Origin of the sequence: Filobacillus milosensis (assembly GCF_004402015.1) — a bacterium.
Lineage (GTDB): Bacteria > Bacillota > Bacilli > Bacillales > Alkalibacillaceae > Filobacillus > Filobacillus milosensis.
In genome coordinates this window covers 1-90,934 of sequence record NZ_SOPW01000013.1, presented here as the reverse complement: position 1 = coordinate 90,934, position 90,934 = coordinate 1, and the positions used below count along the sequence as shown (strand labels likewise).

Below are 90,934 nucleotides of genomic sequence, written 5' to 3'. Positions count from 1 at the left end.
TTTTTTCCAAAACGATTGTTTCATGGCAGGGCCTCCAAGCGACGTTTTCAACGTCGTGCGGAAGAAAAATAGGTTCGCCAAACTAAGGGTGAAAAATGTCCATTTTATTGACAGAAGTTCATTATTTGCTCTTTCAAAAATTTTATTTGCCTATTTTAAAAACTTATTTGCCTATCTTCATACCATAAATAAAGGCTGAAATCGTAATCTCAGCCTTCCTACTAATCTATTTGATCATTTAAGAATTCATTTAACACTTTAATATACTCATCTTTATAAATCGCAAAAGCTTCTCCATGACCAGATTTCTCAAATACTTTTAATTCAGCTTCACTATTTGTATTTTTATATAACTCACGCGTCATACGTGTTGGAACAAAGTCATCACTATTGCCATGGAAATAAAGAATTGGCACATCCGTTTTTTTAACTTGATCAAGAGCTGACGCCTCTTTCAACGAATAATTCGCTTTTGCTTCTGTCACTATACTTGTCGTGTTTAAGATTGGAAATGACGGTAAATTAAACATACGAGTCATCTGATATTTAAATAAATCATGCACACTTGTATAAGGACTGTCTGCTACAATCCCCTTCACATTATCAGGAAGGTCTTCCCCACTACTCATTAGAACAGTAGATGCTCCCATAGACAAACCATGCAAGACGATTTCAGCATCATCACCCTGTCTTTCTAATAGTTTGTCTATCCAATCTACTAAGTCTAAACGGCTGTGCCAACCAAACCCAATATAATCTCCATCACTTTGTCCGTGCCCACGTAAATCCACAGATAAGATATTATAACCGAGGTCTTCATAATAATGCTCTCCATATAACCCCATATCACGTGCACGTCCTAAGTATCCGTGAGCGAAGACAACGGTTTTATTAGTTGGTTCTTTAGCTTCTAAATAGTAACCTTGAAGCCTTAAACCATCGAATGATTCAAGCTCCCAGTAATCGAACTCTTGATTGTCCACCCAATCTCGCCATCCACCACTCACAAACACATCCATAGCTTCTCTTGATACAACCAGATCATCATTATCTTGTAAAAAATCTTTCTCTTCCCTCTTAATGGCTAAATCGTAAAAGTAGAAACTAGCAATCACATCTACAATGAGTAGAAATGCTAGAAAACCTACTCCGATTTTCACCCACCTCTTTTTATTCAATTAAAGTCCCCCTCATTGCTGTCTACCTATATTATACAGAAAATTCGGGATAATTTCTTGTGAAAATTGTTGGTATTTGTTTACATAATCAAAAAATTCTTAATTCTAAAGCTCAAACCATTACGGTTTCTTATGTTTCGCCTTATATTCGCATAATAGATCAGCATATAGTCAACAGTATAATGAAGGAGGTGATGATATGAATCATGAAAAAGAAGATTATGATTTAGCACATTTAACACCTGAACAAAAGGAATTACTTAAACAGGCAGAGTCTGAAACTGGTTTAATACTCATTGCCTATGAATATAATCAAGACCACCATTCTGAACATAAGAATCTGTAATATGTATAGAGACAATCCTTACAAACAAAAAGGATTGTCTTTTTTTCTTATGAGACACACACCTACTTTAATTGAGAATAATATAACAGAAACGGTACTTTGCATGAAATGAGGGGAATTTATGATAAGAGTATCGGGGAGAATATTTAAACAAATTGATAACTGGTCACCAAACAGTATCGAGCGATTGATTGTAGAAAAATTAATGGAAGATTCAAAGGTTCATTCTTACCGATCCATCAGTGAATTAACATTCGAACTTAATTTAAGAAAAAACATCATTGCTAGCGCAATAGCAATGAATGAGAGTGAAGTTGATTTTGAAACCTTCAAAAATTCTCGTTGTAACCCTGATTATTGGAGCTTAACAATAGTGGGTGGGTTTCGATTGAAGTCAGGGGTCAATCCATCAGAAGCTATAGAGGATATATTTAACAACAGTTCGTTATATGGTTTTGAATGCGCAACAGCAATGCTAATTATATATTACCGCGCTGTTTTAATGAGCCTCGGAGAAGACTTATTTAATTATTACTTTCAAAATTTATATTTATACAGCTGGCACTCTGATCGTGATCTAAGAATTCATGTTGTTCGTACGAACCATTTAATACCCGGTGATGTCGTTTATTTCAAAAACCCTGATGTTAATCCAGCTACCGATTGGTGGAGAGGAGAAAATGCTGTCGTTCTTGGAGATGGCACCTATTTTGGCCACGGATTAGGGATATTGACAGCTAGCCAAATCATTCAGGCATTAAATAAGAGGAGATCTCCTGGTAGTGAAACATCAGCATTCCTTGAAGACACAATCACAAGACCATCCTTTGATTATCTTGCAAGACTATCTTATCAATCGAGAAACCCTGCCTACAAACTTCAAAACATTGTTGTTCTACACAATAAAACATCCATTTCGTGTCGAACCTATTCTAACTATCTAGACCAAATCTATAACTATACCCCATTCTCATGATGAGAATGGGGCGTAATTTATACTCCACGTTTATTTCCCCAAACAAGTGCATGCACTTGAGGGAGAACGCGTACTTTATTCAATTTAGAAGACTCAACAACTCGATTAATTAACCACTCATAACGATCTAAAAGATGCTGTGCCAAATTAGGTGCTTGATTTTCTTCAAGTTCATCATTTCCAACTTGAAGATAAAAAGGAAGATTCGGATAACGTTCATGAACTTTTTCAGCATATGCAAGATCCTCATCATTAAAAATAACGACTTTTAAACTTGTATGTGAAAGTCGATCACCTTCTCTTAATCGAGCAACTATATCATCCAAAATTCCCCAGTCAGTTAACATTTTTGAACTCGGTGGTTTAGGTGAAATAGTTAAATCATCGATATCCGTGAACCATTCCTGCCAACGGCTGCCCTGAGTTTCTAATGCCACTTCTATTCCCGCTTCATGAAGAAGATCGATTAACTCGTGGAGTTTCTTTAATAGAGCCGGATTCCCTCCGGATACAGTTACATGGTCAAACTGGTTCCCGCCAATTTCTTTTAATCGAGCAAAAATGTCTTCCGCTGTTAACCTTTCAATTTCATCTTTTGCGCTACCGTCCCAGGTAAAAGCTGAATCACACCACGAACAGCTATAATCACAGCCGGCTGTTCGAACAAACATGGTTTTTCGACCAACAACCATTCCTTCACCTTGAATCGTTGGTCCAAAAATTTCAAGAACAGGGAATTTATTCACCTCTCATCCACTCCCTTCGCGCTTCAGCATAACTTGTTGGAGTCTCATATAATTTAACAAATTCTACTCGACAATCGTTCGGGTCTTTTTTAAGTGCTTCTTCCATCTTTTCATAAATCCAGACGACCATATTTTCAGCGGACGTATTCATATTTGGCAAGGTGTCATTTAAATAACGATGATCTAAATGAACTTCAATTTGCTCTTTCCATATTTTCTTTATATCTCCAAAATCAATGACTAACCCAATTTCATCCGTGTACCCACTAATTCCGAAAATGACTTTATACGTGTGTCCATGTAAGTTCTTACACTTACCTTCATAACAATGAAGATGATGCGCGGCATCAAAGGTAAATTCTTTACTCACAAGGACACGCTTGTTGTGGTACTTTAACTCGTGGCGTTGAATGTCCTGATCAATTTTTTCAAGCTTTTCTACAATTGTAAAACCATACATTATGCCTTCACCTCTTTGAGTTGTTTGAGGTAAGTCTCTAATCCATTTTGTCTTAAATGACATGCCGGACATTCACCACAGCCGTCACCTCTAACACCATGGTAGCAAGATAATGTCTTTTCACGAACGTAATCAAACGCACCTAGTTGATCTGCTAACTTCCATGTTTCAGCTTTATCCAGCCACATTAGTGGTGTATGAACAACGAAATCATCATCCATGGATAAATTAAGAGAAACATTTAGTGATTTGATAAACACATCACGGCAATCAGGGTAGCCACTGTAATCCGTTTCGCAGACACCTGTAATAATATGCTTAGCCCCAATTTGTTTTGCCAAAATCGTTGCGAACGATACAAATAAAAGATTACGTCCAGGAACAAATGTAGAAGGCAACTCACCGTCTTCACCATCTGTGACTTCAATATCGTCACGTGTTAATGCATTTGGTGCCAGTTGATTTAATAAAGACATATCTAATATATGGTGTCTGATATTTAAGTCATTAGCGATTTCTTTTGCTACTTCAATTTCTTCGTCATGACGTTGACCATAATTAAATGTTACAACCTCGACATCATCATATTTTTTAAGTGCCCAAAACAGGCAGGTCGTACTGTCCTGGCCTCCACTGAATACAACTACTGCTTTATTATTTTTTTCCATAAAAAAATTCTCCTTTCACTAATGAAAAAGAGAATTCCAGTCACCCAAAAACAAATAAAAAACATACCTAAGGTCCAGGTATGTTCTAATCCTTAGTTTTTTATAGAGGGTGTAGCTAGAACCTCTCCTGCAGAATGCAGACTTTATTAATTTTTAATTCGTAGTACATTATACGTTGATCATGTCATGATATCAATAGCAACATAATTCTATACGTTTACTTTTTTGTGGTATTCATTTGGAAACTCTACAGTCATGCAGTTTTTTTCAAGCGTTTCATTTCCTCGTCGAATCTTAAGGTTCATTGTTTCATTAGTTTTAGTTGAAGTAATTATAGACTCTAGCTGTTGAAAATCCTGAATGTCTTCTCCGTTGACTTTTAAAATAATGTCACCTTTCTTTAACCCAGCCTGATCAGCAGGCGTTCCTTCTTTTACTGATAAAACTTTGCTACCCTGATTTTGTGCTGAAATATGGTTAACGCCAATCCAGGATTTCCAAAATGTAGACCTTAAATCTTTATTTTCTTCTAACATACTCTTTAAATTCTTCATAAATTGATCAGTACCAAAGGCCATGTTTTCACTAATGAAATCCATATTTTCCATGTCAGGCATTTCATATACCATAGTAACTGTTACGCCACCCTTCTCAGGTTTCAACGTTGTAATCGTTCTCTGATTTTCCCCAGAACGAAGGACGAACCGCTCTAATTCTACAATGTCTTCAAAGGTACCTGAACTATAGGCACCCCAACCATGGTTATAAAACCCTTTTCCACCTTCTCTGAAGTCAAGATCACATTCCCATGTATACCATTTCAGTAAATCCTCTTCTCTAGTTAACGCATTCCAAACCTTTTCTAAAGAAGTGTTCACCCAAATACTTCTTTTTACAGAAACTAAATTAGTCAATCTCCTTCTCCTCACTTTCAACAAAATCTTTTAATCCATGTAATGTTTGATCTAACATCTGACCGATTTCTTCAATCATTTTTTGATAAGCCATTGAAAAAACAGGTCTATTTAAAGAATAATATCTATACCTCCCAGATTTCCTCTCTGTGATGAGGTCTTCCTCTTTAAGGATTTTAAGCTGTTTGTTGATAGCCGGCTGCGAGACTTTGAAGTATTCAACAAGTTGTTTTTGGGTTTTCTCTTCCTTAGCAAGAAGACTTAAAATTCGTTTACGTGTTGAATCTGAAAGTGCACGATAAATATTGCTCGTTGTTAACACCTCCAAAAAATATATAACCATTTAGTTATATATTAAACTAATTTTAGGAAATGTCAAATAATTAAAAAGCGTCACTCTCAATCACTGAGAGTAACGCAAAATTTATTTATTGTTTTTGTGAGCTAATTCATTACGGTCAACTGTTCTTGGAGGCTCTTCCAACCATCCATTCTTTATCATTAATCGAGTGCCTTCATCTGCAAATTTTAAAAGTTCAGCAATTAGTCTGCTATACATTGTGCCAATATCTCTTCTCGGACTTTGTGCAATACTCGATCCGTAATAGGCAATACTCAATGCAGTTAAGGTCGTCGCATAAAACATCATCTTTTTATCTGAAAATACATAAGTGGTTGAATCCGTAATTTCTGAGTTATAAGTTGTTGGCGCAGATATATCATGATCTTTTAAGTATGAACTAAAAATTTCACAATGTTTATTTGCAATCTCTTTACCTTTAATAAAAAAATCTGTCACTTCTTTATTTTGAGTGACTTGGCTGTAACCAATCATCGTTACAGCACCCAATGCGTTCCGTTCATAATTTGCATACAAATTCATTATTTCTGATCCAGTAAGAGGTCTTTGTTCTTTAAAGTAACCAGATAAGAAACTTTTCTCCTCAACATAATCAATGCTTTCTGGTTTAGGTAAAAAAGGAGATCGAGTATAAAGACCTTTTGATAACAAAACTTGTTTAGTTTTTTCAACGAGTTTGAGCGAATCATTCAAACTACGGTTAAAGAATTGAAAGACATCGTCACGAACAGCAGATGCTAATGCCATACTAAAATTTCCTATACCGATTTTACCCATTTGGCTTACCGAGTACAAGAAATAAACATCTGTAAATAACCTAGGGGCCGTGATGTCTACATCTTCATCTAATGTAAAGCCATGAGGTATTGGATAATTTTCTAGCGTGAAAATACTTTTAATTTCTGCAATATTTTTTTCTGAGATTTCCAGAGCAAATTGTAATACTGATCTAATGTCTTCATCCTCGACTAACTCTAATTCATATTTCAAATGACAAATCGCTCCTGAATCATTCATATAAGTGTTCCATAAATTCGTGACTTCCGATGCTGTTAACGTATTTAAGTTGTAATCATTAGTTTCCATACATATCCCTCTTTATAAACTTGATGTTAAGCTATAATTTGCCCAAAAAGAGATAACATATGATAAATATTTATAGCTTTTGTTGATAAGGATATATTAACTAACAAATTCCTGAATCGTCACCCTGGAGTCATTTTTCTTATCATGGCGATTCGTAAACTTACCACCAGTAAACTCATCAATCACACCTTTCCAAAAATGCTGAGCAGGGATGTTAGTATCTGTTTGAAATACTTCCCATTTCCCTTTGTACCTTTGGAACATATCTATTGCAACTCGCTTCCCTAGACCTAATCGTCGATATTTCTTCATAATAAAGAATTCCGCTATTGAAAAAAACGACCTGGAATCTTCCTCAATCCATCTAACCAACACAAGCCCAGCTAATTGATCATTATACTTAATCAGATATGGAAAACGATTATCTTCTTCCCAATAAGCATCTAAATATGGATAAGATTTATACCTTCCATTTTCTTCTAGATCAATATCAATAAACTCAGAGAAGTCATAAAAATAAAGTTGAAGTAAATTCTGAAGCAGCTCTCGGTCATTACTTGTAGCCTTAATAATTTCATAAGACATAACTTTACCACCTTTACGTACAAATACCTTTTAAAACTAACTTCTACTTAACAGTCATATCTCCTTTATTTCATCCATATAAAAAAAGAGATGCATATTTAATGCACCTCTAAAGCCTAATTTTTTCTGTTCAATTGAAAAAGAACTTTATATAATTTACCTGAAGTTTTTTGTTCCTTCAATAACGGTAGTTGCATAAGAGCTTTGGGCATGTCCATTTTCAAGTTTGTATTTTTCTAATCCACCCATGCCTCGATTATAAGCTGTCAATGCTTCGGCCCAGTTGCCGTATCTTCTATATAAGAAATCTAAGTATACAACAGATAATTCCATCGAATAATATGGATCAAATAACATTTCTTTACCTTTATATTCTAAACCAGCCATCGAAGCCAACCATTCAGCTGTGTTTGAATGCATGATTTGTGCAATTCCTCTCGCATTCCCATATTTAGTATCTGGACCAACTAAATCAGGATCGAAAGTGCCGCCAGTTTCTATTTTCAACAGTTCATAAGCTACAAATGGATCTACGCTTTTTTCAATAGCTTTGGAATGTAAAAACATTCCCCAATCCTTCTTAAATCTGCCTTCACTATCTTCATAAACTATTTCTGCGAATTTTTTCTTTTCAATCCAATCCGTATAATGGATGGTACCTACATCATTCTTGTCCATACTGACCAACTGTACGTCTTCATTCTCTTTGGAATTCGCAGCTATAATGATTTCCATTTCATTCAAGCGGTTTTGATATGTCTTTTTCCATTCTTTATATTCTTTTTCAATTGATTCTTTTTCAAGTGCCATTTTATTTTTTTCTAAAGCTACTTCTTGTCTTTCTTGAATGAGTGACCAACAGAAGGTACCTAAAGCAACCATCATGACACTTTGTACGATAAATAACTTTTTAAACATAATATATAATTCCACCTTTCAAACAAACACCCTTAAGACTATAACCCAAATCGATAAGTTTTAACCACTTTTAAGGGAATTTTTTGGAAGAATATTAGGACTAACGCAAATATTAGGCTCATTTATTGTTTCTAATCGCATAAAAAAACCTTAGAATCTTTACTAAGGTTCTCCTGTGTTATTCCCATAAATTAAACACATTCCCAATACTTACCTTCAATACCTAAATTCACAACTTTTATATAATAACCTATTTCAGATATGTTGTCATCTTTGTTGTTTAATACTAGTTTGTAATCATAAAAAACGCGTAAATTCAAACTTCGAATTCACGCGCTTTCTCTTTGAGTATATTATTCATCCTGACTAAAAATCCCAAATCGTTCCCAAACTTCTTCTAATTCTTCTAAATGTGTTTCTATATCATTACGTTTTCTTTTTCCAACAGCAACGATCAAAGCATTGATTAAGCTCAACGGGGCCACAAAAGAATCAATGAATGAAGGAACATCGCTTCTGGCGCATAATGATACGTCCGAATAAGGAATTAATGGTGACATCTTATTATCAGTAATGGCAATTACTTTTGACCCTCGATCTTTCGCAAACGATACTGCTTCAACCGTATTTTTAGTATAACGTGCAAAACTAAGACCGATGACAACATCACCGTCATTTAACCGAAATAGCTTTTCAGAAATCCCGTGTGGATTACGAATAAGTTCCGTGTTTTCTAGCATCGTATCAAAATAAAACTCTAAAAATGTTCCCACAGACACGGCACTTCGATTCGCAATGATGAAAATACGTTTGGCGTTAACAATTAAATCAATAGCTTGATGAAAAGCGTCTGTATCCAGCTGCTTCGCCATTGATTTTATGCGATCAACATCCTCATCAAACATTTCATAAATGGCTTTATCCTCTTCATCATATACATCATCTGAAATTTTTAATCGTTCAACTGTTGTTAATTGACGTCGAACTGCTTCTTGTAATGCCTGTTGAAATTCTGGATAACCACTGTAACCTAAGAATGTTGCAAAGCGAACGACAGTGGCCTCGCTAACTCCAGAATGTTTAGCCATTTGACCTACAGTATGAAAAGGGACTGATTCCATGTGATTGAGTACATATTTGGCAATCTCGCGTTGAGATCTGCTCATCTTTGATAAGTGGTCAGTAATTGTATTATAAACGTCTGTCATAATTTCAGCCCCATTCTCAATTTATGATCGCCCTAATACTAATTTAATGGCGCGTTCATGTGCTTGAACCGTCTGTTGAATATCTTCATCTGTATGCGCAATACTCATAGAATAACGGTTCATTGGTTTGGTATAAATCCCTTGGTTTAACAGTTCATAATCGAGTTGTTTTCTTAATTCCATATTAGCATGATTTAAATCACGATAGTTTTTAATCTCATAATCAGTGAAAATAATATTAAAAATGCTTCCCATTCCAACCGTTTGCATCGTAATGGAATAATTTTTATATAATAGCTCCAATTGCTGGCGCAGCAAGTTAGTTTTCTCTAAGAGGTTTTGCATAACATTTGGTTTTTCCAACTCTTGAATGGTTGCTAATCCAGCCGCTAACACGACAGGGTGACCATTATAAGTTCCACTATGAAACATGATATCATCTTTTACATCATCCTTCACACCTGCAGTTAAAATATCTTTACCACGGTCAGGTGCCATGATGTTCATCACTTCTTTTTTACCACCTACAGCACCAACAGGAAATCCGCCACCAAGCACTTTTCCTAACGATGTGATATCCGGTTCAATATTATATAATGATTGAGCGCCACCGACCGTTAAGCGAAAACCAGTCTTTACTTCATCAAAAATCAATAGTATTCCTAACTCTTCAGTTATTTCTCTTAATCCTTTCATAAACGATTCATCTGCAGGGATAAAACCACTCTGAATAGGTTCTAGTATAACTGCTGATAACTCATCTTGGCGTTCAGTTAAAATTCTTCTAGTCCCTTCTAAATCATTAAAAGGTAAAATAATTGTATTGTCCAAATCCTCTTTTCCTAAACCACTTGATTCAGGGACAGCATTCGGAGTGCTCGCTTCACCCGCTTCATCCAAATCAGGATTCACACTAATTAACATCTCATCGTAACCACCATGATAATGTCCTTCAAACTTTGCTACTTTCCGTTTACCAGTATAAGCCTTGGCTAAGCGAATACTTAAAAGAGTCGCTTCTAAACCAGAATTGGTATAACGGACCATATCAATGCCCGGAAATAAATCAACCAGTTTTCGAGCCATTTCATATTCCAAGTTATGAGGTGAACCAAAAATAAACGTCCCAGTTTGATTGATCTGTTCATTAACCGCTTCTTTAACTGCTGTATGGCCGTGACCTAACACAAGTGCCCCATAGCATAATAAATAATCAATATATTTGTTCCCATCAACATCGATTAATCGACTACCATGCGCTTCTTTCATCACAATTGGGTGTGGATCGAAATACTTAATGTTGGCTGTTACCCCTCCAGGAATCACTTCCTTTGCCTGCTGATAAGCTTCGTAAGATACTCTTGTTTTATCTGACATATGCTCACTTTGCATGATCTCAGTATACATTCAACTCACCTTTCGTGAAATATTTATTTCATAATCTAATTATATGAACATTCTATTTCATAAAGAACCTTTTTGCAATAAATATTTCATAAATAGTTGAATATCTATTTTCACTGAAACATCCATTACAAATCAAGCACAAAAAAACTCATAAACACTGAATGAATCAATGTTCATGAGCATGAAATTTTTTATTTTAATTCTTTATCTAAAAAGGCATAAAAGTCGACCCATTCATCAATTAATTTAGATGTTGGTTTACCTAAACCATGACCTGCTTTCGCTTCTAATCGTAAAACAATTGTAGATTCCGGATCAGCTTTTTCAAATAAAGTCGCTGCAAACTTCTTTGCATGCGCCGGTACGACTCGGTCATCACTCTCAGCCGTCGCAATTAGGACGGGCGGATATTTTTGTCCTTCTTTAATGTTATGCAGTGGTGAGTATTTATAAAGAAATGGGAACTGATCAGGATTCTCAGCACTTCCATATTCAGGAATCCAGAAACGGCCAATCGTAAATTTGTGATAACGTAACATGTCAATCACAGGCACGCGACAGACAACCGCTCCGAATAAATCCGGGCGCTGAACCATACAAGCTGCCACTAGCAGACCACCATTAGATCCTCCCATGATGGACAGTTTGTTTTTACTCGTATACTTTTGCTCAATTAAATACTCCCCTGCAGATATAAAATCATCGAATACATTTTGTTTATTTTCTAGCATACCTGCCTTATGCCATTCTTCACCATATTCAGAACCACCACGAAGATTTGCGATCGCGTAGATTCCACCTTTTTCTAACCAACGTAAAACAGCAGGATTGAATGCAGGCGTTAACGCAACATTGAAACCTCCATAACCAAATAAAATGACTGGGTTAGTCCCATCTAATTGAAGACCCTTTTTCTTTGTAATGAACATCGGTACTTTTGTTCCATCTTTTGATTGATAGAAAACCTGCACTGTCTCAAATTGAGAAGTATCAACTTCTAACTCTGACTTTGCGAAAACGTCTAATTCATCTTTTTCAAAATCATATCGATATACTTCTGTTGGACTAAGATAAGACGTCATTCCAAAATACATTTCAGATTGATCGTGTTTTCCTTTCAGATCAACTAATGAACCTGTCAGTGGTATCTGGATTTGTTTATCATATTGTCCATTTTTATGATACAAGTGGATTTGATGCTGAGCATCCTGCAAATAAATAACGACAAATTGATTATTATAAAAGGCCACTGCATGCATCAAGTTTTCCTGCTCTCCAATGACTTCTTTTACTTCAGTCGGATGGTTAATATCTATCGCAATAATTCTTCCCTTTGGAGCATTTAAATCTGTTTTAAAATAAAATAAAGACTCTTCATTGTGAATATATATATACTCTGCATCATGTTCATCTAATAATCGAATGAACTCACCTTGTTCGTCTATTTTCTTTAAGTAAAAACGATTTTGCGCAGACGTACCATGCCTAACATGTAATCCGATATACTGATCGTCATGTGTAATGAATGGCATAAACATTAATTCTTTGTTATCAGGGTGCTCATAAACTAATTGATCCTCAGCCTGTGAGGTGCCAAGTTTATGAAAATAAACCTTATGATAATTCCCTTGATCCTCTTCATTGACTGACTCAGGTTCAGGAAATCGACTATAATAGAAACCACTGCTATCAGGCGACCATGCAATTGACGTAAATTTAACATGCTGAATATGATCTTCTAAATTGCTTGCGTGATCAATCTCTCGCACAAAGATTTCCTGCCAGTCACTACCGTGAGTTGATGTCGCATAAGCCATATATTTCGCATTGGGACTGAATTCAAAATTAACCATGGCCACTGTGCCATCATCACTCAGCTGATTAGGATCGATTAAAACTGAGTCCTCATTTCCACTACTTTTATAAAGTACGGCTTGGTTTTGTAAGCCATCGTTTTTTTGATAGAATAGCTGGTCTTTCACTTTTTGAGGCACGAAATACTTCGGATAATTCCATAACTCTGTCAAACGTTTTCGGTCCTCATCTCTAGTGTTCGTGTTATTAAAATAAGCATCACATTGCCTACCAATATCTTCAGCCCATTGTTTCGTCTCATTACTTTCAGCATCCTCTAACCAGCGGTAAGGATCTTCTACCTTTGTTCCATGAAAATCTTCTACAATATTATTCTTTTTGATAGTTCTCACCAATATCCCCTCCTAAACTATTTGTTTCGACACACGAAATTAAATTCTTTCAATAAAAATACAACCCCAAATGTTTAGGGTTGTATTTTTTAAATTAAACTGTTGATGAATTCAACTTTATCGTTACTTTAAATAAATCACCATCCACATCAATATCAAACTCTCCCTCATGTAGGTCAATAATTGACTTTGATATTGCAAGACCTAAACCAGATCCATCTGTGTGCCTTGATTCATCACCTCGTTTAAAACGTTCTACCAACTCATCAAAATTCTCACTTAGTTCATACTCCGAGATATTTTTAAAGGTTATTGAAACCACATTCGCTTCTTGAGTAATTTGAATATATGCTCGCGTTTCCTTAAGTGAATATTTAAGTATGTTTTCAATCAAATTGTCAAATACACGCCAAATCTTTTGTCCATCAACCATCGCGTAAACAGGTCGCTCTGGGGTATTCACTCTAAATTTTATTGAAGACTCTTGAATCATGTCGTCATACTCCGCTAATGCCTGTTGAAACAACTGTACTAAATCAACTTTACTTTTTTCTAACTCCATATTTCCGCTCGCCATTTTTGATGCTTCAAATAAGTCCTCAATTAACACTTTTAATCGGTTTGATTTACGATCAATAATATCAATATATTGAGCTCGCTCTTCTTCAGTTAAGTGAACATCTTTTAAAAGCTCTGAGTATGTCATTATTGAAGTAAGAGGCGTTCTCAAATCATGACTCACATTAGTAATTAATTCGGTTTTTAGCCGTTCGCTTTTAGCTTGAGCTTGTTGTGAATTTTTTACACCATATTTCAATTTGTTAATATCATTGGCAAGTTGAGCTAATACCGAATTTCCTTTGACTTTTAAATCTGGTTCCATATTTCCTTTTGAAATCGAATTCGCATGTTGGACAATTCTATTAAAATAGCCAACCCGTTTAATTATCAAAAACAATATAATTAACCCGAAAAACAAAATAAAAGGTATCACAATAATTAAGTCATTTTCTAACATACTTAAACCTAGACCCATTCCAGAAAAGAAAACAAATGCGAGTGTCATAAAAATTTTAGTCCCTGTACTTCTATGGCTAAAAGCATCTCCAACTATAGATATAAATTTAGATGTAAGAGAATCATTCCAATCTTGTTTGAGCAAGGATAGATCCTTAATTCGATGATATAAAAAGTATAATTGAAATGAAGAAATCAACACCATCATAGTACCATCAAGGAGTTTGTATAGTATTCTTTCTAATGCATAAAATACATTTCCAGCGTAAATATAATGATAATTTACTAGAATGTCTAAAGTAATGATTGATGAAATAAAAGCTAAAAGAATGGCTATATCTAAAGGGATTTTATTGTAATATTGTTGAACTTGTTCAGTTTTAAAAGATAATACGTCTATCTTTTTGTTATAAATTATTAAGCTTAAAAACATAGCAATAATTGCACCAATTGTGTAAATCCAAAAAATCAATAGGTTATGTCTAATATAATTGAAGTCATTAAGTAATATTGACAGAACACCACTTAACCCATAAGTAAATAATAACAACCACAATACTGTTATAGCACTATTTTTCCATTTTATATCCAATGCCCCACACCACCTTTAAATATCTAGGACTTTTTGGTTCAATCTCTATCTTTTCTCTTATTTTACGTATGTGAACAGCAACTGTATTTTCCGCGTTATAAGACGGTTCTTTCCATACTTTTTCATATATTTCAGCGATTGAAAATACTCGTCCAGCGTGAAGCATCAACAATTCAGCAATCTTATATTCAATTGGAGTTAATTGAATACTCTCTCCATTAAGCGCCACTTCTTTTGCCTCTTGATGCAGAGTTAAACCATTAAGGTCAATAATATTATTTTTCCCTTCATAATGACCGAGTTTAACATACCTCCTTAATTGAGAATTGACTCTTGCTATCAGCTCCAATGGATTAAAAGGTTTGGTAATGTAATCATCTGCTCCGACTTGCAAACCGAGTACCTTATCCGTATCTTCCGTTTTGGCACTCAAAATGATTATTGGAATATTTCTGTCTTCACGGATTTTAAAGGTTGTTTGAATACCATCTAATTCCGGCATCATAATATCAAGTAATATCAGATGAACTTCATGTTCATTTAACTGGTCAATAGCTTCTTTACCGTTATTAGCTTTGATGACTTTCATACCCTCATTTTTTAAATAGATTTCAATTCCTTCTCTAATCTCCTTATCATCATCTACAACTAATACAACATACTGTTCCATCGACTTACCCTCCTTTCAAAATTATACCAAAATTAATGATTGATAATTTGATTATAAATACAAATTCTTAATTTCAAGCTAGGATAAAAATGAAGAATTTATTAAGATTTAACGATTTATATTAAGAAATTGAGGAAACACGATAACCTTGCTATACTTCATTTAATGACATAGTGGATATTGGAGGAAAAATAATGCCAAACAAACTAGTATTAGCTTCCGGATCGCCTAGAAGAAAAGAACTACTGAACCAAGTCAATATTCCATTTTCAATACGTAAGCATAATTTTGATGAAACACTTATCAAGACGACTAACCCTGAAGAAAAAGTAAAGGAATTGGCATTACATAAAGGAAGAGCTGTTACCATTAAGGCAAATGATGAGATTATTTTATCTGCTGACACAGTAGTATCTTACAGGGATGAGATTTTTGAAAAACCTAAAAACAAGGAAGAAGCCTTTGAGATGATTTCTAAACTAAGTGGAGACATACATGAGGTATATTCCGGTGTTATGATTCGTTCCAAAACTCAAGAAGTGCTGCTTGTAGAACAAACAAAAGTAGAGTTTTGGTCATTATCTGATGCAGAAATTGAAACATATATTTCAACTGAAGATCCATACGATAAAGCTGGATCTTATGGCATTCAGAGTATCGGAGCCATGTTTGTAAAGCAAATTATAGGAGACTATTACAATGTTGTAGGTTTACCTGTTTCGAGAGTTGTACGCGAGCTGAGGGAATTTAATATTTCTCCTAAATATTAAAAAAGAAAAACACCACTTATTCAGAAAATGGTGTTTTTCTCAAATATTTTGCTAAAAACTTTCCTAACCGGACTGCTTCATACTTAGCGTAGTGACCGTTACCAGAATAAGTACCATACCTAAAAGTTGAATGATGTTCAATTGATCTCCGAGAATCATAAGACCAAATAATGAGGCTGTCACCGGTTCTACCATTGCAACCATCGAAGCAGTTGTCGGTGTAGTACTCCGTATACCATTCATATACAGTATAAATGAGAGACCAGATCCTATGATTCCTATAAGAATAAACCAACCTAAATCATTTGACGATAACACATCAGCCGCCTGACTCTTATCCGAAAGTGTAAATAGGATTACAAAAAATGTTAAGAAGGCGATGATTAACGATGGCTGTGGTTTTCCTTTAGCAGACGCTTTTTTAAACCCGAATATGAATACAGCATAGGAAATACCAGCACCAATCCCTGTAGCCACCCCTAAAAAGCTAACTGAGATTGATTCAGTGTTATAGGCACCTGTAAGCAGGATAATCCCCAAAAGGACACCAGCAATACAGCACCACTTAAACCAAGTCGAACGCTCTATTCCAAATAAAAATGAAATTAAAAGAACGATTACAGGTGCAGTGTACATTAGAGTAGCTGCCACAGCAACGCTTGCCGCTTGAATACTTAAAAAATAAAACGTGAAATTTCCTGCTACCCCTAAACCCGCCAATATAGACCAAAAGTATAAACGAGATGAGTTAACCCAACAGTGTCTAAAGCGAACAAGAAACCACACAAAAAAACATAATAATCCTACAGCGCCTCGGTAAAGTGAAATCACAATAGGATCCCAGCCCTTGCTCATTAAAATATCAGCAATTCCGCCAGTAATGCCCCAGCATATAGCAGCTAGTATTACTAAGCCTACACCTGTAAATCTCAATGGTTAGCCTCCTAAATATAAAAAATCGTACGTGTTTATACACTTTTTCTTTCCTTATCAAACTACGTTTACTAAAAAAGGGATATTCTGTAATCTTTTTTTAATATATTATATATACCTGTGTAACTTATCCATAAAACTAATGAATTTTCTATATATGTTGTAAACAAAAAACCCGAAAAGTTTAAATGCTCCTCGGGTTATTAAAATCTTTGTATATTATTATATTTACTAGGTAATTTGCGGAAGTATTATGTTAAAAGCTTCTCATTTAATTTTCTCCACATGTTTAATTTTCACTCTACTCTTCGGGAGTGCCGGAATATCATTCATACTGTAGCTAAGATCTTGTTGTGGAAACTTATAGCTGATCTGATTAATGAAATAATCTAAAGTCTCTTTCATGATTTCAATCGTGATCCACTCACCTGCACAACGATGGCCTATGTCGAACTCTCCGCCACCTTGTGGTATGAAATCAAATGGACTTCCTTGCCACTCCTTAAAACGTTTTGGGGTAAAATTGTCAGGAAAGTGCCAAAGATCAGGATCCTGATTCGTACCATATAAATCCAATAAGGTCAGTGTATTCTCTTTAAAATCATATCCTTGCCATGTAAAGTTTTTCTTAACTCTTGCAATCGCTGCTGGAAAGAATGGAAAGTAACGTCGAACCTCTTGTGTATAATTCTGAAGATCTTCGGCTGAACCAGCTTTTAGCTTTTTTGCCTCTTCTGGAAACTGTTGAATCGAAAGGGCAACAAAATCAATAAAAACTGCAATTGCTACAATTGGGCGTAATAAATTAATGATTTCAACAGCTGCTACGTGTTTATCTAAGAACTTACCTTCTAGATCACGGTGATTAGAAAACACATACAAGGCCCGCGACTGTTCCACTTGAATAGCATCATCTCGCACATCTTTTATTAAATCTTCTATCCAATCTTCCACTTTAGAACGAGACCTTCTTGATTTCCAATGTTTCGGTCCAACTTTGGATGCTTTCTCAAACATATCACCTAATTCACTCGCCCATTGGTCAACATCTTCATCCTTAAACGGGACGCCAGTCCATCGCAAAGCAACTCTAGTTAACACACGCTTAGCTTCATCGTAAACATTGAGTTCTTCTTGAGTATTGGCCTCGATTGCATGATCCCATTCCTCACGAGTTAACCTGCTGATTTCATCAAGCGAATCTTTGGTCATCAAATTCATAAACATAGCTTTTCGATGGCGATGTTCTTCCCCGTCTAATCCCTGTACACCACCTTCGCCTAATAATGTTTTCTTAACACGATTAGGCGCAGCTTCTACACGAGTGAAATAGTCTTCGTTATAAAATAATTCCGCTTCTTGTTTACCGACTAGACAAATAGCTTTCTCACCCAATAATCTAGTTTCCAATACTCGGGAATCGAATTTATTTTTTCGATTCAAAATAAAATAATATCCCTCATTTAATAAGTCCAGCGTATGATCGACACCACCTTCTTTAGGCATATTTTGTTCATGCTCTGACATAAGCAAATCCTCCAAACACGAAATTTGTTTAACTATATAGTTCCCGTGATTGTGGTGTATCAAACAAAATGCCATTTAACAATCGCTTGTTCTCATTGTTAAATTAGACCATTATCGAATAGTTAGTTTTATCGCATAAAGATTATCAATAGATAGATAACAAGAAACCCTTTAGACCGGTTACATCTAAAGGGTAAGCAGAGCATCTTTTTTATGAACGGAAAAACTTTAATAATTAATGCTTTTTGGTGAAATAATCTGATATTGTAATAAATATCTTACAATATGACACAAATAGATGATCTTGTGTCTTTATTCAATGTAACTTCGCTATTAATTTTATTTATCAAACTTCGTCCCTTTTAATAATTCAGCAAATGGATTATTAATTGGTTCATCCTCTTGTTTCTTTAAATACTTCTGTACTTTACGTTTATCCATTTTACCACTACCTTCTTTTTTGCGACGCGCCTCAAAAGAAGATAACTTTTCTCGATAACCACATTTACATGCAAAAATTTGTCCTTTTCCTTCGCCACGTAGTTCCATTTTCTTTTTACATTGAGGACAGCGAGCATTTGTTATACGTGACACATTCTTGCGGTGACCACACTCACGATCTTGACATACTAACATTTTGCCTTTTTTACCGTTTACTTCAAGCATTGGTTTACCACAATCAGGGCAAGATTTTGTTGAGATATTGTCGTGCTTATATTTTTTGTCACTTGCTTTAATTTCTGCAACGATTTTTTTAGTGTGCTCTTTCATTTCATTAATGAACACATCTTTCTTCAGCTCGCCTTTTTCAATAAGCTCAAGCTTTTTCTCCCATCTAGCTGTTGTTGCAGGTGAACGTAATTCCTCTGGTACTAAATCAAGTAACTGCCGACCTTTTGATGTGATATAAATTTCTTTCCCGCCACGTTTATCAATTAAGAATGAATTGAATAACTTATCGATAATATCTCCACGTGTTGCAACAGTGCCTAACCCACCAGTTGATTTCAAAGTATCTGCAAGTTCTTTATTACTCGTTTGCATATACTTCGCAGGGTTTTCCATGGCTGACAGCAAAGAAGCTTCTGTAAAGCGTCCAGGGGGCTTTGTTTGACCTGAAGTCTGATCGACTGACTTTGTCTTTAATACATCGCCTTTTTCAATATTGGGCAATAATTGTTCTTTTATATGGTCTGTTAATTCTTCATCTTCAAATTTGTTTTCATAAATTTCTTTCCAACCAGCTTTGATTACAGTTTTGCCTTTAGCAACGAATTTTTCTTTATTAATTTCAGCCTGTACCGTTAATTGTTCATATTCGTGTGGTGGAAATAAAACTGCTAAAAAACGTTTTACTACTAAATCATAGATTTTTCTTTCCTTATTGGTGAAAGCAGAGAAATTCACGTATCCTTCAGTCGGGATAATGGCATGATGATCGCTTACTTTCGAGTTATTGACGAACGATTTGTTTGGTTTAATTGGCTTAGCTAAAATTTTATTAGCTGCTGATCGATACTCACCAACACCACAAGCTTTTAATCGCTCAGGTATCGTCGAAACAATATCACTTGAAATATATCGAGAATCTGTACGGTATCTATTAAAAATTGTACATAAATAGTTTCTGTGCATTAGTAGCCGATAATCCTTATTTTATCAATGTTTTATTATAAAATCCAATTGGTTTTATTGTGCATTAATCTATTAAATGATATGGTTGTTAGGAAGATTACCAGTTTACTATATTTTAATACAAGAAAGGATTCTTATGGAAAATAAAAATGTGGTTGACTTTGATCGAAGTGGATACATCAAATTTATTGTTCGTTCAGTTTGGTCACAAATTGCTAAAAACAAAGACGGTAGCCCGGATGAAAAAGAATTTGCAGTTATTGCAGTTAAAAACAGACGAAACAATAAGTCCATGATTCATCCTTTAACAGACTTTATTTTTTATAAGTGGAAGTACAGTGCTTTTAATACAATGAAATCTCATGCCTATAACCTTGTTAAATTCCTTAATTTCCTTATTGAAAATAAGACCTATTACAATCTTTCTTCTTTAACCGACTTAAACTTAGAACATGGTAGTGATTATTTAAATGAACTAACCTATAACCAGGTTCCTCGTAGCACAGTAAAAAAAATAGAAAGAACCATTACCGAGTTCTATATTTATTTAACAAAAAGAAATTTTATCACTCTTGAAATGGATACATTCGAGAAAAAAACTAAACCATATAATAAATATGAAACTTACTATGTCTCCCCTTTCTATGATGTTAACTACCTAGGAGATAAAAAAAATAATATTTTACATACCATACCTGATGAATACATTCTATATTTCTTAGAAATGGCCTTTCAAACCAAAAGTGTAATTGCACTGGGGGTGTATATGCAATTTTTTGGGGGACTAAGGGTTGGCGAAATTGTAAACTTACGACGAATGGATGTAAGTACTCTAGGGTCCTATGGTGAAAATGGATTAGTTCTTAACATTGAAAGTCGGACCCTTAGAACAGATCTTAGTAATACGTCTGGATCCAATTATGTTAAAAAGCCTAGGTATCAGTTGGTATTAGGTTACAAGAATTGGGCAAAGGTTTTTTATAAAACTCATCTTGAAAAATATCCTGCTATAAGTGGTTCGGATCCGCTTTTTATAAATAAACATGGCTACGCTTTAACTGGACAAAGTTACAGATATTATTTTAATAAATTAAAGGAAGAGTTTCTTTCATACTTAAGAAATTCAAAGAATGTAGATGATAAAATGGCCTCACTGACCTTAGCAAGTTTCAAGTGGTCAACACACTTAGGAAGAGGTGTTTTTAGTAATCTTTGAGCTGAAGAAGCGAAAAATCTTTATGAAGTTTCATTTCCTCGTGGAGACAGTAGCTTTGAATCCGTTATGCCCTACTTTGCGAATACAACTAGAATGAAAGAAAAACTAGAAAATCGATTAGATACTCTATATGGATCAAGCAGTCCAGAGCTTACAAAACCATGAGTCATGTGAAAGATAAATCAGAGAGTTTGAAAGGATGTGCAGAGAGATGTCCTATTTAAATATTGAGGAAGTAGCTAAAACACTTTCCTGTGATAAAAGTACCGTTAGAAGCTATATTAAAAAAAATAAACTTCCGAATGCGATCCAAAAAGAAAATAGTCGTTCCTATCTCATACCAGAATCAGACATTGATACACTTATACAAGAACTTTCCACCACTCCCGAAGGTTACTTAACAATTCAAGAAGTTGCATCAAGATTGTCATGTTCTGATTCCAACATAAGAATTTATATCAAACAAGGAAAGTTCCCTAATACAATTTCAAAAAAACACGGTCGAGGCCGATTGATTCCGAAATCTGATGTGGAAGATTTCGAACAAGCACTTAAACCAGACGGTTATGTCTCCTTAGAACACGCTGCTAGTATGGTGTCATTAAACGCTAACACTATTCTTCGTTATATAAATGATGGCAAACTTTCTAATCACAAAGTTGGACGGAAATATTGGATTCTTGAAAAGGATATACTTAACTTACAACAAGATTTAAGCATACCAAAAGGGTACATAACAACTAAAGAAGCTGCTAATCGAATGTTTTGGAGTGAAAGTCATATTTTAACCTACATTAGAACAAATAAGCTCCCTAATGCGGTTTTAAGAGGGGCCGGTCTAGGTTATCTTATTCCAGAATTGGATATTGAAAATTTAAAGAAAAATTTGGAGTTACCAGAAGGATACATACCATTAAAAGAAGCAGCAAAAATATTAGATATTAGTATAGCTACTCTTAGAGACTATATTAAAGCTAACAAATTTCCAAACACTATTTTCAGAAACCAAACTGAAGGTTACTTAATTCTAGAAACAGATATCTCAGCATATGAAAGATCTCTTGTGATACCTGATGGTTTTTTAACTGTGTCTCAAGCCGCGCAGAAACTCCTCTGTCATGAGGAGTCAGTCAGGGAACATATTAGAAAAGGAAACTTTCCAAATTATATTCGCGGTCATAAGAATGAATACTTAATATTAGAAACAGATATTCTATCACTTCAAATGCAAAAGCCAAATAAGTTACCTAGACATAAAACAATCAAGGAAGCTGCTGAAAGATTGGCATGTCATCCAGATACTATAAGAAAATATATAAAAGAAAATAAATTCCCAAATGCTATCTTAAGGGCACGAAGAGAGGGCTATTTAATCCCGGAAACAGATATTGAAAGTCTTGAGTTAACTTTATCAATACCTCCTGGCTATTTAACCATAAGTGAAGTTGCTGAAAGGTTAAAATTTAGTGAGGGCTATACTAAACAGCTTATATTAAATAATCGATTGCCAAAAGCTTATAAAATGTCAACAGGAAGTTGGGTTATACCAGAAGCAGATATTACTGATTATGAAACCTCACTGTATCAGAAGTTTACACCTGAAACCAAAGGTCAGTTCACCACTCTCGATGCGATCAATAAGTTTAAATACAAATCATTGAACCTGGAAATACCAAACACACTCCAAAATTCATTTGATTTGTATATGGAGTTTGTTAATCACACGCTATCTAATAGTAAAGCAAATGGAGATACACTAAACAAGAAAGTCGTTTATTATGCAAATACAATCGATGCTATAATATCGATTATTCCTAGAGAAGTATATCTTCTTACAGACAAAGAAATTGAAGGGATACTGCAATCAAAAAGCACTCCTGACTATGTCAAACAATACTTTGTTTCTTTTCTTCAATATTGTGCAAAACGTGTAAATTGTAATTTTAAAAATAATTATAATATGGCAAACAAGGATCCCAAAGACAAAAATATATATAGCTTTGAAAAGTTTATAGACTACTACAATTATGTAAAAAATATTGAGGTTCATGTCCCAGAAGCAATAAAAACTAAAACAATTGCTCAAACCTGGTTATTTGTTTTAATGCATATGATTAATGCCTGGCGTAAATCAGATATTATTCACGGGCTTCCTTCCATTGATCTAGATGATATCAAAGTCAACTCGCTTAGTTACTTTGAAAAAGAAAGACTTTCGCATGAACAAGCCCAATTAATTGTGAATCAGGTCTATTTAAAAGTAGGAAAATTGCGGATTTCCAAAACGGGTGCGCTTGGACAATTTTTGTGTCATAGCGATCTTGTCGTTCCATTTGCAACTGCCGTAGTAATTGTTGAATTGCACCGTAGAAAATGGAAAGATATCTTATTACTAGAATCCATCAGGCACAATTTCATTAACAAAAAATTTTTTAAGCACAAGAAAGATTTGTCGGATTTTAAAAGTTTAAAAATGAACAGAACTCTACTAACCTATTATTTTCATCACATTAATGAATCAGGGAAAGATGCTGATATTTCATACGAATTAACACGAACGATGCGATATCATAAAGATCAAGACTCAACAACTGTTTATATACAATTTACCAATGAAGATGGTCCTCTAGATAAAGTTTCTCTTAACCTGTTTAATCGCGGCCATTTTGGTTGGTTGTATAATAGTATGATTAACTTATATATGGAGCAGAGTTCACAGACACTAGAAGAACGAACAAAGATGATACAGTTATACCGTGACAGCTATGCACCTATTCAATTGGAAGGTCTATCGTCTTTCTTACTAAAGGAACAAAATTATGAGAATTCGTTACCATTGCGCTTAGCAATGATGTCAAAAAAAGAATTAGAAATTAAATTAAAGAAGATTTTCCACGGAGAAATGCCTGCTAAAATGAAACATGCTCAATGCTTTATATTTCCTAAATGTAGTAATAAAACGGCTACCTCCTGTTTAAATTGCGAATATATTATACCAAAAGACTACCTATTATTTTCAATAGGTGAGGAATTAAAGAGACTGATTGAATCAATAAAATCAACGAAATTTGAGGCAATACGAAAAAGAGATTCATCTCTGTTATTTAAGGTTTTATTTATTTTAGATCAAGCAGCCGTTGAGTTAGGTAAAGAGCATATTGGAACATTTATTGACTTACGGGATTTAAAGAGTTCTTTAATTGATATTCAAGATAATTTATCTGTTACGTCTAAGGTATCAGAAACTAAAGTATAAAGGGTTGTGGACTTGTGATCTCACAAAAAAGAATAAAAGATTTAGGTAAATCAATGAATGTTAATATCATTGAAAATCACAACTTCGATAAAACAAATATCTCTCATTACTATAATATTTTTATGGACTATAGATTAAAAGGATATCTTGAAGCACATAGTTTTGACGATAATATTTGGATATTGTATGACCGATTCAGAAACACGCGGTCTTTGAAGTTCGATCTTGAACTATTTCGCGAATTAAATATTGCTCTGAAGTGCTTTGCCCTACTTCAAATTTCATCCGAATTTACAATCCATCATACACAAACTGTTGTTGCCTCAATAAAAGAAGCAATATTTATTAGCAAAGGATTTAGCTTAGAGGCTTTACCGGAGTTGGAAGAATACATTAATCAATTTGGGTATAGTAAACGGAATAATATTGCTCTGTATACTGTCAGATTTCTGCATTTTATCAATCACTCAAATGCAGCTGAGTTTATTGAAAAATGTACCCCATTATATCAATATGTGCAAAGAAATAGAAAACTTCCTAAATACGAATATATTTTATTATTTGATGATGTGATAACTGACTTTGAAAACACTTGTAATGAACATGAGCGTGCAAAATACTATCCAATCTTATTATGGTGGAAAATTACTACAATTATTCCTTTACGTCCCAGTGAGTTTCTTCTGTTGAAGAAAAATTGTGTCGAAAAAAAACAAGACAATTCATATTGGATCACAGTCCCAAGGGAGAAACGGAAATACGAAAGTTATAGTGATATCGATATTGAAAACACGCTTCAAATTAACCAAAAAATATATGAATTAGTAAAAACATATCAAGACATGCTACCAAATGATTATAAGCCAAACTATTTGATGTCGTATGAAACCTATTATAAGTATTTAGATTTAAAAAGAGATACCTATAAGAGGGATCGTACTGTTTTATTATTGTCCCAGTTCCAAACTTTATTGGATGATTTTTATAAAAAAATTGTTCAAGGTAAATATGACTATTCAGAAGTAGAACAAGTATCTCCTGGTGACACAAGACATTTTGCCTTTTGCAACATGATGCTACAGGGGTTTAACATGCTATCCATTGCTAAAATGGGTGGACATAGACGATTAAGAACTCAACAAAATTACTGGGGACATATTGAATATTTTGCAGAGTCATGGGTATATGTTTTGTCCGAGAATAATCGATTAGACCGATTAAATAAATCGATGTCAGACGGTATATTTACTGTTAAAAGCAAACTCGATAAACATCGCATTTATGAGCTTAGTGACTTTGATACACTAAGACCTGTTGAATATGGATATTGCACAGATTCAGATTTCCCAAATAACTGTACGGGGGATTGTCGATTTTGTGATTTCTATCATTTTTATCCAGAGGAAAATTACACAGATGGAATTCGTTGGTTAACAGATTGTTCAGACTTATTAGACCGTCGTATCAGTGATCAAATTAAGCTATTAGAACATATTAATCAAAATATGAAATTTAATCTAGATACAAACTATTATTCGACAATTGATCAGGAAGAACTATCTTCTACCGCAAATGAACTTAATAGGATGATGGAACAAAAAGCTATGGTAGACTCGCTAATCCCAAAAAGATTTGAGGTGAATCAAGATGGAACCAAACAAGAATAAAAAAGGTCGTCCTAATAGATATACAGAGGCTGAACTTAAATCGATACTGGAGAAATATGTTCAAGATAATCCTGGGAAAGTAACTTACCTACAATTAGAGAAAGCAACCAAAATCAAACGCCATGTTTGGTCACGGAGAATGGCTCATGTGATTAATAGATTGAATCAACCTATCATTAGTCAATCCTTAGAAACAACAAATCATTCTCTCCCCCTTCCAAATATAGATGAATATATTACTAGGTTTGAGAATAATAAAAAAGGACTAAGGGATGCTCTGTTTCATTTAAACGAAGTCATTCAGTCTCTTTATGAACAAAACCTAAAGCTAAATAAAAAAGTAAAGGATAAAGAAGACTTAGAGGAGATCATCAAACAAAAGGAAAAAGAAATAAAGGAACAGCAAGCCATTATTAAACATTATGAAAGTCTCCTAATTGCTAGTTCTAATCCAAGTGTTAGGCGAGAAAAAGGAATACGAGATAATGTAATTTCCATAAATGAAAAGAACAAACAGCAGAGTCTCAGCCTGGATCTTAAGAGTAGTTTTGCAACATTATTTGATGACTAAAAGAGGGATAATTCAATGTATTTTATCAACACTTTTCTGATTCAAAATTTTTACCTTACCTAAACAAAACTATAGATGGATATAGCATGCATGAATTTTCTTATCTTAAATTCATGTATGCTATTTATGTGGAGAGAATATCGAACTTTTATGCTACGATGTTGGCAAGCCTCTGCACAACGGTGGCATGCTTCAATTACACTATACCAAACGTTGAGGTTGTTTTTTCATGGCTTTATTAATGTCAAGATACATATACGAGCCGTTTTAGGCCTTACTGCTCGAAGAAATTAGATTAATTTTCAAAGTGCGAAAGTTGAGTCTACTTTATCACCACCCTCTACTCAATTTTTAAATCCTTTTCTTGTTTAAAACTATAAGTGCAGTAGAACAAAACATCTTATTCATAGATGAGTAAGAGGCAAAATGTACCACTCTCCAATTATTTACCGTTTTGGGAGCTTACCTAAATGCAAAAAAAGAACGCTATCCTAGTCCTTAGATAGAGCCTAATCCAATCTGCCTTCCTGCCAAACGGCATTGCTGGAAATACTAAAAGTTTAATTGGTTACCTGGCCTTTATAGGAATTATTTATTGGAATTAACCTCCAATTTCACATTGAAGTTTTCTAAGTTACTTATTCTTGCCTGAACCTCATTTAATTTCTCTTCTATAAATCCCTGTAAATTTATACTTTCATCTAAATTCTTATCTTCAATTGATAGAAAAACAGCAATATCTTTTAATGAAAACCCTAATTCCTGCATTTTTTTTATAAATTTAACACGTTGTATCGTGTCTTTTGAAAATAATCTATATCCTGATTTTGTTCTATTTGGTTTATTTATTAATCCTAAACGCTCATAGTATCGAATTGTTTCTTTGTTGACATTACATTGAGTTGTGAGTTCTTTAATATATATTCCTTCCACAATAATCCTCCTAATTTTTTCTATGAAATAATTATACAGCTTGTACCATAGTACAATGTCAAGCCTACGTATTAAAATAGTGGATTAAGAACAAGTTAAAGGGGACTATAATTATGGAGGTGATTAAAGTGAACAAAGAAACAATAAACCAACAAGCAAAACGGATTGAAGAGTGTTGCAACCGAATAGCAAACTCTAATCCTTCTGAAGAAATCAGTCAAGAACTAAGCATTATTAAAGACTGTTGCAGAAATATTGAAGAGACAGTTTAATTAAACCAATTACTGAAACATCCTATGTTTAAATAGGATGTTTCTTATTTTCTAGACTTCCGGTTGAATAATTGGTTGTGGTTTTAAGAAGCCCATTTTTTCCGACATAGCATGAAATGCTAAATGCCATCTATTAGCCCGATGGTAATTTCGTAAGAAAGCCTCTCTTACTTCAGTACGAAAACTATGACTAGCACCCATGTTCCACAGGTTCATAAATCCTAGTGTTGCATATTTAAAACCGATTAATATTTGTTTATCACTAATTGCATTTGTTGGAATATTTCCTAATTGTTCTACAGTCATTGATTCTGAAATAGCATTATATGGCGCAGGAAGTTTATACTTTCCCTTTTCAAGTATTAGCTTTAATTCTGTTAAATTAGGTTCACAGACATCTCTTCTATAAATTTCAATTACCTTTTTGATATATGGATCAGTAGTTGCTTGGATATACAAGTTACATTGCCCCATACATACCCATTCCCTAAGATACCCCTCAGTTACAGCATAATATTCGCTTGCATTTAGTTTTTGACGGATGTTTCTTTGTGATTCATACCAGGTCATAGGAAAAGAACTATAGGGGGTAACACCTTTTTCAAAACCAATAGCAATGGAGGGATAATGATTTACAGAATACATCAAATACAACTCCCTTTTCCTTTTTAGATTTTGTACTGGTTTTCCATAAATTTTAAACGCTCATTTATTTCACTAACTATTCCCTTAATTTCTTGTGTTGTTTTCATATGATCCATCATCATTTTCATCATTGATTGCATTTGTGCATTGTTTTTCATCTTCATTTCTTCACGCATCATAATTTCGTTGTATCCATAAGGATATGGGGAAAAGTTCATAAAGACCACCTTCTTATTGATTATTGTATTCCCTCTACAATTTATGTAAACATTAGTCATTTGTTCCTTTTTACTTTCTAAACATTTACCATTCAAAATATTTGCAACAAAAAAAAGCCTCGTAGGCTCAATTTTTTACTATTAATTTTTTAACAAAGTATTCGGAAGCATCCCATATTTCTTTTTGTTCATCATCATTCGAAAAATAACTTAGCCAAAATTCTGGCTGGATCTTTATTATTTTGTCTTTGTAAAAAAATCCCCCTTCAAAATAATCATTTTTGAAGTTCACGGCATATTGTTCATTAATAATGATAATATTTCCTTCTATTTCTTTTTTTTCTATTGAAATGCCATTTTGTTTTATAGTTAACTTATTATCTTCAAAAAGCGAGAGATGGAAATCTTCTTTTGTATCTTCAAGAGATTTTGGCATTGTTGTATCCCGTTCAATATAAGAGTCAAATCGTTCTAAAAATTTCATTATTGCTATATCTAGATCTTTTTTAACGACTAATGCCGTTTTCATTCCAAAAGAAATGGAATGAAAAGCCATTGATAAGCTAAAATAGTCCTCACCAATAATAATGCTATCAAAATAGTTGTTAATATCGATAGAACAACAACTTGCCATTATTTTTCACCTCACAAACCTTACCAATAAGTGATGGTATCTGATATACCCAAAAGTATTAGAAACAATGCTGCGAATTGATGGATTTTTTTTCCTACTGACCTCCCTTTGTTCATGATTGTTCCATTAATCCCAAAATACCAAATCAAAAACAAAAAAATAAGGAAAGGGAATGCTGTTCCGATTCCAAATAAACTTGGAAGAATCATGCCGTAAGAAGAACTTAAGACCATTGGCATCAAGGTAACGAAAAACAAAACAAACATGGTCGGACAAAACCCTAGTGAATACATAACTCCAAACAAGAACGAACTAGCCTTTCCATTATTAATAAACTTATTATTTCTTTGCCTTAAAAAGGATGGCCATTTAAATTGAATTTTCCCTAATAAATGAAGACCTATTAATATATATAGAGGACCCATTAATTTTTGAACCCATGGGAAATATATCGTAAGTTCTCTGGAAATATCTTTTCCAAAATACCAGATTAATAATCCGAATCCAGTAAAAACTATAATTTTCCCAAATAAATAGAGAATGACGTCAAACCAAGGAATTCTTTCCTGTACTGAACGGTTTCCATAGAGTGTTATGGCTGCAATATTTCCTGTTAATTGACACGGAGAGGCGGCAGCGAGTACTCCTAAAAAAAATGCAGATAAAATGGGAATATGGCCGAAGCCATTAGTTAAACCTGTTAACGGACCATATAAAAGTTGACTAAAGGAATTAAGAATTTCATACAAAAATATCACCTTTCCTACTTTACAAAATCAAAAAGGGCGACAAGCCTTCGCCCATTTTTTTCCCTTAACTTCTAAAAAGCTCTTTCATTTTTGAAAAAAATCCTTTTTGATGTAAAACTTCTTTTTCATTATCAAATTCTTCTATTGAAGTTAATATATTTTCTTTTCCTACTTTATAACCTGTTTCTTCTGCGATTAAAGCTTTTACTTTTTCTATTTCAGTTTCACTAATTTGAAAGCGAGTTTCCTTCTTACGAAAACTCGTTTTTATGTTTTTAGCACTCGTCTTCTCCAAAGTCCTATTAATATGGGATTCACAACCACTACAAGTCATTCCTTGTATAGGTAAGATCACTGTTACATTGTTGTTATCCATTATTCATCACCTTTATTGATATTTAGTTTCAATTCAATACTCCACCTAAACCGAAAGTCCAATAATAAATAAAATATAAACCAGATATTAAAATAATACTTGCTACTAGTTTGTTCACAAGGGGTATATATTTTTGTAAAAACTTGTGAACGAAATTCTTGGAAATAAGAGACACAATGGTTATAACTGTTACAACTAGCCCCATTCCTAGAGAAAAAACAAAAAAGTTACCAATGATTCCGATAATATTATTTTCACTCATTGATTGAGAAACAACTAATAAAAATACTGGTAGTGTGCAGCCTAACGATGTAATCGCATAGGCAATACCATAAAAATAAACGGATCCCTTACCCGGTTTCACATTAATCGAAAGTGTCCTAACCGGAAGGTATTTTCCAAATAACATTCCAGCACCTAACATTGCTAGTAAAATGGCTATCAGAAGGGAGAAAATAGGAAAATAACGGGCTAACTCTCCTCCAATCCAACTTATTAATAGTCCCACAACAATAAATACTGTTAAAAAGCCGGATGTCATTGATAGACCAAGTCCTAAACCCTTTATAATAAATGACCATTTTGACATTTGTACCTTTTCCCCACCAATGAGATAGGAAATATAGGATGGGAGCATTACAATTCCACATGGGTTTATAGCTGCAAGCATACCTGCTGTAAAAATAAATAAAAAAGAAATACCCACTATTTCACCCCTATACTAGATAAAGCTTCTTTCAGCTCATCTAATGAAGGATTCGTTCCACGAAATACTACTTCTTGATCTTTATCTACTACTATCATTTCTTCTAAGCGATTTACACTGTAACCTTTAGATATTTTTTGGCCTTCATCCAAAACATGAGACCAATTTCCACCATACATTTTTTGAAACTCAGTTAAACTTTCTACCGTATCTGTAACTGGATCAACATCAATTGTAACTAGTTGAACCTTAGGATACAGTTCATTAACCTCTTTCAGTACTCTTTCTCCTCCTATACAAGTGGGGCACCATGATGCCATAAAGTACATTATAGTAGGAGCATCATTTTTCAAACTTACACTATTTCCGTGAACGTCCTTTGCATTAAAAGAAAAAGGAGGATCTTCATATTTTTGATTTGCGGTACTACATCCGGATAAAACAATTATAAAAATTAAGGCTACAATTAGTCCCATGCGGGTATTCATGCTTTTCACTCCTTTGAACAACTTAGATATAAAAAGCAAAAAAATCTGCTTTTATACCCTTAGCGTTCTATTTGATATCTGTATTTATAAAATTATAACATTTTAATATCTTAATACATTGTTAAAAAATGAACTTTTTTTAAATCATTATCATAGAAGCACCATGAAAATAAATGCCATATAAAGGCATGGAATCATTTTTATGAAAAGCAATTTCACATTTAAATAAAAACTTATTCCCCTTTTTAGTATGAAACAACACAAAGGATAATTTGCATTATCTACCAGTTTTATTCATTCATTTTTGCGTAATATCCTGAATTTTGTAAGATTTGAATTTGTATTTCCCTTAAAGATGTTTTCGATGCATCATACGATATACTCATTCGTCCATCTGTTCCAGCAGTTGCCTTACTAATACCGGGCAGTTCCCGAACAATTTTTTCAAGTTCAGCATCAGATAATATTGGACAACATGGACCCGGTTTAAGAAAAAGGACAAGTTCCCCTTCTACATCCCCTTTTGTTTTTGTAACAGATTTTTCGCTAAGTGTTTCGCTCTTTGAGACCTTATTCGTTGCCTCCTTGTTCAATAAAGTCTGATTCGTTATCTCTTTATTTGTGTTCGATGAAGCCTGACTAGTGATCTGATTAGTTGTCAATTGAGAAACATTAGATACTATTCCACACCCTGATAGGACACCTATTGTAAGTACAAATACAATAATCAATGATTTATTCATATTTGATTTATTCATATTTATCACTTCCTTACTATATTATTTAGCAGTAAAGCCTCATTCCTCTTCATCAGATAGAAATTAGTAAAAAAACAAAGAATTTATATATTATTATATTTCATTTCTTTAATATGTCAAACGAAAAATTTTTTTAACTTCCCCATTTAATCCGAAGTCTTTAAAGGTGCTATAAATTCTTGTCATACCTGTATTCATATTAATCCAAGACACTATACACACAGTAGGGGGTTTCTTCCAGAAATACTCCCTATCCTGCTAAAATAATCGTTTTTTACCTTTCTTCTCTATGAAATTAAATTAATTAAAGGGTTATGAAACATTTCTATAATATCCAACATTAAGAGTTAAAAGTGAGCAACCAAATTCAATGAATGAATATCTTTAGACAAAAGTGGGGTACATTATCCTAGTAGTGATAGAAGGTTAACCCTGGGGCCACTTAAGAGAGAACTTGTTAAAAATATTTAAGATCATCGAAAGAGTTGATTAACCCAGCTACAAGAATGACATTCTTTCGCCCTCTCCATAAACCCTGTTAAGGATATGAGTGTCGTGACAACAGTTAATATGAAAAAATAGGCAAAAAGAATTTACGAATGCTACAACAGGATTGAGAATCCCAATTAACTGAGGAAATTCGTCAACAGATAAAAAAGGATACAAAAGTTGTAGTAATTGTATAGAACAACAAGTCTAATTTTTAAAAAAGGAACATCTTTGTATGAGAAAAGATATTCCTTTATTTAAAACTTTAAAGGTGTGGTAATCATGTTTAAATGGATAAAAACTATGATGATAATAATGTGTGCTTTATGTGCTTTTATGTTTGTAAGCAATGTATATCAATCGTATTTATTAAAAAAATTGTACGAAACGAGCGTCAATAACAATAATAAATCGCTGTAGTATGATAAACATTGCTAATATTTTACCTTGATAAAATTTATGACTGAGGAGCAAGGTTTCGGTGATTGGTACAGTGACAATTACGAATAATACCATTTATTACCATTCAGAAACTATGTACATCCCCCCGGTTCTAAGCATTCAGTAAATCCCATTGTTAAAAATAAAACCGGTAAAAATTTGACATGCATTTATCACTTTAAATTTCACCAATCTCTTGACCATTTTTAGACTCTATTTTTTTGTTTTGGATTTATATTAGATTTTATTTTAGCAACATTTTTAATTTATTGTACATGTATCAGGTTCCATACTTTTTATAATTCTAGAGGTTGCTATTATGGAAAGTATGATTAAAGATAGAAGGCCTATTTGTATAACATTAAAGAGTAGACCGGATGAATTTATCAGTGCAATTGATATTGTTTCAGCAGCAGCAGCACCAAATAAAAGTGCAATAACTGGGTATAAAGCTGGTAAACAACAACAACAAAATGAAGTGGCCGCCATCGCAACACTTGACCCTGTTGTACTACCTATTACCATTAAGTTCTTCTTTTTGGCTTTTTTCATTTTCCAACCATATATAACCATAAAGATATTGACTGCCATTAAGATTGAAACACTCAACATCATCATTAAAGTTCCAATCGACACGACTCCGTAAAGTTTGATATTCGGTAGCCAAAAATCAACAGTATCCCACATAGTTAGTGGACCGTAGGTTTTTGAGAATAACAAAAAACTATTAGATGACCGTGGTAGATCTTCCGAACTCGGCAAAGCAATTAGGGAAGAAACAAATAAACCAGACGCAAATAAATAAAAGAAACTATATAAAAAGATAATTCCAGAGAAGTAAAACCAATATCTTGGAGTTTTAAATAACTCTCTTAGGTATTTCCTTGACAGAATGTATGCTAACCGCAATAAAGATAATAAAGTGAAAGGTAATACAATATATCCTACGTTAAATGGAATTGAATGTAAGATTGGATTATAGTTATTACCCTTTAGACTCCAATTCTGTAAGATGATAACGATTAACCATAGTAAAAAAGAAAATCCTATAATTTTCGAGATCTTAAGCGCCCGTGAGTCCTTTATATGGTTTAAAGAAGAAATTAATTTAAACCATATAAAACCTACAAATAATAAAGTTATCCATAAAAGGATGTTAGGTAATATAGGGATAATACCAAACGATTCATGTTTATCCAAATCATGAGCGAAAACGCCTTTTTCTAAAGAAAATAAAAAAATAATCAAAAGGGTTATAAGTCTTAAATTCATGTGTCCCACCTCGTATATTAAGAATTATTTACAAATAATTCCCATTATGTTTTTTTAGATTATCCTTTCATATCACCACTTTGTTCTATGTTTACCCCTACTGTCCACTCTTTAAGTGCTGATGTAGATGAAAACACCGATGATTCCCGTAGGAGCATGTATGAGCATTCTTGATTTTCCCTACTGGAGTTATTAATATGACACATGTGTTTATACGTGTTGATGTAACCGTAAGACCATATCCTGTCCATTCATAAAAGAGAACAGTTAAACACTTGAGAACCTTCGTTTCTAATGTTAAACTGATGCCGATAGTTGAGACGACGGAAATTTCTAAATTACTTTATATTTTAACATTAAAATATTATAATATAAATCAAAAATAGTCCCTAATATAATAGGGACTATAAAGATTCATTTTTTATACAAATTTTATTCTTTAGCTATTCTTTACATTTGAAGGGCATGCACCATTCTTTAATCCACCCCCGTGCACTAAGAGCTTCTGCAATCCGTCCAACTGAAACCATATAAGCTGCTGTCCGCATATGTACATCATGAAGTTCATACATTTTGTAAACATTATCAAAAGAGCTTACCATTTTTTCTTGTAGCTTATTGTTTACTTCTTCTTCTTTCCAATAGTATCCCATTTTATTTTGAACCCATTCAAAATAAGAAACGGTTACCCCGCCTGCATTACATAAAATATCAGGTATAACGACAATACCTTTTTCATAAAGGACTTGGTCACCCTCTCTTGTCGTCGGACCATTAGCTGCCTCAGCAATTACTTTTGCTTTAATTTTTTTTGCTACCTCCCCTGTAATTTGATTTTCTAGGGCTGCTGGTACAACAACATCACAATCTACTTCAAAAACTTGCATCGCTTCAATACGATCAGCTTCCGAAAAATCACTTACACGGTTACCTTCTTCAACAAATTTTAAAAGTTGATCAATTGGTAGACCAGTGTCTTTGTAAATAGCACCTTTTGAATCACTTACTGCAACGATTTTTGCACCCATTTCAACTAATATCTTAGCTGTATATTTACCAACATTCCCGAAACCTTGAATCGATACTTTTAAACCTTCTATATTTAAGCCCAATCGTTTCACAGCTTCCAAAATCGTTATAGCTACTCCTCTCCCCGTTGCTTCTAATCTTCCTAGCGAACCACCTAGAATGAGAGGCTTACCTGTGATAAAACCTGGAACGTTAAAGCCACGAACTCGATCATATTCATCAAGCATTAAACCCATTAACTTTGAGTTCGTATTAACATCGGGAGCAGGAATATCTTTATCCGGGCCAATTATTGCCATTAATGAACGAATATATTCACGACTCAATTCTTCTAATTCTCTCTCGGTAAGTGATTTCGGATCAACAATGACTCCCCCCTTTGCTCCACCATATGGCAGTCCTAGAACTTGTGTTTTAAATGTCATCCACATCGATAAAGCTTTAACCTCATCTAGTGTAACACCAGGATGAAAGCGAACTCCACCTTTCGTAGGCCCCATTACATCGGTGTGCTGAGAACGATAGCCAATAAATGTTTTAACTGAACAATCATTCATTCGAACAGGAATTGATACTTCCATGACCCGCATTGGGTTTTTTAAGATTTCATAAACTCGGTCATCAAGAGATAATGCTTTTACTGCATCTAATAATTGAGATTTCGCCATTTCATACGGATTAAAATGATCTGTCATTTTTTCATCTCCTAATTTTAATATAAAATACTACTCTTCAAATTCATAACTTACAGTTTCTACTTTTTTTCTTCCTAACTAAAATGAGCCAAATAAACACAGCAATAATGAGCACTACAGAAATTAACCACCACTGTTTGAATAGAAATGCAAAAAACGAACTAATTCCTGCGGTTCCAATTAGGATAAAAAGGACTGGAATACCGCAACAAAGAAGATGTAAGCCTATTCCTCCAAAAAAACCACCTTTTTTATGGTTGTCGTTGTTTCCCATAAATATTCCCAACTTCCTTAAAAAATTAAATTTTATTAATATGAAAAGAGATGTATTTTGTTATAAGTTATCTAGGTTGGCTGTATAAATTAGGCCATATTTCTTAACTCTTTTTTTATATTATTGCAACAATTTTGTTTCTTACTCAAAGCAACATTAGCGCTGTCATGTTCTTCTTCATCTTTCAAGTAATAGCCAATAACTTTGAAATGTTTATTACGCAAATAACGAACACTTACATTTAATAACAAAGGGTCTGATACGATTAAAACTACATTTTTACTTTTGACCTCTTGATAATATCTTTTTAAATATGCATACGGAATATTAACCGAGTTCGGAACTGGATTATTTGACGCTTTGATATAATCTCGTACATCTAATAAAGTAACATTTCGATCCAAGATTGTTTTCTTAATATCTACATGGCATATCCCTTGTACCGGGAAGTATTGATTTAAAAAAATAGCACTAATTAAAAAAATAACAGTGAATAGTAAAATACTTTCTATAACCACAACATCACCCCTTTACTCTGTCTTGAATAGAATTTTCCCCTTTCTTATTCAAGTTAATTCTAACACATTATAATATTATGTTATAAAAACCCGATAATTTCCTTTATCAAAATCAATAAAAACAAAGGTCTCTATTACTTGTTAGTAAACAGAGACCTCCCTTTTATTATAGTAAAAGACCTTTTGACTTTACGAAACGTTTTGCCAACAGACCTACAACCAAACCAAATGCAATATGAGCGATTAATGTTCCAAAAGCAAGACCCATTCCACCAGTTTTCATACCAAAGAAACCAACCATCATCGGCATTGGTGGTAACACCATCATACCAATCCAAATTAAAATTCCAAATAAAATACCTAATTTTATGTTACCTTTACCCACCAATAGAATATAAACTAAAGTAAATGATATTCCAATTAGTAAATGATAGATATTCCCTGCCAACCAAGGTCCCATCATCCCTTGTTCCATATCCATTTTCATTGGATCCATACCTACTATTTTTGCTCCTAATGCTAAAGGTACATCCATAGGCAACCACCCGATTTTTACAGACATTATTCGAAATATATCAAGAGCTAAGGTTCCTAAAAACCCAATCCAGATACTACTGATAATCTTATTAGAAAAATCCGGTGCTTTAGTTCTTGATTTAATTGTCATCACCGTGAATATAAGTAACATTGGAATCATTGGAACAAATACATAAACCGGTAAAGGAACCATCCCCATAAATCCAAGCATAAATCCTAAAATTGGTATACCGGCTAATAAAAGAGTAACTATCGGCATTCCATTTTTCATTATATTTTCATTCATTTTCTTACCTCCAAAGTATTTTATAGGTTTATAGCAACATTATATTATATTATTTTAATATGTCAATATAATTCGTTTAATCAAACACCCAATAAAATTTCTCACATAAAATAATTTGAATAATTTAATGGAGGTATTGCTAGTGTGAATTACGAGAATTATATAGAGAATATCTTATCAACATGGAAAAAACGTCCCCAGGAAGGTGCGCTAAAAATGATAAGAAAGTACGGATATCCTCAGGAAGCTACTGCAAGTAGATTTATTTGGTATCAGAACACACCTTGGAAACGAACAATTGTTTTTAGAGATACAGTGCTACACAATTTTCCGACACCACATGTTGATTTTCTTACACAAACAATTGATTATCGAACCCCATTACCCCTTTATGATGAAATAGCAAAATTTGATGGAAGTGTCTATCTGGATCGAACAAGTGGAGAGGTTTCCGCAAAGTGTCATATGGAGGAAGCTAACTTTCTAACTTTAAATTTATTTCATGAAATCAATGTCGGAAAAAAATCAGTAGATGAGGCAAGGTTATTTTATTCAGACACTATTGAAAAGTTTAAAAAACACAACGAAAAGTCACCGTATTTAGACCGTTTTTTATTCCCAAAACAATTTAACACAGCAGACCCAGATATTTCATATTTTTAAGGCTAATTTAAAACCTTTAACTATAATTTTTTCTCAAAAAAAAAGGAATTATGGTAAAAAGCCAAATACTCATTTAATCCATTCTAATTAATGCCTAAATAAAAAAACAGAGACGAGAAATTTTTGTCTCTGTTTTTTTATTTTGTATTCATCTTCATTTATATCCCCTTTAATATATCCTTCTTTTACTTTAATTTTTTCTACATTTCTACATTCTTACCTGAATCTTTTTACGTATAAAGGATAAATGCAAACACAAAAGGAAACCCAGGTGTATATCCATCTTATCAAATCCACTACTCCTAAAAATGTTTCCCAACCGCCTCTGTTTAAATATCCCTTTATATCACTTATTAAGGAATCTTGTAACGACATCACGGTAAAGATGGATTTTTTTGCTCAATGGAATTTTTCTTTTGCCTGTTGTTGCATTAACCCCACTCTGATTTCAAGTTAAAAAAAGCCGATGTTCTATATTTAAGGATACATCGGCTGTTAGGCTAAACTTAATTGACTATAAGCGTATCTATTTTAGACTAAATATCACAGCAGGACCCATTGGATGGGCCGGATTCCTCTAAACTCTTCCCCATAAGGGTTCCAAGTTCAAAGGCATCTTCAATAGATAGCACCTTTCCCTCTGGATGTTGGTTAAGCCAGTCCCGCGCTTCACTCGGTGAGCTGAAAAAATGGACTTCGTTACAGAAGGCCGAGCGAACCATGGACATATCATCCGGCGTTACTATTGAGACAACGGCTGAAGAAGGTTCCACACTTACTACACGATCCGGTTCTACTGTCAAACGTATTGATTTACCGGTGCCATGACATAGGGACTCGATCTGTACCGAACGATTGATTAGCGTTGGGAATATAAGTGTATCAAGGGCGCACCATGCATATAGTTGCTTCCCATCAACCGTAAAGTGGTGAGGAGTAGGGATCAGGGTAAGACCATAACCAACCACACGGGCCTGTTCGTCGAGTTCCACGCTTGGTAGTGACTGGAGAACTTTCTTCACCTCTTCGACAGGTTTCCCGGTCACTGTCGCAATGTCTTCAACGGTGACAGACTCTCCCCCTGCTAGCATTTGTAACAACGGGCGGAAGAGCCACTTCATGGATTCTCCTCCTTCTCCCTTGTTCGAATGTTGGTCAAGTCGGGTTACGATTTCCTGAATTTCATTTTTCATATCTTTTTCCTCCTTGGTTAATTTTTGTTCCTTTTCTTATTTTCAATATTACTTTTCATTCCCTAAAAACTCCGTTTGTTTGACTAATTGACCGCTCAAAAAGCATCCTTTTAGTAGCTTATCTTATTTTTGAATCATTTTATGAGTTATACCCTATGATAAGAAATTTTTCAATTCGTTTCCAAAAGAGAGGGCTTGTTCCAAAGTCATGATTTCCCCTTGCAATTTTCGATGTTCTTCTTTCCACTTGTTTGCATGCCCAACTGAGCTAAAGTAGTGAATTTGTTTACATGTTCCTCCAGCCCATGGAGCCTCAGAATCAAACGGCACCGTCCAGATTACTGTAGAATCGGGAGTTACCCTTTCTAATTTCCCGTTTCGGACAGTTACCTTAATCGATTCACCTGTGTACGCACAACTGGAATGTATATCGACATCAGCATCCAGAGCAGTTGACAGCTCCAATGTCGATATTGCACACCAGGCAAATAAAGTTCGTCCTCCTAATTGAATCCGGTTAGTAGTCGCTATAATCGATAAGCCCAATGCCCCTACTATTTTTTGATCCGCCTCACGAACAATCATCTGTCGTTGGGCTAATATCTCTACTACTGATTGAACTGTTTTTGTATCAATTCCCGTTTGATTTATTAAAGAACTTTCTGTAACTGCTTGCCCATTACGAATTGAGAAAAAGATTGTCCGAAGAATAGGCACTGTTTCTTTAGGTAGCTTAGCTAATAATAGTTCATAAAATTCCTTGAGTTCTGTTTCATTCTTCATTGTTTAAATCCCTCCATTTGATTGAATGCCTCTTTCGGAGAATCAAGAAACGATCCAACGTGTTTACGTAACTTTTGTAGTTCGCTGATTTGTTCGTCTATCTTGGTCAGTTTCTCTTTTAACAAATGTTGTAGATGTGGTTCTACCTCGACCGTATTTTTTTCGAAAATCACTATTAAATCTTTCATTTCCTCCAGTGATACGCCCAATGATCGGAGCTGTTTAATACCATTGATACAAAATACGTGCTCTTGGTTATAAACACGGTAATTACCTTCGCTACGCTTAATGGAAGGCAGGATTAATCCCTTTTCTTCATACAATCGAATGGCTTTTCGACTGACTCCTGTTTCTTGGGCTAGTTGACCAATCGTAAAATACTCCACTCCATTCCCCCTTACTTTAACTGAAATCATCAGTTGACTAACTAGATTATACAACCTTAACCTTAGGGTAAGGTCAAGTGTGCCTTTAAATTAAATCATTTCTTATTTTTACTTCTTTTCATCATAGCTAAATCTTTATTTCCATTAAGTAAGGGAACCAGGATAATTTAAATAATGTTCACAGATTTCAAGATTAATCTTTCCAAAATAAGAAGAGACATTAGCGATTATACTAAAAAATTACATAATTTTTGCTTTCGTTGGAAAAAATTCAAAGGAAGAATAGCACCGACTCAATCCATAACAGGAGGTTTCATCAAAATGGGGAATAGCACTGTAAAATTAACGGCAGCAGAGATTTCGAATCTTTGGATGAATTATCAAAATGATACGATGGCAGGATGCGTGATAAAGTATTTTCTGGCAAATATGGAGGATGAAGAAACTCGTTCTATATTTGAATATGCTTTAAAAATATCTTATCAACATATCGAAAAGGTAACTGAAATCTTTAAACAGGAATGTTATCCGATTCCAGTAGGTTTTACGGACGAAGATGTTAGGTTGGACGCACCTCGTTTATTTTCGGATATTCTTTATCTTCATTATATCCTAAATATGAGTCAGGGCGCACTCACTGCTTATAGCCTTGCGTTATCACTATCATCAAGAGATGATATTATTCAATTTTACTCAGAATGTTTAAATGAAACAAGAGATCTCCATAACAAGGCTAAAAAATTAGCAAAAGAAAAAGGCGTTTATATCCGTCCACCTTATCTGTCTACACCTGATTCAGTTGACTTTGTAAAGCGTCAAAATTTCTTAGCTGGTTGGTTTGGTGATCGTCGTCCATTACTTGGCATAGAAACTTCGCTACTTGTATATAACGCCAAGCGTAATGCAATTAGCGAAGCCTGGCTCACAGGATTTAGTCAGGTTGCACAGTTAAAGGAAGTTCGCCGTTATTTTGAAAGAGGAAGAGAACTTGCGCGAAAACATCATGAAATTTTTGAATCCGTACTGCGTGATGACTATCTATCTGGCACCATTAATTATACATCAGGAGTGACAGATTCAACGGTTTCCCCTTTTTCCGATAAGCTTATGATGTATCACACTAGTTTCCTTGCAGCACCACTTATTGGACAATACGGAATATCTATCGCATTAAGTCCAAGACGTGATTTATCTACCCATTATGCACGCCTGTTAATAGAGGTTGGACAACTCTCAGAAGATGGGGCAAACATTATGATCGATAATGGTTGGATGGAACAACCGCCAAAAGCTGTAGATCGAGAAAAGTTAACTTAAAGAATAGGATAAATATAGTGGAAAAATTGTTTTGGAGTATTGCTTTGCCTGGGTTCGGCCAACTATTAAACGGCAAATATATAAAAGGAATTGTTCTGATTTTCTTGGAGTTTTTAATTAACGTTCAAGCCAACTTCAACGAAATTATTATGTTAAGCTTTCTTGGAGATATCCAAACAGCAATTGAAAGGGCAAATTATCAATGGTTAATGTTTTATCCTTGTCTTTACTTCTTTGCAATGTGGGACGCTTTTAAGGATAGCAAAGATAAATTACAACCTTATTCTTTTTTGCCTTTTGTTTTTGCAGCTTACTTTGTAACCATTGGAATTATGTATTCCTCTAAACTTGAGCTCTTTGGAGTTTTATGGGGACCAGTTTGGCTGCCGATTTTATTTGTAATACCTGGGATTTTCATAGGTCTGTTGATAAAATTCCTTCTTTCTAAAAAAATGTTAAATTAGGACGAAACTAATTCATATAAGTTTTTAACCGTTTCTGTCAACACGGAATAAAAATATAAATTTAAAAAGAAAATTTAAACAGAACATTTCACATAAAGAAATACGAACAGATTAATTTCACCATCACATAAACTACTAACTTTATTATCGAAAGGAAGTTCAACTTGTATATAATAGGTAGTTTCAAAAGTAATATTAACCTGGAACTATCCCTAAATGAATTAGAAGAAATGAATATTCGAGAGGAAGATATTTTCGTTATAGAAATGAAAAGGCCCCAAAGTTCTAAAGGTCTATTCGATTCTAATTATTTTTCAGATGAAAAAAGCCTTATGGCCTCGATAACTGCATGGGGGGTTGTTGGAGGGACATTAGGTATAATCTATGGTTCTCAACTGCTTATAGGCCCTGTAGCTAGTGGGCTTATTGGGCTTTTTTTAGGAGCTCTAATCGGATTTCTTTTTGATTCAAAAAAGAATAAGAACGATAAGGAAAATAAAAAATTTGGTTTTGATGTTTTATTAATCATAAATTATAAAACGGTGGAACAGGAAGTAAAAATTAAGGCCATCTTACACAAGTATTTTGTTATTTCAATTGGAGTACACAAATAAAGGTTTCTATGGAGGTACATCATGATAAAAAAACCTGACGAATCCCCTAGACGGCTATCAATGAATATTTGTCCAATGGGCACTTCATTGATTCGACAAACACGTCCATGGGTTCCCACATGTTGGTCGATTGCTATGCCAGGGTTTGGCCATTTTCATCTAGGAGGGTACACCACGGGAGTAATCTTGATGTCAGGGGAAATTATTTTTAACAATATCGGAAAAATTAATCTTGCCATTTTATATACCTTCACACTTCAATTTGAAAAAGCCCATGAGGTTATTAATTATAATTGTGCTTTGCTATGCGCCATTATCTATTTATTTGGAATTTGGGATTCATATAGACTGACAGTAGAATCAAACAATTGTGCCTATCTAGTTTCCAAGGAAAAGAGCCAGATTTATCAATTAAGTGCTATTCATATATTGGGTGTTAATTTTGTTAACAAGCGGATACCATGGGTTGGAGTATTTTGGTCCATCCTCTTTCCTGGATTGGGCCATTTATACGCACATCAAATTTTAAAAAGTCTTACTTTAATTCTTTCTACCGTCGCCATTACAGCAATGACACAACTTGGGGATCTTATTCTATTAACGCTTACTGGCCAATTCAACATGATTCAAAATGTTAATTACCAATGGCTGTTGTTTTTACCTTCCTTTTACCTTTTTAGTATGTATGATGTCTACTCAGAAATTACAAATATAAATAACCTCTATAAAGAGGAACAGTTACAGTTTTTATTGAAACAATATGGTAAAAAGAAACTTATTTTAAAACCTTAATCAACTTTAATATTTCAATAAGCCTGTTTTTCTAAGATGTGATTTCACCTCTATTTCAACTTCCATATCTTTATAAAGTTTTGGCCATTGTTCATATTGATCGGTACTAATCTTTCCTCGGAATCTGTTTCCAAATTGAAAAATGTCCGCTCCCTCTGGTTTCGTTACTTCAATTATTTCTTTTGCTTTATTCTCAATGATAGAACTTACCTTGTTTTCTAAATCATCTTTAGAAATTTTATTTAGGAAATTAGAATCAATTAAACTTAATTCAAGCGTAACCTTCAAGTGAACATGTGGTTTTCCATAGGAATTCAATCCAATTTCAGTATATTCTATTTTATTTTTCTGAATTCTAACATCAGCATTTTCAACAACCATTACTTCTTCTCCTCTTACATTTTGTGAGAGGATTGAATAACTTAAAAGGTTTTTTTGAGGTAAAATTCCAACCAAACGATCACCTGTGAAATATCCACTCCCTTCCATACTAATTGGTGTATCTTGCTGCTCATCTGCTCGAATAACCGGGACTAAGCAAGATTCTAAAGGGTTAGAAAAACTTCTATAAACTTCCCAAATTCGAATGTTACTTTTTATTGGGGAACCACCGGCTGATTCATCAAAAAAATTATTAAATAACATTCCTGCGGAATCACCTGTCTGTGCTTTGGAATGAAAAAGGGGAGGAAATTCGCCTTTAACGATGGCAAAGTTTGCGTCTACTGGAACCATTCTTGACCTGATTATAAACTCTAAATAAGGTAATAAACCTTTTTGTGAAAGCTCTTCATCCACCACTACTGTTTGAATTGATTGTAAATCTAGGCTCTTCGGAAGTTTTAATTTTATTTGATTGATTGCAGCAAACACAGTAGGGGCTGTTTCACGGACAATAATAAAAGGTTTATCGTCACTTCCTCCTGAACTTCCTTTCGTCATCGTTTCAGGTTTAGGAAACTTCATGTATACTTCTACATTGTCATCTTCTGCTGATTTTAGTCCTAGTACTACTGCTATCATTCGATTGTCTATGTCCTTCACATCCCAACACCCGGAGACCAGTAGAAGGAATGAAAAAATCAAGATGCTCTTTATGATAGGGCGAAATGGTTCTCTTTTCATTTATGACACCTTCTCTTTTTCCAGGTATACTGACCTACGATTATCATGGGCAGTAAAAAAGCAACAAACAATCGTAATGGAGATTCTATAACAACCCCTTGTCGTAACCAATCCCAGGAGGGAATAAATAAAGCAACAATGTAACTTAACCCTCCAATAATTAAAAGTATTTTTTTCTCTCCCCATTGAGGAAAAAAATTATGTATAGCCTTACCGATACAGTAATAAATTAGTGAGATTGTTCCAATCACATAAATCATCACAGAAGAAATATAAATAGCCGTTAAACTTTCTACAATTAACCAATAGTTGTTGACTGATGCCATTTTCAAAACATATGGGAACGTGATACTTCGTGTAAGCTCAGGTCCAAAAGTAAGAATAGGGAATAATACAATTGTGATAACGATCGGTAAAAAACATAAAGTGGCCCAAAAATATGATTTCCAAAGTTGACCAACTTTTTTTGCATATTTCCCTATCATTCCACAATAAATGAAACCAATCCAAATATAAGAGGAACCATAGAAGTCAGGACTAGTTAGAAAATCGAAAGATGATTTAAACCATGGTTTTCCCAGATAATAGTCAATATCTTGAAATCCTAAAATCGTTATACCAAACACTAGTGGTACACAGATTAATGAATACACACTTAACGTTCTCACAACGGAAGTAATACCTCCCATCGCTCCTAATAGAGGAATAACAAACAAACAACTAAGTACCCAAATTGGGGTCATTGGTAGCATTGTCATATTTACTAATTCAGCATGTGCACGGATCATTAAAGAGATACTGTTGAACCAGAATACCAATAATGGTAACAATAATAAAAATGATAATTTTTTTCCCATTAACAGAATAGAAATTTCAACAATATTTTTCCTTGGATAAGGTTCCATCATCTTACTATATAGAAACGCCCCAAACAAAGAAATCAGAAGCCAAAAAAGGACGGGTATCCAGTAGGCCTGATTTGTACTATTTGCCACTAACTCTGGATATAAAAAGAAAGACATCCCTCCAAAAAACACAGTTTGAATAATAGTATATTGCCGAGGAGTTATTGTTATTTCCTTATTGCTCATTACTATGTTCTCCTCGTATTTTTTGAATGAAGGATCTTACCAGGTTTTTTTAACTATTTTAATGGAGGACGAAAAATCACATTTAAAATGTCCCCTTTCGTATAAGGACCGATTGGACTTAAGTACGGTGTACCAAATGATTCTAATTGAGATAAATAAGTAACCATGACTGTAAAAGTAATCACTAATCCCAATAATCCAAACACCGAAGCAAATAAAGCCACAATGTACTTCATCATTCGATGTACCAATCCCATGTGATAGTCGACAACGATAAAATTCGATATGGCAGTCGCAGCTGTAATAATAACGACGAGATTACTTACAATATTTGCCTCAACAACGGCTTGCCCAAGTACAACACCGCCTACCATGGTCGCCGTTGGACCAATTGTTCTTGGTAATCGAACTCCTGCTTCTACAACTAAATCCATGATTAGTAACATACCAAGCGTTTCAATTAATACAGGATATGGAACCCCTCCCTACTTCCTGCTATCGATAAAGCAATCTCTAAACGGTTCGATTCGGTATTAACCGATGCTAAAGCAATATATATTCCTGGTAAGAGAACACTTATGACCAAAGCAATAAAACGAAGAGAACGCATAAATGTAGCTATTATTGGGGGTAAATAATAATCTTCAGTTGAATGCCAAAAATCAATAAAGGCTGTAGGCGCAATTAAAGTAAAAGGTGTGCCATTCATCATAATAATTACTCGTCCATCGATTAATGATGCTGCTACACGGTCTGGACGTTCTGATTGAAACAATAGCGGAAACATATTAAAACCTTTTTTGTTTGTGATTAATTCTCGTATTTGTCCTACGTCTTGTAGCCCATCGATATCAATATTTTCAAGTTCTTTTTTGATTTTATTTATAAGATCAGAATTCGCTATTGTAGATAAATATAAAATTCCGACCTTAACTTTTGATATTTTCCCGATATTTGTCTCCCATACTTTTAAATCCTCGGAATGTATCCTTTGTCTAATTAAGGCCAAATTGGTAGAATAATCTTCAATAAATGCATTCATAGGTCCTCGAATCACATTCTCAGACTGTGGCATGTCAACTGACCTATTTTTGGACTCTCCTATATCAAAAGCGATTCCATCTACTGATAAGGTAGAGCATATAATCGCTTTACCTTCCAATATTGCTTGAACATTTTCCGATGGGGTTGATTTAACAGAAAAATCTATCCCTAAAAAGGAATGAAATTCATTATTTATAAATCCTTTATTCGGATTATTTATTAAAAAGTGAATTCTTTCAGCGTTAACAAGAGTAGATAAAAAACAAAAATATACCTCTCCATAATCAGATGTTTCTCCAATTTGCATAACATTAAAATCTGCCACATCTTTAAAAGCTTTCTTTAACTCTGTCAACAATGATTCTTTACTCGTTTTCATAGATAATTTTTGTAATTCATTCGTTAAATTTAACGGTTTCACAAATATCACTTTACCTTACATCGTTTATTCTCTAAAATTTATGAGTCAATTGTGTTTAATAAAAATAAGTATAGATTAAGAAAATAATCCAATCTTTTATAGCATTTTTACCTTATTCACCTTCTTTATACATTAATGAGTGAAAGAGACCTTAAAGTTGATTAATAAAAAAGTAAAAAATAAAATGGCGATAAAGGAAGTGCTTCCTTTATCGCCATAAATAACATTAATCTTTAGATTAATACTTCCCTTTTTATACTCTTCTTCGTTTATTGCAGTTGTTAGCAAATTTCCCTTTTCCTTATTCCTTTTGTTTGGTATATCACGTTCACATTTAATTTATCATCTAGTAAAACGGTATTACCTTTTATACCCTAATAGACTTCATTTTTATACCTTTAAATATGGGTGAATAATAAACAAAAGAAAATATATTCCTATACCAACCATGATTGTCGTATTAAATCCATAGGACAGTGATAATATTGCTGATAACAACGAACCAACCACCGTCATTAATCCGTTTATTCCCCAGCTAACAGCAATCTCTTGTTCTTTTAATTGACTCACCCCGTATGGGAAGGGCATTCCAAGGAAAAATCCTAATGGCATTAAGAGTACAATTACAAACAAAATTCGTATTGATGGTTCGAGTGCGAGGTCAGAATGATAATAAATATTGATTAAGAGAAAAATTAGGGATGCAAATATAGATACCAGAATTAATGGCAAATAACGTTGTCTCCTCTCATTTTTCCATTTATGTGAGAAATAGCTTCCTATACCTCCAAATATGAGCAGGGTTCCAATCACCAACACAAAGGACAATACAGGATGTCCAATCGGTAAGGTAAGTCGCTGAATAAGTGTTATTTCAAGTAACATAAAGCCGATACCAATTCCTGCAAAGTAAATGTTTTTTTTAATAGATAATTTTCTTCGATAAAACATACTTGCTATAAGGGAAATTAAAACTGTTACCAAAAAAATTACCCATAAGGAAATAGGTATTCCATTCTTTTTATGATAAAAAAAAGGTTGATTATCTTGATTCGCTCGAATAGGAATGGAGTTTTCTTGTTCAATTTGGTCTAATTTTTTAATACCATTAATGTAGTAGGGAACATGGATTGGAATTTGCGATATTTCTGTAATATTTGCAAATAAGCCTTCAGCCTCTTCTTGACTTAATGGAGTTTTTTTTAATAAAATAAGTGGTCGTTCGATTGTATTAGAAGTACCTACAATATGTCCAAAAATATGGTAACTACCTACTACAATCATATGGTTTTTTATGTTTTTCTCTTTGATTCCTTGTTCTTTATAGTATTTCTTAGCACTATTTAAAATTTTCACTAATTCGATTTCATCGTGAAGAAGAAAGGCTAAGCGCCCATTATCCTCTAACTTCGCAAAATAATCTTCAATTGCCTCGTCTGTATAAATGAAATTTTCAGATAGTGACAAACCAAGTCCACTATCCGATTGCTTCGTTACTAAAGAAAGATAAATCATATCATATGTATTATTTGTTTCACGAACATAATTTCTACCGTCCGCAACAATGGTCTTTACGCCTGGACGGTCAAAAATATTACTAGAAAAAAAACGAAGTGCATTTACAGCATCAAAGCTACCTCGATTAATATCCAACGCTTCTATATGAGAAAAACCGGCCATTTCTGCTGTTAACACCTCTTGTCCTCCGCCGCTTCCAATAATTAATACACGATCATTTTTATCTATATTTCGAAAAGCAAGATCACTTGTATTAAACTTCAAATACTCTACGCTTTTCAAATTACCATTAAAACGTGATATAGGAGAAACCGCTCCTCCATCGATCGTCATGTATAAGAAGTCCTCATCCTTTGCATTATAAACATCTGTCCGAGAAAAAGAATCCCATTTGGTATAAACAATGTCCCCTTCTTGTTCAAAAAAAGTGGTATATGGACTAGTGTGATAAGAATGAAAACGGTCAGCCGTTAATAAAGGATGGAAAATATTAAAAGATATAAATATGAGCACAACGGTCATTGCTAGTTTTCCAACTTTATTCAAAGAATGAAAAGAGAAAACAAAACCACAAAAGAGTATCCCAAGTGCTAAGGTAAAAATCATTTTGATTGGCGATAACTGATTCATCAAGAAAATTACAAGGACCGTACCAAGTCCAGCCCCTAACAAGTCAGCAAAGTAGAAAAGGTGGATATGTCCACGCCACTTTCGAAATAAACTTGCTAACACATAACCGGTAAATAAAAACAATGTACATGACAGCATTGAATAGAAGGCTAGTCCTTGAAAGGGAATTAAAAACATTAATGCCGTAATCGTAATCATTATTATTACTTGGATTAATAACGTATTAGAATAAATTCTAGGGAAAATCCTTTCAAACTGATAAGCCAAATAGCCACCTAGACCAATACCTAAGGTAGCTAGAGAAATGACTAAAAAAGCATAGTTATAGTCTAATATCACTGCAAACAACCGTGTGAGGAAAATTTCATACATAATCATTGATAAAGCAAAAATAAATGTGATTGAAACATCTTTAAAAAGTTCCTTTTTCGTTATAAATATTAAAGTATTTGAACAAAGATTCATAACTAAGATAATGTCTCCTTCCTCATACAAAACCGTACATCGGCTAATATTCATTGGATCTAATATGGGACAGACAATTTGTTTTATTTGGAAATGCTGTATCATTTGCTTTCTTAATCACAATTGTTCTCCTTCCCTCTTTAAGGATTCCTTATTCATATGTTATTAAACTTAACTTTTTAACTTTTTAAACAAAAATTAAAATAGAATTATAAACTTGGAGCTCGTACAAAAATAGTACAGGGAGATTTAAAGTCTAGAGTGGGTAGCGTCAGACATGCGGTTACACCGTGTAAGCATTGGAGCATCGTAGAAATCCCGGCCTTCTACGGAATAAAGAGATAAAATTGCTTTTTTATTAAGTCACCCGTTTAACTGAATTTTCATTTTCCCGACCAATAAGTCCTTCCTGCCACATTTGATAAACGTAAAAAATAATAGCCATTATTGTCATTATTAAAATCGCTTCAAGTGGCGATAAGTTTCCATAACCAGTTGTAATTTTAAGTTTTTTCCATAAAGCTCTGAAACCAAACGAATATATACAATCTACAATCAAATTAACAACCAAATAAATCCAAAACTTTCGAAATGTGAAATAGAATATCCATATAGTCCCAACCCCAAAAACTCCGTTTACAGCATGAATTTGTGCTACGTTATCCCACCAAAAAAGAGTTTCGTTGTACTTCCAACTATCATACGCCCAAGCAATTTGGTACATTATTGTATTTACCACGGTGGCAAACAAGGCAACAGGTATATATCTACGAATTACTGAATTATTTAACAAAAATAAGGAAATCCAGGGTAATATAAAAAAAAACCATAAAACGACTTTTACCATCAATTGAGTCTCCTTTTTAGATTTATTTGTTAAAGTTTTCCCCTATTGTAAAATACTAATTCTTAAAAACCCTTAATCTATCCATTTTTTTAGTTATTCTGTCGAGTTAGCCTTCCAAACAGCGCCCAAAAAATGGCAATGCACCACAGAAAAGAAAATGGGATAACAAGCGTGAAAACTGATTCTACGGTTGTGAGAGGAAGGTCGATAAGCTATAATCCTTCTTTTGAGGCCATCCGTAAGTCTTGACTCCAACTTCAAATGATAATAAAGTTGTTTACTTTAAACAATATGAAGCCACATTCCTCCATTAAAAAGGGGATATAACTGATATAGATGTCGTAAAACAATTAGTAATATAATGACAGAAGCAGATTATATAGTTTGTTTAATATTCTTCACTGTGAGGAACTATAAAATTGATGAAGAAAGCAAATGATTTATTAAAGATTAGAGGAAGGATTGGAGTTATACAATGGACACAAGAAACCGAAAGAGGTCCTTCTTTGGCAATTAGACCGAACCAAGAAAGCTGTAATACGTTGGGCGAATGAAGTGGCTTTAATCTTAACAAAAGAAGTGGAACTTCTCCACATCACTTCGGTCTCCTTTTTGAAAAAGAGGTGAGTGATAATAAAAACCTTTAGTGGAACAAGACATTATGATAAAAACGCTTGGATTAATCCATGGCACTACCAAATGAAACAATATCACCAGGCATTAAAACAAGACATATTATACAAAATATGTCCTGAAAGGGAAACTGTTATGATAATACAGTGATTAAATTCTTTGGAATCATAAAATCAGAATTTCTTTATCTCAATGAATTTTAAAGTGTAAAACACTTTAAACAAGAACTAGCTCATTATATTGATTATTATAACAACAAAAGAATTAAGAAAAAAATTAAAAAGACTGAATCCAGTACAGTACCGGACCCAGTTTTTCTCCTTTATTCTTGATTTAAGCGAATAACTACACAGCTTTATCAATACATCCAATTAATCGTTCCTCAATGTCCTTTGCAAAATTCTTAATTGATTGATCATTCACCATTTCAATAAGTGCTGTTGGTTTCGGCATTCCGATTTTTGTATGACCAGCATCCTCATAAACGACAATTTTACAAGGTAAGAAATAACCAATCATTTGATTTTGTGATAAAACACGTTGGGCTTCATGTGGATTACATACTTCTAGAACACGATAGGATTGGTCAAAATCAAGGCCTTTCTCTTGTAATTTATCTTTTATATCAAATTGCCAAAGCACCCCAAATTTTTCTTCCATTAAGCTCTCCTCAAGTGATGCAATTGCTCCCTCAATTGTTTTAGTGGTTTCAACCGTGTAGTGAAACATTTAATCATCTCCTTTTTTTATTCCTCTTTATTATTTTCAATCAAGTTTTTATTAAACCGTCGTAGCCTTAATCGTATAAATTGATGGACCTCAACATCAAATCCATTGTTGCTCAATATCCCCACCATTTATTCCGAAGGAATCCTTTCATAAAGAGGTGGACCCATGCCCCCTCAACAGCATTGAATATCAAGCAACAAATAGGTGCGAGTTAAGAAACCTTTGACATTGATAAAAATAATCCTTGATATCTGTTTCGGTAACAAAAAACCTTTACAATAGGGGCATGTGGTTCTCCCCCCTTGTAAAGGTTCAATTGAAATGAGCGAAATGGCAATACAAATCCACTAGACTATTTGGAAAATAAATGTAGTTTATATCTCCTTGATATATCCTCCAAGATCTTTAACCCAGCAATACTATTACCTTTATCGTTAATAGACGGACCAATAATGCCGATCCCCATTTGATTCGGGGCTACCGCTAAAATGCCACCACTTACTCCACTTTTCGCTGGGACACCTATTTTCATCATGCATTCCCCGGATTGATTATACATGCCAGCTGTTAACATAATTGAAAGGACAAATTGCACAATTTCAGGAGAGACTTTCTTTAATTGACTCCCTTGACCAATCCCTCCCATAGCTAAAAAGAGACCAATTTTCGCCAAATCTGAACAGGTTACACTTATTGAACAGAGTCGAAAGTATAAATCTAACGCTTCTTCTACATCAGATTTGATTACACCTGTACTTTTCATGAAATACGCAAGAGAACGGTTTCGGTCACCCGTCTCTCTTTCAGATTCATATACACGCCTATTTAAAGTTACGTTCTCATTTCCTGTAATACGATATAAAAATTGACATACTTTTGAAAATCGTTCATTAACATTTTGACCTTTTATCATGGAGGCAACTGCTATCGCCCCAGCATTAATTAATGGATTAAGTGGTTTATGACTTTCTTTTGTTTCTAGTTCTGATACAGAATTAAATGGCTCACCACTGGACTCCATACCCACTATTGAAAATACTTTTTCGTGACCATGATCCTGAAGTGCCATGATTAAACTTATTATTTTTGAAATGCTTTGTATGGTAAACATTTCTTCACAATTTCCAACACTTATTATTTCACCGTTTGAATAGGCAATCGTTATTCCTAGGGTATTTGGGTTTGCATTAGCTAGTTCTGGTATATAATTTGCCAGTTTGCCACCTCTTATATAGTAACGATTCGCTTCCAAAATTTCTTCCAACTCATCACGTTTCATTTCTTTAACTTCCTTTAATTTATTATTCAAAATTGAAGGCCTCTATGAATTAAGAGGCCTTTTGTTGATCGAATTTTATTAGCCCGCACAACAAGATAACTTTGATACATCTTTTCCAAAGGTTAATACGGCTAGTTTTAATCCTTCACTCATTGTTAAATACGGACATAATGTTTCTTTTAGATCTTCAATGGTTAATCCAAATTGAATCGCTATTGTAGCCGCATAGATAATATCACCTGCATTTTCCGCAACAATATGAGCCCCAATTAATTTCCCTGTTTTTTCATCTGCTACTAATTTGAACACTCCTGTTGTTTCACGGTTCACAAGAGCCCTTGGAACAGCATCTAACGGTAGCACTGAGGTTTTAACTTCATACCCTTCTTCCTTTGCTTTCTCTTCTGTTAGACCTACAGATGCAATAGATGGGTTTGTAAACGTTACTGCTGGGACATAACGAAGATCAACTTTCCTCTTGGCAGCACCAATTGCGTTATCTGCAACAATAGCTCCTTCGTAAGCTGCAACATAAACAAACTGAGGTCCTAATGTAACATCTCCTGCTGCGTATATATTTGCATTACTTGTTTCGAGATAATCATTGACAATCACTTCTCCTCTTTTCCCTACTTTTACTCCTGCAGCTTCTAAATTTAATGAAGCGGTATTAGGGGTTCTACCAGCTGCAACTAATATTTGATCCGCTGAAATAACTTGTTCTTCCCCGTCCTTCTCAATGTGAATTCTTTTTTCATTCCCATTTTTTTCAACTCTTTTATAAGTAACGCCAGTTAACATATTAATTCCTTTCTCATTTAAAAAGGTTGATACGGCATCAGAAATTTCTGGATCAGACCCTTTTAGTAATCTTTCACTACGTTGCATTAATGTTACTTCCGAACCTAGATTATGGAGCATTTGACCTAATTCCATTGCGATATAACCAGAACCAATTACTGCTAATCGTTTCGGGACTTCCTTAAGCTCAAGTAAAGTTGTACTTGTTAAGTAATCGATATCTGTTAAACCTGGTATGTTTGGAGCCGAAGGAGAAGCTCCGGTAGAAATCATAAATTTTTTCGCTGTTTTTGTTTCCCCATTCACTTCAATCGCATTTTCTTTCACAAATCTTGCTTCACCTTGAATAAAATCAAAACCATACTCATCAATTAAATCAACATATTTCTTAGTACGGAGACCCTCTACTAAATCATCTTTTTGTCCGATAAGATCAGCTAAATTTACGGGGCCAGCCGAAGTTTGAAGTCCGTTAAACGGATTTGAGGTCGCCAAGTGATTGATTTCTCCTGCACGTAACATTGTTTTAGAAGGTACACAACCAATATTTACACAAGTTCCCCCAGTTATTCCTCGTTCCACCATAAGGACCTTGGCTCCCTTTTCCACTGCTTGAATAGCCGCAGAAAATCCAGCACCACCAGATCCAATAATTATTAAATCATACTCTCCATCATGTTGTTCAGTCGATTTCTTCCTGTCCTTTTCATCATATATAATTGCTTCATTTCCTGGTTTATATCCCGTTCCACGAACCGCTTCTTTTGCAGCGTTTAGTTTATTTTCCCCTATTTTAAAAGTTGCTTCACCTCTTCTAAAATCAGCTTCGGCATTTTTTGCCCCAGCCTTATTTAATGCTTCTATCACATGTTCCTCACACCCTGTACATGTCATACCCTCAACTGGTAGTCTCACTTTAATTAAGTTTTCGCTCATTTTAAAACTCCTTTCGTATTTCATGATTTTAATACCCAATAGATATATATTTTGTTTCTAAGAAAACTTCTATTCCTTCAATACCTCCTTCTCTTCCTATACCACTCTGTTTCATCCCTCCAAATGGTGCTTGTGCAGCAGAAGGAACACCATCATTCCAACCAATAATACCAAAATCTAACTGTTCAATAATTCGATTGGCCCGTTTATAACTTTCAGTAAACACATATGCGGCCAGACCAAATGGTGTATCATTTGCATATTGAATGGCTTCATCATCATTGTATATTTTTTGAATAGGTGCTATTGGACCAAACGTTTCTTCATTCATAATTAACATGTCTGGTGTAACATCTTTTAAAATGGTAGGTTGATAAAAATAGGTGTTGTTTTTCTCTTCTCCCTCTCCACCTAACACACATAAAGCTCCTTTTCCAATAGCATCATCTACATGGTTCTTTACTTTTTCATAAGCGTCTTGATTAATTAATGGTCCAATATCTGTATCTATAGACATAGGATCTCCAACTTTCAATTTAGCTGTTAACTCTTTAAATTTCAGAATAAAATCGTCATAGACTTTTTCATGTACATAAATCCGATTTCCTGCTATGCATGTTTGTCCACTATTTCGAAATTTTGATGCGAGTACCCCTTTTGCAGCAATATCTAAATCTGCATCTTCTAAAACAAGTATTGGAGCATGACCTCCTAGTTCTAATGACAACTTCTTGACCTGATCAACACTTTTTTGGATAAGTAATTTCCCAACCTCCGTAGAGCCAGTGAACGTAATCTTTCTTACTTTTGGATTGGTTAATAATTCATCACCTATTTCACTTGCACGGCCTGTAACCAAATTCACAACACCATTTGGAATTTCTGCCTCCTCACATAATTCAACTAAGCGAATCGCTGTTAAAGGAGTTTCTGTGGGAGGTTTAATAACGATCGTGCATCCAGATGCTAATGCTGGACCCAATTTCCTTGTAACCATTGCTGCTGGAAAATTCCATGGTGTTATAGCACCGACAACACCAACAGGTTGTTTTATTACTTGTAACCTTTTTCCACCTCGATCGGATGGAATCATTCTTCCATATACCCTTTTCCCTTCTTCCGAAAACCATTTAATAAATGATGCAGCGTATTTCACTTCCCCAATGGAATCATTCATTGGTTTTCCCATTTCTAAGGCCATGATTTCTGCAATCTCATTTTCATATTTGTTCATAAGTTGAAATAATTTTTCTAAATAATTTGAGCGCTCATAAACTGTTAATTGAGACCACGTTGGAAATGCATCAGATGCAGCATCAATTGCTTTTTTTGCTTCTTCAGTACCTCCTTTAGGAATCGTTCCAACAATTGTTCCATTTGCAGGGTTATAAACGGGGATTTTCTCTAGTTCTTTTCCTACCCATTGACCTGAAATGAACATGAATTTATTCATAAAACCCCACCTTTCAAAATTGAAACCTTTAACAAATTAACTCCCCTAATCGCTTTGTCAATTTAAGATTTTCACCATAATCTACTGGACAATCAATTAAAACAGGTTGATCTAATTTTAAAGCTTGTTGAAGGACTGGTTTTAGTTCTTCTGTCTTGTTAATCCGAAAAGCCTTAGCTCCATAAGATTCAGCAAGTTTAACAAAATCCGGATTACCAAATTTAATATGTGATGCCCGATTAAATGCTTTCATTTGCTTCCATTCAATGAGTCCGTATCCGTCATCTCTCCATAGTAAAATAACAATAGGTAATTTTAGGCGCACAGCTGTTTCGAGTTCTGCACTTGTCATTTGAAATCCCCCGTCCCCACAAACTGCAACAATTTTACGATCTGGATAAACCAGTTTTGCCCCAATCGCTGCAGGTAATGCAATTCCCATAGACGCTAAACCATTTGAAATTAACATCGTGTTTGGCTGATAGCAATGATACATCCTAGCTAACCACATCTTATGTGCCCCTACATCCGATAACACAATATCGTCTTCTCCCATGACAGAACGAAGATCGGAAATAATTCGTTGAGGTTTTAAAGGGAATTCTGTATCATTTTCATATTCTTTAAGTTCATCTAGCATATTTTTTCTAAGCCTAGAAATCCATGGACTTATTTCTTTTCTTTCAGGAAGAGAATCTGTTATCTTTTCTAAATTACTTGCAATATCACCAATAACATTTAAATTTACTGGATAATGAGAATCTGTCTCAGCCTCAGTTGTATCTATATGTAGAATAACTTTGTCTCCAGTAGGGTTCCAATTAACTGGTGGATATTCTGCCATATCAAACCCAATTGTAATAATTAAATCAGCATTTTCGAAACCACATGTGATGTAATCCTTCCCACCTAGCCCAGCTGTAAATAAACTCAGCTCATGAGTCCATGGTAAAGCTCCCTTCCCCATAAAGGTATGTGTAACAGGAATGGAGTATTTTTCCACCAAAGTTATCAATTGTTTAGATGCATTTCCACGAGTGATTCCATTTCCAGCAAGAATCAACGGATTTTTAGCATTTGTTATTTCATCTTTAACTTTCTCAATCACTTCATCACCTGCTTCAGACAATTGATGCTCAACCTTAAATAAAGGAGGTTGTTCTTCAACGTCTATGGCTGCAATGTCTTCAGGGATATCAATATGTGTAGCCCCTGGCTTTTCTCCAGAAGCAACATGAAAAGCCTTACGAATTACCTCTGAAATGATTTCTCTACTTTTTATTGCAGCATTCCATTTTGTAACAGGAGCATACATAGAGATTAAATCATAATACTGATGCGATTCTTTGTGTTGACGATCTAACCCGGCTTGCCCTGTAATTGCAACGATTGGGGAACGATCCATATTGGCATTTGCTACGCCAGTAAGTAGATTGGTTGCACCAGGCCCCAATGTAGATAAACATACTCCAGGTTTTCCTGTTAAACGCCCATATGTCCCTGCAATAAAGGCTGCACCTGTTTCATGTCTCGTTACAATGAATTCAATTTTAGAATCTAATAAGGCATCCATAATATCTAAATTTTCTTCACCAGGGACTCCGAATATATATTCAACTCCTTCATGTTCTAACATTTTTACGATAAGATTCGCTGTTCTCATCCTACCCAACCTTTCAAAAAAAGAATTTGTAAACGGTTATCTATTGTTAAGTAATTAATAGAATTTGTTTATCTATGACTATTGTGTTACATAACCTTAAAATTATTTCATTTATAATAAACCCTTAACTTAAAAGTTAAAGAAACGGTTATTGCCTTTTTTAAAATGATTTTAGAGGTTGAATACATCAGGCATCCCAGGATTGAATCTATATTACATGCTTCTTATTTATTTGGAGTGTATATTTAGGGGTTCTTAATGGATATAAGATAAAGGGATATAGGCCAAAGGAATTCCTTGTTAGCTAGTACTTCTAATGGAAAGATAATGATCAGTACAAGAGTCTTTTATTTATGGGTTTGGACATATTAACAGTGGAGGTGATAAAAGTGGAAAAAGATAATTCTTTAAATAGTGAAAAAAACATTTTACCTATAAACAATGCAAGTCGTCTACAGGATGTAGCTATTGCGGGTATTTCAGTTAATGGTGCAGCAACAGATAGCAATGACAGTGATATTGACCGTCCTGTTTATCATTTCAATGAAAATCGAAAAATCAAAGAAAATGACAAAAAAATCCCTCATCAATAGTTAAACTGACTCACATAAATAATAAATAGTAAAACACTTATTCCAGCCTGGCTTCCAATTTCGATTGGAGCCTGGTAATTAATACGATAGGGACTATAATAAATCAGGTCTAGTATGCGTATCCCCGGCCTTTGTTTGATTTTGAAATACACAAAAAATGTTTAACTTAGAATAAAGGAGAAAATAAACATAGTGAATTATCATGTAAGACACAGGGAAACTATAATATCTAAAAGATAAAGGAGTATTTTATGATAAGATCTTTTCAGATTATCGAAAGACCAGATACAACTAGTCGAGAAATTGGTGAAAAATTCAAAAAAAGATTATTAGAAGAAGGAATCCAACTAAATAATTCACCCGACTTGGTCGTTTCAATTGGTGGGGACGGTACAATGTTAAAAGGTTTTAAAGAATTTTATACGGAATCCACCTCTTTTGTGGGATTACACACGGGAACATTAGGATTCTACGCTGATTGGCAAGCTGATGAAGCAGATTTACTATTAGAAAAAATCATGAATGAGGATCCAATTCTTGACAGATGCCCACTAATAAAAGGAGAATTCGAGCTGGAATCAGGAGAAAGAAAGTCCTTTTTAGCCTTAAATGAAATTGTCATAAAAAGCAAATCCATTTCAACGATGGTGTTAGAGGTGGAAATAAATAATGATCATTTTGAATCGTTTAAAGGTGATGGGATCATTATTTCTACCCCCTCTGGATCTACTGCATATAACCATTCATTATGGGGAAGTATTATTCATCCCACAATCGAAGCAATGCAAGTCACAGAAATTGCTTCCATTAACAACAGTGTATATCGTACGCTAAATCGCCCACTTATTTTACCAAAAGAACAACCTTTAACACTACATATACCAAAAACAAACAAGGAGATATTGTTAGGAATAGATGGAACCGAGTATAATCTAGGAATAATAAAAAGAATCGGGATAAAGGTTGCTGAAGAAAAAATAAGCTTTGCGCGATATAGACCCTTCCCTTTTTGGAAGAGGGTGAAAGAAAAATTTTTGATAGAAACAGATATCCATAAATAAGAAAGCACCAAAGGGTACAAACCCCTAAGGTGCTTTCTTTTAATTAACGTAAAAAGGAGACAACGATTGCAAAGGCTAAAATTCCCACTGTCAAGAACAAACTATTTATTTTTGTTCTGCCTTTTTTTGTACACCCTTCGAACTCTTGTTTTTTAGTGTTATCTTTTGAGTCCTTAAACATGTTTGGATTGATACAACACATTTATCTCACCTCAATTAGAGAAGGTTTTTTTCTATCCTGCACAACAAGATAACTTTGAAACATCTTTATCAAAAGTTAACGCAGCCAACTTTAATCCCTCGGCCATCGTTAAATAAGGAGCAAGTGTAGATTTTAAATCATCAATTGTTAAACCAAATTGAATCGCAAGTGTAGCAGAGTAAATGACATCACCGGCATTTTCGGCTACAATTTGAGTACCTATTAATTTTTGTGTATTCGCATCAACCACTAGTTTGAACACACCTTTTGTTTCCCGATTGACAAGTGCACGTGGTACTGCATCTAATGGTAATACAGAAACTTTAACATCGTACCCTTTATCCTTTGCTTGCTTCTCTGTTAATCCTACGGCGGCAATGGAAGGATTCGTAAACGTTACTGCTGGAACAAAACGTAAATCAACAGTACGTTTGCCTAATCCAAGAGCATTTTCTGCAACAATTCCACCTTCATATGCTGCTACATAAACGAATTGTGGTCCAAGCGTCACGTCACCAGCTGCGTAAATTCTTGGGTTTGATGTTTGTAAGTATTCGTCTACAAATACTTCTTGACGATTTCCAATTCTTACACCGGCTTTATCCAGATTTAAAGATGATGTATTCGGTGTTCTGCCAGCTGCAACTAAAATCTCTTCTGCCTCAATAACCTTTTCTTCTCCATTAACTTCAAGATACACCCTTTTCAAGCTACCCTCTTGCTCAACTTTTTTGTAAGTAACCCCTGTGATAAATTGTAAACCTTGTTCTGTCAATGCTTCATCAATTGCCTCTGAAATTTCTGGATCATATTCTTTTACTAAACGTTCACCTCGTTGCATAAGTGTAACTTGAGAACCTAAATTGTTAAATAGTTGCCCTAATTCCATCGCAATGTACCCTGATCCAATTACAGCAAGACGTGAAGGTACTTCCTTTAATTCAAGTGCTGTTGTACTAGTTAAATAATCAACATCATCTAATCCTGGGATATTAGGAATTGTTGAAGAAGCGCCAGTAGCAATCAAGAACTTTTTAGCTGTGATTGTTTTACCATCTACCTCTATTGTTTGTTCATCAACAAATTTAGCTGCTCCTTTTATTAACTCAAAACCATATTCGTCAATTAAATCAACATATTTTTTGTTTCGTAAACTTTCTACTAAATCAGACTTTTGTTCTGTAAGTTTATTTAATTCAACTGGACCTGCAGATAGATTTAAGCCATTGAATGGATTTTGCTTTGCAAAATGATTGATTTCTCCGGCACGTAACAACGTTTTTGAAGGTACACAACCAATATTGACACATGTTCCACCAATCGTTCCACGTTCCACCATTGCAACCTTTGCACCTTTCTCTACAGCCTTAATGGCAGCTGAGAAGGCAGCCCCGCCAGAACCAATAATTAAAAGATCATAATCTCCTGTAAGATCATCTAGTTGATTTTCATTACCTGTTAAGATTTGTTCTTCTCCTATATCATAACCGGTTTTTTTTATGGCATCTTTGGCTTGGTCAATTCCTTGCTCGTTTATTTCAAACAAAGTTTCTCCTTTTTGAAAGCTTGTTTCAATATTTGCTGCTCCAATCTCTTGTAAGGCTTTCGTCACATGTACCTCACAACTTGTGCATGTCATTCCCTGAACCGGTAATATAACTCTAATGTTTTTTTCAGTCATTAAAAACTCACCTTCCATAAATAAAATGTGATTACTCTATTTATATTATAATATCTTAATATGTTATTGCAAATGTTTTGTTTCAACATATTAAATTATTGTGTTGCATATTGTTAAATAGTATATAGAATTCATTGATTTGGAGGTGGATATACTTGTTTATTTATACTGTAAAGGAAGGCGATTCTTTATTTTCCATTGGAAGGAAATACGAAGTTTCTTATCAGTCAATCATGACTCTAAATGGAATTACAAACACAAATATCGTTCCAGGGCAATCAATTGCTATTCCTCAGTCTGTTTACAATGTTCAACCGGGAGATAGTTTTTATACGATATCCCAAATGACTTATGTTCCTGTAGAGTCTTTGATGGCCACAAATAATTTTTGGAATCCTTATCAATTAACCGTTGGAATGAGGTTGAAAATTCCTGAACTTCCAAGCTATCCAATAAATAGTATGGGATATGTTACCATTCGTACACCTGAAAAAGATAAGGAACTCATTCAGTTATTATCACCACTCATTAGTTATATACCATTGTTCGAATATCACTTCTATCGTGATGGGTCGTTAAGCGATTTAAATGATGAAACAGCGATTCAAACAGCTAAAAATAATCATTCAGCTCCCATCGCAACCATAACAAATTTGACAGAATCAGGGTTTAGTGGGGAGTTAGTTCATGAAGTACTTAATTCCCCTGAGTTAAGAAATAGATTAATTGAAAACATTTTCTCGTTACTATCAACAAAACAATATATGGGAGTAAACATAGATTTTGAAGGGGTTCATGCGGACGACAGAGATTTATTTTCTGGATTTTTGAGATTATTGAGCGAAAGATTAAAGCCACATGGATATATCACCTCTGTTGCTATCCCACCAAAAACAAGTGACGAGATTCCGTGGCTTTTGGGGTATGATTATGGAGGGATTGGTTCTGCTGTAGACTTAGTTTTTATTATGGCATATGATTGGCACCATGCAGGTGGTGTGCCTGGACCTGTTGCCCCCATTGAACAGGTTCGAAATACGATTGAGTATGCAATCAACCGAATGAATAGCAAAAAGGTCATTTTAGGTTTTCCGAGGTATGGATATGATTGGACATTGCTAGAAGGTAATGAGTATAGTGGGAAAGCAATTTCTTCACTAGAAGCAACTAGGCGTGCAATGAATTATCAGGTACCTATATTTTATTCTCAGCAACATCAAGCTCCATGGTTTCAATACCAAGACAATAAAGGAAGAACACATGTGGTCTGGTTTGAAGATTCTCGAAGTTTTGCAGCCAAAATGCTATTAGTCCGTGAGTATAGGTTACGTGGTATGGGTGCATGGCAGATAGGACTTGAGTTCCCACAAGCCCCGTCATTAATGTTAAAATTTTTTAATATAAAGAAGGTTATTTAAGTATTGTACAAAAAACATTAATCATAGTAGAGCAGAAAACAGGAATTAGATATTGCCTTCTTGTCCTTTTGTTTCAGGGTGTTCCTCATTAGGGTATGAAGATGGGGAGGCTATTCCCTTTTCCTGTTTTCAATTCAAAATTATAGTGGATCACTTTCATAATCTTCACATCCAGAGCAATAATTCATCCTTTGAATTGAAAATTCCTCTCTTAATACTTTACACTCATGCAATTTCACCTGCTCTAAAATAAACACAAAACTATTTTTCACCATTGGAAATAGATTTTTCGTTTTTATAAAAAGCATAGAATGTTAAACCAATAAAAATAGCTAATACAGGGAAAAGTACGTAATCTAAATATCCTGTGAGTGCCCCTAGTCCAACTGATCCTAATAAAATTAAAAGGACAGGAGTGAAACAACATAAAAATGTTACAACTGTCCCAACCACACCTGTTACTAGAAGCCTCTTCTTTTGTTTTTTCACCTTATTTATCTCCCCTTATATTTTCATTAATTAAAAATCAAATCATTCAAATATTATGATATATTAATGTGTTAAGTAAAAATGTAATCCTGCTTACATTTAGATTCTCTTAAAATCATGAATTTGTACAAGGGTTTCAAAACATCTCCTTGTTTTTAGTGAACCTTTATAAATGAGGGAAAGTTAATCCGTAGGATAACTTGCATGCTTGTGCCAACTCATTGATTCCTATCTTCTGATTTTTTTTTTTGAAAATTTTCAAAGAAAAAATCAAGACGATTATAGCTAATAAGATAATGAACCCCCAATTATTGTCTAATGAACTTATATATAACCAAGTCATCACAACCATTGGTGGTATAATACCAATTGCAGTTGACCATGTAAATTGCCAAAAAGTAATTGAAACGAAACCTGCACCATAATTTAATAAATTAAATGAAAATAACGGGATGAGACGTAGAATAAACAAACCAAAGGTCCCATTCATATTAAACCATTGGTCGAATTTGTCGAGTTTTTCCTTAGAAATAAATTTTTCTACTAATGGTCTCCCATATAAGCGTGCTAAATAAAAGGATAAATAAGCTCCTAACATAGAGCCTATCCAAGTATATAAAAGTCCTAATGTAAAACCGTAAATATAGACGTTTGCAAATAAAATGATTTCTGAAGGAATAAATACGATACTGTGTAAAACCATTAAAAAGACTGCAAAAATCGGTCCTAAATTGCCAAGTGATTTAATGTAATATTTTAAATTTTCTAAACCTTGGGTCGAAAAAAGATTTATAATTAAATTCCTAATAGATGGAATCGTTAGAATCGTTAAAATAAATATAGTGACAACTATTAAAATAATCCACCGATAACTTTTTATACTAAACTCTCCCCTCTATGCTTCATTAATTTTAGAAAGTTAAGGGAACGTTTTTAATAAAAAAATCGGACAGTTAAATTCCTGCCCAATTTACATTCTTATGCACTGACTAATATGATGTGCATTATCATTGACAAGTTGCGTAGCAAGGTTCAAAATCTCTCGAACCCTTTCATCTTTGATTTGATAGTAAATAAATTTTCCTTCTTGACGAGTACTCACATAACCACACCATTTTAGACACGCTAACTGATTAGATACCTGTGCCTGCTTCAACCCAAGCTCATCCATCAATTCCGTAACATTCATTTCTTTTTCCAAAAGAGATTGAACTATTTTAAACCTTGTGGGGTTCGATAATCCATGAAAAAACTTTGCATACAATTCAGGTGCAATATTCTCTTGAAATTCAAGATTAGAGTCCATGTTTATCCTCCTTAATAATTAATTATCATCATATTATATTATTATGATACCACTTAAAAAAATCCTGTTCAAATGAACTTTTATTAACAAACAACACAAACTCATCTACTATACTTGGGTCAAATTGTGAATTCGCACAATCTAACAGCTCTTGTAACGCATCACTTATGGTCTTCTTCTCTTTGGTATAAATCCGATTAACTACCATAGCATCAAAAGCATCAACTACACAAACTAGTCGAGCTTCATATGGAATATCTTTTTTTGATAATCCTTTTGGGTACCCCTCACCATCCCATCTTTCATGATGAAATTTAATAATATTGACAATACTGTTGGGAAATGAACAAGGTTTTACAATTTTTCCACCTATATTAGGATGCTCCTTTATCAGGTTATATTCCATTTTGGTTAATGGCCCAGTTTTCTTAAGAATGCTATCATTGATCATTAACTTTCCTATATCATGTAAAAGAGCACCCACATGTATATTGGAAGTAGTAGCTAAATCAAGTTGTAGCCAATCTGTAAATTTTTTGGAAAGATGGCCAACCCTTTGTGAATGATAAAATGTAATGGGATCTTTAGCAAATAATTTTTCCATCATATTAGTTGTTTTTGAATCGTCACATAATGCATTTACCATATCTAGATACTTCTCACTTCCGTTTTTCACTAACCATTAACTTATCATAAATACTTACTTTATTCCGACCGTTTTCTTTACTATGATATAGTGCATAATCAGCTTTCTCAATTAATTTATCGATTGATGTATTGTTAGGGGATAAAAATGAAATTCCAATCGAAATTGTAACAATTGGTTCAGTTTCTTCCATGATTCGTTTACGTATTCTTTCCGCTATTTCAATTGTCATAGATTGACTTACTCTCGGTAATAAAATAATAAACTCTTCTCCGCCATATCGTGCAAAAACATCAGTTGTTCGAATATTATTTTTTATTACTGAGGATACTTGTTTTAGTATTTTATCACCAATCTGATGACCGTACGTATCATTAACTTTTTTAAAGAAGTCAATATCTAGCATTAGTAAAGACAGTGATTCCCCTGATTCTATCGCTTTTTGAATTTCAAGTTTACCTTTTGATTCTAGGTATTGACGAGAATAGGCTTTAGTAACTGGATCGATCATTGCTAACTCTTCCATTTGTTCGTAGGCAATTGCCTCCGCCAAGGCGTTTCCAGCTTGTTGTGCCAACATCTGAAGAATCCAAATTTCTTCAGCGAAAAAATCTTTTGGCTTATCAGACAACAGGTTAATAACACCTAAAATGCGACCGTGATTAATAATTGGAGTTATCGCTACTCCTATTATCTTGTTTAAATCTGCATGTTCTTGAATAGCTCTTGAGTCCTTAGTTACATCTGAAATACCGATAGGTTTTTTATTTTTTATCACCCATCCATTTAATCCTTGATTTGAATTAGTCGTATACATTTCCCAAAACTTCCTAGAAGTTTTTGTAGAAGCCCTTAAATTCAATGTCTCTGTGACTGGGTCGTACAGAAAGATTTCACAATCAAATTCTTGACCGAACGTATTTTTTGTACCATCCGCTATGATTTGAAGTCTATGATCCAGCTCCATACGTTCTGTAAAGAGATGACTTATATGTTCAAGGATAGAAAACAAACATGCTTTTAGTGCGTTTCCGATCGCAATTGATGCTGTATTTGCTACAGAACTAAAAAAGAGTTCCTGTGATGGAGATAAGTCTTTTAAAGTATGTTCTAGTAAGATTACCCCCAAATTCATAGATTCAAATGTTAATGGAATAAAAATGTATGAATTATTTTGTATTTTCAACTCTAAATCTTTAATCCCTCTTTGATCCAGAATGTGAATGTTATTATGTTCCGCTATATAATTTTTCGCGTGATCAGAAGGTCGAAATACAAATTGTGACGGGAATTCACACCGTTGTTTACAAACATCCCAAGAACCTTCAATCGTAATCAACTGACAATCCATGCTACCAGTAATAATTTTAATATTACTTAAAGTATCTTCTATACTTTTTGTTATAGTTGACTCCAAAACCTCACCCCCATATTACTATCCATCTGATAAAAATGGTCAAAGGTCGAATCCATGATAGTTAACATTTAAGGTTAAAACTTAAACATTTAATAAATGACCCATTTTTTCTTGCTTAGTATTCAAGTACAAATCATTATGCTCATTTGACTGTATTAATAATGGAATACGTTGTAACACTTCAATATTATTATCTTTTAACTCTTTTATCTTTTGAGGGTTATTCGTTAAAATCCGTACTTTATTAATACCGATATCTTTCAGTATATAGGCAGCAGGTTTAAAAGTTCGCAAATCTGATGGAAAACCTAACTTTTCATTTGCTTCTACTGTATCATATCCTGCATCTTGAATTTTGTAGGCAAAGTATTTTTGCGTTAAACCAATTCCTCTTCCTTCTTGTCTAAGATAAATTAATATCCCACCGTTTTCTCCTATGATCTTTAACGATTCATGCAATTGATCACCACAGTCGCATCTTAATGAGTGAAATAGATCACCTGTTAAACATTCTGAATGAATACGGAGAATAACGGCATCATTTAATTTCGTTTTTTCATGAACCATTAAGATATGCTCTTTTCCTTCTCTATCTTTATAAATACTTGAAGCAAAATTTCCATATTTAGTTGGTAGTTGGATTTCGATTTCCTTTTTCACTATTTTTTCCCCACCTTATTCTGTGATACTTATATAAAACATGAGTTTAAGATAAATTATATCGTTTAAGGCTATTGTTTTTTTTCTGAGGTATTTAAATTTTTAATTAAATACCAAATACTTAATCCAAATATTACAGCGAAAATTGCAGTAAGTATGCCTGTATATTGTGCGAGTACTGATCCGAATGCTGTACCTGCTAACAATGGTATAAATATTACTAAATGACAAGGACATGCAACTAGGGCAATTAACCCTGCAAAGATAGTTTTAATAGATGTTTTACTTTTCCCTTTTGTATTGTCATCACATGATTTACAAAATAATTTAGTCATTATTATCAGTTCTCCTTTTATAGATCAACTAAATTTTCTTATTACCCAAATTTGTATAATAAAGAGAAGCTTTTATGAAAATCTTAATACACCTTATATATCATTATATTAAATTATTTTAATATGTCAATTGTTGATGATTAGTTCTAAAAGAAAAAACTGTACACACAATTCATGTCTACAGTTTGAAATAAAAAGGCACCTAGTGAGATTGGCTAACCTAATTGTTTAGCTATATGGACATCAAAAAAGGAAAAAGCCCTATGTCATCTTCTCCCTTTTTTGATTTAGAGTGGTGGCTTATGGATTGTTCCTTCCTGAAACAATTCTTTTAGCATGTGCCGAGCATAGCCTGACACCTGTCCAAATGTTATTTTTGCAGGTAATGGTGCTTCATTCGCATCCACAATAACATCAATAATACATGGTTTTTTTGCTGATATTGCTTTTTTCAATGCAGGTAGTAAGTCCTCAGGTTGTTCTACCCGATATCCTATTCCTCCGCAAATATCAGCATATTGAGCGAAATTTGGGTTATGTAAATCGGTAACAAATTCAGCATTGCCCATTACTTCCTGCTCGAATTTAATCATTGCGATTTTATGATTGTTAAGAACAATTGCCACAAGTGGAAGGTCATATTTTACAGCGGTGACAAAGTCATTCATCATCATTTGGAAACCACCATCCCCGCATATGGCAAATACTTGCTTATCAGGATAAGCGATACTTCCAGCAATCGCTCCAGGTAAGCCGCATCCTAAAGTTGCAAGCCAGCTTGAGATGACAAATTTTTGATTTGTCATGTTAAAATGGCGGGCCATCCATACGGTGACATTCCCGACATCTACTGAAAGAATGGCATCATCATCTGCCACTTCCTGCAGTGCACGAATGACACGCTGAGGCTTGATGGGGATTGAATCATCTTGTTCCTGCTCATGTAATTTTTGCCGCCACTCTTTTAAATTTTCCTGACAGTCCTCCAGAAAAGATCCATCATTGTGATTTTCAACTAAGGTTATGAGACTGTTTAATGTTTGAAGAGAATCACCAGCAAGTCCAACATCAACGGCATAACGTTTTCCAATCTGAGATGGATCTTTGTCTAAATGTATGGTTTTCGCATTTTCAGGTAGAAATCCTGTAAATGGAAAAGATGTGCCAACCATAATTAACGCATCAGCTTCTTCCATTGCAACAGTTGCTGGTTTGGTACCAATTAAACCAAGTCCTCCTAAACAATAAGGATGTTCATCTGGAATAACACCTTTTCCTGGTAGACTAAGAACAATTGGCGCTTTCATTTTTTCAGCAAATGTAAGGAGAGATTCACTTGCACCTCTTGCACCTTTTCCTGCTAAAATAACCGGCCGTTTTGCTTCATTTAAGATTTCAATTGCTTGCTTTACATCTTTTTCTTGAGGAAGTATATTCGACTGAACATAAAAAGAACTTGTTTGTCGGGCATGTCGCTCAACTTCAAACTTTGGTATATCGTCAGGAATGATAAGAACTGAGACGCCTTTTTTGTCATAAGCTGTTCTAATTGCCTGATTTAATACAGCTGGGAGTTGTTCGGCAGACATAACCATTTGACTGTATACGGCAACATCCTTAAAAAGGTTAGCTAGATCGATTTCCTGAAAGAAATCTGTTCCCATTAAATCTGTTTCAACCTGTCCTACAATGGCTAATACTGGAGCTTTATCCAATTTTGCATCATAAAGGCCATTTAATAAATGGATGGCACCAGGTCCGGCAATCCCCATACAAACACCAAGCTTACCTGTTAATTTTGCATAAGCTGCTGCTGCTAAAGCGCCAGCTTCTTCGTGCCTAACCTGTATAAAGTTAATTTGGTCTTTTACCTTTCTTATGGACTCAATTAAAGTATTTATGGAATCCCCTGGCATTCCATAAATGTGATCAACTCCCCAATCTAACAAAATATCCATCATATAGTCACCCGCAGATGCTCTAAACATAAATTTACCTCCTAACTGTTTTTACTAGTTGGTATTATTTCCAATATGTTATAAAATCATTTATTGATGAAAACGGATTAACTTAAACTTAATGGGGTATGTTCGAGATAAGTCTAAAAACGGCCAAAAAGATGGATATTACGTAAAATAGTATTTTCACGCCATATTTTAACCTAAAACGAGTAGGAGTGAATCTTGTGTCTAACATACAAGTGAAGTTAAAAGGAATTAAACAACTTAAACATGGACAATATCATCAAAAACAACAAGAAGTTACGATTAATCAACAGAACTATGCATTTAATCAATTAAATCTAGACAACCCCATCACAGGACAGATTTATGGCACAGCCCTAAATTACAAAGGGGAATATGAAGCGTTGGAATCTGAAATGAACGAGGATCCATACAAGGCTCCTCCTAAAGCGCCGATTTTGTATATAAAACCGGTTAATACATTTTCAAGTGATGGAATGCCTGTACCTTTACCAAAAGGCCATGACGAACTGCAAGTCGGAGCAGCGCTTGGGTTAGATCTTCGCCACCTTGCACATGTTGAACAAACCATGAATGAATATGGTTAGCTTTTCTCCAATACAATTCTTCAGTAAAAAGGCTTTTCCATTTATGCCCGAACTCTTCAAAGTCTTTGATATAATCTTTAACTTTTGAATAAAGATCATTATTTTCCTTCTCGAGAGTCGGTAAATAATTATTTGCGTGGATGACTTCCTCCATTTTTAATCCTTCAATTTTAGGAGCCGAATAAAGATACATATCAAGTCCCATGGTTACACCTTCTTCTAGTTTAATTGGATTTGATAATATCCCCAACAATAGTAAAGGGCTTCCCTCCTTTCAGTATGTAGTTGGTTTTAAAATTTTATTTGGAAAGAATCAAATGAAGATTTTAGGAGTTGATCAGAGAATTGATCAATGATACGGGGATATTAGCAAAAATATATTAGCATTGAAAGAATAATCTGTCAATTGAATTTTTCACAAAATAAAGACAGGAATTCCTCCCTGTCTCTATTGGCACCATTTACTCTTCTGAAAAATCCTCAGCTTTCTGGAATAAAACTTCCGGAATCATTTCAAACCCTTCAATTTCTGCGTTTTCTTCAACATCAATCATTAAACAAAGCTTACCATTCACATGTACTTGTCTTAAATACTTCAAGTCTTGAGGACTTACCGATATATCTGCTACTTTTGTTTTTATTTTGATCGATTTCTTATTATATTTCGGAATTACACTACTCGCTTTGAACTCGTATGATTCATCATCAATCACTGTTTTAAAAGCACTCTCTACCTTTTCTTTATCAATGTCTTTTACTCCGCTGCTCTTTAGAACTTTTTCTACATCTTTGTTATCTAATTTCGGAGTATCCTCTTCTTCATTCTCTTCTATAACACGATGAATTTCCTCATATACATTAGAAAGTGTCGCTGTATTAATTTGATTACCCGCTACATTTTTTACGATTTCCTCGAAAACAACCTTATCCTCTTGAGCAGTCATAATTTCTTCAGCATTTAAAACCTCTTCAATGAGATGATAGTCCAGCTCATTGGCTTTCCCTGTCGAGTAAAGGACATGATTAACATCCGCAGCCCCATCCGTTATGCTTGGGAATAGAAAACCTGAAATTGGAGCTTTAAGATTAATAATCGGATCAACGACAATATTGTATTTAAACTCTTTTTCTACATAATCAAATAGAAGTTCCTTTTTCGGATCCTGTGTCTTATTAATACTGCACAGAATAAATGGATTGGAATATACCGTATCCCGGCTACTTTCCTCCGACTCTTCACTCGCTCGCTTTGTTGGTTTTCTGTATTCTCCACGGATAAATGTAATCACAATATCCATTTCATACTGCTTTTCCTTCAACATTTTTTCCACCAATTGAAGCATCTGATTCGTCCAATCTTCACTCTCTTGACTCAGAAGACCTTGATGAAGAATAAGCTGACTGCTGTTCTCCACTTCACGCTGGAACTTTAATTCAAATAACTTTTCATCGAGTTGACCGGTCAAAACTTTTTTGAAGTTGTTCATAAATAATTCTTTTTGTTCTTCTTCAAGTAAATCAAATGACATGCTTTGATGGTGATAGATCTCACTCGATTCTTTCATTATGTACACATTAAAAATCTCACTTATATTTAAAAATTCATTATCTAATTTAAATTGCTTACGAATATTCGCGATGTCTTTTTTGTTCAAATTTGTCCACTCCCATGTTGATGATCTATGTATTTAATTTCTCACGCATACTGCCCTATTTTATCATAGTTACCACTTACTTAGGTCAGCAAAAAATACTAATCACATCATAAAATGCCTTCACTTTGTAAGACGATGTAATTACCTGTGTTATTAAGCAAATTTTATATGTGTAAACAATTGTTTTATGAGTAAATAGCAAAAAGTTTGAGTAATTTCGTGAGTTTAAGTGAAATATTGCATTCAGCTTCAATATTTGAATAGATTGAACGAAAACAAGTGTCGATACTATTTGATGCTTTAACAATAAGTAATATATAGTTACATAGGGCACAATCACTAATAAAGTCACGTAAAAGGTCGACAAGGAACAATATCGCTAGCTAAATTGAGTTGGAAAATTTAAAAGAGACTGGGCAGGTGAAATAATAATTGGTCTTGTTGTGCCTAACAACTCGATTATTATTTCATTGATTATTTAATACCAAAAAATAATAAACAAAAATCTTATAATGATAGGGGAATTAGGACTTATGAAAATTACTCGTTGGAAACTAATATCTTTACTTGTTGCAATGGTAGCAACCTTGACAGTTGCGGGATGTGGTTCAGATGAAGGTGATAGTACAACCGGTAGTGAAGATACAAACTACAGTGAAGCTGTAGATTACACAATAACAGGTATTGAGCCTGGTGCTGGTACTAGTAAAAATACTGAGTTAGCTTTAGAAGAGTATGATTCTTTAGAAGGATGGGAGGCAAATTTCTCTTCTACAGGAGCGATGTTATCTGCATTAGATCAAGCTATCGAGAATAAGGAACCAATTATTATTACAGGATGGACACCCCATTGGATGTTTGCGAAACACCCTGACATGAAGTTTTTAGACGATCCAAAGGAAGTTTATGGAGGATCAGAGGATATTAGAACTGGAACACGTAAAGGGCTTAAAGAAGATATGCCAAACGCCTATAAACTGCTTGATCAATTCAAGTTAGAAATTGAAGATATGGAAAATATGATGAATCAAATCAATGATGCGGAACCATCAGAAGTTGCAGCTCAATGGATTGAGGATAACCCAGACAAAGTTGCAGAATGGACAAAAGGTGTCCAAGAAGTAGACGGGAGATCGATTGAAATTGTAGCAATTCCATGGGATTCTGACCGCATTGCGACTGCTGTAATGACAGAAGTTTTGAAAAACAAAGGTTATGAAGTGGAATCAACACCTGTAGATGTTGCTGTGATGTTTGAAACACTAGCTAACGGTGAAGCCGACGCTACATTTGGCTTGTGGATGCCCGTAACACACGCAAGCTTCTACGAGAAACATAAGGATCATATAGACGACTTGGGGCCATTTCTTGAAGGTGCAAGAATTGGAATGGTTGTTCCATCCTATATGGATATCGACTCAATTGAAGACCTTCAGCCAAAAGAATAAAGATATGCAAAAGGTTGTCGCACATTTATATTAGTTTTTCTTACAAAGCAAGCCCTGGTGCTATTCGTGGACAGTTGTCCATTGAAGCACCAGGGCTTTTTTAAATGTAGCCTTAAAGAACTCAAACCTAACATATCCGCGACATAAAAATCTTATTTCACCATAAAAAACTTATACCATGAAAAACAAGTTCTTTTTAGTATTTAATTATCCGTATTTCTAGCACTTGATTTAGCTTTACCCCTTCTTTGTTCATCAGGTTTCTTACCTTTTCCATTCCTTTTTACCTTAGGTGCTTTTGAGTCTTTGGTCATGTATATTCCTCCCAAATTTTTAGTTATTTTTATCGTAACCGTAACACTGTAGGAATATGTACAAGGGCAATATCTTTGTGGTCATTTCATAGATCTTGTATTAACCTCTCCACAAAAAGCATTTTCGTATAATAGTCAAAATTATTTACCGATTTCCGATATATTAGTTATAAAGACTTAGACAGGAGGTGTAGCTACTGAAGGTTAAAATGAGTAAAGAAGCTAGAATAAGCATTCTACTGCTGGTAATTCCACTAATCGTTTCTTATCTACTTTTACAACCAATACATGAAGAGTTTACAGCCAAAGGGGACATTGAAACAGTAACTGAGTTAGGTATAGACGGGAGTGTATATTTTACATATGTTCATTCAGGTATAATCAAGAATTACTTAGAAAAATTCTTTCTAGATATGCAATATGACGATATAGAGTATCTTCCTCTTAGTGATTATGAATATAATTACTTTACTAAAGAATACGAAGAAGATGTTCAACATTATAAGGAGCAAACCATTGTAAACGCAGTTAATTTAACCAATGAACATCAGACTGTAGTTGAAAATCAAGATAGAATATCTGATATCATTCACGAGGCCTCAGAATATTATGGCGATTCTTTTGGACTAATGATTGCTATTGGGCTGTTAGAAGAAGAGCTAAATAAAGACTATTCAAGAAAAGGCTCTATATTAATATCTGGAACAGGAACAATTGAAGAGGATCAATCTGTAGGGTCAGTTGGGGCCATACGCTATAAACTCTTAACTGCAGAAGAAAATGGTGTAGATATCTTTTTTGTACCTAAAGATGCGGTGTATTACGGGGAGTCTAGCAATCAAAGAGAAGCAAGCAATGTATTAAAAGAAGAGGACCTAAAATTAAAAATCGTATATGTGTCGACCTTACAAGAGGCGATTAATTTTCTTGAGAATTTAAATTTAGAACATGAAAGGTGATTATTAATGAATAAACTAGCATCTGAAACTTCTGGTAAAATTTTACGAACCTTACTATATGTAATTATTTTGGCTGAATTAGTAGCTTTATCCACCACAATTTCTTATGTAATTAATTACGATTTATACCTATCTCTAGCGCAAATGGAACAAGCAATCAACATTTTTATTGTTGTCTCATTATTTATAATATACCTCGTATATTTTATATGGATGTATAAAGTCCATATAGACATGCAATATTACAACATAAGTTATCCCATTAAGCCCAGTAAATCAGTTTGGAGTTTTCTAATCCCCATTTACAACTTGTACGGTGCATGGAACGTTCACTCTAACCTAGCAAATACGTTTAGGCAGCGTAATTACTCCAACTCTAACAAAAAAATTGGTGACAGAATAATGACATTGTTACCTCTTGCTTATATTTTAACTTTTGTAGACCGAGTTTTAGGTAATTATGTTAGAAGTATGTTGGCTTCTCAAGAGTTCATCTCTGATTTCATATGGGTTAGTGTAGAAGTTATTTTCCTAGCATTATTACTGACTTATTTAGGACTATATGAGTCAATAACAAATGGAGTTCGTTTAATCAGTTCTACAGATCTTGTAAATAATGAAGATCAAACTACTGAAACTGAAGGGGCTTAAAATAATCTGGCCCACTATTAGTCATAGAGATGAGTCCCTTTTTGAATAAGAGAGAGCTTTTTCGCTTAAGAAGTGTCTTCACTTTAGACGAAAGCGTAAACACAAAGTCGTATGATGATTAACTCTTCAATCATTGTACGGCTTTTTGATTAAATTAGTAATTTTTCTCTCAGCCTCTTCTTTCAAGAATAATCTTCTACGTAAAAAAAGCAACTAATTATTTTGATTCTCTATGTAACGTGTCTTTATAAGGTGAGGAATGTATTATCTCCAATCACTCTGGGTTATTCCTCTTGTTATTAGTTGTATGATAATTTAGATCTCCTGTTTCTGTACACACTAAGGTAATATTGATTCTCATACTTACCCCTTATAATCTTGAATTCAACTAAAATTTTCATTACTCAACAGAAAACGGTGGTAGTTAATCTTTAAATAAAGTCACAATCTTGTTTCATCTCATTTTCAGCAAGCACGCCTGCCTCTAAATTACGTTTACTTAAAAATTATACTGCAAGCTATCCTTACAGCCTTCAACCGTTGTTAATTGACGTGGATATAAGTTATAATAACTAGGTATGTTTTGAATCACCTTTCATTTAAGGAAGGGGTTTTTTTATGATTACTTTAAATAATGTCAGCAAACGGTTCGGCTCTTTTGAAGCCATACAGTCGGTATCGTTAAGTATAAAATCGGGCGAAATTCATGGAATTATCGGTGCGAGTGGTGCAGGGAAATCAACATTACTGCGTATGATGAACTTAATCGAGCAGCCTGATGAAGGAGACGTGATCATTGATGGAGAAACGCTAAATCATCTAAAAGGTAAGCGAATCCGTCAGATCCGTCAGTCGTTAGCTATGATTTTCCAAGGGTATCATTTAATCGGCAATAAAACAGTTTTCGATAATGTTGTCATGCCTTTAGAACTAGCTAAGACACCGAAAAAAGGTCGGGCAGAAAAAATCGTGGAGAGTTTGCGGTTTGTCGGCCTGGAAACGTTAAAAAATCAATATCCGAGTCAGCTTAGTGGCGGGCAAAAGCAACGAGTCGCTATTGCACGTGCGATTGTCAACCAGCCTAAAGTGTTGTTATGTGATGAACCGACGTCATCGCTTGATCCGAATACAACTGCGGAAGTGCTCGAAGTATTACAACGGATTAATCAAGAATTTGGCGTCACCATTGTTATAGTGAGTCACGAAATGGAAGTAATCAAAAGCATCTGTGAGCGAGTGACGGTTATGGCAGATGGTCGAGTTTATAAAGAAATTGAGACTGAGCCGACAGGTGTACATAAAATGGAACATAGTGCAGAAGGATTTATCAAACGATTGAAATCAAGTGGAGACATCAACCATGCCTGATATATTAGTTGAGTACCAAACAGAGATTTGGGTGTCGATTGGCGAAACATTTATTATGGTTGGTTTTTCAATACTAGCAGCATTGTTAATTGGACTTCCAGTTGGCACATTTTTATTTCTGTGTCGCAAAGGACAATTGCTTGAAAATCAAGTTGTCTTTTCATCGTTAAACTTAATCGTGAACATTATTCGTTCGTTTCCATTTTTGTTACTTGTTATCTTTATGATTCCGTTCACCCGCTTTATTATGGGAACGGCGATTGGTACAGCAGCTGCGACCGTCCCAATGACCGTGATCGCCATTGCGCACTATTCTCGTCTGGCAGAGCAATCGCTTCTCGATGTCCCTAAAGGCGTCATGGAAGCAGCTGTTTCAATGGGTGCCTCGAGTAAAGATATTATCTTTAAATTTTTGTACGTTGAAGCACGCTCAGCACTCGTCTTAAGCATGACCACATCAACGATTAGCTTTATTTCTTACTCAACCATTATGGGAGTCGTTGGTGGTGGTGGAATCGGTGATTTCGCCATACGTTACGGTTACCTACAATTTCGAACCGATTTGATGATTTATATTATCATTATTATGGTGATATTTGTACAACTCATTCAATATGCTGGCATTACATTAGCAAGAAAAATAGACAAAAGATAAGGGGAAATTACTAATGAAGAAATTATTCATAATTATGATGATAGTCCTAACATCTGTGCTAGTCGCATGTAGCGACAGCAACGACAGTAAGGACACAGAAAGCTCAAGTGATGATAATAATGTTGAAAGTGAAAATAAAGAACAAACAATAAGAGTTGCTGTGGTTGAATCACCTATGTTAGACGTTGTAGAAATTGCAAAGGAAATTCTCGCTGAAGACAATATTAACGTAGAGGTTGTTGAAATGGGTGACTATATTCAACCAAACGTAGCACTAGCAAACGAAGAGGTTGATGCTAACTTCTCACAACATGTTCCATTTATGAAACAGTTCAACCAAAACAAAGATGCTAATTTAACAGAAGTACAGCCGATTTATTATGCTAATTTCGGCCTTTATGCAAAAGATTACGCTAGCGTTGAAGAGTTTCCAGAGGACGCATCGATTGGTATTGCAAACGATCCATCCAACATCGATCGTACCCTTCGCCTATTAGCTTCACACAATTTAATTGAACTGAAAGAAATAGACGGCGAACAGTATGGACTAGATGATATTAAAGAAGACTCACACAACTTTAGTTTCGAGCAAGCAGGTATAGCGGCATTAACTCGTTTATATGAAGATTTTGATGGCGTTATAGTTAACCCGACACATGCGGGTAACTTAGATTTAACGCCAGCTGACGATGCGCTTATCACAGAAAAAGAAGATAATAAATTCGCCATTACATTAGTCGCACGTGAAGATAATGTGGACTCAGAATTGATTCAAAAATTAGCTGAGGCAATGACGAGCGAAGAGGTACGCGAATTTTTAAACTCTCGTGAAGGCGACGCTTCTATTCCGGCATTTTAAAAACCGAATTGTACATCATTCCTCTGACATATATTATTGTAAGTGTCAGAGTCAGGGTCAGGCCCTCCTCGTGGACATTGTCCATATGGGGGGCCTGACCCTTAATTTTTTACAGATTAAATTTACCGATGTGTCATAATAGACCCAACCGCTATTCCTACTTATTCAAAAAATCCCTCATCACCTGAATGTACTGATCATGTTCTTCTATGTAAGCCATATGCGCACTGTTTTCAAAAACATGAAAACTACTATTGGGTGTAAGATCACTAAAATATTTTGTGGATTCAGGTGTTGCTTCGTCATAGCGCCCACAGGTGTATAGGGTCGGAACGGTGATCCTTTCTAACTGCGCTGTGCAATCCAAGTTTTTAAGATTTCCTGTGACATGGAATTCAGACGGGCCCCACATCACATTATAAACTTTAGAACCTCTATACTTCGCTCCCTCTTTTAACCAATCAGGCTTTTCATCAAGTCGTAATACAAAATGTTTATTAAATACAGCCGTTGCTTCTTTATACGCTTCTGAATCTGTTGTTCCGTTTTCTTCACAATCTTTTAATGTTTGCTGCACATTTTGGGGCAATTCTTTTCGATTTCGGTCTTGGTCTTTTGCCCATATTGGAGCACTTAAGCATGGACTAGAAAAAATAATGCTTTTCACGCCTTCCGGATGCTTAAAATAATAAGCTGCCGCAAGTGTAGTTCCCCAAGAATGTCCTAGTATATGAAATTTTTTAAGTTTTAGGGTTTCTTTTATTTGATGCAATTCCTCTACAAAACGGTCGATATGCCATAATGACGTATCGTCTGGACAGTCAGATTTACCACAACCTAATTGATCATAAAAAACTACGGGCCGTTCATCCGCTAAAGCTTTTAATACTTGCAAGGACCAATGCGACGAACCTGGTCCACCATGTAACACAATGACTGGTGTTTGATCGGATTCATAATTATGCATTTGATACCATACCTTGCCACCAGTTACATCAATATAACCTTCCTTCGTTGACATTCCTTAACCACCTTTTCTATGTAGTTTTTTATTTTATATATTTAAAGTACACTTTAGCATATCTATAAGTTGCTTGCTCTAGTTCTCTAACACAAAAACCTGTGCTCCCTCCTCCTTTTTTACTTCTAAACACTATTATCAACGTATTCAACAAATGTTACAAATTAAAGCAAATTAAAACAACACTTCACGTTAATTTATACAAAAGGTATTTCAATTTTTAGTTAAGCGAGTGTCTCTTAAATTCATGTGGAATGGGGACATTGGGAATTTTCACAAAACAAAAAACTCACAAACATTGATGTATCAACGTTTGTGAGTTTTTTTGTTTTTAAATTTAATTTTCTAATTAAAGATACCGGTGGTCGGGTTCGAACCGACACTCCGTGAGGAACACGATTTTGAGTCGTGCGCGTCTGCCAATTCCGCCACACCGGCATGTTATAAGATATTCTGTTGCTAACGACAGATATAAATATAACACGTATTTACTTAATTAGTCAATCGTATCTTGCTTAAAGTAAAAGTCATAATAATTCGCAACATCTTCTACTTCAAAACCAAGTGACTCAGCTAGTTTATGTGAAGCTACATTTTCAATCATACAGTCCCAATATGGCACTTTATCGTTCGCTAGACAATCAGCTATGTAAGCTTGTGCAACTAATCTAGCATACCCCTTTTTTCTATAATCCTTCAGCGTTACAATATCGACTTTATACACATCTCCTGCAACATAACAAGAATGACAAACACTAACAATCTGATTATCATCTATGACTACATAACCAATACCTTTATCATAAAAGTCATTCATGGATCTCCAGTAAGGTTTAATAACTTCTAAAAGCCAATCTCTATTTTCTATAGCTCTATCCTCCAACAACGCCTCATTCACTTTTCTCACTTGCTTGTGACTCAAGCTCTTTTCTAAATCAAACTGTGCTTCTTTAAATTCAAATAGCAGGCATTCCCACTCTTTAACATACCAATTCTTTATTAACTCATTCTTTAATGCCTGATTCCACTTTGGACTAGATCCAGAACACTCAAAGTAATTAATCCCGTCTTCTAATAGTCTAGGTTTTATTACTTCCTCTATAAATGGATTTAATCCTTGAAGGAATTCATCAATTATCTCCCCAACAAACATAAAGCCATTCGCTTCACCTACAAAAATCATTGCTGTATGCGGTTCTTCAATACGATCTACAAATACCCATCCAGGTTGATTACCTTCAACAACAGCTCTGATTTCAGGAAAGTGATAGTCTGTGTCTAATAGATGATTAATTGTATTAAAATCTTCTAACTTTAATTCATGCATCTTTTTCTCCCCCTAACCCAATATCTCCATTATAAATGAACCACAAAAAATAGGCAGGTTTATTTTTCAAAACCTGCCTAAATAGTATTATAATTCATCAAACCCATTTGTATCAGATACTTTGGTATACTGACGGGATTTTTGCTCGAAGAAATCGGACTTTCCTTCATCGACTTCCTTATAGGCTTTAATCCATTTTAATGGATTACCTTTGATCTCAGGATAGGGTGCGTCTACTCCTAATAATTTACAACGCTTATTAGCTGTGTACTTAATGTAATCCTCAAGCTCATTCATGTTAATGCCATCAATCTTATTCCCAATAATGTGCTGTCCCCATTTCACTTCTAAATCAACAGCTTTCTTAAACGTATCGGTTACAAATTGCATGTTTTCTTTAGTATCGAGTTCTGGATTCTCGTTAAGAGTCTCTTTGAAAATATGAGCAAACAAGTTTACATGAATTAATTCATCGCGATTAATATAGTTAATCATCGTACTCGTTGAAACCATCTTTTGATTGCGTGCGAGGTTGTAGAAGAACGCAAACCCTGCGTAAAAGAACAACCCTTCTAAAACAACATCATAAACAACAGATTCAATAAAGGCTTGTGGTGTTTTTTCTTCAACAAAACGCTCATAACCTTCTGCGATAAAATTATTGCGTTCTAATAAGATTTCATCGTGTTTCCAGTATTCAAAAATTTGATCCTGTTCATGTTTATCAACTAACGACGATAACACATAAGAGTACGATTGGTTATGAACCACTTCTTGAAACGAGAGTACTTGCATTAATGCTGCCAGACTTGAATCCGTTAAATAATCTGCGACTTTCGAAGAATAATCGGTTTGAATGGAGTCAAGAAATGCTAGTAGTCCTATAATCTTTTTAAAAGTTTCCTGTTCATCGCTTGATAGTTCTGGCCATTGCTTACGGTCATTCGACATATTAATCTCAAAAGGTGTCCAGAAGTTAGCTAGCATATTTTTATACATGGGATAAGCCCAATTAAAGCGAACATCATCCCAGTTTAAAACATTTGAACTTTCTCCATTAATGATGCCGGTTGAGGCATTTGGAGCGTTGATATCATATAATTTTCTTTCCTTCATTAATTGGCTCATTTCGTACTCCTCCCTTAAGATGCGCAGCTTTCACAGTCTTCGATTTCGGACGATGTTGATCTTGTATAATAAGTCGTTTTCAAACCTGATTTCCATGCGTATAAGTGTAAATCTAATAGTTCTTTTGCCTTGATGTCGTTCTTAACATAAAAATTAAATGAAATAGATTGATCCACGTGTTTTTGACGTACTGCATTTTGTTTAATACTCCATGTATGATCGATGTCATAGGCTGATTTATATAACCAAAATGTCTTTGCGTTTAAGTCTGGAGCTGTTACTGGTATCTTATAGTTTTTCTTCTCTTCGGAGTAGAACTTTTTAAAAATAGGATCAATACTAGCGGTACTTCCTGCGATCAGGCTTGTACTTGAGTTAGGTGCTACAGCCATCAGGTAACCATTTCGAATACCATAAGTTTGGATCTCTTGTCTTAACTCATTCCATTTAGCAGAACTATAGCCACGCTCCTCAAAATAACGTCCATCTTCCCATTTTGAATCTGAGAAATAAGGATAAGCTCCCTTTTCTTTGGCTAATGTCATACTGGCATGTATCGTTAAATAACTAATTTTTTCATAAAGGTGATTGGCAAATTCAACAGCTTCATCTGATTCCCATTTGATACCTTCTAATGCTAATAAGTGATGATAACCGAATGTCCCAAGACCGACTGCTCGATAATTTTTATTTGTTAATTGAGCTTGCAACACAGGTATATGATTTAAATCAATAACATTGTCTAACATCCTTACCTGTATTGGGATTAAACGTTCAAGTACATCATTCGGAACCGCTCTCCCCAGATTAATACTAGATAAGTTACATACGACAAAATCACCAGGATTTTTAGTGATCACAATTTTGCCGTCTTTAGTTGTTTGTTCTTCAACTGTTGTTGGGCTTTGGTTTTGCATGATTTCTGTACATAGATTTGAACAGTATATCATCCCTTTATGATTGTTTGGATTTTTACGATTAGCCTCATCTCGATAAAACATATAAGGCGTACCTGTTTCTAATTGACTTACCATTATTCTTTTCATAATTTCTATAGCTGGTACTTTTTCTTTCGTTAAGTTGGGGTGATTAACGCACTCATCATACTTTAGACGAAATGTACCAGAACCGTGTTCTTCATCATAGAAGTCCTCCAAACTAAAGCCCATGACTTCTCGAACTTCATGAGGATCAAATAAGTACCAATCCTCTCGCGCCTCAACTTTTTCCATAAATAAATCAGGAATACAAGCTCCAGTAAACAAGTCGTGCGTACGCTGACGCTCATCACCATTATTTAGTTTTGCATCTAAAAATTTAAAAATATCCTTATGCCAAACATCTAAGTAAACTGCGATCGCTCCCTGACGTTGACCTAGTTGATCCACACTTACTGCCGTGTTATTTAATTGTTTCATCCAGGGCATGACGCCACTAGATACACCCTTGAACCCTTTAATAGTACTACCGTGCGAACGGATCTTTCCAAGATATACGCCAATACCTCCACCGTTTTTAGACAGGTTAGCAATATCCGTGTTAGAATCATAAATTCCTTGTAAGCTATCATCTACGGTATCAATAAAGCAGCTTGATAACTGTCCATAGGATTTACCTGCGTTAGCTAAAGTAGGTGTCGCTACGGTCATATATAGATTACTTAAAGCCCAGTAAGCTTCTTTCACAAGTTCTAGACGATTTTCCTTTGGTTCATCAACCATTAAAGTCATCGCAATCGTTAAGAATCGTTCTTGAGGTAATTCAAATACATTTCCTTCATGATCTCTAGCTAAATAACGATCAGCTAATGTTCGAATGCCAATATAGTTAAATAACTGATCTCGTTCAGGACAAATGATTTTCTCCAATTCATTAAATTCTTCTCTTGTATAATTGGTTAAAAGTAAGTCACTATAAATATTTAAGTTATTGAGTTGAACTTGTAAATCATAGTAACTGCCATAGAATTGATTAGAGCTATACCCTCTATTATTAGCTGCAGATTTATATAGCTGATTAATAAAGACTCGTGCACAGACATAAGTCCAATCAGGTTCATCAGGACTTATATTCTCAAGTCCTCTTAACAAAATTTCATTAGTAATTTGTTCTTCCGTAATAGATTCTTTTGTTGCTAATGAGTCTATTATTTTGGATTTAAAAGATTCTAAATCCAGGTGGCTAAAATTTATCGCCATTTGATCGATATATGTACTTAATCTCTGATGATCAAAGTATTCATTTTCTTCACTATTTTTAAGAACCACCGTTTTCATTTGAGTTTTGACTGACATACAAATCCCTCCAAAATAAAAAATTCGCTTCCCGAGGAGAAGCGAATAAAACGATAAGATTCATTAGAAAACATGCTTAAGCATCATTAACTAACTTTGTCACTATCGTCTCATTCTCTCAATCCCCGAAGAGTGTGAAACTTTACTTATTAAGACAGGTCTCCTGACTCGCGTTCTACCTACTCTGGACCTTCCCTTATAATAACCCATTCACATGAGTAACTTATAAAGTGGCAAACCATTTCGTCTACGCTTACAGTTGCGGGGGCAGTTCTGGATTTACACCAGATTCCCTATTAAGCAATATGCATCTTAATAAGTTAATACTATATATAGTTTTTTAAATTAAAACAAACGCAATATATTGTGTGTTTCTCATTATAAAAGATATTAATAAATATAACAAGAGGGTTTTAAGATAAATATTAATATTAAAGATTAAAATGCCACGATATTATCGTGACATTTTATTTATCCTTTTATTGCTCCTTCTGTCATTCCTTTTGTAATTCGTCTCTGGAAGATCGCATACAAAATAATAACTGGAATAATAGCAATAACTAGACTTGCAAATAACGTCCCCCAAGCATTTGTATACTGTGCTTCATTGCTGATATAATCAATTGCTAAAGCAAGCGTGTAGTTTCCTTCTGATTGCAAGAATATAAGGGCCATAAAGTATTCATTCCAAAATTGAATGGTATTCATTATTGTTACGGTTATGATGCCTGACATCGTTAATGGTGTTACGATCTTCCACAGAATTCCATAGGGTGACATGCCATCAATTGCCGCTGATTCTTCTAAGGATTTAGGGATTGTACTAATAAAACTCGTTAAAACGAAAATCGTAAAAGGTAATTGTGATAATGCGTAAACAACTGCAAGCCCAACCAAATTATCTAATAAATTCAACTGAGCCAATAAGAAAAATAATGGAATCCATGCCAAGACCATCGGAATCATCATGGCAGATATGTAGAGTGTAAAAAGAACGTGACTACCTTTAAATTTGATTCTCTCTATGGCGTAAGCTGTTGGAATAGCTAAAATCAAACAAAGAATAGCTCCTAATACAGTTACGATTAAACTATTGAAAACACTAGTACTAATATTATAATCTGTCCAAGCCATTACATAGTTTTGAAAATTGAATGTTTCAGGTAGCCCCCATGGATTGGAATATATCTCAGCATTGGTCTTAAATGAACCTAGAAACATCCAAAATATCGGATACAGTACAGCTACTGTCCATAAGAATAGAGGAACTCTAAGAGCTGTTCTAGCCATCAATTGCCCCACTGTGCGTTTCATTTGTTCCCCCCCCTTTTCCTAATACTCTACCTTATCTCTTCTAAGTAGAAATTGTAGTAATAAAACCGTTATTAGTGATACCACTAAGATCATGACCCCAATGGTTGCACCATACCCAAAATTATATTGCTTGAATGCTTGTTGATACAGATAAGATCCCATTACATGCGTCGAATTATTTGGTCCTCCACCAGTCATGACCTGAACGATAATAAATGAACCATTTAACGTTGTAATCACTATGTATAATATGGAGATTTTGATTTGTGGCCAAATTAATGGTAATGTAACATGCCAAAATTGCTGCCATTCATTTGCTCCATCAATTCGAGCTGCTTCATAAGTGCTTTTAGAGATATTCGCAATACCTCCCATTAATAAAAGCATAAACAATCCGATACCCGCCCAAATAGATGGTAGAACAAGACTGGGTAATGCCCACTTTTCATCCCCAAGCCAAGGCTTTGTCCATTTTTCTAAGCCAATGATTTCTAACCCTGAATTTACTAAACCAAGGCTAGGATTATAAATAAACATCCACAAAATACCTATCACAACAACAGACATTATATTTGGAAAGAAAAAGATGATTCGATAAAATGGCGCTTCCTTAATTTTTAGTTGAGTCAGAGCAACAGCAATAAAAAGAGCAAGAATCATAATGCCAATAACCTTTGTCACTACTAAGAAATAATCATGCCATATTGTAGCGGGAATGATTTCATCTTTAAATAATTTTATATAATTATTAAGACCAACAAATTCTCGAGATTGTGAAGATCCAGACCACTCGTAAAATGAAAAATATAGTCCACTGAATAATGGATAAAGTGTAAAGATACTAAACATAACGAATGTAGGAATTAAACAAAAGGCAAGAAAGATATATTTTTGCTTTTTATTTTGTACCATGTAATCACTCTTTTCGCCTAAAAAGTATATGGAATGTAGAGAGAAAATACCCCACATTCCATATATATTTCTAAAAAGTTAAGTTATTGATTGTTTCGGTATTCTTCAGCTGCTTTTTCTGCTTCTTCTATAAATTTTTCTGCAGTTATATTACCAAGCATAAGTGAAACTAATGAATTGCTAATTGGCGTTTCTAAATCAGCACTCATAGGGTGAGGCTTGTGATAAATTTGAACTTGTTCTGGATCATTAATCATAGCATTCGCTTCTATTAAATACTCAGGTACATTTTCGTTTTGGGATAGGTCTACACCTGAAATATTCATAATGGCACCCGTATGTTCAGAGAATAACTTTGCATACTCTCTGGTGAACACAAAATCAACAAATGCCTTAGCTGCTTCAGGGTTTTCAGCTTCTTCCGCAATGGCAAGAGGTCGTAAGTCCGGTACAATCGCCATGGGCTCACCAGCTTCATTCATAGGTGAAGGAATAAAACCATATTGGAAATTTTCAGGTGTATCACCAGCCATCTCATTTGGCAGCCAGAAACCAACTGGAATAAATGCGTTTTCATGAAGCAGGAAATTCATTTGCGATTGAGTATGGTTAAAAGCACCGAACCCAGGATCAATGTATCCTTCCTCTTGCATTCGTTGTACATTTTGCATAACTGTCAATACTTCCTCACTCGACCAAGCACCTTCTTCACCGGTAATTACTCCAGCAAGTAGCTCATCACCGCCATATGCAGAAAATGCTGGATATAACATTCCTCTTAAGAAATAATAAGGGTACTGACCTGTTGTAACAAAAGGTGGAATGTCTTCAGAAGCCTTAATATCTCCCATTGTGTTCATAAAGCTTTCAAAGTCCTTTGGTACTTCATATCCTCCATCTTCAAACCAAGCTTTATCGTACCAAGTTCCCCAAGTATCAAATACTAGTGGTAGACTGTACAATTCACCATCATAAGATGCAGGCTCCGCTATAAAATTGTCTAATAGAGGTGTACCATCCTCCAGTTCAATTTCTTTGGCCCATTCACTCAAATTCATTAGCTGACCATCTTCAACCATTTGGGTTTCACTTGAACCTGCACCATCAATATACACGACATCAGGTGGATTGCCAGAAACCCATCTAGATCTCATCTCTTCATTAATATTCGGACCGGCATGTTCGACAACTTCAACATTCGGGTATTCTTCCTTAAAATCACCTATTACTTCTTTCCACCATGAATCACCATACCCACCTACGAAATACTGAATTTCGAGTTGACCAGATAAATTACCTTCATCTGAAGAATTATCATTTTCTGAATCATTCTGAGAATCACTATTGTCTTCTTCGGTATTTTCATCATCTTCAACAGGAGCTTCGTCTGGCACACAACCAACTATGAAAGCCATAAAGAAAAATATCAACAAAACTATTATCCAATGCCAACTAAACATTCTTCTCAAAAATGCATCCCCCTATATTATTAATTATTTGAAACGCAAAAATTAAATCAATGCGTTTTCAGACATATAATAATTGCTTTCAAACAGAAGAAAGAAAAAAGGTAAAACTTTTAAAATTATCAGAAATTTTAGTTTAATTATAATTCTGTTGATATTTTATGTCAATATGACTTTGACAATGATGTAATATTATTTCATTATAAAGTAAGAATAGAAATAAGTGTAAGAGAAAACTACTTGGAATAGAAAAACGATATTTATTAATAATAAATAATCATTATTGTTTTAATTAGTGTCTACAAAATTAGGAGATTAAGTGAGGAGAGTCAAAACCCTAACATATATTTTAGAGCTAACCTATATTAAAGCTAAAAAAGTGGTTAATTGTTATAAACAATTAACCACTAGTTACAAAAAAAGATAAACCAAATATGATTTACCAACAATCGTTTCTATTTGAATTTCAGAAAGGCGGCAACCGGATTTGAACCGGTGATAAAGGTTTTGCAGACCTCTGCCTTACCACTTGGCTATGCCGCCAGATAAAAAATGGAGCGGAAGACGGGATTCGAACCCGCGACCCCCACCTTGGCAAGGTGGTGTTCTACCACTGAACTACTTCCGCAATGGCTGGGCCAGCTGGATTCGAACCAGCGCATGACGGTACCAAAAACCGTTGCCTTACCGCTTGGCCATGGCCCAACAGAGGGCGATCGGTGGGAATCGAACCCACGAGTGCCGGAGCCACAATCCGGTGCGTTAACCACTTCGCCACGACCGCCATAATTAAAATGGCAGGGGTAGTAGGAATCGAACCCACATCAAAGGTTTTGGAGACCTTCGTTTTACCATTAAACTATACCCCTACTTTTTATATTATATTAAATTTAAATGGTGGAGGGGGAGAGATTCGAACTCCCGAACCCTGAGGGAGCGGATTTACAGTCCGCCGCGTTTAGCCACTTCGCTACCCCTCCAAAAAATGGTGGCTCGGGACGGAATCGAACCGCCGACACACGGATTTTCAGTCCGTTGCTCTACCGACTGAGCTACCGAGCCAATAAAAGAGTTATTTATATGTAATGGCGGTCCGGACGGGACTCGAACCCGCGACCTCCTGCGTGACAGGCAGGCATTCTAACCAGCTGAACTACCGGACCATATTTGGTTGCGGGGACAGGATTTGAACCTGCGACCTCCGGGTTATGAGCCCGACGAGCTACCGAACTGCTCCACCCCGCGATGTTATCAAAGAACCTTTTTTAAGATTCCTGACTATAATATGATTTAACTATTAAAATGTTAATGGTGGAGGATGGCGGACTCGAACCACCGACCCCTTGCTTGTAAGGCAAGTGCTCTCCCAGCTGAGCTAATCCTCCGAAGCACATGATGTGCAAATGTTAATTTGATGATGACCCGTACGGGACTCGAACCCGTGTTACCGCCGTGAAAGGGCGGTGTCTTAACCGCTTGACCAACGGGCCATATTAAAATTATGGCGGAGAGCGAGGGATTCGAACCCTCGAGACCGCGGTAGCGGCCTACACGATTTCCAATCGTGCTCCTTCGACCACTCGGACAGCTCTCCAAATTAATGGCTCCAGCGGCAGGATTCGAACCTGCGACCAATCGGTTAACAGCCGATTGCTCTACCACTGAGCTACGCTGGAATGTTATTAGACTGTCCACGAAGGAAAAGAAAAATTATCAGCCCGGCAGCGTCCTACTCTCACAGGGGAAACACCCCAATTACCATCGGCGCTAGAGAGCTTAACTTCTGTGTTCGGCATGGGAACAGGTGTGACCTCTCTGCCATCGCCACCGGACTAGTTTTTGTTCTTGTTATTTATGTAGCTCGAAAATTTCCGAGACAAATAATATTATATTCACCTTCGCTGAAAAATGCAAGTGAAAGTTTAATATTTTTAAAGGTTAGTACCTTCAAAACTAAATACGAACGCTCGAAAGTCTGAAAAACGGGACGTCTTTTCATCTTCGAAGTTAAGTCCTCGATCGATTAGTATCCGTCAGCTTCACGTGTCACCACGCTTACACCTCGGACCTATCAACCTCATCGTCTCTGAGGGATCTTACTT

General features: G+C 34.6%; 82 protein-coding genes, 14 tRNA genes, 2 rRNA genes, 4 pseudogenes and 2 riboswitches. Of the genes and pseudogenes, 25 read left to right on the top strand and 77 right to left on the bottom strand.

Annotated features, from left to right (window positions below):
* Nucleotides 1-199: hypothetical protein (locus E3U55_RS17715; RefSeq protein WP_228547555.1), on the top strand; the 199-nt coding region annotated here is incomplete at its 5' end.
* A gap of 22 nt (nt 200-221) precedes the next feature.
* On the opposite strand, the gene E3U55_RS12175 is transcribed toward E3U55_RS17715, so the two are convergent.
* Nucleotides 222-1,178 carry an alpha/beta hydrolase gene (locus tag E3U55_RS12175; protein WP_194840908.1) on the bottom strand — a complete coding sequence of 319 codons (957 nt, stop codon included), beginning with the start codon at nt 1,176-1,178 and terminating at the stop codon, nt 222-224.
* Between the two features lie 199 nt (nt 1,179-1,377).
* On the opposite strand from E3U55_RS12175, the gene E3U55_RS17395 reads away from it, so the two are divergent.
* Both E3U55_RS17395 and E3U55_RS12170 read left to right on the top strand, forming a co-directional pair.
* Nucleotides 1,378-1,524, top strand: coding sequence for a hypothetical protein (locus E3U55_RS17395; RefSeq protein ID WP_153801942.1), 147 nt, complete (start codon nt 1,378-1,380; stop codon nt 1,522-1,524).
* Between the two features lie 121 nt (nt 1,525-1,645).
* The gene (locus tag E3U55_RS12170) at nt 1,646-2,500 is read left to right on the top strand and encodes a protein-glutamine gamma-glutamyltransferase (RefSeq protein ID WP_134340752.1); all 855 of its coding nucleotides are present in this window, start codon (nt 1,646-1,648) and stop codon (nt 2,498-2,500) included.
* A 17-nt stretch (nt 2,501-2,517) separates the two neighbouring features.
* Here E3U55_RS12170 and queE read toward each other — a convergent pair whose 3' ends face one another.
* The 13 genes from queE to E3U55_RS12105 form a co-directional block, all read right to left on the bottom strand.
* Entirely contained in the window at nt 2,518-3,246 is a 729-nt protein-coding gene (queE, locus tag E3U55_RS12165; RefSeq protein WP_134340751.1) for a 7-carboxy-7-deazaguanine synthase QueE, read from the bottom strand.
* Complete coding sequence (gene queD, locus E3U55_RS12160; protein ID WP_134340750.1) at nt 3,239-3,706, bottom strand: 6-carboxytetrahydropterin synthase QueD; 468 nt, start codon at nt 3,704-3,706, stop codon at nt 3,239-3,241. The genes queE and queD overlap by 8 nt, the downstream gene beginning before the upstream one ends.
* A complete protein-coding gene (gene queC, locus E3U55_RS12155) occupies nt 3,706-4,374 on the bottom strand; it encodes a 7-cyano-7-deazaguanine synthase QueC (protein WP_134340749.1) in 669 nt (222 codons plus the stop codon). The genes queD and queC overlap by 1 nt, the downstream gene beginning before the upstream one ends.
* 86 nt (nt 4,375-4,460) lie before the next feature.
* Nucleotides 4,461-4,505: riboswitch (PreQ1 riboswitch) on the bottom strand.
* A gap of 78 nt (nt 4,506-4,583) precedes the next feature.
* Nucleotides 4,584-5,288 (bottom strand): PDZ domain-containing protein, encoded by a 705-nt coding sequence (locus tag E3U55_RS12150; protein WP_134340748.1) that lies wholly within the window; start codon nt 5,286-5,288, stop codon nt 4,584-4,586.
* Nucleotides 5,281-5,610: an ArsR/SmtB family transcription factor gene (locus E3U55_RS12145; protein ID WP_228547557.1), complete on the bottom strand. Its 330-nt coding sequence runs from the start codon at nt 5,608-5,610 to the stop codon at nt 5,281-5,283. The genes E3U55_RS12150 and E3U55_RS12145 overlap by 8 nt, the downstream gene beginning before the upstream one ends.
* Before the next feature lie 102 nt (nt 5,611-5,712).
* A complete protein-coding gene (locus tag E3U55_RS12140; RefSeq protein WP_134340746.1) occupies nt 5,713-6,735 on the bottom strand; it encodes a DUF3231 family protein in 1,023 nt (340 codons plus the stop codon).
* Between the two features lie 96 nt (nt 6,736-6,831).
* A complete protein-coding gene (locus E3U55_RS12135; protein WP_134340745.1) occupies nt 6,832-7,320 on the bottom strand; it encodes a GNAT family N-acetyltransferase in 489 nt (162 codons plus the stop codon).
* A gap of 156 nt (nt 7,321-7,476) precedes the next feature.
* A complete protein-coding gene (locus tag E3U55_RS12130; RefSeq protein WP_228547554.1) occupies nt 7,477-8,238 on the bottom strand; it encodes a lytic transglycosylase domain-containing protein in 762 nt (253 codons plus the stop codon).
* A 353-nt stretch (nt 8,239-8,591) separates the two neighbouring features.
* A complete protein-coding gene (locus E3U55_RS12125; RefSeq protein WP_134340744.1) occupies nt 8,592-9,446 on the bottom strand; it encodes a MurR/RpiR family transcriptional regulator in 855 nt (284 codons plus the stop codon).
* A 21-nt stretch (nt 9,447-9,467) separates the two neighbouring features.
* On the bottom strand, nt 9,468-10,853 hold the full coding sequence (locus tag E3U55_RS12120) for an aspartate aminotransferase family protein (RefSeq protein WP_134340743.1): 1,386 nt from the start codon (nt 10,851-10,853) through the stop codon (nt 9,468-9,470).
* Between the two features lie 191 nt (nt 10,854-11,044).
* Nucleotides 11,045-13,060 (bottom strand): prolyl oligopeptidase family serine peptidase, encoded by a 2,016-nt coding sequence (locus tag E3U55_RS12115; protein WP_134340742.1) that lies wholly within the window; start codon nt 13,058-13,060, stop codon nt 11,045-11,047.
* 94 nt (nt 13,061-13,154) lie between these two features.
* Nucleotides 13,155-14,669: a HAMP domain-containing sensor histidine kinase gene (locus E3U55_RS12110; protein WP_134340741.1), complete on the bottom strand. Its 1,515-nt coding sequence runs from the start codon at nt 14,667-14,669 to the stop codon at nt 13,155-13,157.
* A complete protein-coding gene (locus E3U55_RS12105; RefSeq protein WP_134340740.1) occupies nt 14,647-15,339 on the bottom strand; it encodes a response regulator transcription factor in 693 nt (230 codons plus the stop codon). Before E3U55_RS12105 ends, E3U55_RS12110 begins: the two co-directional genes overlap by 23 nt.
* A 194-nt stretch (nt 15,340-15,533) precedes the next feature.
* On the opposite strand from E3U55_RS12105, the gene E3U55_RS12100 reads away from it, so the two are divergent.
* Entirely contained in the window at nt 15,534-16,109 is a 576-nt protein-coding gene (locus E3U55_RS12100; protein WP_134340739.1) for a Maf family protein, read from the top strand.
* Between the two features lie 63 nt (nt 16,110-16,172).
* On the opposite strand, the gene E3U55_RS12095 is transcribed toward E3U55_RS12100, so the two are convergent.
* The 3 genes and pseudogenes from E3U55_RS12095 to E3U55_RS12085 all read right to left on the bottom strand — a co-directional run.
* Nucleotides 16,173-17,042 (bottom strand): DMT family transporter, encoded by an 870-nt coding sequence (locus E3U55_RS12095; RefSeq protein ID WP_134340738.1) that lies wholly within the window; start codon nt 17,040-17,042, stop codon nt 16,173-16,175.
* A 267-nt stretch (nt 17,043-17,309) separates the two neighbouring features.
* Nucleotides 17,310-18,569, bottom strand: coding sequence for a cytochrome P450 (locus E3U55_RS12090; protein WP_134340737.1), 1,260 nt, complete (start codon nt 18,567-18,569; stop codon nt 17,310-17,312).
* Between the two features lie 339 nt (nt 18,570-18,908).
* Nucleotides 18,909-20,165 (bottom strand): annotated as a pseudogene (locus E3U55_RS12085) (DNA topoisomerase); the annotation flags it as partial.
* A gap of 175 nt (nt 20,166-20,340) precedes the next feature.
* Between E3U55_RS12085 and E3U55_RS12080 the strand changes: the two are divergent.
* The 4 genes from E3U55_RS12080 to E3U55_RS12065 all read left to right on the top strand — a co-directional run bounded on the left by E3U55_RS12080 (nt 20,341) and on the right by E3U55_RS12065 (nt 26,914).
* Nucleotides 20,341-21,420 carry a site-specific integrase gene (locus E3U55_RS12080; protein WP_134340736.1) on the top strand — a complete coding sequence of 360 codons (1,080 nt, stop codon included), beginning with the start codon at nt 20,341-20,343 and terminating at the stop codon, nt 21,418-21,420.
* A gap of 211 nt (nt 21,421-21,631) precedes the next feature.
* A complete protein-coding gene (locus E3U55_RS12075; protein ID WP_194840906.1) occupies nt 21,632-24,676 on the top strand; it encodes a helix-turn-helix domain-containing protein in 3,045 nt (1,014 codons plus the stop codon).
* A 212-nt stretch (nt 24,677-24,888) separates the two neighbouring features.
* Entirely contained in the window at nt 24,889-26,343 is a 1,455-nt protein-coding gene (locus E3U55_RS12070) for a site-specific integrase (RefSeq protein WP_228547553.1), read from the top strand.
* A complete protein-coding gene (locus E3U55_RS12065) occupies nt 26,324-26,914 on the top strand; it encodes a hypothetical protein (protein ID WP_134340733.1) in 591 nt (196 codons plus the stop codon). The genes E3U55_RS12070 and E3U55_RS12065 overlap by 20 nt, the downstream gene beginning before the upstream one ends.
* Before the next feature lie 588 nt (nt 26,915-27,502).
* On the opposite strand, the gene E3U55_RS12060 is transcribed toward E3U55_RS12065, so the two are convergent.
* Nucleotides 27,503-27,847 (bottom strand): MerR family transcriptional regulator, encoded by a 345-nt coding sequence (locus E3U55_RS12060; protein ID WP_194840905.1) that lies wholly within the window; start codon nt 27,845-27,847, stop codon nt 27,503-27,505.
* A 128-nt stretch (nt 27,848-27,975) separates the two neighbouring features.
* On the opposite strand from E3U55_RS12060, the gene E3U55_RS17390 reads away from it, so the two are divergent.
* On the top strand, nt 27,976-28,119 hold the full coding sequence (locus E3U55_RS17390) for a hypothetical protein (RefSeq protein WP_153801941.1): 144 nt from the start codon (nt 27,976-27,978) through the stop codon (nt 28,117-28,119).
* Nucleotides 28,120-28,170: 51 nt separating this feature from the next.
* On the opposite strand, the gene E3U55_RS12055 is transcribed toward E3U55_RS17390, so the two are convergent.
* The 12 genes from E3U55_RS12055 to E3U55_RS12000 all read right to left on the bottom strand — a co-directional run bounded on the left by E3U55_RS12055 (nt 28,171) and on the right by E3U55_RS12000 (nt 38,234).
* Nucleotides 28,171-28,764, bottom strand: coding sequence for a DUF3231 family protein (locus E3U55_RS12055; protein WP_134340731.1), 594 nt, complete (start codon nt 28,762-28,764; stop codon nt 28,171-28,173).
* 23 nt (nt 28,765-28,787) lie between these two features.
* Entirely contained in the window at nt 28,788-28,982 is a 195-nt protein-coding gene (locus E3U55_RS12050; protein ID WP_134340730.1) for a hypothetical protein, read from the bottom strand.
* Between the two features lie 127 nt (nt 28,983-29,109).
* Entirely contained in the window at nt 29,110-29,616 is a 507-nt protein-coding gene (locus tag E3U55_RS12045; protein ID WP_134340729.1) for a hypothetical protein, read from the bottom strand.
* A 20-nt stretch (nt 29,617-29,636) separates the two neighbouring features.
* On the bottom strand, nt 29,637-30,365 hold the full coding sequence (locus E3U55_RS12040) for an urease accessory protein UreH domain-containing protein (protein ID WP_134340728.1): 729 nt from the start codon (nt 30,363-30,365) through the stop codon (nt 29,637-29,639).
* A gap of 64 nt (nt 30,366-30,429) precedes the next feature.
* Entirely contained in the window at nt 30,430-30,741 is a 312-nt protein-coding gene (locus E3U55_RS12035) for a cation transporter (RefSeq protein ID WP_134340727.1), read from the bottom strand.
* Between the two features lie 28 nt (nt 30,742-30,769).
* Nucleotides 30,770-31,447: a cytochrome c biogenesis CcdA family protein gene (locus E3U55_RS12030; RefSeq protein ID WP_134340726.1), complete on the bottom strand. Its 678-nt coding sequence runs from the start codon at nt 31,445-31,447 to the stop codon at nt 30,770-30,772.
* Nucleotides 31,447-31,935, bottom strand: a complete 489-nt coding sequence (locus E3U55_RS12025; protein ID WP_134340725.1) for a TlpA family protein disulfide reductase — start codon at nt 31,933-31,935, stop codon at nt 31,447-31,449. The genes E3U55_RS12030 and E3U55_RS12025 overlap by 1 nt, the downstream gene beginning before the upstream one ends.
* A 290-nt stretch (nt 31,936-32,225) precedes the next feature.
* The gene (locus E3U55_RS12020; RefSeq protein ID WP_134340724.1) at nt 32,226-32,693 is read right to left on the bottom strand and encodes a hypothetical protein; all 468 of its coding nucleotides are present in this window, start codon (nt 32,691-32,693) and stop codon (nt 32,226-32,228) included.
* Between the two features lie 1,191 nt (nt 32,694-33,884).
* Entirely contained in the window at nt 33,885-34,895 is a 1,011-nt protein-coding gene (locus E3U55_RS12015; RefSeq protein ID WP_134340723.1) for a hypothetical protein, read from the bottom strand.
* Between the two features lie 443 nt (nt 34,896-35,338).
* Nucleotides 35,339-36,619: a Glu/Leu/Phe/Val family dehydrogenase gene (locus E3U55_RS12010; protein ID WP_134340722.1), complete on the bottom strand. Its 1,281-nt coding sequence runs from the start codon at nt 36,617-36,619 to the stop codon at nt 35,339-35,341.
* Nucleotides 36,620-36,982: 363 nt separating this feature from the next.
* Nucleotides 36,983-37,411 carry a rhodanese-like domain-containing protein gene (locus tag E3U55_RS12005; RefSeq protein WP_134340721.1) on the bottom strand — a complete coding sequence of 143 codons (429 nt, stop codon included), beginning with the start codon at nt 37,409-37,411 and terminating at the stop codon, nt 36,983-36,985.
* A gap of 166 nt (nt 37,412-37,577) precedes the next feature.
* Complete coding sequence (locus E3U55_RS12000) at nt 37,578-38,234, bottom strand: DUF6789 family protein (RefSeq protein WP_134340720.1); 657 nt, start codon at nt 38,232-38,234, stop codon at nt 37,578-37,580.
* Between the two features lie 144 nt (nt 38,235-38,378).
* Between E3U55_RS12000 and E3U55_RS11995 the strand changes: the two genes are divergently transcribed.
* Nucleotides 38,379-38,897: a hypothetical protein gene (locus E3U55_RS11995; protein ID WP_134340719.1), complete on the top strand. Its 519-nt coding sequence runs from the start codon at nt 38,379-38,381 to the stop codon at nt 38,895-38,897.
* A 536-nt stretch (nt 38,898-39,433) separates the two neighbouring features.
* Here the strand turns inward: E3U55_RS11995 and merB are convergent.
* From merB to merR2, 3 genes are all read right to left on the bottom strand, one after another.
* Nucleotides 39,434-40,090: an organomercurial lyase MerB gene (gene merB / locus E3U55_RS11990; RefSeq protein ID WP_134340718.1), complete on the bottom strand. Its 657-nt coding sequence runs from the start codon at nt 40,088-40,090 to the stop codon at nt 39,434-39,436.
* A 153-nt stretch (nt 40,091-40,243) separates the two neighbouring features.
* Entirely contained in the window at nt 40,244-40,873 is a 630-nt protein-coding gene (gene merB2 / locus E3U55_RS11985) for an organomercurial lyase MerB2 (protein WP_134340717.1), read from the bottom strand.
* Complete coding sequence (merR2, locus tag E3U55_RS11980) at nt 40,870-41,259, bottom strand: mercury resistance transcriptional regulator MerR2 (protein WP_134340716.1); 390 nt, start codon at nt 41,257-41,259, stop codon at nt 40,870-40,872. Before merR2 ends, merB2 begins: the two co-directional genes overlap by 4 nt.
* A 321-nt stretch (nt 41,260-41,580) precedes the next feature.
* Between merR2 and E3U55_RS11975 the strand changes: the two genes are divergently transcribed.
* From E3U55_RS11975 to E3U55_RS11960, 4 genes are all read left to right on the top strand, one after another.
* On the top strand, nt 41,581-42,576 hold the full coding sequence (locus E3U55_RS11975; RefSeq protein WP_134340715.1) for a DUF3231 family protein: 996 nt from the start codon (nt 41,581-41,583) through the stop codon (nt 42,574-42,576).
* A gap of 8 nt (nt 42,577-42,584) precedes the next feature.
* A complete protein-coding gene (locus E3U55_RS11970) occupies nt 42,585-43,040 on the top strand; it encodes a hypothetical protein (protein ID WP_134340756.1) in 456 nt (151 codons plus the stop codon).
* 164 nt (nt 43,041-43,204) lie between these two features.
* Nucleotides 43,205-43,654, top strand: a complete 450-nt coding sequence (locus tag E3U55_RS11965; protein ID WP_134340714.1) for a hypothetical protein — start codon at nt 43,205-43,207, stop codon at nt 43,652-43,654.
* A gap of 21 nt (nt 43,655-43,675) precedes the next feature.
* Nucleotides 43,676-44,446 carry a hypothetical protein gene (locus E3U55_RS11960; RefSeq protein ID WP_134340713.1) on the top strand — a complete coding sequence of 257 codons (771 nt, stop codon included), beginning with the start codon at nt 43,676-43,678 and terminating at the stop codon, nt 44,444-44,446.
* A 6-nt stretch (nt 44,447-44,452) separates the two neighbouring features.
* On the opposite strand, the gene E3U55_RS11955 is transcribed toward E3U55_RS11960, so the two are convergent.
* The 5 genes and pseudogenes from E3U55_RS11955 to E3U55_RS11930 all read right to left on the bottom strand — a co-directional run bounded on the left by E3U55_RS11955 (nt 44,453) and on the right by E3U55_RS11930 (nt 51,587).
* Nucleotides 44,453-45,571 (bottom strand): Ger(x)C family spore germination protein, encoded by a 1,119-nt coding sequence (locus E3U55_RS11955; protein ID WP_134340712.1) that lies wholly within the window; start codon nt 45,569-45,571, stop codon nt 44,453-44,455.
* Complete coding sequence (locus tag E3U55_RS11950) at nt 45,568-46,662, bottom strand: GerAB/ArcD/ProY family transporter (protein WP_134340711.1); 1,095 nt, start codon at nt 46,660-46,662, stop codon at nt 45,568-45,570. The genes E3U55_RS11955 and E3U55_RS11950 overlap by 4 nt, the downstream gene beginning before the upstream one ends.
* Before the next feature lie 53 nt (nt 46,663-46,715).
* Nucleotides 46,716-48,013: pseudogene (locus E3U55_RS11940) on the bottom strand (spore germination protein).
* Between the two features lie 504 nt (nt 48,014-48,517).
* Entirely contained in the window at nt 48,518-50,740 is a 2,223-nt protein-coding gene (locus E3U55_RS11935; protein WP_134340708.1) for a spermidine synthase family protein, read from the bottom strand.
* 358 nt (nt 50,741-51,098) lie between these two features.
* Nucleotides 51,099-51,587: a hypothetical protein gene (locus tag E3U55_RS11930; RefSeq protein ID WP_134340707.1), complete on the bottom strand. Its 489-nt coding sequence runs from the start codon at nt 51,585-51,587 to the stop codon at nt 51,099-51,101.
* 687 nt (nt 51,588-52,274) lie between these two features.
* On the opposite strand from E3U55_RS11930, the pseudogene E3U55_RS11925 reads away from it, so the two are divergent.
* Nucleotides 52,275-52,565 (top strand): annotated as a pseudogene (locus E3U55_RS11925) (IS3 family transposase); the annotation flags it as partial.
* Here E3U55_RS11925 and E3U55_RS11920 read toward each other — a convergent pair.
* From E3U55_RS11920 to E3U55_RS11900, 5 genes are all read right to left on the bottom strand, one after another.
* A complete protein-coding gene (locus E3U55_RS11920) occupies nt 52,566-52,949 on the bottom strand; it encodes a DUF302 domain-containing protein (RefSeq protein ID WP_134340706.1) in 384 nt (127 codons plus the stop codon). It lies immediately after the preceding pseudogene.
* Nucleotides 52,950-53,301: 352 nt separating this feature from the next.
* Nucleotides 53,302-54,258 (bottom strand): glutaminase A, encoded by a 957-nt coding sequence (gene glsA, locus E3U55_RS11915; RefSeq protein WP_228547552.1) that lies wholly within the window; start codon nt 54,256-54,258, stop codon nt 53,302-53,304.
* A 48-nt stretch (nt 54,259-54,306) separates the two neighbouring features.
* A complete protein-coding gene (gene merA, locus E3U55_RS11910; protein WP_134340705.1) occupies nt 54,307-55,965 on the bottom strand; it encodes a mercury(II) reductase in 1,659 nt (552 codons plus the stop codon).
* Between the two features lie 28 nt (nt 55,966-55,993).
* The gene (locus E3U55_RS11905; RefSeq protein ID WP_134340704.1) at nt 55,994-57,418 is read right to left on the bottom strand and encodes an NAD-dependent succinate-semialdehyde dehydrogenase; all 1,425 of its coding nucleotides are present in this window, start codon (nt 57,416-57,418) and stop codon (nt 55,994-55,996) included.
* Nucleotides 57,419-57,446: 28 nt separating this feature from the next.
* On the bottom strand, nt 57,447-59,081 hold the full coding sequence (locus E3U55_RS11900) for an acetolactate synthase large subunit (protein ID WP_228547551.1): 1,635 nt from the start codon (nt 59,079-59,081) through the stop codon (nt 57,447-57,449).
* Nucleotides 59,082-59,470: 389 nt separating this feature from the next.
* Between E3U55_RS11900 and E3U55_RS11895 the strand changes: the two genes are divergently transcribed.
* Together E3U55_RS11895 and E3U55_RS11890 are read left to right on the top strand one after the other, a co-directional pair.
* Nucleotides 59,471-59,674 (top strand): hypothetical protein, encoded by a 204-nt coding sequence (locus tag E3U55_RS11895; protein ID WP_134340702.1) that lies wholly within the window; start codon nt 59,471-59,473, stop codon nt 59,672-59,674.
* A gap of 251 nt (nt 59,675-59,925) precedes the next feature.
* Nucleotides 59,926-60,735, top strand: coding sequence for an NAD kinase (locus E3U55_RS11890; RefSeq protein ID WP_134340701.1), 810 nt, complete (start codon nt 59,926-59,928; stop codon nt 60,733-60,735).
* Between the two features lie 233 nt (nt 60,736-60,968).
* Here E3U55_RS11890 and merA (E3U55_RS11885) read toward each other — a convergent pair whose 3' ends face one another.
* Nucleotides 60,969-62,618, bottom strand: a complete 1,650-nt coding sequence (merA, locus tag E3U55_RS11885; RefSeq protein ID WP_134340700.1) for a mercury(II) reductase — start codon at nt 62,616-62,618, stop codon at nt 60,969-60,971.
* Between the two features lie 155 nt (nt 62,619-62,773).
* On the opposite strand from merA (E3U55_RS11885), the gene E3U55_RS11880 reads away from it, so the two are divergent.
* On the top strand, nt 62,774-64,036 hold the full coding sequence (locus tag E3U55_RS11880; RefSeq protein ID WP_134340699.1) for a glycosyl hydrolase family 18 protein: 1,263 nt from the start codon (nt 62,774-62,776) through the stop codon (nt 64,034-64,036).
* A 261-nt stretch (nt 64,037-64,297) separates the two neighbouring features.
* Here E3U55_RS11880 and merF read toward each other — a convergent pair whose 3' ends face one another.
* From merF to E3U55_RS11840, 8 genes are all read right to left on the bottom strand, one after another.
* Nucleotides 64,298-64,525, bottom strand: coding sequence for a mercury resistance system transport protein MerF (gene merF, locus E3U55_RS11875; protein WP_134340698.1), 228 nt, complete (start codon nt 64,523-64,525; stop codon nt 64,298-64,300).
* A 166-nt stretch (nt 64,526-64,691) separates the two neighbouring features.
* Nucleotides 64,692-65,228, bottom strand: coding sequence for a TVP38/TMEM64 family protein (locus E3U55_RS11870; protein WP_134340697.1), 537 nt, complete (start codon nt 65,226-65,228; stop codon nt 64,692-64,694).
* 267 nt (nt 65,229-65,495) lie between these two features.
* On the bottom strand, nt 65,496-65,831 hold the full coding sequence (locus tag E3U55_RS11865) for an ArsR/SmtB family transcription factor (protein ID WP_134340696.1): 336 nt from the start codon (nt 65,829-65,831) through the stop codon (nt 65,496-65,498).
* Between the two features lie 28 nt (nt 65,832-65,859).
* Nucleotides 65,860-66,477, bottom strand: a complete 618-nt coding sequence (locus E3U55_RS11860; protein ID WP_134340695.1) for an HD-GYP domain-containing protein — start codon at nt 66,475-66,477, stop codon at nt 65,860-65,862.
* Between the two features lie 13 nt (nt 66,478-66,490).
* Entirely contained in the window at nt 66,491-67,894 is a 1,404-nt protein-coding gene (locus tag E3U55_RS11855) for a sensor domain-containing diguanylate cyclase (protein ID WP_134340694.1), read from the bottom strand.
* An 81-nt stretch (nt 67,895-67,975) separates the two neighbouring features.
* Nucleotides 67,976-68,554, bottom strand: coding sequence for a GTP cyclohydrolase II (ribA, locus tag E3U55_RS11850; RefSeq protein ID WP_194840904.1), 579 nt, complete (start codon nt 68,552-68,554; stop codon nt 67,976-67,978).
* A 71-nt stretch (nt 68,555-68,625) separates the two neighbouring features.
* Nucleotides 68,626-68,889: a hypothetical protein gene (locus E3U55_RS11845; protein ID WP_134340692.1), complete on the bottom strand. Its 264-nt coding sequence runs from the start codon at nt 68,887-68,889 to the stop codon at nt 68,626-68,628.
* Nucleotides 68,890-69,176: 287 nt separating this feature from the next.
* A complete protein-coding gene (locus E3U55_RS11840) occupies nt 69,177-70,877 on the bottom strand; it encodes a pyruvate oxidase (protein ID WP_134340691.1) in 1,701 nt (566 codons plus the stop codon).
* Nucleotides 70,878-71,074: 197 nt separating this feature from the next.
* Between E3U55_RS11840 and E3U55_RS11835 the strand changes: the two genes are divergently transcribed.
* Nucleotides 71,075-71,461 carry a fumarylacetoacetate hydrolase family protein gene (locus E3U55_RS11835; RefSeq protein WP_194840903.1) on the top strand — a complete coding sequence of 129 codons (387 nt, stop codon included), beginning with the start codon at nt 71,075-71,077 and terminating at the stop codon, nt 71,459-71,461.
* Between the two features lie 461 nt (nt 71,462-71,922).
* Here E3U55_RS11835 and E3U55_RS11830 read toward each other — a convergent pair whose 3' ends face one another.
* Complete coding sequence (locus tag E3U55_RS11830) at nt 71,923-73,116, bottom strand: DUF4317 domain-containing protein (RefSeq protein WP_134340689.1); 1,194 nt, start codon at nt 73,114-73,116, stop codon at nt 71,923-71,925.
* Nucleotides 73,117-73,649: 533 nt separating this feature from the next.
* On the opposite strand from E3U55_RS11830, the gene E3U55_RS11825 reads away from it, so the two are divergent.
* The 3 genes from E3U55_RS11825 to E3U55_RS11815 all read left to right on the top strand — a co-directional run bounded on the left by E3U55_RS11825 (nt 73,650) and on the right by E3U55_RS11815 (nt 76,488).
* Nucleotides 73,650-74,564 carry a glycine betaine ABC transporter substrate-binding protein gene (locus E3U55_RS11825; RefSeq protein ID WP_134340688.1) on the top strand — a complete coding sequence of 305 codons (915 nt, stop codon included), beginning with the start codon at nt 73,650-73,652 and terminating at the stop codon, nt 74,562-74,564.
* 523 nt (nt 74,565-75,087) lie between these two features.
* Nucleotides 75,088-75,837, top strand: coding sequence for a hypothetical protein (locus tag E3U55_RS11820; protein ID WP_134340687.1), 750 nt, complete (start codon nt 75,088-75,090; stop codon nt 75,835-75,837).
* A 6-nt stretch (nt 75,838-75,843) separates the two neighbouring features.
* The gene (locus E3U55_RS11815; RefSeq protein WP_134340686.1) at nt 75,844-76,488 is read left to right on the top strand and encodes a hypothetical protein; all 645 of its coding nucleotides are present in this window, start codon (nt 75,844-75,846) and stop codon (nt 76,486-76,488) included.
* 277 nt (nt 76,489-76,765) lie between these two features.
* Here E3U55_RS11815 and rpmG read toward each other — a convergent pair.
* Nucleotides 76,766-76,849 (bottom strand): annotated as a pseudogene (gene rpmG, locus E3U55_RS11810) (50S ribosomal protein L33); the annotation flags it as partial.
* A gap of 257 nt (nt 76,850-77,106) precedes the next feature.
* Between rpmG and E3U55_RS11805 the strand changes: the two are divergent.
* From E3U55_RS11805 to E3U55_RS11795, 3 genes are read left to right on the top strand one after another with little or no spacing between them, the layout of a single operon-like run.
* Nucleotides 77,107-77,856: a methionine ABC transporter ATP-binding protein gene (locus tag E3U55_RS11805; RefSeq protein WP_134340685.1), complete on the top strand. Its 750-nt coding sequence runs from the start codon at nt 77,107-77,109 to the stop codon at nt 77,854-77,856.
* Entirely contained in the window at nt 77,849-78,511 is a 663-nt protein-coding gene (locus E3U55_RS11800) for a methionine ABC transporter permease (protein WP_134340684.1), read from the top strand. The genes E3U55_RS11805 and E3U55_RS11800 overlap by 8 nt, the downstream gene beginning before the upstream one ends.
* A gap of 13 nt (nt 78,512-78,524) precedes the next feature.
* The gene (locus E3U55_RS11795; RefSeq protein ID WP_134340683.1) at nt 78,525-79,370 is read left to right on the top strand and encodes a MetQ/NlpA family ABC transporter substrate-binding protein; all 846 of its coding nucleotides are present in this window, start codon (nt 78,525-78,527) and stop codon (nt 79,368-79,370) included.
* A 157-nt stretch (nt 79,371-79,527) separates the two neighbouring features.
* Here the strand turns inward: E3U55_RS11795 and E3U55_RS11790 are convergent, their stop codons facing one another.
* The 23 genes from E3U55_RS11790 to E3U55_RS11680 form a co-directional block, all read right to left on the bottom strand.
* On the bottom strand, nt 79,528-80,391 hold the full coding sequence (locus E3U55_RS11790) for a proline iminopeptidase-family hydrolase (RefSeq protein WP_134340682.1): 864 nt from the start codon (nt 80,389-80,391) through the stop codon (nt 79,528-79,530).
* Nucleotides 80,392-80,747: 356 nt separating this feature from the next.
* Nucleotides 80,748-80,829: transfer RNA gene (locus E3U55_RS11785), tRNA-Leu, on the bottom strand.
* A gap of 58 nt (nt 80,830-80,887) precedes the next feature.
* On the bottom strand, nt 80,888-81,718 hold the full coding sequence (locus tag E3U55_RS11780) for a GNAT family N-acetyltransferase (protein ID WP_134340681.1): 831 nt from the start codon (nt 81,716-81,718) through the stop codon (nt 80,888-80,890).
* An 87-nt stretch (nt 81,719-81,805) separates the two neighbouring features.
* The gene (locus E3U55_RS11775; protein ID WP_134340680.1) at nt 81,806-82,846 is read right to left on the bottom strand and encodes a ribonucleotide-diphosphate reductase subunit beta; all 1,041 of its coding nucleotides are present in this window, start codon (nt 82,844-82,846) and stop codon (nt 81,806-81,808) included.
* A gap of 14 nt (nt 82,847-82,860) precedes the next feature.
* On the bottom strand, nt 82,861-85,140 hold the full coding sequence (locus tag E3U55_RS11770; protein WP_134340679.1) for a ribonucleoside-diphosphate reductase subunit alpha: 2,280 nt from the start codon (nt 85,138-85,140) through the stop codon (nt 82,861-82,863).
* 136 nt (nt 85,141-85,276) lie between these two features.
* Nucleotides 85,277-85,470, bottom strand: a riboswitch (cobalamin riboswitch).
* 141 nt (nt 85,471-85,611) lie between these two features.
* A complete protein-coding gene (locus E3U55_RS11765) occupies nt 85,612-86,454 on the bottom strand; it encodes a carbohydrate ABC transporter permease (protein ID WP_134340678.1) in 843 nt (280 codons plus the stop codon).
* 18 nt (nt 86,455-86,472) lie between these two features.
* Nucleotides 86,473-87,366, bottom strand: coding sequence for a carbohydrate ABC transporter permease (locus tag E3U55_RS11760; RefSeq protein WP_134340677.1), 894 nt, complete (start codon nt 87,364-87,366; stop codon nt 86,473-86,475).
* Between the two features lie 83 nt (nt 87,367-87,449).
* The gene (locus E3U55_RS11755; RefSeq protein WP_134340753.1) at nt 87,450-88,781 is read right to left on the bottom strand and encodes an ABC transporter substrate-binding protein; all 1,332 of its coding nucleotides are present in this window, start codon (nt 88,779-88,781) and stop codon (nt 87,450-87,452) included.
* 523 nt (nt 88,782-89,304) lie between these two features.
* Nucleotides 89,305-89,375: transfer RNA gene (locus tag E3U55_RS11750), tRNA-Cys, on the bottom strand.
* Between the two features lie 10 nt (nt 89,376-89,385).
* Nucleotides 89,386-89,460 (bottom strand) — tRNA-Gly (locus tag E3U55_RS11745).
* A gap of 2 nt (nt 89,461-89,462) precedes the next feature.
* Nucleotides 89,463-89,537: transfer RNA gene (locus E3U55_RS11740), tRNA-Gln, on the bottom strand.
* Between the two features lie 6 nt (nt 89,538-89,543).
* Nucleotides 89,544-89,616, bottom strand: a tRNA-His gene (locus E3U55_RS11735).
* A gap of 11 nt (nt 89,617-89,627) precedes the next feature.
* A tRNA-Trp gene (locus E3U55_RS11730) sits at nt 89,628-89,701 on the bottom strand.
* A gap of 26 nt (nt 89,702-89,727) precedes the next feature.
* Nucleotides 89,728-89,812 (bottom strand) — tRNA-Tyr (locus E3U55_RS11725).
* A 6-nt stretch (nt 89,813-89,818) separates the two neighbouring features.
* A tRNA-Phe gene (locus tag E3U55_RS11720) sits at nt 89,819-89,894 on the bottom strand.
* Nucleotides 89,895-89,918: 24 nt separating this feature from the next.
* Nucleotides 89,919-89,995, bottom strand: a tRNA-Asp gene (locus E3U55_RS11715).
* Nucleotides 89,996-90,000: 5 nt separating this feature from the next.
* Nucleotides 90,001-90,077 (bottom strand) — tRNA-Met (locus tag E3U55_RS11710).
* Nucleotides 90,078-90,141: 64 nt separating this feature from the next.
* A tRNA-Val gene (locus E3U55_RS11705) sits at nt 90,142-90,217 on the bottom strand.
* A gap of 33 nt (nt 90,218-90,250) precedes the next feature.
* Nucleotides 90,251-90,322 (bottom strand) — tRNA-Glu (locus E3U55_RS11700).
* A 12-nt stretch (nt 90,323-90,334) separates the two neighbouring features.
* Nucleotides 90,335-90,426 (bottom strand) — tRNA-Ser (locus tag E3U55_RS11695).
* A gap of 7 nt (nt 90,427-90,433) precedes the next feature.
* Nucleotides 90,434-90,508: transfer RNA gene (locus E3U55_RS11690), tRNA-Asn, on the bottom strand.
* A gap of 40 nt (nt 90,509-90,548) precedes the next feature.
* Nucleotides 90,549-90,664: ribosomal RNA gene (gene rrf / locus E3U55_RS11685) — 5S ribosomal RNA — on the bottom strand.
* A 171-nt stretch (nt 90,665-90,835) separates the two neighbouring features.
* Nucleotides 90,836-90,934: ribosomal RNA gene (locus E3U55_RS11680) — 23S ribosomal RNA — on the bottom strand; the annotation flags it as partial.

Bases quoted from the DNA above. Each gene is read 5' to 3' on its own strand.
- E3U55_RS17395 (WP_153801942.1), top strand. From the start codon at position 1,378: ATGAATCATGAAAAAGAAGATTATGATTTAGCACATTTAACACCTGAA.
- E3U55_RS11800 (WP_134340684.1), top strand. From the start codon at position 77,849: ATGCCTGATATATTAGTTGAGTACCAAACAGAGATTTGGGTGTCGATT.
- E3U55_RS11765 (WP_134340678.1), bottom strand. From the start codon at position 86,454: ATGAAACGCACAGTGGGGCAATTGATGGCTAGAACAGCTCTTAGAGTT.
- E3U55_RS11900 (WP_228547551.1), bottom strand. From the start codon at position 59,081: ATGAGAACAGCGAATCTTATCGTAAAAATGTTAGAACATGAAGGAGTT.
- E3U55_RS11845 (WP_134340692.1), bottom strand. From the start codon at position 68,889: ATGACTAAATTATTTTGTAAATCATGTGATGACAATACAAAAGGGAAA.
- E3U55_RS12025 (WP_134340725.1), bottom strand. From the start codon at position 31,935: ATGAATACCCGCATGGGACTAATTGTAGCCTTAATTTTTATAATTGTT.
- E3U55_RS12125 (WP_134340744.1), bottom strand. From the start codon at position 9,446: ATGACAGACGTTTATAATACAATTACTGACCACTTATCAAAGATGAGC.
- E3U55_RS11815 (WP_134340686.1), top strand. From the start codon at position 75,844: ATGAATAAACTAGCATCTGAAACTTCTGGTAAAATTTTACGAACCTTA.
- E3U55_RS11950 (WP_134340711.1), bottom strand. From the start codon at position 46,662: ATGAGCAATAAGGAAATAACAATAACTCCTCGGCAATATACTATTATT.
- queC (WP_134340749.1), bottom strand. From the start codon at position 4,374: ATGGAAAAAAATAATAAAGCAGTAGTTGTATTCAGTGGAGGCCAGGAC.
- E3U55_RS11780 (WP_134340681.1), bottom strand. From the start codon at position 81,718: ATGCATGAATTAAAGTTAGAAGATTTTAATACAATTAATCATCTATTA.
- E3U55_RS11960 (WP_134340713.1), top strand. From the start codon at position 43,676: ATGATAAAAAAACCTGACGAATCCCCTAGACGGCTATCAATGAATATT.
- E3U55_RS12000 (WP_134340720.1), bottom strand. From the start codon at position 38,234: ATGAATGAAAATATAATGAAAAATGGAATGCCGATAGTTACTCTTTTA.
- E3U55_RS12055 (WP_134340731.1), bottom strand. From the start codon at position 28,764: ATGTATTCTGTAAATCATTATCCCTCCATTGCTATTGGTTTTGAAAAA.
- E3U55_RS12100 (WP_134340739.1), top strand. From the start codon at position 15,534: ATGCCAAACAAACTAGTATTAGCTTCCGGATCGCCTAGAAGAAAAGAA.
- E3U55_RS11755 (WP_134340753.1), bottom strand. From the start codon at position 88,781: ATGGCTTTCATAGTTGGTTGTGTGCCAGACGAAGCTCCTGTTGAAGAT.
- merB (WP_134340718.1), bottom strand. From the start codon at position 40,090: ATGAAAAATGAAATTCAGGAAATCGTAACCCGACTTGACCAACATTCG.
- E3U55_RS11975 (WP_134340715.1), top strand. From the start codon at position 41,581: ATGGGGAATAGCACTGTAAAATTAACGGCAGCAGAGATTTCGAATCTT.
- E3U55_RS12130 (WP_228547554.1), bottom strand. From the start codon at position 8,238: ATGTTTAAAAAGTTATTTATCGTACAAAGTGTCATGATGGTTGCTTTA.
- E3U55_RS11840 (WP_134340691.1), bottom strand. From the start codon at position 70,877: ATGTTTAGAGCATCTGCGGGTGACTATATGATGGATATTTTGTTAGAT.
- E3U55_RS11870 (WP_134340697.1), bottom strand. From the start codon at position 65,228: ATGGTTTTACACAGTATCGTATTTATTCCTTCAGAAATCATTTTATTT.
- E3U55_RS11790 (WP_134340682.1), bottom strand. From the start codon at position 80,391: ATGTCAACGAAGGAAGGTTATATTGATGTAACTGGTGGCAAGGTATGG.
- E3U55_RS11820 (WP_134340687.1), top strand. From the start codon at position 75,088: ATGAGTAAAGAAGCTAGAATAAGCATTCTACTGCTGGTAATTCCACTA.
- E3U55_RS12010 (WP_134340722.1), bottom strand. From the start codon at position 36,619: ATGACAGATCATTTTAATCCGTATGAAATGGCGAAATCTCAATTATTA.
- E3U55_RS11775 (WP_134340680.1), bottom strand. From the start codon at position 82,846: ATGAGCCAATTAATGAAGGAAAGAAAATTATATGATATCAACGCTCCA.
- E3U55_RS11930 (WP_134340707.1), bottom strand. From the start codon at position 51,587: ATGGTAAAAGTCGTTTTATGGTTTTTTTTTATATTACCCTGGATTTCC.
- E3U55_RS12090 (WP_134340737.1), bottom strand. From the start codon at position 18,569: ATGTCAGAGCATGAACAAAATATGCCTAAAGAAGGTGGTGTCGATCAT.
- E3U55_RS11935 (WP_134340708.1), bottom strand. From the start codon at position 50,740: ATGAATCTTTGTTCAAATACTTTAATATTTATAACGAAAAAGGAACTT.
- E3U55_RS11825 (WP_134340688.1), top strand. From the start codon at position 73,650: ATGAAAATTACTCGTTGGAAACTAATATCTTTACTTGTTGCAATGGTA.
- E3U55_RS12075 (WP_194840906.1), top strand. From the start codon at position 21,632: ATGTCCTATTTAAATATTGAGGAAGTAGCTAAAACACTTTCCTGTGAT.
- E3U55_RS11890 (WP_134340701.1), top strand. From the start codon at position 59,926: ATGATAAGATCTTTTCAGATTATCGAAAGACCAGATACAACTAGTCGA.
- E3U55_RS11920 (WP_134340706.1), bottom strand. From the start codon at position 52,949: ATGTTTCACTACACGGTTGAAACCACTAAAACAATTGAGGGAGCAATT.
- E3U55_RS12045 (WP_134340729.1), bottom strand. From the start codon at position 29,616: ATGGCAAGTTGTTGTTCTATCGATATTAACAACTATTTTGATAGCATT.
- E3U55_RS12020 (WP_134340724.1), bottom strand. From the start codon at position 32,693: ATGAATAAATCAAATATGAATAAATCATTGATTATTGTATTTGTACTT.
- E3U55_RS12135 (WP_134340745.1), bottom strand. From the start codon at position 7,320: ATGTCTTATGAAATTATTAAGGCTACAAGTAATGACCGAGAGCTGCTT.
- E3U55_RS12035 (WP_134340727.1), bottom strand. From the start codon at position 30,741: ATGGATAACAACAATGTAACAGTGATCTTACCTATACAAGGAATGACT.
- E3U55_RS12065 (WP_134340733.1), top strand. From the start codon at position 26,324: ATGGAACCAAACAAGAATAAAAAAGGTCGTCCTAATAGATATACAGAG.
- E3U55_RS12120 (WP_134340743.1), bottom strand. From the start codon at position 10,853: ATGTATACTGAGATCATGCAAAGTGAGCATATGTCAGATAAAACAAGA.
- E3U55_RS12170 (WP_134340752.1), top strand. From the start codon at position 1,646: ATGATAAGAGTATCGGGGAGAATATTTAAACAAATTGATAACTGGTCA.
- E3U55_RS12105 (WP_134340740.1), bottom strand. From the start codon at position 15,339: ATGGAACAGTATGTTGTATTAGTTGTAGATGATGATAAGGAGATTAGA.
- E3U55_RS11795 (WP_134340683.1), top strand. From the start codon at position 78,525: ATGAAGAAATTATTCATAATTATGATGATAGTCCTAACATCTGTGCTA.
- queD (WP_134340750.1), bottom strand. From the start codon at position 3,706: ATGTATGGTTTTACAATTGTAGAAAAGCTTGAAAAAATTGATCAGGAC.
- E3U55_RS11860 (WP_134340695.1), bottom strand. From the start codon at position 66,477: ATGGTAAATGCATTATGTGACGATTCAAAAACAACTAATATGATGGAA.
- E3U55_RS11865 (WP_134340696.1), bottom strand. From the start codon at position 65,831: ATGGACTCTAATCTTGAATTTCAAGAGAATATTGCACCTGAATTGTAT.
- E3U55_RS11805 (WP_134340685.1), top strand. From the start codon at position 77,107: ATGATTACTTTAAATAATGTCAGCAAACGGTTCGGCTCTTTTGAAGCC.
- E3U55_RS12140 (WP_134340746.1), bottom strand. From the start codon at position 6,735: ATGGAAACTAATGATTACAACTTAAATACGTTAACAGCATCGGAAGTC.
- merA (WP_134340700.1), bottom strand. From the start codon at position 62,618: ATGACTGAAAAAAACATTAGAGTTATATTACCGGTTCAGGGAATGACA.
- merA (WP_134340705.1), bottom strand. From the start codon at position 55,965: ATGAGCGAAAACTTAATTAAAGTGAGACTACCAGTTGAGGGTATGACA.
- E3U55_RS11760 (WP_134340677.1), bottom strand. From the start codon at position 87,366: ATGGTACAAAATAAAAAGCAAAAATATATCTTTCTTGCCTTTTGTTTA.
- E3U55_RS12050 (WP_134340730.1), bottom strand. From the start codon at position 28,982: ATGAACTTTTCCCCATATCCTTATGGATACAACGAAATTATGATGCGT.
- E3U55_RS11770 (WP_134340679.1), bottom strand. From the start codon at position 85,140: ATGTCAGTCAAAACTCAAATGAAAACGGTGGTTCTTAAAAATAGTGAA.
- E3U55_RS12080 (WP_134340736.1), top strand. From the start codon at position 20,341: ATGGAAAATAAAAATGTGGTTGACTTTGATCGAAGTGGATACATCAAA.
- E3U55_RS12015 (WP_134340723.1), bottom strand. From the start codon at position 34,895: ATGAATTTAAGACTTATAACCCTTTTGATTATTTTTTTATTTTCTTTA.
- E3U55_RS11905 (WP_134340704.1), bottom strand. From the start codon at position 57,418: ATGAATAAATTCATGTTCATTTCAGGTCAATGGGTAGGAAAAGAACTA.
- E3U55_RS11955 (WP_134340712.1), bottom strand. From the start codon at position 45,571: ATGAAAAGAGAACCATTTCGCCCTATCATAAAGAGCATCTTGATTTTT.
- merB2 (WP_134340717.1), bottom strand. From the start codon at position 40,873: ATGAAGAATGAAACAGAACTCAAGGAATTTTATGAACTATTATTAGCT.